Below are 114,697 nucleotides of genomic sequence, written 5' to 3'. Positions count from 1 at the left end.
CCGAGAAATTGCGTCGGCACCTGGCCGGTGACGCATAGCACCGGCTCGTTGCAGCCGAAGGCGGTGAGCAGTGCCGCGCTGGCGTTGAGCACGCCGGGGCCGGGCACCACGCTGAACACGCCGGGCCTGCCGCTGGAGCGCGCATAGCCGAACGCCATGTAGCCGCAGGCCTGCTCGTGCCGCGCGCCGATCACCTTGAGCTGGGCCTGGTGGAAGGCGTCGAACAGGCCGTAGACCTGCGCGCCGGGCAGGCCGAACACGGTGTCGACGCCATGGGCGACAAGGCCGCTTACGATTGCTTCGCCGCCGGTGAGGGTGGTCATGGCACTATTCCATTTCAATCATTGTTCAGGCTTCGTCGACGACGCCGTTGCGTAATTTTCCAATGCCCTCGGCTTCGACCTCGACGACATCGCCGGGCTTCAGATAACGCGGCGGATCGAACCGTGCCCCGGCGCCGGTCGGCGTGCCCGTGATGATGATATCGCCGGGAACGAGCGTTGCGAAGGTCGAGATATAGCTGATGAGATAGCGGAACGGAAACATCAGCCGGCTGGTACGGTCGTCCTGCCGCAGCTCGCCATTGACATGCGTGGTGAGGCGAATGTCGGCGATCTGCGATTCCTGTGCGTAGGGCACCAGCCACGGGCCGAGGCTGCCGCTGGAATCGAAGTTCTTGCCCTGCGTGACATTGAACTTGGCATGGCGCAGCCAGTCGCGCACCGAGCCTTCGTTGCAGAGCGTCAGCGCGGCGATGTAGTCGAGCGCAGAATTTTCCGGAATGTGCCGGCCCGCCTTGCCGATCACCAGCACGATCTCGCCCTCATAGTCGAGCTGCGCGGAGGCGCGCGGGCGCACCAGCGGCGTGTCATGGCCGACGAAGGAGCGCGGCGAGCGCATGAACATGCTCGGATATTTCGGCGCGTCCTGGCCGTCCTTGTACTCGGCATTGCGATCGGGATAGTTGACGCCGATGCAGATGATCTTTTCCGGCGCGGGCACCGGCGGCAGCCAGATGATGTCACCGAGCGCGTGATCGGGGGTGCGGCTGGCGGCCTCCTCGGCGAGGCTCGCGAGCTTTCCTGCGGCGATCACCTCGCGCAGCGTGGGATAGTCTTTGCCGTGGCGCGCCGAGAGATCGACGATGCCGCCGTCGACGACGGCGCCGTAGCGGATTGCACCCTTGACGGAATAGGTGGAGAGGTGAGGGAGGGTCATTGCTTAATCCGCCACCAGCACGTCGGCCACGAACTTCGGCTCACGCACGGCTTGCCCGGAGAACGGCGAGCCCTGCTCGAACCAGGAGCGCGGGGCGGGCGCGCCCCACAATGTCTGGCGGCGCGGATCGCGCAGCGACCAGCGCAGCGGCTCGTGGTCGTGATCGCCGGTGAAGTAATCGCTGGTGTAGAGCTCCAGACGGTGCCCATCGGGATCACGGACGTAGAGGAAGAACGCATTCGAGATGCCATGGCGGCCGGGACCACGCTCGATGTTCTTCACGAAGCCCTGCGAGGCCATGACGTCGCAGAGATGGATGATGTTCATCGCCGTCGGCGTCCAGTACGCGAAGTGGTGCAGCCGCGGGCCCTTGCCGTTGGTGATCGCAAAATCGTGGACATTGCCCTTGCGATGCATCCAGGCCGCGGCGATGCGCCCGTTCGGTCCGTCCTCCTCGGCGTATTCGGTGAGGCGAAAGCCGAGCCGGGCATAGAATTCAACGGTGTCCTGCACTTCGGCGGCGAAAACGTTGAAATGGTCGAGCCGCTGCGGATGGCAGCCCCTGTAGAGGTCGTAGCGGCGCAGCAGATGCGGCCGCCGCTCCATCGATGCATACAGCTCGATCTGGAAGCCGAAGGGATCGGTGAACTGCAGCGTCCGGCCCTGGAAGGGCTGATCGGCGAAGGCGTAGCCCAGGCCGTTCTCGGACAGGAACTTTGCGGCCTTGTCCAGATCCCCGTCATTGCCGACCTTGAAACCGAGCCGGTTGCAGGCAGGCGCCGCCGCCTTGCGCAACACCAGTGAGTGATGCTGATGTTCCTCAGCGGCGCGCAAATAGACGACCTTGTCGTCGGCGTCCTCGACATGCAGGCCGACAACGCTTTCATAGAACTCGCGGCTGAGCTTCAGATCGGTCACGTCCAGCACGGCGTGGCTGGAGCGGATGATGTTGAACGGCGGCTCGAAGATATGTTGCGGTACGGGCATTGCGTTTCCCCTCTCGGCCCTTGTCATTCCGGGGCGCGGAGCGCGAGCCCGGAATCCATTCTTCCACTAACTCTGCTGCGCGATGGATTCCGGGTTCGGCTCTTCGAGCCGCCCCGGAATGGCAGTTAAATTCCCAGCTTCTGAATCTTGTGCGTGCCCCGCGCCAGCGAGACGTGCTTGGTTTCCATGTAGAAGTCGAACGAATAGTCGCCGCCGTCGCGGCCGATGCCTGAAGCCTTCATGCCGCCGAACGGCGTCGGCAAATGGCGGACGTTTTCCGAGTTCAGCCAGATCATGCCGGCCTCCAGCGCATCCGCGACACGCAACGCGCGGCCGACATCGTTGGTCCAGACATAGCCGGTCAGGCCGTAGCGAATGTCGTTGGCGATCTCGATCGCGTCTGCTTCGTCCTTGAAGGGCAGCACGGTGAGGAAGGGGCCGAACACCTCTTCCTGCGCCACGCGCATCTTGCCGTGTGCGCCGGTCACCAAAGTCGGCTCGACATAATGTCCGCCGCCCGGGCCGTCATAGGCCTTGCCGCCCACGGCAATCGTCGCGCCGTCCTGGCGTGCGACGTCGAAATAGGAGCAGACCTTCGCCAGATGCCGCTCATGAATCAGCGGGCCGATCTCGGTGGCGGGATCGAGGGGATGGCCGACCTTCAGGGCTCTTACCCGCGCGGTCAGCTTCTCGATGAACTTTTCGGCGATGCCGGCCTGGATCAGCAGGCGGCTCGACGACGTGCAGCGCTCGCCGTTGAGCGAGTAGATCATGAACACGACGGCATCGAGCGCGCGGTCGAGGTCGGCGTCGTCGAACACGATCACGGGGTTCTTGCCGCCGAGCTCGAAATGCACGCGCTTCAAGGTCGGCGCGCCCTGAATCATGATCGCGGATCCCGTCGAGCTTTCGCCGACGAAGCCGATCGCCTTGATGGCAGGATGCTCGGTCAGCGCCTTGCCGGCCTCTTCGCCAAAACCGTGGACGGTGTTGAGCACGCCGTCGGGCACGCCGGCTTCCTTGACGAGCTTCGCGAGAATAGCCGCCGTGATCGGCGACCACTCCGCCGGCTTGTGCACGACGGTGCATCCCGCCGCGAGGGCAGGCGCGATCTTCCAGGTCGAGAGCATGAACGGCGTATTCCACGGCGTGATGACGCCGACCGGCCCAATCGGCACGCGGGTCGAGACGTTCCAATGCTCGTCGCTCGGCGTGTTCTTGCCGTCGCGCGCCTCGCCGCATCGATCGGCAAAGAAGCGGAAGTTCTCGGCGGCGCGGATCGCAGCCTTGGCCATGAAGCGATAGGCCTGGCCGGTGTCGATGCATTCGAGCACCGCGATGTCCTCGGCATTGTCCTCGATGGCGTCGGCGACGCGATGCAGCAGCTTCTTCCGCATCGCTGGGCCCATGTCGCGCCAGGATTTGAAGGCGAGGGCGGCAGCGGTGGCGGCGCGATCGACGTCCTCGGCATTGCCGCGGGCGACGCTCGCGAGCGTGGCGCCGTCGACCGGCGATTTCGTCTCGAAGGTCTCGCCCGAGATCGACGGCACGATCTTGCCGTCGATCATGTGGCCGATACCGTCGGCACGCAGAGACTTCAGCAGCGGCGCGACCCGGTCGCGGTTGGCCTGGAATACATCGGCTTTCGGCGTGGTCTTATCCATGGGCGGCCTCCGCTTTCAGGGCGTCGTGGATGTTGTTGCGCTTCCAGCTCGTGTCCTTGTCGTTGATCTGCATGTCGAACGAGAGCGCGAATTTCGAGCTTGCGAAGACGGAATCGAGATGGCGGGAGAGCGCCTGGAAGATTTGTTCGCCGGCCTCCTTGCGGGTCTTGAGGTCACGGCCTTCGCCGATGCGCAGCACCATGTCGAGAAAGCCGTAGTCCTGCCGCGCGTCCGCAATCGCATAATGCTCGCATCTGACGGCGCGGACGCGGATGCCCCCGAGCGGGAAGATGCCGGTCTCGACCGCCGCCTTGCGCACCACCTCGCACGCCGCGCCGATGTCGAGGCGGTCGTCGAGATTGGCCGAATATTCGATCGTGAAATGCGGCATCGCGGTTTCACTCCCTGTCTTTACTTGTTCGTCAGGCGAAGTAGCAGCTCACCGAGCCGTAGGCGCCATAATCGGCCTGAATTGTGTCGCCCTTGCGGGTCTCGATCGGACGGATGAAGGAGCCCGCGAGCACGATTTGTCCGGGCTCGAGCGCAAGGCCGAGCGGTGCGATCTTGTTGGCGAGCCAGGCAACGGCCGTTGCGGGATGATTGAGCACGCCGGCGGCAAGGCCAGTCTCTTCGAGCTGACCATTCTTGAAACAGAGCGCGCCGATCCAGCGCAGATCAGCATCCAGCGGGCGGATCGGCCGTCCGCCGAGCACGATGCCGGCGTTCGCCGCGTTGTCGGCGATGGTGTCGAAGATCTTTCGCGTCGCCTTGGTCTGAGGATCGACGCGCTCGATCCGCGTGTCCAGAATCTCCAGCGCCGGCACCACGAAGTCGGTGGCGTTGAGCACGTCGAATAGCGTGCAGTCGGGGCCCGCGAGGCGCTTGCTCATGACGAAGGCGAGCTCGGCTTCCACGCGCGTCGCGATGAAGCGCTCCGTCGGGACGAGGCCACCATCGGCAAAGAACATGTCGTCGAGCAACACGCCGGAATCCGGCTCGTTGATCCCAAGCGCGCTCTGCATCGCCTTCGAGGTCAGGCCGATCTTGTGTCCCCTGACGATGCGCCTCTCGGCGATCTTGATATCGACCCAAGCCTTCTGAATCGCGTAGGCGTCAGCGATGCTGATGTCGGGGAAGTCCTGCGAGAGCTGCCGGATCTGCGTACGGGACTTCTCCGCCTGGTGCAGACGGTTCGCGCAAGCTCGGATATCGTCGTTTGAAAGCGCCATGTGTAATCTTACAGATCGTGGTGCCGGAAGATACTTAACATGTTAAGTGAATGCGTCAAACACAATTTGGCTTGCTGCACTGCAAACGTTTCGCGGCTTGAAAGGGCGTCATGACGAAGAGACCGGCTGATCCCGCGAACGGAAGCGAGCCCGCCGTGCGGCAGGTGCCGATGCGCGACTTCTCGCGCTCGCTGCCGATGTCGTTGCTGCGGGCACGCGAAGCGGTGATGCGGCAATTCCGTCCCTCGTTGCGTGAGCATGGCCTGACCGAGCAGCAATGGCGCATTCTGCGCGCGCTCGCGGCAATCGACACGGTCGAGGTCACGGAACTCGCGCGCACGGCGTTCCTGCTCGGACCGAGCCTGTCGCGCATCCTGCGCGATCTGGAGGCGCGCAGCCTGATCGAGCGCAAGACCGCGAAGGCGGACCAGCGCCGCAGCATGGTTTCGATCTCGGAAAAAGGCGTGAAGCTGATGGCCTCGGTGGCGCCGTCCTCCGAAGCGATCTATGCGGAGATCACGCGACGCTTCGGCGCACGCAAGCTCGTCGAGTTGCAGGAGATGCTCGGCGAACTCGAACAGAGTCTCGCAGGGCTCGGCGCAAGCGAGGAGGCAAGTGCCGAGGAGTGAAAGCAGATATGCGCGAGCGCGCGGCAACAATCATGGACATCGCCGCATTTTTTCGCTCAAGTGCCGCTCAAGCCGATCGCTGCAAAATCGGCGCGCCGGAACGGATTGCGCCGCCTTTGCCAGTGACACCTTGCGCCATCGCGAGCGTAGCGCGGCGGTCGGGATCGCGCTAATAACGGCATCGTGCTGTCGCGGCGCTCGTCATGGTGACGAAGGTCCAAAACAAAGAAGGAAGGCAACGTGGCGAACAAGGTCAAGGAAATCTGGAAGTCGGGCAAGGCCGTGGTCAACGCGTGGCTCGCGATTCCCTCCGGCTTCTCGGCCGAGATGATCGCGCAATGCGGCTTCGACAGCGTCACCGTCGACATGCAGCACGGCGTGCAGGATTATCTGTCGATGGTGCAGTGCTTCCAGGCGATGGACAAGCACCCGATCACGCCGATGGTCCGCGTGCCCTGGAACGAGCCCGGCATCATCGGCAAGGTGCTCGATGGCGGCGCCTATGGCGTGATCTGCCCGATGGTCAACACGCCGCAGGAAGCCAGGAACCTCGTGTCCTATTCCAAGTACCCGCCGAAGGGCGTGCGCTCCAACGGACCGATTCGCGCCGGCATGTACGGCACCGCGGGCTCCTACCAGAAGACGGCCAACGACGACATCGTGCTGCTGCCGATGATGGAGACCAGGACCGCGGTCGAGAACATGGAAGCGATCTTCGACGTCGAAGGCATCGACGGCGTCTATATCGGCCCGTCCGACCTCGGCTTCTCCTACGGCCTCGAGCCGAAACTCGATCGCACCGAGCCCGAAATCCTCGCGATCTACGAGAAGATCGTCAAGGAGTGCGGCAAGCGCGGCCTCAACCCCGGCATCCATTGCAGCGGCGCCGAAGGTGCCGCGCGCGCCATCAACATGGGCTTCAAGCTGGTGACGCTGTCGAACGAGGTCGGTCTGATGACGACCTACGCCAAGATGCAGGTCAACGCCACCCGGAAGGATTCCGGCGGCAAGGCCTGATCTCTCTCTGTGTCCCGGACGCGGTGCGGCGCGTAGCGCCGCTCCGCAGAGCCGGGACCCAGAAGCCAGTGAAGCACATTACGTAAACAACTGGGGCCCCGGCTCAGCAGCGCACCGTTTCAGGCTGCGCTGCGTCCGGGGCATGATAGTTTCGATACAGGAGACATCCCATGACCATCAGCCCCGTCATTCGCCTGCATCCCGATGATGGCGTGCTGATCGCGCGCGCAAGCCTGCCGCCGGGAACATCGGTGGCCGACGGCGTGACCACGGTCGAGCGCATTCCTTCCGGCCACAAGGTCGCGATCAAGCCGATCGCAGTCGGCGAGCCGGTGATACGGTATGGCCAGATCATCGGGTTTGCGACGGTGCCGATCGCGCCGGGCCAGCACGTGCACGTGCAGAATTGCGGCATGGGCGATTTTGCCAAGGACTATGCCTATTGCGCCGACGTCAAGCCGACGCCGAATTTCGATCTGCCGGCGAGCTTCGAAGGCATCCGCCGTCCGGACGGCCGCGTCGCCACGCGCAACTATATCGGCATCCTCACATCGGTGAATTGCAGCGCGCATGTCGCAAGCCTCGTCGCCGACGTGTTCAAGAAAAATCCGTTCACCGGCGACAATCCGCTGGCCGACTTCCCGAATGTCGACGGCGTGGTCGCGCTGACCCACAAGACCGGCTGCGGCATGACGCAGAACGAGCCGCTAGCGCTGCTCCGCCGTACGCTCGGCGGCTATGCGCGGCACGTGAACTTCTCCCACGTCATCGTGCTCGGCCTCGGCTGCGAGGTGAACCAGATCGGCGGCCTGATGGAAGAGCAGAAGCTCGCCGGCCGTCTGCGCGCGATGGACATCCAGGAGGTCGGCGGCACCCGCAAGACGGTGGAGGCGGGCATCGCGTTCGTGCGCGAGGCGCTCGCGGAGTCCAACAAGGTCAAGCGCGAATCCGTACCGGTGCGCGAATTGACCGTGGCGCTGCAATGCGGCGGATCGGATGGCTATTCCGGTGTCTCCGCCAATCCGGCGCTGGGCGCGGCCAGCGATCTCATCGTGCGTCACGGCGGCACCGTGATCCTGTCGGAGACGCCGGAGACCTATGGTGCCGAGCATCTGCTGACGCGCCGCGCCGTCAGCCGCGAGGTCGGCGAGAAGCTGGTCGATCTCATGCGCTGGTGGGACGAATACACGACGCGCGAAGGCGCCGAGATGAACGCCAATCCAAGCCCGGGCAACAAGGCCGGCGGTCTCACCACCATTTTGGAGAAGTCGCTCGGCGCGATGGCGAAGGCCGGCACCACCAATCTCGTCGAAGTGCTGCGCTACGCCGAACCCATCACCAAGAAGGGTTTCGTGTTCATGGACACGCCCGGCTACGATCCCGTTGCCGCGACCGGACAGGTCGCCGGCGGCGCCAACCTCGTCTGCTTCACCACGGGCCGCGGCAGCGTGTTCGGCTGCAAGCCGGCGCCCTCGATCAAGCTCGCCACCAACACGCCCATGTATAAGCGCATGGAAGAGGACATGGACGTCAATTGCGGCACCATCCTCGAAGGCGAGGAGAGCGTCCAGCAGTGCGGCCAGCGCATTTTCGATCTCATCCTCAAGACCGCGTCCGGACAGCCGACCAAGAGCGAGAGTTTTGATTTCGGCGGCGCCGAGTTCGCGCCATGGGTGCTGGGCGCGACGATGTAACCTCGTTGTTGCGCGCCGGCGGTAGCCCGACACTACAAGCGATGCTCCTAAGTAATGATACGGAGCCGTCAAGTGATCACGGGGGTTCCCGCGGTCACACCTGATTAACATCTTCTGCCGTAATCCCTGGGAGGATGCGAGCTCCACTCATTTGGAGCGTTCGCCCTTCGTGAGGATTCGTCAACGATGACGCGTGCGATACGGCCGACCGGCGTGGAAAATCTCCTCGGAGAGGAGGAGCTGATCGTGTCGAAGACCGACCTCAAGGGCCGCATCACCTACGCCAACGATGTCTTCATCCGTATGGCGCAGTACTCCTGAAAGGAGCTGATGGGCGCCCCCCACAGCCTGATCCGCCACCGCGAGATGCCACGCTCCGTCTTCAAGCTGCTGTGGGACACGCTCCAGTCCAGGCAGGAGATCTTCGCCTACGTCGTCAACCTCGCGAAGGACGGCAGCCATTACTGGGTGTTCGCCCACGTCACGCCGACATTCGATGAGCGTGGCGATATCGTCGGCTATCACTCCAACCGTCGCAGACCCGATCCCGCGCAGATCGAGCGTATCAAGCCGATCTACAAGGCGCTGTGCGCGGAAGAGGCGCGGCATGCCAATGCCAAGGACGGCATGCATGCGAGCTTCGAGGCGATGGTCGGGCTGCTCAAGCAACAGGGTGTCGGTTACGATGAATTTGTGCTCTCTCTCTAAGGCGCAGGGAGCGACCGCGCTCGCATCCGTTCTTGCCGTCGTCGCGTTCGTGCTCTCGCTCGCCGGTACGACCGGAGTTTCCGGCGCGGCGTTGCTTGGCGTCACGGTCGTGCTGCTCGTCTATGCCGTCTGGTGCCAGCACCGCACGGCGGTGGCCGTCGACGAGGTGGCAGGCGTGTGCCGCAAGGCCGCAGGTGGCGACCTCGAGGCGCGCATCCTCAGCATCCGCCAGGCCGGACGGATCGGCGCCATTCAGAAGTCGGTCAACGACATGCTCGACATCACCGATGCCTATTTGCGGGAAGCTTCTGCGTCGATGGACTATGCAAGCCGCGGTAAATATTTCCGCAAGATCCTCGCGCACGGATTACCCGGCTCGTTCCGCCGTTCAGCCACCGTCATCAATTCCGGCACCGACAGCCTCGGCCGTCGCGTGGTCGAGATCGCGGACCTCGCAAAGCAGTTCGGCACCCATCTCGACCAGGTCGCCGGCACTCTGATGGGCGCGGCAACCGATCTCGAATCCGACGCCGGCCAGATGGCGGCGGCGGCCGAGAAGACCAGCCGACAGACGTCCGGCGTGCTCAGTGCGTCCGACCAGGCCTCGCGCAACGTCGCCACCGTCGCCAGCGCCGCAGAGCAGCTCGCATCATCGATCGCCGAGATCAGCCGGCAGGTGGCCGGTTCGACCACGAGCACGGGGCGGGCGGTGAACGAAGCCAATCGTGCCGGCAGCGAGATTCGCATGCTTGCGGATGCAGCGATGCGGATTGGCGACGTGGTCAAGCTGATCAGCGAGATCGCCGAGCAGACCAATCTCTTGGCGCTCAACGCCACCATCGAGGCCGCGCGGGCAGGCGAGGCCGGCCGCGGCTTCGCCGTGGTCGCATCCGAGGTCAAGAGCCTCGCCAACCAGACCGCGAAGGCGACCGAGGAGATCAGCGCCAAGGTCGGCGAGATGCAGCAATCGACCACCAATTCGGTCGCCGCCGTCGAGGCGATCGCGCAGACCATCACCGAGATCAACGGCATCACCGCCTCGATCGCGACCTCGATCGAGCAGCAGGGTCTCGCCACCCGTGAGATCGCCCGCAACGTCCAGGAAGCCTCGGCCGGTACCTCGCAAATGTCCTCCAACGTCACCGGCATCAGCGAAGCCGCCGCCGACACGGGCCGTGTGGCGAGCCGCGTCAACAGCGCCTCCGAACGCGTCCATGGCGAGGTCGAGACGCTCCGGCGCGAGGTGACGCAATTCCTGCAACGGCTGACGTCAGCGGCGTAGGGCCTTCGATGCAGATGCACTCTGCTAACCCTCTCCCCTTGTGGGAGAGGGTGGCTCGCCGCTCAGCAGCGAGACGGGCGAGGGGTCTCTCTCCGCGCGCACCTCTCACGCCGGAATTCGCGGAGACGTACCCCTCATCCGGCGCTTCGCGCCACCTTCTCCCACAAGGGGAGAAGGAAGAAAGCGACCGCCCGCACCTTGCGTAGGCACCCTTTGCCCGTTGTTAGTGCTTGATCGAGGTCACCAGCGGTGTTCTGCTCAAAAAAGCTGCTGGAGTACCGCACCCCGTGTCGATCTACGTCGCATTACACCACGTCACGCACTACAAATACGACCGCCCGATCGATCTCGGCCCGCAGACCATCCGTCTGCGGCCGGCGCCGCATACGCGCACGCCGATCCTGAGTTATTCGCTCAAGGTCACGCCGGCCAATCATTTCGTGAACTGGCAGCAGGATCCGCTGGGCAATTGGATCGCGCGTTATGTCTTCCCGGAGAAGACGACCGAGCTCAAGATCGAGGTCGATTTCACGGCGCAGATGACCACGGTCAATCCGTTCGACTTCTTCGTCGAGCCCTATGCCGACAGCTTTCCGTTCGAATATACGCAAGATCTCAAGACCGAACTCGCGCCTTATCTCGAGACCGTCAAGCCCGATCGGCTGTTCGCGAAATATCTCGACACGATCCCGCCCGAAGCCCCGAACACCGTCAACTTCCTGGTCGACCTGAACAGGGAGCTGCAGAAAAAGATCGGCTACGTCATCCGCATGGAGGCGGGCGTGCAGACGCCGGAGGAGACGCTCTCCTCCGCGGCCGGCTCATGCCGTGACTCCGCCTGGCTTCTGATCCAGACCTTCCGTCATCTCGGTCTCGCCGCCCGTTTCGTCTCCGGCTATCTGATCCAGGTCCGTCCCGACATCGATCCGATCGAGGGGCCGCCGGAGGTCGAGAACGATTTCACCGATCTCCACGCCTGGGCCGAGGTCTACCTGCCGGGCGCCGGCTGGATCGGCTTCGACGCGACCTCGGGCATGCTCGCGGGCGAGGGCCACATCCCGGTCGCGGCGACGCCGCACTACCGCTCGGCCGCGCCGATCTCCGGCGGGGCCGGCTTTGCCGAGGTCGAATTCGCCTTCGACATGAGCGTCAAGCGCATTCGCGAGGCGCCGCGCATCACAAAACCGTTCTCGGACGAATCCTGGATACGGCTCAACGATCTCGGCGAGCAGGTCGACGGCGATCTTGCGGCGCAGGACGTGCGTCTGACCATGGGCGGCGAGCCGACCTTCGTCTCCGTCGATGATCTCGAAGGCGCCGAGTGGAACACGGATGCCGTCGGTCCGACCAAGCGCGGGCTCGCCGACGATCTGATCCGCCGCCTGCGCGCGCGTTTCGGACCCGGGGGCCTGCTGCACTTCGGGCAGGGCAAATGGTATCCCGGCGAAAGCCTGCCGCGTTGGGCGTTCGGCCTGTACTGGCGCAAGGACGGCGTGCCGATCTGGAAGAATGCCGACCTCATTGCCAGCATTGAAAATCCGCGGCCGGCACAGGCCAAGGACGTCCAGGCGTTCGTGGAAGGCGCGGCGTTACGGCTTGGCCTCGATCCCGGTTACATCATGCCGGCCTATGAGGACACCGCGTACTGGCTGCAGAAGGAATCCGAGCTTCCCGTCAACGTCGATCCCTCCGATTCCAAATTGTCCGATCCGGAGGCCCGCGCGCGGATGGCGCGGGTGTTCGAGCAGGGGCTCAACAATCCTCGCGGCTTCGTGCTGCCGGTGCAGCGCTGGAACGCGGCACCACGCTGGCGCAGCGAGCGCTGGCAGCTCCGGCGCAGTCATCTGTTCCTGATGCCGGGCGATTCGCCGCTCGGCCTGCGCCTGCCGCTGGACTCGCTCGGCTATGTCCCGCCCGATCAATATCCCTACATCGTCGAGCGGGACCCGATGGAGGCCCGCGGCAAGCTGCCGGTGTTCAGCCTTCCGGCGCGTCCCGACTCGCCGGAGCGGCTTGAGCCGGAAGAGCTCAACACCTCCGTCCCGGTCCGCACCGCGATGTCGGTCGAGGTTCGCGATGGCGTGCTCTGTGCCTTCATGCCGCCGGTCGAGCAGATCGAGGATTATCTCGAGATGATCGCGGCGCTCGAAGCCACGGCCGAGGAGATGCAGCTCCAGGTCCACGTCGAGGGTTATCCGCCGCCATTCGATCCGCGCGTCGACGTCATCAAGGTGACGCCCGATCCCGGCGTGATCGAGGTCAACGTCCAGCCGGCAAAAAACTGGCGCGAGGCGGTCGACATCACCGCCGGGCTCTATGAAGATGCCGGCAAGACGCGCCTCGGCGCCAATCGCTTCCTGGTCGACGGCCGCCACACCGGCACCGGCGGCGGCAATCACGTCGTGGTCGGCGGCTCGAGCCCGCAGGACTCGCCGTTCCTGCGCCGGCCTGATCTGTTGAAGAGCCTGGTGCTGCACTGGCAGCGTCATCCGTCGCTGTCCTATTTCTTCTCCGGCCTGTTCATCGGCCCGACCAGCCAGGCACCGCGCATCGACGAAGCCCGCCACGACAGCATTTACGAGCTCGAGGTGGCGCTCACGCACGTGCCGCCGCCGGGCACTCAGGCGCCGCTGTGGCTGGTGGATCGCTTGTTCCGGCATCTCCTTGTCGACATCACCGGCAACACCCATCGCGCCGAGATCTGCATCGACAAGCTCTATTCACCGGACGGCACGACCGGCCGCCTCGGCCTGGTCGAATTCCGCGCGCTCGAAATGCCGCCGGATCCGCGCATGTCGCTGGCGCAGCAGCTGCTGATCCGCGCGCTGATCGCAAAATTCTGGCGCGAGCCGCAACAAGGCAAGTTCGTGCGCTGGGGCACCGCGCTGCACGACCGCTTCATGCTGCCGCACTTCATCTGGGAAGATTTCCTCGAAGTGCTGACCGAGTTGAAGCAGTCCGGCTATCCGTTCGAGCCCGAATGGTATCTGGCCCAGCTCGAATTCCGCTTCCCCGCCTTCGGCCGCATCCATCATGGCGGCGTGACGCTGGAGCTGCGGCAGGCGCTGGAGCCCTGGCACGTGCTCGGCGAGGAGGGCTCGGCCGGCGGCACCGTGCGCTATGTCGACTCATCGGTCGAGCGGCTTCAGGTCAAGGCGGAAGGCTTCGTCGAGGGCCGCCATATCGTCACCTGCAACGGCCGTCGCCTGCCGATGACCGCCACCGGCCGCTCCGGCGAAGCCGTGGCCGGCGTCCGCTTCAAGGCCTGGCAGCCGGCCTCCGGCCTGCACCCCACCATTCCCGTTCACGCGCCACTGACGTTCGACCTCATTGACACCTGGAACGGCCGCTCGCTCGGCGGCTGCGTCTATCACGTCGCCCATCCCGGCGGCCGCAGCTACGACACCAAGCCGGTCAACACCTACGAGGCCGAGGCGCGGCGGCTGGCGCGCTTCCAGGACCACGGCCATACGCCGGGCCCGATGCAGCCGCCGCCCGAGGAACGCACAAATGAGTTTCCGCTGACCCTCGACTTGCGGTCCCCGCTCCTGCAATGAGTATGATGCGGGGGCAGGGAGAGGCGCATGGCCGAGGGCGCAGCCGAAGAGGACGACAAGGCGGGTAAGGCGCAAGGTCAACGTGAAGGCCAGCGCCGTTTTGCGCAATGGGTCCGCGACTATAAGCGCCTTCCCGGCATCCCCGACGAGTTTCTCGGCCCGGACGGCAAGCCCCGCGCCGTCTGGAGCCGCTTCTTCGATGCCTTCGGCGGGCTCGCGCCCGACGAGGTCGAGCGGCGGTTCGGCATGGCCGACCGTCATCTCCGCGAGGCCGGCGTCACCTATCGCGCGCCCGGCGAGAGCGCCGACCGGCCCTGGTCGATCAGCCATCTGCCGCTGCTGATCGACGAGGCCGACTGGAAGCAGCTGTCCGACGGCATCACCCAGCGCGCCGAGCTGCTCGAGCTCGTGCTGCGCGACATCTATGGCGAGGGCCGCCTCGTCGCCGAAGGCGCGCTGCCGGCGGCCGCGATCGCCGGGAGCCCCGAATATCTCCGCCCCGTCTGCGGCGTGCCGCCGCCGGGCGGGCGCTATCTCTCGCTCTATGCCGCCGATGTCGGCCGCGGGCCCGACGGCCGCTGGTGGGTGCTCGGCGACCGCACGCAGGCGCCGTCGGGCGCGGGCTATGCGCTGGAGAACCGCCTGGTGCTCTCGCGCGCCTTCTCGGATCTCTACAAGTCGATGAACGTGCCGCGCGTCGCGCCGTTCTTCGAGGCCTTTCGCGACAGTCTTCGGGCGCGCGCCGACCGCGACGAGCCGCGGATCGGCGTGCTGACGCCGGGCAGTTTCAGCGAGACCTATTTCGAGCACGCGACGCTGGCGCGCTATCTCGGCTTCCTGCTGGTCGAGGGCGACGATCTCGCCGTCAGCGACAACCATATCCACATCCGCACGGTTGCGGGCCTCAAGCGCCTCGACGTGCTGCTGCGCCGCGTCGATTCCAATTCGCTCGATCCGCTCGAACTCGATGCCTCCTCGCGGCTCGGCGTGCCCGGCCTGATCGACGTGCTGCGCAAGGACGGCGTCGTCGTCGCCAACATGCCGGGCTCGGGCGTCCTGGAGGCGCGCGCGATGCTCGGCTTCCTGCCGGCGCTCAGCCGCCGCCTGCTCGGTGAGGAGCTGAAGATGCCGCACATCGCGACCTGGTGGTGCGGCCAGCGCTCGGCGCGCGACGAGGTGTTGTCGCGGCTCGACCGGGTCGCGATCGAGGGGGCCTATCGCCGCGGCGTTCCCGGCTTCGACAGCAATGGCCCCGTGCTCGCGAGCGAGCTCGATGCGGCCGAACGCCAGCGCCTGATCGACGCAATCAGCGCGCGCGGCATGGACTATGTCGGCCAGGAGGTGGTGCGGCTCTCGACCATGCCGGTGTGGGAGCAGGGGCAGATCACCCCGCGCCCCTTCGTGCTGCGCGTGTTCGCGGCCGCAACTCCCGACGGCTGGGCCATCATGCCCGGCGGCTTCTGCCGGATCGCCGAGCAGCCGGATGCGCGCGCGGTGTCGATGGGCGACGGCGCGCGTTCCGCCGACGTCTGGGTGGTCTCGGACAAGCAGGTCTCGACCGCGACGCTGCTGCCTGCGGTCGACAAGGTGCGCATCCGCCGTATCGCCGGCGTGCTGCCGAGTCGCGCCGCCGACAATCTGTTCTGGCTCGGCCGCTATCTCGAACGCGCCGAGGCGACGCTGCGGCTGGTGCGGGCGCTGGGCTCGCCGAGCGGGCCCAACAAGGGCACCGCGGCGTCGCTGCAATCGGCCGAGCGTATCCAGCGCCTGCTGGTGACCTGGGGCGCGATCTCGCAGACCTCGCGCGCGGCGCCCGGCCGCATCGTCGCCGAGGCGCTGCAGAGCCCGGAGCGTTTCGGCTCGGCACTGTCGCTGGTCCGCGCGGCCCAGCGCACGGCGACCTCCTTGCGCGAGCGGCTGTCGCCCGATGCCTGGCAGGTCATCACCGAGATGACCGAGCGGCTGGCCTTTGAGGTCGAGGACGACGACAGCGTGCTGAGCGCGGCCGAGCTGACCCTGCAGGAGCTCGCGAGCTTTGCCGGCCTTGCGCATGAGAACATGAACCGCGCCGCCGGCTGGCGCTTCCTCGATATCGGCCGCCGCACCGAGCGCGCCATCAACACCACGCGTTTTGCCCGGCAGTTTGCCTATGACGAAGCCGGCGACGAGGATCTCGATATCCTGCTCACGCTGGTGGATTGCCAGATCACCTACCGCTCGCGCTATCTGCTGGCGCCGATCCTGGCGCCGGTGCGGGACCTCGCCGTGCTCGACAGCTACAATCCGCGTTCGGTGGCGTTCCAGGTGACGGCGCTGAACGAGCACATCGCCGCACTGCCGAGCCTGAAGGAGCATGGCCTGATCGAGAAGCCGCAGCGGCTTGCGGTCGCGATGCAGGCGATGCTCGCGACCGCGGAGGCCGAGAAGCTCGAGGTCAAGACGCTGTTCGCCCTGGAGCAGGATCTGCTCAGCCTCGCCGAGGCAGTCGGGCAGCACTATTTCCCGCACGGCCCCAATGCCAGCCGCCCGGAAAAACTGACGGGGCTGGCGTGATCTACGATATCCGCCACGTCACCACCTACGAATACGAGAGTCCGGTCAGCTTCGCCCGCTGCACGCTGCGGTTGGAGCCGGGGAGCGGCCATGGCCAGGAGCTGATCTCGCATAAGGTCGAGATTCGTCCGCGCCCCGCGGAGCGTAGCGTCCGGCGCGATTTCTTCGGCACCCTGACCGAGAGCGTCGTGATCGAGGCCGCGCATCGCACTTTGCGTATCGATTCCCGCTCTCGCGTCAAGGTGTCGCGCCAGCCGCCGGCGCGCGCCGCTGCCAGCCCGACCTGGGAGAACATTCGCGACATCGCCTTCGAGGCGACGAGCCTCGGGCCGTCATCGCCGGTCGGCTATGTCTTTGCGAGCCCGCTGGTCCCGGTGCTGGGACCGGTCAGCGCCTATGCGGCGGAAAGCTTCGCGCCCGGCGCAGCCATCCTCGCCGGGGCGGTCGATCTGATGCATCGCATCCGCACCGAATTTCGCTACGACCCCAAAGCGACGGTGATCTCGACGCCGCTTGACGAGGTCTTCGTCAAGCGCCATGGCGTCTGTCAGGATTTTGCCCATGTGATGATTGCGGGCTTGCGCGGGCTGGGCCTGCCCGCGGCCTATGTCAGCGGATATCTGCGCACCATTCCGCCGGCGGGCCAGCCGCGCCTGCAGGGCGCCGACGCTACCCATGCCTGGGTGTCGCTGTGGTGCGGGGAGGAGCTTGGCTGGGTCGATTTCGATCCGACCAACGATCTTATGGTTGCTGGCGATCATATCGTGCTCGCGGTCGGCCGCGACTTTTCCGACGTTTCGCCGGTCGACGGCATCATCGTCGGCTCGCCGAAGCAGAAGCTCGACGTCGCCGTCGACGTGCTTCTGGTGGAATGATTACGGGTCCTGCCGTGCCCGCGACGCCCAGCCCGGGTGTGTCGGGCCGGCACCGCAATCGCGATATCGCGGGGCACAACCGCAACATATTTCCGTATTTTCGTTCCCGGGTTTGGCCAGTCGGCCCAAGTTGGGCTAAGCTGGCCTTTGCGTCGAGGACATGAATGAGACGTCGGGAGTTGGCGTGGAACACCACCGACAAGCGGGGCTGCATCCATGATCACGTTACCGAAACTGGCGGCGGAGACCCTGGAGAAGTTGCTGGGATCGTTCATGCGTCGTCGGTACGACGAGTCCTACGCCAGAGTGCTGGAAGGCTCGACTCGGACGGCGATGGAATGCATCGGCAACAGCGACGCACTCTATCACAACATCGAGCACACGATGTTGGTGACGCTGGCCGCTCAGGCGATCCTGATGGGACGTAATCTCCACACGCATCTTGCGGCTGAGGACTACATCAACGTTCTGATCGCATGCCTTGCGCACGACATCGGCTATGTCCGCGGTCTGTTTCCGGAGGATGATGAAGACGGTTTCATCATCGATGATTCCGGCACCAAGGTGGCGCTGCCGCGTGGCGCTTCGGATGCCAGCCTGATGATGTATCACGTCGATCGCTCGAAGCTTTTTGTACGGCGGCGGCTGCCGCAAGTTCGGGGCGTGGACAGCGAGCGCGTCGCCCGCGCCATCGAGGGAACCCGCTTCCCGGCCCGCGAAGGGCAGGAATACGACGACGACGCCTCGATCCTGCGCGCTGCCGATTTCATCGGGCAACTCGGCGACCCCAACTATCTGCGCAAGGCCAACGCGCTCTATTACGAATTCGAAGAAGTCGGCATGAACCGCCAGCTCGGTTACGATTCGCCGGCCGATATCGTGAACCGCTATCCGCAGTTCTATTGGAATAGCGTCGCACCGCACATTCAGACCGAGATCGGCTACCTCAACAAGACCGAGATCGGTCGGCAGTGGATCGCCAACCTCTACAGCAACGTGTTCCGCGCCGAACGCGACATCACGTTGTCCGGGCCGCAGAAGTAGGGCGGACTCTCGTAGCCCGGATGGAGCGAAGCGCAATCCGGGAAACCTGTCGCTGCGGACGCACCGCCCCGCATTCCGCTTCGCTGCATGCGGGCTACGACATCGCAAATCGGTCAGTCGATCATGCAACAAAAAACAATCGCCACCGATATCCTCGACATTGCCTATCGTGAATACGGCGCGCCGGACGGCTGGCCCTGCATCATGGGTCACGGCTTTCCCTACGACGTGAACGCCTATGCCGAGACCGCGCCGATCATCGCGCAAGCGGGCGCGCGGGTGCTGGTGCCCTGGCTCCGCGGCTACGGGCCGACGCGATTCCGCTCCGCTGCGACGTTGCGCTCCGGCGAGCAGGCGGCGCTTGGCGCCGATCTGCTGGCCTTCATGGATGCGCTTGGAATCTCGCGCGCGGTGGTCGGCGGTTACGACTGGGGCGGGCGCGCGGCCTGCGTGGTCTCGGTGCTGCATCCGGAGCGCGTGATCGCGCTCGTCTCGGGCAATTCCTACAACATCCAGAACATCGCGCGTTCGATGGAGCCGGCTTCGCCACCGGAGGAGGCGGCGCTCTGGTATCAATATCTCTTCCACAACGAGCGCGGCCGCCGCGCGCTGGAGCGCAACCGGCGCGGTTTTGCGCGCCAGCTCTGGTCGATGTGGTCGCCGACATGGGCGTTCGACGATGCGACGTTCGAGACCAGCGCAATGTCGTTCGACAATCCTGATTTCGTCGATGTCGTGATCCACTCCTATCGACATCGTTACGCGCTGGTCGCGGGCGATCCCGCCTATGCCGCGATCGAGGCGAAGCTCGCCGCCCAGCCGCCGGTCCGGGTGCCGACCATCGCGATCGATGGCGACAGCGACGGCGTCAATTCCGGCACGGCGCACCATGCAGGCAAATTCGAGGGCTTTTTCGAGCGGCGCGTCTTTGCAAGGGCCGGCCACAATTTGCCGCAGGAGCGGCCGGCCGAATGGGCGCAGGCCGTGCTCGATGTGCGGAAAGCGGCCTCATAGAGCCGGGTTTCTCGTCCCCACTGTCTTGCCGCTCTCGCAGCTTCCGATTTTTCCTGATCCCGGGAACCTTTTCCAATCGCAGCCGTCCAAGCTGTGGGGCCGCTTTCTGTATGCGGTTCGTTGCAGGGGAGGTTTTCGATGAAGACGCAAACGCGCAGGCTGGAACGTGTCGCGGTCGCGCAGGCGCCGAGCGAGCGGCCTGAGAGGGCGGAGGTCGAGCAGGCGATCCGGACCATGATCCGCTGGGCCGGCGATGATCCCGCGCGCGACGGTCTGCGCGATACGCCGGGCCGGGTCGCCCGCGCCTTCGAGGAGTATTTCTCCGGCTATGCGCAGGATCCGACCGAAATCCTGCAAAAGACGTTTGAGGAGATCGAAGGCTATGACGAGATGATCGTTCTGCGCGGTGTTCGCTTCGAAAGCCATTGCGAGCACCACATGGCACCGATCGTCGGCCGCGCCTGGGTCGCATATATCCCGCAAGGGCGCGTCGTCGGCATCTCCAAGCTCGCGCGTCTCGTCGACATCTACGCCAAGCGGCTTCAGATCCAGGAGAAGATGACCGCACAGATCGCCAACACCATCAACGATGTGCTGAGGCCCGAAGGCGTCGGGGTCATCATCAAGGCAACGCATCACTGCATGACCACGCGCGGCGCGCACAAGCCCGGGACCGATCTCGTCACCAGCCGCATGCTCGGCGTGTTCCGCGACAATGCGTTGACACGCCAGGAGCTGCTGGGGCTGGCCAATTCGGACGATTGATCCGCGGCGACCCAAGGAGGCAACGCCATGACTGAGGACAAGAAGCCAAGCGGGCCCGACCTGAGCAGGGGCGTGACGCTCGCCGCGTTCAAGGGCGGCAAATTGCTCGGCCATGTCGGCGAGGAAGACGTTCTGTTGGTGCAGGCCGGCAGCGAGATCTTTGCGATCGAGCCGGCCTGCAGCCACTATCACGGCCCGCTCGCCGAAGGACTGGTGGTTGGCGACACCATCCGCTGTCCCTGGCACCACGCCTGCTTCTCCTTGCGGTCAGGCGAGGCGACCCGTCCGCCGGCGCTGAATGCGCTGGCGGTGTGGGAGGTCTCGCGCGATCAGGACAAGATCATCGTTGAGCGCAAGCGCGAGATGCCGAAGCCTCCGGCGCCTCATCGGACAGCGCCAACGCCGGAAAAATTCGTTATCATCGGCGGCGGCGCGGCGGGTTTCGCGGCGGCGGAGACGCTCCGTCGCGAGGGCTTTGCCGGCGCCATCACCATGCTTAGCAATGACAGCGCGATGCCGGTGGACCGGCCCAATCTCTCCAAGGATTACCTCGCGGGCAACGCGCCGGAGGATTGGCTGCCGCTGCGGGGCGAGGACTACTATCGGGACGCCGGCATCGATCTCAGGCTCAACACGAATGTCGCCGCGATCGAGGCGAAGACGCGCAGCGTGACGCTGGGCAACGGCGACAGGCTGCCGTTCGATCGGCTGCTGCTCGCGACCGGCGCCGAGCCGGTCAGATTGCAGATTCCGGGTGCCGACCAGCCTCATGTCTACACGGTGCGCTCCGTCGCCGACAGCCGCGCCATCATCAAGGCGGCCGCCAGCGCCAAGCGCGCGCTGGTAATCGGCGCCAGCTTCATCGGCCTCGAAGTTGCGGCCTCCTTGCGGGCACGCAAGATCGAGGTGCACGTGGTCGCGCCGGACGAACGGCCGATGCAGAAGGTGCTCGGTCCCGAGATGGGCGACTTCGTGCGCGCGCTGCATGAGGAGAACGGCGTCAACTTCCATCTCGAGGACACGGTGGAGAAGCTGGACGGCACGCGCGCCACGTTGAATAGCGGCGGCGTGATCGAGGCCGACCTGGTCGTGGTCGGCATCGGCGTCAAGCCGCGCCTCGCGCTCGCCGAGCAAGCGGGACTTGCGGCCGACCGGGGCGTCAGCGTCAGCGGATATCTGGAGACCAGCATAGCCGGTATCTTCGCGGCCGGCGACATCGCGCGCTGGCCCGATCCGCATTCGCGGCAAACCATCCGCGTCGAGCACTGGGTCGTGGCGGAGCGGCAGGGCCAGACCGCGGCACGCAACATGCTCGGCAAGCGCGAGCGCTTCGAAGCCGTGCCGTTCTTCTGGTCTCAGCACTATGACGTACCGATCAACTATGTCGGCCATGCCGAGAGCTTCGACGACATCGCGATCGACGGCAGCATTTCCGGCAAGGACTGCCTGCTGAAGTATCGCAAGGGCGGCCGCGTCCTCGCGGTTGCTTCAATTTATAGGGATCTCGACAATCTCAAGGCCGAGCTGGAGATGGAGCGAACACGCGGCTGAGGCGCGCATCCGGTCTTGATTTGCGTCAATGTTGCTGGCCGCGAGGGCTGCTGTGCTGGCTGTTGTCCCGGTGCGGCGCGCGCTATACTGGCCTGTGCTCGCGGGCTTCCATGCAGGAGTCACCGTCATGACAAGTGCCTCGGATACCTCCCATCCTTCCGGCCTGGGCTCCGGGATCTCGGCCCTGCATGCCAAATGGGGCTGGATCGTAGCCTTGGGAGTCGTCTACCTCGTCGCCGGCTTCGTCGCACTTGGCAGCGTGGTAATGGCGACGGTGGCGAGCGTCATCGTGGTTGGCGCCATGATGATCGTCGCGGGCGCGGCCGAAATCATCGGCGCGTTCCAGATGAAAAGCTGGGGCAAGTTTGTGATCTGGGCCTTGCTCGGCGTACTCTATGTTATCGCGGGCTTTCTCACCTTCGAGAACCCGCTGTTTGCTGCAGTGTTGCTGACTCTGTTCCTGGGCGCATCGCTGCTCGCCTCCGGCGCCGTCCGGCTCTTTCTCGCCTTCAGCATGAAGCGTGAAAGTCCATGGGTCTGGGTGGCGCTCTCGGGCGCCATCACGCTGCTGCTGGGGCTGTTGATCCTGGCACGTTGGCCGGTGAACAGCGTCTACATCCTCGGCCTGTTTCTCGGCATCGACCTGATCATGGCGGGCGCGGGGTGGGTGAGCCTGGGCTTCAGCCTGAAGCGGCGCCACTGATCAGCAACTCGACGCAAGACCCTCTCACGGAACTCCGCTGATCTGGCGTGCTGGCAAAAAGCAGCACGCCGCGCCTTCCGACCAGCGCGGCGATCATCACCGGGGAGAAACCATGAAAGCCGCTTTGGTCCTGGCTGCAGCCTTGGCTGCCTGCTTGTCCACGCCTGTCTCCGCGCAGAAATCTTACGGTCCCGGCATCAGCGACACCGAGATCAAGATCGGCAACACCATGCCCTATAGCGGCCCCGCATCGCCGCTCGGCATCACCGGCAGGGTGATCTCGGCCTATTTCGACGAGGTCAACGAGAAGGGCGGGATCAACGGCCGCAAGCTCAATCTCCTGTCGCTCGACGACGCCTTCTCGCCGCCGAAGACCATGGAAGCGGCGCGGCGGCTGGTCGAAGGCGACGGCGTCGCCTTCATCTTCGCGACCATGGGCACCGCGCCGAGCTCGGCGATCGCGAAATATCTCAACAGCAACAAGGTGCCGCAGCTGTTTCTGATCAGCTCGGCCTCGAAGTGGAACGACCCCGCCAACATGCCCTGGTCGATGGCGCTGCCATGGGCACCGAACTACACCAGCGAGGCCGCCATCGACGTCGCCTATGCCCGTGCCAAGAACCCGAACGCGCGCTTCGCGGTGCTCTATCAGAATGACGATGCCGGCAAGGAATATCTGCGCGGCGTCAAGGAAGCGCTTGGTGCCGACGCCGACAAGGCGATCGCGATGGCGTCGAGCTTCGAGGTCGCCGACCCCACCGTCGATTCCCAGGTGCTGACGCTCGCCAACACCAAGGCCGACGTGTTCATGATCTATTCGGTGACGCCGCGTGCCTGCGCCCAGGCGATCCGGAAAGCGCATGAGGTCGGCTGGCAGGCGACGCGCTTCCTCGCCTCGGGCTGCGCCAACAAGGCCACCGTGATGGTTCCGGCCGGCCTCGATGCCGGCAAGGGCGTGCTCTCGCTCGGCTCGCTCAAGCCGTTCGTCGAGGTGCCGAAGGACGATCCGGCGATGACGACCTATATCGACTTCATGAAGAAGCGCCTGCCCAATGCCGACGTCAACAACGTCGCGGGTCTCTACGGCTACACCGTTGCCGAGGCATTGGTGGTCTTGCTGAAGCAGTGCAAGGACAATCTGACGCGCGAGAACATCATGGCGCAGGCGGCCAATTTGAAGAACGTGCCGCTGTCGCTGCTGATGCCCGGCATCACGCTCAACACCACGCCGCAGGATTTCCGCCCGATCAAGGACGGCTATATGCTCCAGTTCAACGGCAATGACTGGATCGTCGCGAGCGAGCTATTGCGCGGCACGTGAGGGGACTGCGCGAGGTCGACGAACGGGTTGAGGGAGCTCTCTCCGCGAGTTCGGAATCGTAGGGTGGGCAAAGGCGCACTTGCGCCGTGCCCACCACCTATCAATGCTTCGAGAGAAGCGGTGGGCACGCTTCGCTTTGCCCACCCTACGATACTGGCGCGAAGGTCGGCGAACGGGAGGATCAAGAATGGATTTTCAACACTCCGCCCGCTCGATGGAATTGCAAGAGCGCGTCCGCCGGTTCATGCGGACGCATGTCGAGCCGGTCGAGGAGCTCTATTACGAGCAGGTGAAGCCGGAAGCGACACGCTACAAGACGCCGCAGGTCCTTCAGGACCTGAAGCGGCTGGCGCGCGAGCAGGGGCTCTGGAACCTGTTCCTCTCCGGCGAGCACGGCCAAGACCTTAACAACACTGGCTTGACCAATCTCGAATATGCGCCCGTGAAGGAGATCATGGGCCGCATCCTTTGGGCGCCCGAGGTCTTCAATTGCTCGGCGCCCGATGTCGGCAACATGGAGGTGCTGGCCAATTACGGCACGCCGGCACAGCAGGAGCGCTGGCTGAAGCCGCTTTTGGAGGGGCGCATCCGCTCCGGCTTCTCGATGACGGAGCCGCAGGTCGCCTCCAGCGATGCCACCAACATCCAGTGCGAGATCAGGCGCGACGGCGGCGACTACGTCATCAACGGCCGCAAATGGTTCACCTCCGGCGCGATGAACGAGGATTGCGAGATCCTGATCGTGATGGGCAAGACCGCGCCTGACGATCCCGACCGCCACCGTCAGCAATCCATGATCCTGGTGCCGAAAGCGACGCCCGGCGTGCGCATCGTGCGCGACATGCTGACCTACGGCTATGACGACGCGCCGGTCGGCCATCCCGAGATCGTCTACGAGAACGTTCGCGTGCCCGCAGAGAACATCCTGCTCGGCGAGGGCCGCGGCTTCGAGATCGCGCAAGGCCGGCTCGGCCCCGGCCGTATCCATCATTGTATGCGGCTGATCGGCTGCGCCCAGCGTGCGCTCGAATTGATGTGCCAGCGCGCGGTCTCCCGCACGGCGTTCGGCAAGCCGCTCGCAGAGCAGGGCTCGGTGCGCGAGGACATCGCACATTCATTCTGCGAGATCGCGCAGGCGCGGCTCTTGACGCTGCAAGCCGCCGACAGGATGGACCGCGAGGGCAACAAGATGGCGCGCGACCTGATTGCGGCCGCCAAGATCGTGGTGCCCAGCATGGCCGCCCGCGTTATCGACCGCGCCATCCAGATCCACGGCGCCGCCGGCGTCTCGCAGGACACGTTCCTCGCCCGCGCCTATGTCTACGCCCGCTTCATCCGCATCGGCGACGGGCCGGATCAGGTGCATCTGGCTGCGGTGGGGAAGGAGCTGATCAAGCGGGGCGGGGTGATGGAGGGGTAGGTGGTTGCTCTTAGCCAGGGCGTGCAGTCATAGACGGCGGATGCCCGCTCATGGGGGTGAAGCAGATTGCGGCAACGCCGACACTTTGATTTTTGCTCCTGAACTGCCGTCGATCACCCGCCGCTATGCAGCCGGTTTCTCATCCATAAGCCAATAGACGATGGCTGTCAGAGCAAGGGTCGATGCGCCTGCAACGATAAACGGGGCGAGATAGTCGCCATTCGAACTGAACTGCAGGGCCGCGCCCAAAAGTGCGATCCCGAAGCTGAAACCGATTTGGCGCATCGTCACGCAGATGGCAGATGCGGTCGCCGCACGATCGCTTGGAACCGCCGACACGGCGGCGGCAGTGATCTGCGCGTTGATCACGGCACAGCCTGACCCGCTGACGAGCAACGCAATGACTGTCACTACCAGCGTGTCCGGCCCCACGTTTCCGCCGGAGATTGCACCAAGGGCCAGGTCAGCCACCCCGATAAGCGCGAGACCACCACAGAAGAACGAGCGTGATGGGATGCGGGTCGTCAAAACCGCTCCATAGCGCGGCAACACCATCATCGGCAATGTGAGCGCGACCAGGAGCCAGCCCGCCTCAAACGGACTGAGACCCAACGGACCGCGCGCCAATTGCGGCACGTAGACGAGAAGCGACCAGAAGCCGGTCGATCCCGCCATCGGGACGAGGCACATCGCGACGAACTGCCGAGATCCGAACAGCTTGAGATCGAACGCCGGGTTGGGATGTCGGCGTTCCACCCAAACGAAAAGGAGGAGCGCAATCCCCGAAGCGGCGAGTCCCGTCAGGAACGTCGCCGAGGCGACGCCACCAAGCGCAGCTGCTTCCAGCAACATAAACGCCAACGCCGCCGAAATTGTCGCAAGAAGGCCAGCACCGAGCCAATCCACCTTGGCGCTCGAACGCTGCTGGTCGAGCTCATTGCCAATTCTGTACAGCACCAGGAAGACCAAAACGGCGCAAAGCGGCAAGTTGATCCAGAAAATCCAGCGCCACCCGATCGTATCAGCCAGGAGCGATCCGAGCGGCGGGCCAGCGACCATCGAGGCACCGACGATCGTGCCCCAAAGTCCAAACGCCCGCGCACGTCGGGGCCCCTCGTAAGCACCAGCAAGGAGGGCAGACGAGGTGCTGGTGATGCAGGCACCGGCGATACCTTGCAATGTGCGGAATGTCAGCAAAACGTCGAGCGTGTTGGCGCACGCACACAGCAGAGAGGCCAGGCCAAACAGCCCTGCACCCCAGGTGAACATTTGAACGCGTCCGTATCTGTCGGCAAGGCTACCTGCAATCGGCAAACAGAAGATCAAGGCAAGGCTGTAGACGTCGATGACCCAGGCCGCTCGTGCGGAAGCGGCACCGAGATCGTGGCCAACATCGGGTAAGGCAGCCGCTAGAGCCGTCAGGTCGACTTGAAACAGAGAGCCGCTCAAGCACGCTGCAAGCAGCGTCGCCGTTTCCAGGGACATGCGATTGCCGCGATGGCCGTCATCGGCAAGCCAACTGGCGCTCGGCATTTCATCATCGTCGTGCTGAGGTTTGTCGAGCATGGTTGTTTCGGCCTCCATGGAGCATGGATGGCCGGGCAACGGGCTTTGGTCGAATGATGGTTCCTCAAAACCTCATGAATCGGTATCATGGCGTGAGGAGATCGAGATGCCACGCCGCTTGCCACCCTTCGCGCCCCTTGTCGCGTTCGACGCGGTCACCCGCCATGGCTCGTTCACGCGCGCCGCGGCGGAGTTGGGCGTCACGCAGAGTGCGGTCAGCCATCAGATCCGAAAACTGGAGGACCATTTCGGGGTTGCATTGTTGCAGCGGCAGAATCCAGGGGTCGGGATAACACCTGCCGGCGCGCAGCTTAGGCAAGAGCTTGCCGCAGCACTCGACGCGCTTGGTGCGCTGGATGCTCAGGTGCGGCGGCGCTCGAACCGAACGACGTTGCGCGTGGGCGCCGGCTCGGCGTTGGCAACATGGTGGCTCGTCCGCCGCCTGCCAGATTTTACGGCGCGATATCCGTCGATCAACGTTGATCTCAAACCACTGGAGACGGGTGACAGTTCAAAGCGGCCGCTCGACGTGCGAATTGTCTGGAACGCCGGCGAAGACGCACGGCGGACGTCTACTCAATTGCCGCTGTTTTGGGAGCGGATTTTTCCCGTCTGTGCGCCGCACCTGTTGCCCCGGCGGCCGACGGCTTGCTGACCCTGCCGCTCATCCACAAAGGCGACAACGCGACCGGCGACTGGGGTTGGCCCTCCTGGTTTAGACGCCTGGGATTGCCGAAATCGGGCGCTGCCGCTGGCAGCTTGACGCTGGACGACATGGGAATGTGCATGTCGGCTGCGGCCGAAGGAGCCGGGGTGACACTTGGGCGCTCACTTCTTGTGGCAGATGCGGTTTCGTCTGGACGCCTCGTGTCCGCACTCGCCGATTACCCCGCAGTCGAGTGCACGAAAATTCAGGTTGCCCAGTGGCCAGCCGATTTGATCGGCGATCGCAGCGTCGAGTTATTCGTGAATTGGCTCGCCGAGCAGGCCGAGACGACCGTGAGGAATATTTCGGCTGCATAGTCCTTTGCCGGCCCTCTGCCGATTTGTTAGGGGCCGGCACTGTCAGTTCGCAGCTATTCGTCGGGGCTCTCGTCGTCATGCTGTTGACGCAATGTCTGTCTTAGACGGCGACAACTAAAACGCCGTGCTGGAACCGTTGGGGTTCCTACAAACGGTTCCGGAGCCAGGGGTTGGCTCGACCCGCAAAACGATTTGCGGCATCGGAACCGAACAATCGAAAATCACAGGAGATATAATGGTGTTTCGATCGAGCGCCGCAATTTGCGGCGCCGTGGTTGCGCTTGCCGTTTCCGTTTCTATTGCGCGATGTGAAGCTGGTGGGGTTCACTCAAGCGCCGCCGACAATGCCGCTTCCGGGGAAGCGATCGTTGGCGCGGCATCCATGTACAATCCGTTCAAGCCCGGCAAAGAGGAGGGCGGCCCGAAGACGGCTTCCGGCGAGCGCTATGATCCCTCGGTCTGGTCGGCCGCCATCAAGACGAGCTTGCGTAAGAAATTCGGTGGGGTCCAATTTGGCGCGAAGCCGAAATATGCCCTCGTCGAGGCCGTCGGCAAGAAGGTCATCGTCAGGATAAATGACGTGGGACCGCTAAGGCCGGGCCGCATCATCGACTTCAATGAGCGGACGATGCGCCATTTCGATCCGAGCCTGGAGCGCGGGGTCATTCCTGACGTAAAAGTCCGGCCGCTTGCCGGCGGCGATTGGACACCCGGACCGGTTGGCTGAACCGTCGCATCAGAACGTCGAGCAACACGCCCGTCCAGAACAGTCGAGCGCCTCGATGGCTTCATCGCGTTTGTCTCGATCGGCGGGAAGCGTGCCTGACGCGTGGAGACACGACGCTTCGTTGGCGGGAAAAATTCGCGCGTACATTCCCTCGGCAGGACGACCAAGGTCTCGGGCGGCGCGCCTTCGCCATGATGACATCATGCCGGTGTTTTGCCCGACGAGTCAAATGTCATTTCGTAAAATACGAATATATTTGGACTAGAGCCAAGCCATTGATATCGCTGTCCCCGGCTACTGTGCATGGGGTTGTTTTCGCGTTTTTTGCTGGAGAGACCCCACCGCCGACTCTGCTGGCGATGGACGTGCTGCTAGCCCGCCTTGGCGACGCGGCCGTCCGCTGCGCCCGAGCGCAGGTTCTGGAAGAACTTCTCCACCTCGCGCGACAGCGTCTCCGCCGTCTCGGTCACGCTGCTCGCAGCCGTCAGCACCGAGGAGGCTGCAGTGTCGGTCTCGCCGATGGCGTCGCGGAGCGAGCTGATGTTGGCGACGAGGGTCTCGTTGCCTTGGGCCGCCGATTGCGCGTTGGACGAGATCTCGCGCGTGGCGGCGTCCTGCTGGCCGATGGCGCCGGCGATCGCCGAGGTGACGTCGTTGATCTCGCGCACTGCGCCGCCGATCTCGCGGACGGCGTCGACCGCGTTGCGGGTGGAGGACTGGATCATCGAGACGTTTTCGCTGATGTCGGCCGTGGCCTTCGCGGTCTGCCCCGCGAGCGCCTTGACTTCATGCGCGACGACGGCAAAGCCGCGGCCGGCATCGCCCGCGCGCGCGGCCTCGATGGTGGCATTGAGCGCGAGCAGATTGGTCTGCTCGGCGATCGCCTGGATCAGGCTGAGCACGCCGTCGATGCGTTGCGTGGCGGCCGCCAGGCTCTCGATCTCGGCGATCGATTTCTCGGTGCGCTGGCCGGTCTGCTCGACCGCGCTGGCGGATTGCCGCACCTGCCGGCCGATCTCCACCACCGACGCAGACAGCTCCTCGGCCGCGCCTGCCACCGCCGTGACGTTGTGCGAAGCCTGTTCGGTGGCGTTCGCCGCCGTGCCGGCGCGGCTGCTCGCGTCCGCGGTGACGCGGGTGATGGTCTGCGCCGTCTCGCGCATGACCGAGGCGTTGTCGCTGAGGCCGCGCATGATCGCGCCGATCGCCTCGCGAAACGCGTCGACGGATTGTTCGATGTGGCGGGCGCGCTCCTCGCGCGCGGCGGAGTCCTGCGAGACCTGCGAGGCGAGGTTGCGGTTGCGCGCCATCGCGTCCTGGAAGATCTGGATCGCGCGTGCCAGTGCGCCGATCTCGTCGGCCCGGTCAGAGTGGGGCACCACGACGTTCTCGGCGCCGTCAGCGACCTGCTTGATGGTCGCGGTGATGGCGGAGAGGGGGCGTGCGATCGAGCGGGCGATGATGACGATGCCGATCACGACGAGGGCGAGCGCCACGCCGGCGAGGCAGGTCAGGACCAAGGACAGGGTGCGATTGGTCTCGGTCTCGTGCGCGATTTGCCTTGCACGCTCGGCATAGACCTTGGACAGCGCCTCGAGATCCTTGTTCAGCGCCGAGCGCACGGCGCGGTTGGCGTCGTTGTCGCCCCATTCGCGGCCCGCGGCCGCATTGATCTCGACGCCGCGGCGCACCAGCTCCTTGCGAAACTCGACGAACTGCTCGATGCGCTTCTTGAACGTGGCGAACTGCTCGGCATCGTCAGCCTTGACGATGGTCTCCCAGCGCTTCACGACGTCAAGGATCTGGGCGTTGAACTTGAGCAGGCCCTCGCCGTACTTCTTCACCACGGCCGGTTCAGTCGACATGTAGACGCCGCGCGATTCCATCACGACCGCATAGACCAGCGAGTTGACCCGCTCGACGTTCAGCGCGGCGGCGTTCGCGGTCTCGATCGCGGTGGTCAGCTCGGCGCCGCGGCGGCTGTTGTAGTCGGACAGCATCGCGATCGCCGCCGTGAGAATCGCGAACAGCGCGAAGATGGCGTAGAGCTTGTTGGCAAGCGTGAAGCGGCCGGCGAGGCCGGTGGCATTCCCAGGTCGGTCAGTTGTCATGGTTTTCAGGGGCCCGAATGGCCGGGAGCGGCCGGAGAGCGCGGTCGTGCAAACTATTGCAAAACTATGCAGAATGAAGATGGACGCAGCGTTAACGCCGGGTTTGGCGCCCTTCGCCGTCGGTCGAAGGAAAGGTAGATATTTCAGCGTCTTGATCTGAAGGTATAGTCTTGGGATTGCCCAGGAGTCGGCCTTTGGCCGACGAACCCCGGAGAGACCCTTGGTCTACCGCCACACCATCGACGCCACGACCTACACGTTCCCGGATTTGCGCGACCTGCTCGCCAAGGCGACGCCGCCGCGCTCCGGCGACCGCCTGGCCGGGATCGCCGCCGCCAGTGCCGAACAGATGATCGCGGCGCGGATGGCGCTGGCCGGCGTCCCGCTCGGGCAGTTCTTGCAGGAAGCCGTCATCCCCTATGAGACCGACGAGGTCACCCGCCTCGTCATCGACAGCCACGACGCCAAGGCCTTCGCGCCGGTGGCTTCGCTGACGGTCGGCGCCTTTCGCGACTGGCTGCTATCGGACGCCGCGACGCCCGAAATCTTGCGCAAGCTGGCCGGCGGCATCACCCCGGAGATGGCCGCCGCGGTCTCGAAGCTGATGCGCAACCAGGATCTGATCCTGGCGGCGCGGAAATGCGAGATCACCACCGCTTTCCGCAACACCATCGGCCTGAAGGGCCGGATGAGCACCCGGCTGCAGCCCAACCATCCCTTCGACGACGCCAGGGGCATCACCGCCTCCATCCTCGACGGCATCCTGCTCGGCGCCGGCGATGCCTGCATCGGCATCAACCCGGCGAGCGACGACCCGGCCGTGATCGGCCAATTGCTGCGGCTGCTCGACGAGGTCATCGCGCGGCTGAAGATCCCGACACAGGGCTGCGTGCTGACCCATGTCACCACGACGCTGTCGCTGATCGGGCAGGGGGCGCCGGTCGACCTCGTGTTCCAGTCGGTCGCCGGCACTGAGGCTGCCAACCGCAGTTTTGGTATCGACCTCGCGCTTCTCAAGGAGGCGCACGAGGCCGGATTGTCGCAGAGGCGCGGCACGGTCGGGCAGAACGTGATGTATTTCGAGACCGGGCAAGGCTCGGCGCTATCGGCCAACGCCCATCACGGCGTCGACCAGCAGACCTGCGAGGCGCGCGCCTATGCGGTGGCCCGCGCCTTTGCGCCCCTCCTGGTCAACAGCGTGGTCGGCTTCATCGGCCCGGAATATCTCTACGACGGCAAGGAAATCATCCGGGCCGGGCTGGAGGATCACTTTTGCGGCAAGCTGCTCGGCCTGCCGCTCGGCATCGACATTTGCTACACCAACCACGCCGAGGCGGACCAGGACGACATGGACAATCTGCTGACGTTGCTCGCTGCCGCCGGCGTCACCTTCATCATGGGTGTCCCCGGCGCCGATGACGTCATGCTGAACTATCAGTCCACGTCTTTTCACGACGCGCTCTATGTCCGCGACGTCTTCGGACTGCGCCGCGCGCCGGAATTCGACGATTGGCTGGTGCGGTCCGGCATTGCGGGCGCCGATTTCCGTCTTGCCGGCGATGCAGGCCTGCTGCCCGATTTTGCCTCCCGGCTGATCGCGTGACGCGGCGGAAGCACCCGGCGGCCCGAGGAAACCATTGGTGCCCTAAGGAATTATGCTCATGCCACAATATTGAGAAATTCCGGCGGCAGCATTACGCTATGTGGCTGTCTGGCAATTTCCGCAGCTAAGTCGAGCGTGGCGGGGGAGCTTTGATGCGAGCTGAAAGTAACGGGACGTCCCGGCGGATTCTCTGCGTGTTTCCGCGATACACATCGTCGTTCGGGACGTTCGAGCATTCCTACCCCCTGACCGATGGCGTCCGCGCCTTCATGCCGCCGCAGGGACTTTTGCTGCTCGCCGCCTATCTGCCCAGGGAATGGCAGGTCAAATTCGTCGACGAGAACCTGCGCCGTACGACGAAGGAGGAGTTCGAATGGGCGGAGGCGGTCTTCGTCAGCGGCATGCACATCCAGCGCCAGCAGATGAACGACATCTGCCGCCGCGCCCATGAGTTCGACCTGCCGGTCGCGCTTGGCGGTCCCTCCGTCAGCGCCTGCCCGGATTACTATCCGTCGTTCGACTATCTCCATGTCGGTGAGCTCGGCGACGCCACCAATCAGCTGCTCGAAATACTGTCGCGCGACATCTCGCGTCCCGAGACCCAGGTGGTTCTGACCACCAAAGACCGCGTGCCGATGACGGAGTTTCCGATCCCGGCCTACGAGCTCGCCGACGTGAAGAAATACTTCCTCGGCAGCATCCAGTATTCCAGCGGCTGTCCGTATCAGTGCGAGTTCTGCGACATCCCCGGGCTGTACGGCCGCAATCCGCGCATCAAATCGCCGGAGCAGATCATCGCCGAACTCGACCGCCTGCGCGAATGCGGCATGACCGACACGGTCTATTTCGTCGACGACAATTTCATCGGCAACCGCAAGGCGGCGCTGGACCTCTTGCCGCATCTGATCGAATGGCAGAAGAGGACCGGCTATATGGTGCGGCTCGCCTGCGAGGCGACGCTCAACATCGCCAAGCGGCCGGAAATCCTCGAGAAGATGCGCGAGGCCTATTTCGTCACCATCTTCTGCGGCATCGAGACGCCCGATCCCGATGCGCTGAAGGCGATGCACAAGGACCACAACATGATGGTCCCGATCCTCGAGGGCGTGCAAACCATCAACTCCTACGGCATGGAGGTCGTGTCCGGCATCATCATGGGGCTCGACACCGACAAGCCCAACACTTCGGAGGCGCTGCTCGCCTTCGTCGAGGACTCCCGGATTCCGCTGCTCACGATCAACCTGCTTCAGGCGCTGCCGAAGACGCCGCTATGGGACCGTCTGGAGCGCGAGGGACGCCTGGTCGAGGACGACGGCCGCGATTCCAATGTCAACTTCCTGTTGCCCTACGACGACGTCGTCGCATCCTGGAAACACGCCATGGCCGTCGCCTACGAGCCCGAGAAGGTCTACGCGCGCTTCCAGTATCAATGCGACCACGTTTACGTGCATCGCCTGAAGATGCCGACGCCGGACGAGATGAAGACCTGGCCCAACATCAGGCGCGGCCTCGTCATGCTGCGAAACATCTTCTGGAAGGTCGGCGTGCTCGGCGACTACAAGCGCGTGTTCTGGAAGTTCGCGCTGGGCCGCATCAAGCGCGGCGACCTCGAAGGTCTGATCGGCTGCACTCTGATCGCGCACCATCTCATCACCTTTGCGCGGGCGGCCTCGACCGGCCAGCAGAACGCCTCGAACTATTCGATCCGGCTACGCGAGGCCTCCGTCCCCGCCGAATGACACAACATGTCTGATCCGGCCATCCCGCGTCGTCCGACCCTCGATCTGCGGTCGCTTACGCCCGCGCGCGTCGCGCTCGGGCGCAGCGGCGCGAGCCTGCCGACGCGGGCACTGCTCGATTTCACGCTGGACCATGCCCGCGCCCGCGATGCCGTACATGCCGTGTTCGATGCGCCGCGGCTGGTCGCGGATCTCCGCGCGCTCGGCCTCGTCGTCACCGAGGCGAACAGCCGGGCGGTCGACCGCAGGGACTATTTGCGGCGGCCCGATCTGGGCAGACTGCTGGATGCCGGATCAGTCGAGGCTCTGGCGCGGAGCGCCTCGGAGCCGTGCCAACTCGCGGTCGTGATTGGCGATGGGCTGTCGGCTGCGGCGGTCCACGCCCATGCGGCCGCGCTGGTGATGCGCCTGCTGCCGTTGCTCGCAGCCGGCGATGGTGTCGCGATCGGCCATGTCGTGGTCGCCTCAGGCGCGCGTGTCGCGCTCGGCGACGAGATCGGCGCCATTCTCGGCGCGCGCATGGTCGTGACGCTGATCGGCGAGCGGCCGGGCCTGTCGGCGCCCGACAGTCTCGGCGCCTATCTGACTTTCGCCCCGAAGCCGGGCCGCACCGATGCCGAGCGCAATTGCGTGTCGAACATCCACAAGGCCGGGTTGAGCTATGACGAGGCTGCTTTCAAGATCGCCTGGCTGGTCCGCGAGGGGCTCGCGCGGGAAGTGAGCGGTGTGGCGCTGAAGGACGAGAGCGCGGACCGCGCGCCGCGTCGAATTGGCACGGCTTTGCCCGAATGAAGGGCATTAAGGCAAAATCGCCACATCTTGATCGATTCGGCCACACTCCGCCTGCTTGCGAGAAGGGCGATTGACCTGCTAAACCCCTCGCGGCGATTTTCTGCGCATTTTCAAAGGGCAAGCCTCCCATTGGTATGGCATTTTCAAGCCGTTCGCGGGGCGCGACAAGCTCACAGACCCGAGCCGATTTAGGAACTGGACAAGGCATGCTCGAAAAGCACAGCGAGAGTGAGGTTCATGTCGACAAGGTCGAGCAGGGACCTGCGTCCTCGATCGCCTTCGGGCTGGAGCGCATCGGGCTGTTCGCCGTCCGGGCGCCCATCGTCTCCTGCATCGTCCTGCTCGTCCTGATCGTCGGCGCCGTGTTCGGCATCCATCGGATCAAGATCGACGATTCGCTGTCGCAGCTGTTCCGGTCCAACACGCCGGAATTCCGCCAGTACGAAGCGGTGACCAAGAAGTTCCCGGCCGAAGAATTCGACGTCCTCGTCGTAGTCGAGGGCAAGACCCTGCTGGCGCGGAACAACCTCGAGAAGCTGCGCGACTTCGTCACCGACATGCAGCTGGTGGAGGGTACGCGCGGACTGGTCTCGCTGTTCTCCGCGCGTCAGGCGCCGGCGCCGGGCAAGCTTCCCGCAGCCTTGTTCCCGCCCGAGCTGCCCGAGGGCGCGGCCTATGACAAGTTCATCGAGGGCGTCAAAGCCAACGAGATCATCCGCGGCAAGCTGTTGTCCGAGGACGGCACGCTGGCGCTGATCGTGCTTTCGCTCGATCCGGAGGTGGTCGCCTCCAACAAGCTGACCAAGACCGTCGCCGACATCCGCGCGCTGATGAAGGAAGACCTCGGCGACACCGGCCTCAACGTGCAGCTTTCCGGCGTGCCGGTGATGCAGCTCGAGATCCGCAACGCGGTCGAGCGCGACGGGCTCACCTACAACATCCTCGGCATTCTCGCCGGCTGTGTCATCGCCATCATCTTCTTCCGCAAGATCTCGTTCATGGTGGCGGCGGCGTTCCCGCCGATGATTGCGATCCTGCTGGCGCTCGGCGCGCTCGGCTGGGCCAATTTCAACCTCAACATGTTCCTGAACGTGATGACGCCGCTCATCATGGTCATCAGCTTCTCGGACTCGATGCAGCTCACCTTCGCCGCGCGCGACCGGCTGATCGCGGGCCAGGACAAGTTCACCGCGTTCAAGAACGCGGTGCTGGTGGTGGGACCGGCCTGCGTGCTGACGCACGGCACCGCCGGCATTTCCTTCATCGCGCTCCAGTTCTCCGACTCCGATCTGATCCGCAAGTTTGGCGAGGCGGGTCTCGCCGCCACCATCATCGCGCTGGTCGCGGTGTTGTCGCTGGTGCCGGTGTTCGGCGTGCTGCTGGTGCGCAACGAGAAGGTCTTTGCGACCAAGTTCCAGAGCGCGGATGCCGGCGTGCAGGCGCTGCGTAATTTCTGCTACTGGATCGCGGTGCGCATGGTGGGCCGTCCTGGCCTGTTCAGCCTGATCGCGGTGGTGTTCGTGGCGGGCCTCGGCGTCATCTACGCAAATCTGGAGCCGCGCTACCGGCTCGCCGACCAGGTGCCGGACAAGCGCCAGGCGGTCGCCGCCAGCGACCGGCTCGACGCCAAGCTCACCGGCGCCAACCCGGTCAACGTTCTGATCCAGTTCCCCAAGGGTGAATCGCTCTATTCGCCGGAGACGCTGCAGACCATCGCGGATGTGCACGCGACGGTGGAGAAGGCAGCCGGTGTCGGCAATGTCTGGTCGGTCGAGACCCTGCGCCGCTGGCTCGCGGACAAGGCCGGCAGCGCCGACGTCGCGACCCTGAAGGAATATGTCAGCGTCATTCCGGAGCATCTGGTGCGCCGGTTCATCGATGCCGAGCAGGACGCCGTCGTGGTCGCAGGTCGCGTGCCGGACAAGGATTCCAGCCAGCTCCTTCCGATCGTCGACAAGCTCGATACCGAGCTCGACGCCGTGCGCAAGAAGCATCCCGGCTATGAAGTGGCGGTCACGGGTCTTGCCGCGATTGCCGCGCGCAACTCGGCCGGCATGATCGAGAAGCTCAACCGTGGGCTGACCGTCGAATTCGCGCTGGTCGCGATCTTCATCGGCCTGGCCTTCCGTTCCTGGGTGGTGATGTTCGCCTGCATCCTGCCGGGCATCTTCCCCGTTGTGATGTCGGGAACGGTGCTGTGGGCGATGGGTGAGGGACTGCAATTCGCCAGCGTCGTGGCTCTGACCGTTTCGTTCGGCCTCGGCTTAAGCGCCACCATCCATTTCCTCAACCGCCTCAGGCTCGAGAGCAAGCCGGGCGTCGGCTCGGCGCTCGCGGTGGAGCGCGCCACCGTGCTGGTCGGCCCGGCCTTGATCCTGACCACGCTGGTGCTGGCCTGCGGTCTCGTCGTCACGGTGTTCTCCGACCTGCCGTCGCTACGGCTGTTCGGCTGGCTCAGCGCCTTCTCGATGGTGATGGCGCTCGTCGCCGACCTCTTCATCCTGCGGCCGACGGCGATGTGGTTGATCAATCTGCACGCCAAGCTTCAGGGCGACAAGCCGGCGATCTGAACGGCTTCGTTCATCAGACACTCGAATCGGCGCGGTCCGGGCGATTGCGCCGCGTCTCCCGAAAACAACAAAGCCCCGGTTCGCGAGAACCGGGGCTTGTTGCTTTCGAAGCGGTAAGAGCCGTCAGCCCTTCGTCATCGTGATGTTGACGCCGCGAATCTCGCCCTTGGATGAGATCTGCACCGTTTGCTTGGTGCCGTTGGTGCGCAGCGACAAATTGGCGGCAAAGCCGTTGGCCTCGACGAACACCTCGATCTGGCCGCCACCGGCGGTGCCTTGCACATTGCCGAAGATGTTGCGGTTGGTCTCGCTCCAATTGCCGGAGATCCGCTCGCCCTGGCTGGTCACGTCGCTGGTGAGGTCGAACTTGTAGCTGTCGGACGCGCAGTGCAACGCCTGCTTGAGGCTGAGACCGGTGCCGGCAACTTTGTAGTCGGCCTTGCAACGGATGCGCTCGGTGGAGCCGTCGGACAGCGACACCGTACCCGTGCCGGTCCATGCGCCCTCGAAACCTGCAAACGGTCCGGACGACTGAGCCTGACTTGCCGAAACTGAGAACAGCAGCACAGCGCCGATGCCGGCCGCCTTGATTGCCAGTTCAGATCGCCCAAAAAAATTCATCTTCAAAATATCCCGTTTTGGAACGACGTCCGCTTGTCACCAAGGACGTCTCGCCACATCGAAGGTTTAGTGTTCCGAGCCTGTGTCAGGTTCAATGGCCGGCCGCCCACATGTCGGCATCGCGAAGCGCACTTGCCATGATCGGCCTCCGGATTCTCTGCGTTTCGGCATGTTTCTGGGGCCCATGGCGGGATGTAGAGATGCAGCTCTGCAACAGGTGCGCAGCAAAACGCGGCGTACCCGAATTATGACGTAGTATCAGTCTCTTACATTTGTCACAGAAGGCGCAGGGAAGACCTGATCTGGTGGACGTGGCGCCAATTTGGCCGCATTTGCCAGTGCTTGTGCCTTCTCCGAGGCCGCTACTCCCGCGGCGACTTGCCATCAGAACAATCCGTTCCGGTCGTCGCCCTGTGCTGTCCGGGATTGGTGCGATTCTGCCGTCAGAATGAAGGAATACAATGCGTAAGCTTCTCGTCGCTCTCACCTTGCTGTCGGCCTCCCTCTCGACCGCAGCGTTCGCCCAGCAAGGGCGCGGCACGGACGCCGAGCAGAAGGCCTGCTCGCGCGATGTGCAGAAGCTCTGCCGTCCGGTCATCGACCAGGGCGATTTCACCATCCTGGCCTGCCTCAAGGAGAACCGGGCCAAGATTTCGCAGGCCTGCGACCAGGTCCTGAAGAACCACAACCAGTAAGCTCGGCCACTGGCCCACAAAAGGCGGCCTCCGGGGCCGCCTTTTCGGGCCTGATCCGCAAAGGGCAGCCATCGAGAGACAGGATTGGTTTTGCGGCCGTATTCCCCTATATGGGGGCCGCGGCGGCATCGCCCGCACGGGCTAGCGCGAGCGAAAAAGCCCTTCCTGTCCAAACGATTGTAGACCAGCCCTCGATGACCTCTGCGAGCGAATTGCGATCCGGCAAGGGTGAGCGCGACGAGAATTTTCCCGTCGCGTCCTGGATCATTCATCCGCGTCATCGCGCGCTGATCCTGGCGTATTACAATTTCGTTCGCACCGCCGACGACATCGCCGACCACGCCACGCTGCCGCCGGACGAGAAGCTCGCTTATCTCGACCTGCTCGAGGCGGAATTGCTCGGCAAAGGCGACACCCAGGCCGAGGCCGTCAGCCTGCGGCACGCACTGGCCGAACGCGGTATGGCGCCGCGCCACGCGCTCGACGTGCTCATCGCGTTCCGCATGGACGTGACCAAGTTGCGCTACGAGAATTGGGACGAGGTCATCCATTATTGCCGCTACTCGGCGATGCCGGTCGGCCGCTTCATGCTCGACGTCCATGGTGAGAGCACCTCGACCTGGGCCGCGTCCGATGCGCTCTGTGCAGCGCTGCAGATCAACAACCATCTCCAGGATTGCGGCAAGGATTTCCGCGAGCTCAACCGCGTCTATCTGCCGCGCGATGCGCTGGCCGCGAGTGGCGCCTCGGTCGAGCAGCTCGGAGAGGCGCAATCGCCACCGGCGATGCTGGCCTGCCTTCAGGCTCTCGCCGTGCGCAACGAAGCGCTGCTCGACGAGGGCAGGTCGCTAGCTGCGGAGATCAGGGATTTCCGCCTCGGCATCGAGGTCTCGGTGATCCAGGCTTATGCCGACCGCATCGTGCGCCTGTTGAAGGTGCGCGATCCCCTGCGCGAGCGCGTGCACCTGAACAAGCTCGAGCTCCTCACCTTCAGCCTCGCCGGCATGATCGGCGAAGTCGGCCGCCGCGCGGTCGGACGCAAGGCCATTTCAAGACCGGGGACTGCACATGACGCTTGAGGCGACCTCGCCCGGCGCCAATTATGGCTCGACCGCATCCGGCAGTTCGTTCTACGCCGCGATGCGCATCCTGCCGCACGACCAGCGCGAAGCGATGTTCCAGATCTACAGCTTCTGCCGCCAGGTCGACGACATCGCCGATTCCGACGGACCGCGCGACGAGCGGCTCGCCGCCCTTCAGGCGTGGCGCAACGACATCGATGCGCTCTACCAGGGCAATCCGCCGCCACGGCTGAAGGACTACGTCGCCTCGGTGAAGACCTTCGGCCTCAAGCGCGAGGATTTCCTCGCGATCGTCGACGGCATGGAGATGGACGTGCCGCAGGACATCCGCGCGCCCGACATGGCGACGCTGGATCTCTACTGCGATCGCGTCGCGAGTGCCGTGGGGCGGCTGTCGGTCCGCGTCTTCGGCCTGCCGGAAGAAGACGGCATCGAGCTCGCCCATCATCTCGGCCGCGCGCTCCAGCTCACCAACATCCTGCGCGACATCGACGAGGACGCGGGCCTCGGCCGGCTCTATCTACCGCGCGAAGCGCTGCTGCATGCCGGCATCACTTCCAACGATCCGGACCGCGTGATCGTCGAGCGCGCGCTGCCGAAGGTCTGCCTGCCGCTGGCGCAGCGCGCAAAGGTGTATTTCGAGAAGTCGGACGAGATCATGAACCGCAATCGGCGCCGCGCGGTGCGCGCGCCCCGGATGATGTCGAAATACTATCATGCCATTCTGGATCTTCTGATCGCGCGCGGGTTCAACGCGCCGCGTGAGCCGGTGCGTGTGTCGAAGATCACACGCATCGCCATCCTGCTCCGATACGCTCTCATCTGATGCAAAAAACAGCTCACATCATTGGCGCTGGAATTTCCGGCCTCTCCGCCGCCGTGCGGCTTGCCAATGCCGGCTTCAAGGTCGCCGTGCACGAGGCGACCCAGCAGGCCGGCGGCCGCTGCCGTTCTTATTTCGACGGCGCCACCAATCTCACTATCGACAACGGCAACCATCTGCTGCTGTCCGGCAACAGCCATGCGCGCGCCTACGCGCGCTCGATCGGCACTGAAGCGGGCCTCGTCGGTCCGGAGCGCGCGCAGTTTCCCTTTGTCGACCTCACGACCGGGCAGCGCTGGCAGATTGACCTCGGCGACGGCCGGCTCCCGACCTGGGTGCTCGACGAGAGCCGCCGCGTCCCCGACACCGGGTTGACCGATTACCTGAAGCTGGCGCCGCTGATCTGGGCATCGGAAGAGACGCTGGTCGGCAAGTCCATTCCCTGCGAGGGCGTGCTCTATCAGCGCCTGGTGCAGCCGCTGCTGCTGGCGGCGCTCAACGTCGATCCACCCGAAGGCTCGGCGGGGCTGGCCGGCGCGATCGTGCGCGAGACGCTGCTCGCCGGCGGGCAGGCCTGCCGTCCCCTGATCGCGCGCGACGGGCTCAGCGCGGTGCTGATCGAGCCTGCCGTGACGTTCCTGCAGGAGCGCGGGCACAGCGTTCAGCTCGGCCATGAGCTGCGCTCGTTTGCGACCCATGACGGCAAGGTCGGCGCGCTGAATTTCGGCGGCGAAGATGTGATCCAAATCGGCGAGGGCGACGTCGTCGTGATGGCGGTACCGCCGCGCGCTGCCTCCAACCTGCTGCCGGGCCTGAAGACGCCGACCGAATTCCGCGCCATCGTGAATGCGCATTTCCGCGTTGAGCCGCCAGCGGGATCGGCTCCGATCCTCGGCGTGATCGGCGGCGTCGTGGAATGGCTGTTTGCGTTCCCGAACCGGCTGTCCGTCACCATCAGCAACGGCGACCGTCTGGTCGAGATGCCGCGCGAGGAACTCGCGCAGGCGATCTGGAACGACGTGTGCAAGGCGGGCGGTGTGTCCGGCGAGCTGCCCCCTTGGCAGATCGTGCGCGAGCGCCGTGCCACATTCGCGGCGACGCCGGCGCAGAATGCCCTGCGTCCAGGGCCGGTCACTGCGCTGAAAAACCTGTTTCTTGCAGGCGATTGGACTGCTACGGGATTGCCTGCAACCATCGAGGGATCGGTCCGATCCGGTGATCGCGCCGCCGATCTGGTTCTGGCCGCCAAGGGATAGTGACAGGCGGCCCTGACGGGTATTTGTCCCGGTCAATTTCGGCCAATTCAATCGACTATCGGAGCAATCGAGCGAGATGGATTCCGTGAACGCGACCAGCCGCGAAGCCCAAGAATTCGGGAACTTGGCATCGAGCATTGCGTCGGCCACCGAAGGCGTCCTCGGCTTCCAGCAATCCGACGGGCATTGGGTGTTCGAGCTCGAGGCCGATTGCACGATTCCGGCCGAATACGTGCTGCTGCGCCATTATCTCGCCGAGCCGGTCGATGCCGTGCTCGAAGCCAAGATCGCCAATTATCTTCGCCGCGTTCAGGGCGTCCATGGCGGCTGGCCGCTGGTGCATGATGGCGAGTTCGACATGAGCGCCAGCGTGAAGGCGTATTTCGCGTTGAAGATGATCGGGGATTCCATCGACGCGCCGCACATGGTGCGTGCGCGCGAGGCGATCCATTCCCGCGGCGGCGCCATTCACAGCAACGTCTTCACGCGCTTCATGCTTGCGATGTTTGGCGTCGTGACCTGGCGCGCGGTACCGGTGCTGCCGATCGAGATCGTGCTGCTGCCGTTCTGGTCGCCGTTCCACATCAACAAGATCTCCTACTGGGCACGCACCACCATGGTGCCGCTGATGGTCATCGCCGCGCTGAAGCCACGGGCGAAGAATCCCAAGGGTGTCGGCATCGACGAGCTGTTCCTGCAGGATCCGCGCTCGATTGGCATGACGGCCAAGGCGCCGCACCAGAGCATGGCCTGGTTCGTGCTGTTCCGCGCGCTCGACGGCATTTTGCGCGTGGTCGAGCCGATGTTTCCCAAGAGCCTGCGCAAGCGCGCGATCGATGCCGCGCTCGCCTTCACCGAGGAGCGGTTGAACGGCGAGGACGGCATGGGCGCGATCTATCCGCCGATGGCCAACATCGTCATGATGTACGACGCGCTCGGCAAGGATGAGACCTATCCGCCGCGCGCGATCACGCGCCGGGGTATCGACAAGCTGCTCGTGATCAAGGACGACGAGGCCTATTGCCAGCCCTGCGTCTCGCCGGTGTGGGACACGACGCTGACCGCCCACGCGCTGCTCGAAGCCGGCTGTGACAGAGCGGTGCCCGCGGCCAAGCAGGGTCTCGACTGGCTGATCCCGAAGCAGGAGCTCGAGGTGAAGGGCGACTGGGCGGTGAAGCGGCCCGACGTGCGCCCGGGCGGCTGGGCCTTCCAGTACAACAATGCCCATTATCCCGATCTCGACGACACCGCGGTGGTGGTGATGTCGATGGACCGGATGCGCCGGGAGCACGGTGCGACCGGCTATGACGCCGCGATCGACCGTGCCCGGGAGTGGATCGAGGGCATGCAGAGCGACGACGGCGGCTGGGCCGCCTTCGACGTCAACAACCTCGAATATTATCTGAACAACATCCCGTTCTCCGACCATGGCGCGCTGCTCGACCCGCCGACCGAGGACGTCACCGCGCGCTGCATCTCGATGCTGGCCCAGCTCGGCGAGACCCCGAAGACCAGCAAGCATGTCGCCGAGGGCGTCGCCTACCTGCGGAAGACCCAGCACCCCGAAGGGTCCTGGTACGGCCGCTGGGGCATGAATTTCATCTATGGAACCTGGTCGGTGCTGTGCGCCCTCAACATGGCCGGCGTCCGCCATGACGACCCCATGATCCGGAAAGCCGCCGGCTGGCTGGCCTCGATCCAGAATCAGGACGGCGGCTGGGGCGAGGATGCCGTCAGCTACCGGCTGGACTACCGAGGCTGGGAAGCCGCCCCCTCGACCGCATCGCAAACGGCATGGGCCTTGCTCGCCTTGATGGCTGCTGGCGAGGTTGATCACCCGGCCATCGCCCGCGGGGTGGAGTACCTGATTGCAACACAGAACGAAAAAGGACTGTGGGACGAACAGCGGTACACCGCCACAGGCTTTCCCCGTGTATTCTATCTACGGTACCATGGTTACCCGAAGTTCTTCCCGCTGTGGGCGTTGGCGCGGTATCGGAACTTGCGGAACACCAACAGCAGGGTGGTAGGGGTCGGAATGTGACTTTGGGGACGGGGGACTATCTTACCGCGGGTCAAACCGTTGATCCGAGGCCGATATTGATCGTGACTGGATTGGTTCAGGAGGCCCGCATCGCGGCCGGGCCCGGAATGGCGGTGATCTGTTCGTCGAGCAGCCCGACCCAGTTGCGGGCGCTGTTGACGGTGCTGGATCCCGAGACGATTCGCGGTGTGATCTCCTTTGGCGTGGCCGGCGGGCTCGACCCGACGCTGCGCTCCGGCGACGTCGTGCTGGCGACCGAGGTGCTCGCGGGCGACACGCGCTGGGCCGCTGGCCTCTCGCTCGGCGACGACCTGATCGACCGCCTGACGTCGGGCCGCCGCCGCGTGGTGCGCGGCAGCCTCGCCGGTGCCGAGGAAGTGGTCACGAGGCGCTCCTGCAAGGCGGCGCTGCATTCGGAGACCGGAGCTGCCGCCGTCGACATGGAAAGCCACATCGCGGCCGCCTACGCCGCCGAAGCCGGCTTGCCGTTCGCCGCGGTCCGCGTCATCAGCGATCCCGCCCATCGCGCGCTGCCGGCGCTCGCCCGCGCCGCCATCAAGCCGAACGGCCAGATCGACGTGCTGGCCGTGCTGCGCGGCATCGTGCGCAATCCGACCGCGCTGCATGGACTGGTCTCGACCGGCCTCGACTTCAACCGCGCGCTGCGCAGCTTGCGCGGTTGCCGCGACTATTTGATTGGTACCGAGCTCGTGGAGAGCGAGGCGCTGGTCTCTGAGGCAGCCTGAGCGGTTTCTGCGATCACTAAAAACAAAAGGCCCGGTCGCCATTGGCGATCGGGCCTTTTCTATTTCGGTGTGCGTAGCTCGGATGGAGCGGAGCGCAATCCGACGTCTTCAAAGCAGAGGGGCCGTCCCGGATTTCGCTTGCGCTCCATCCGGGCGGGCGTCGCGCTTACGCGGCGGTGGAAGCCTTCCGCGCCGCCTTCTCCTGCGCGGCGGCGGCCTCGTCCTTGCGGATCTCCGACAGGCGCTTCTGCACTTCCGCGGAGAAGATGTACTGCGCCGGGCGCTGCTTGCTCATGTCGATCTCCGGGGCCATCGGACCCGTGGTCCTGATCCCGCGCAGCGACACCCACATTGCCTTCAGCGGATTGTTGATGGCCGCGGTCGCCGCGGTCGGCTCGTAGCCGCAATGGGCCATACAGTCGGCGCACTTCTCGTACTTGCCGGTGCCGTAGGTCTCCCAGTCGGTGGTGTCCATCAGCTCCTTGAAGGTTTTTGCGTAGCCTTCACCGAGCAAATAGCAGGGCTTCTGCCAGCCGAAGATGTTGCGCGCGGGCATGCCCCAGGGCGTGCACTCGTATTCCTGGTTGCCGGCGAGGAAGTCCAGGAACAGGCCGGAATGCATGAAATTCCACTTCTTGCCCTTGCCCATCGCAAAGACGTCGCGGAACAGCTTCTTGGTCTTGGTGCGGTTGAGGAAGTGCTCCTGGTCGGGCGCCCGCTCATAGGCGTAGCCCGGAGACATCGAGACGCCGACGCCGAGCTCGACGGTGAGATCCAAGAACTTGGCGATCTCCTCGGCCGGATGGCCGTCGAAGATGGTGGCGTTGACGTTGACGGTGAAGCCGCGGGCCTTGGCCGCCTTGATCGCGGAGACGGCGCGGTCGAACACGCCCTTCTGCGACACCGCCTTGTCGTGGTGCTCCTTCAGACCGTCGAGGTGCACGGAGAAGAACAGGTAGGGCGAGGGCTCGAACAGATCGAGCTTCTTCTCGAGCAGCAGAGCGTTGGTGCAGAGCGAGACGAACTTCTTGCGCGCCACGAGGCCGCGCACGATCTCGCCGATCTCCTTGTGGATCAGCGGCTCGCCGCCGGGGATGGCGACCATCGGCGCGCCGCACTCGTCGGCCGCGTCCCAGCACTCCTGTGCGGTCATGCGGCGGTTGAGGATCGCATCCGGATAGTCGATCTTGCCGCAGCCGACGCAGGCGAGGTTGCAGCGGAACAGCGGCTCCAGCATCAGCACGAGCGGATAGCGCTTGCGGCCAAGCAGCTTCTGCTTGATCAAATAGCCGCCGATACGCATTTCCTTGAAGAAGGGGATAGCCATTACAAGTTTCTTTCTGGGCTTGAAATTCAGGTGGGTCAGCTCGCAGCCAGTTCGGCCGGAAGCCGGAATTCGATGTTTTCCTCGCGGCCCGGAAGCACCGAGACCTTGACCGGTCCGATCCGCCGCATCGCTTCGATCACGTCATCCACGAGTACCTCGGGCGCCGAAGCGCCGGCCGTGACACCGACGGTTCTGGCATCTTTCAACCACTCCGGATTGAGCGCGCTGCCGTCGGCAATCAGATAACTCGCGACACCGGCCTCAGTGCCGATTTCGCGGAGCCGGTTCGAATTCGAGCTATTGGCAGCGCCCACCACCAAGATCACGTCGACCAGCTTGCTCAAGTCCCTTACCGCAGATTGGCGGTTCTGTGTCGCATAGCAGATATCCCGGATATCCGGGCCTTGAATATCTGTAAAGCGGGCCTGCAGGGCCGAAATGATGTCCTTTGTGTCATCCACAGACAGGGTGGTCTGGGTGATGTAGGCCACTGGCGTATCCGCCGGCAGCTCAAGGGCCTTAACCTCTTCAACGCTTTGGACCAACAGTACGGGCGCGGGAACCTGGCCCATCGTACCTTCGACCTCGGGGTGGCCGGCATGGCCGATCAGGATCAGGGTGCGGCCCCTGGCGATGTAGCGCTTCCCCTGATTGTGAACTTTCGTGACCAGGGGGCAGGTGGCATTGAGCACCGGAAGGTCGCGCGCGGCCGCTTCTTCCTCGACGCTGCGGGCGACGCCATGAGCGCTGAAGACCGTCACAGCCTTCGGCGGCACCTCCGACAGTTCCTCGACGAAGATCGCGCCCTTGTTCTTCAGGCTCTCGACGACGTACTTATTGTGCACGATCTCATGGCGCACGTAGACGGGCGGGCCGTACTTCTCCAGCGCCCGTTCCACGATCTCGATCGCACGTACCACCCCCGCGCAAAAGCCGCGCGGTTGCGCCAGATAAACTTCCATTGGACGCCCATCACGCAAGTTGCACCAATCCGCTCTCAAGTTCAGGGGACACCCCGATACGAACCAATGAGTTGCAATATCCGCACCACCGGTTTCGCTCACGCGGTAGCCGCCCACCCCTGTCGGGGCCCCGTGCATGGAGGCGCAATACTTTGTGTCAAAAAATCGGCAGCAAGGAAAGGTGGAATGAACTTTGGTTCCTCTGGGATCACTTTTACGGTATTATAGTAGAGGGATGTTTGGTCAGAAAAGCGGTGATATCGGTGTTTGCGCCTTCGTCACTTTCCCGCCTCAACTCCCCGGCTATACCGACCGCCCCGCATGATTTCGCCATGGTCTTCCGCCGTTTACCTCGAACCTTCTGACGGCGATAACCACTCAAAACAGCAATAGGTTTCGGCCGGGAACTCCGTTAAACAGCGGGCGTTTCCGGCAAGCTGTTAACCGCAGAAAGAAAAGTAGTGCTGCAAAGCGTCGTCGTTGCCATCGTCAGGGCCTGCACCCGGTTTGCCTCCCTCGTCGTCATTCTCGGGCTCCTGCTGGCGGTGGGGGCGGGCTATTACACGTCCCGGCATTTCGCCATCAACACCGATATCAATTCGCTGATTGCCCAAAATCTGGACTGGCGCCAACGCGACCAGCAGTTCGATCGCGCCTTCGACCGCGATGCGACGATTACGGCGGTGGTCGAAGCCAAAACGCCGGAGATGGCGACCGCGGCCTCGGACGCGCTCTATGCCAAGCTGAAGGACAACAAGACAGACTTCCAGTCGGTGCAGCAGCTCGGCACCGGCGAGTTCTTCGAGAAGAATGGCCTGTTGTTCCTGCCGACAGAGGAAGTCGCAAAGGTCACCAGCCAGTTCGAATCCGCCGCGCCTCTGATCGAGATCATGGCAGGCGATCCCTCGATCCGCGGCCTGACCGGGGCGCTGGAAACGGGACTTGCCGGCGTCAAGCGCGGGCAGGTCAAGCTCGACAACACCGAGCGGCCCTTCAACCAGATCGCGCAAACGGTCGAGACCGTGCTCAACAAGGGCAATGCGACCTTCTCCTGGCGTGAGCTCGTCAGTGACGAGCCGCTGACGGATTCGGACAAGCGCGCCTTCATCGAGTTCAAACCGATCCTCGACTACAACGCGCTGGAGCCCGGTAAGGGCGCAACCGACGCGATCCGCAAGGCCGCAGCCGATCTGGACTTTGCCACCAAATACCAGGCGCGGGTCCGGCTGACCGGGCCGGTCCCGATCGCCAACGAGGAATACGCAACCGTCCAGGAAGGCGCCGTCGTCAACGGCATCGGCACGGTTCTCGTCGTGCTGCTCATCCTCTGGCTGGCGCTGCATTCGGCGAAGATCATCTTCGCCGTGTTCGTCAATCTCTTCGTCGGTCTTGCGCTGACAACCGCCGCCGGCCTGATGATGGTGGGTTCGCTCAATTTGCTGTCGATCGCGTTCGCCGTGCTGTTCGTCGGTCTCGGCGTCGATTTCGGCATTCAGTACAGCGTCCGCTATCGCTCCGAGCGCTACAAGCACAACGACCTTTCGGGCGCGCTGATCCTGGCTGCCAAGCGCTCGGCAATTCCGTTGTCGCTGGCGGCAATGGCGACCGCGGCCGGCTTCCTCTGCTTCATCCCCACCGACTACAAGGGTATTGCCGAACTCGGGCAGATCGCCGGCGTCGGCATGCTGGTCGCGTTCGTCACCAGCATCACCGTGCTGCCGGCGATGCTGAAGCTGTTGAACCCGCCCGGCGAGAAGGAGCCGGTCGGCTACGCCTTCCTGGCGCCGCTCGATCACTTCCTGGAGAAGCACCGGGTGCTGGTCGTCGGCGGTACGATGTTTCTGGCGGTCGCCGGCCTGCCGCTGCTCTATTACATGAAGTTCGACTTCAACCCGATGAACCTGCGCAACCCGAAGGCAGAGTCGATCGCGACCTTCCTCGATTTGCGCAAGGATCCCAACACTGGCGCCAATGCCATCAACGTGATGACCACGTCGGAAGAGCAGGCGAGGCAGGTGGAGGCGAAGCTGGAGAAGGTGCCGGAGGTGTTGCGCGTGATGTCGCTCAACAGCTTCGTTCCCGAAGACCAGGCGCCGAAGCTGAAGCTGATCGCGCAGGGCGCCAAGGTGCTGAACCCCGCGCTCAATCCCGACCAGATCGACGCCGCGCCCACGGACAAGGAAAACGTCGATGCGCTGAAATCCTCGGTCGACAATCTGCGCCGGACCGCAGGCGATGCGAAGGGCCCGGGTGCGGTCGCCTCGCGTCGGCTCGCTGACGCGCTGGAAAAGCTCGCCAATGGCGATGAAGCCACGCGGAACAAGGCGCAGGACGTGTTCGTCGCGCCGATGAAGATCGTGTTCGACCAGCTCCGGAACGCGATGCAAGCCGAGCCGGTTACCCTGAAGTCATTGCCGGCAGATCTCGTCAGCGCCTGGAAGAGCAAGGACGGCATCATCCGGGTCGAGGCGCTGCCGAAGGGCGATCCCAACGACAACGACACGCTGCGCAAATTTGCGGCGGCGGTGCTCGTTGCCGAGCCGACCGCGATCGGCGGTCCGGTCTCGATCCTGAAATCCGGCGACACCGTGGTGAAGGCGTTCATCCATGCGGGAATCTACGCGCTGCTGGTGATCGGCCTGCTGCTGTGGATCACGCTGCGCCGGTTCGTCGACGTGTTGATGACGCTGGTGCCGCTGCTGGTGGCCGGCGCGGTGACGCTCGAGATCTGCGTGCTGATCGGCTTGCCGCTCAACTTCGCCAATATCGTCGCGTTTCCGCTGCTGCTCGGCGTCGGCGTGGCCTTCAAGATCTACTATGTCGTGGCCTGGCGCTCGGGCAGGACAAACCTGCTCCAGACCAGCCTGACGCGCGCGATATTTTTCAGCGCGCTGACAACGGCGACCGCGTTCGGCAGCCTTTGGCTGTCGAGCCATCCCGGCACGTCCAGCATGGGCAAGCTGCTCGCGCTGTCGCTGGTGACGACGCTCGCCGCCGTGCTGCTGTTTCAGCCCGCCCTAATGGGCAAACCCCGCAATCTCAGGGAGTAGGCAGATGTCGCCGACCTGGTCGGCGGCGCCCTTCTGACCGGGTTTGGCACTGCCGGCGGCCTTCGGGGCTGCGGGCGCAGGCTGCGCCGCTGTAGTACCTGTCGTTCCCGGGGCTTTCGGTGCCGCGCCGGCGGGCTTCGGCGCGCCCTTGGCCATGGCGTTGGCGGAGCTCAAGGGAATCGGGGGGCTGACCCGGGTCCAAGTCTCGCCACCGCACAGGAACCCCATCACGCAGCCCTTGATCTCGAGCTGGTCGGTGCCAACCGGCGTGATGGTCGCGCTGTAGAGCTGGCCGTCCTTGGCGTTGTAGACCTGACCTTCCCACTGCTCGGCGCCGGGCTTTTTCTTCATGTCGATCAGGGTCGCCATGCCTAGCGTGGGCCGGGTCTTTTTCGACGCGTCCGGATTGTTCTCGTCGCGGCCGCCGGGCTGTTTTTCCCAGGAAACCGCGCCCCACATGCTGCCATTGCATTGGGCGACACGAATGTTGGCAACGCCGTCGGCAACCCGCCAGTCGCCGGTCGGATCGGCGGCGAGCGCCGGGGCCAGGCAGGTGTAACCGCCAGCCAGTATTAGTCCGGTGTAAAGGGCTAAACGCATGATAGTTCCTTGGCAGTGCAACATGGTCTAAAGCTCTGCTTGCGAAGATGGTCCGAAAAAGGGCAAAAGGCCGCACAGACCGTTTTCAGCGACGTTCCGTTTTCAGTTGACGAGACGGCCCTCAACCGAAGTATGTAGCGGATGCACAGCCCAAATCCAGACATGTCTCAGCTGTTCGCGGACCGCCAGGCCCAGCGCAGCGCCCTGCATAATCGGCATCTGAACGAGCAGTTCGTTCGGGTTCTGAAGACCATCGGCTACGATGTCGGCTTCCAGAAGGGGCAGGGGCAGTACCTCTACGACCGCGACGGGGCGCGCTATCTCGACCTCTTGTCCGGTTTTGGCGTGTTTGCGATCGGGCGCAATCATCCTGTCATGCGTGAGGCGCTCAAGAGCGTGCTCGATGCCGACCTGCCGAACCTCGTCCAATTCGACGTCTCGGTGCTTGCCGGCGTGCTCGCTGAGCGGCTTTTGAAGTACGTCCCCTATCTCGACAAGGCCTTCTTCGCCAATTCCGGCGCCGAATGCGTCGAAGCCGCGATCAAGTTCGCCCGCGGCGCCACCGGCCGTCCGGGGATCGTCTATTGTGCCCACGGCTATCACGGCCTGACCTATGGCGCGCTGTCGCTGACCGGTGATTCGAACTTCCGCACCGGCTTCGAGCCGTTGCTGCCGGGCTGCACCTCGATCCCGTTCAACGATCTCGCCGCTCTTGAAAAGGCGCTGGCCTCGCGCGAGGTGGCGGCCTTCGTCGTCGAGCCGATCCAGGGCAAGGGCGTCAACATGCCCACCGACGAGTTCCTGCCGGGTGCGGCTGCGCTCTGCAAGAAATACGGGACGCTGTTCGTCGCCGACGAGATCCAGACCGGCATGGGCCGCACCGGCCGCTTCCTCGCGGTCGAGCACTGGAACGTCGAGCCCGACATGGTGCTGCTCTCGAAGTCGCTGTCCGGCGGCCACGTGCCGGTCGGCGCGGTGCTGACGCGCAAGAGCATCTTCGACAAGATCTTCAACCAGATGGACCGTGCAGTCGTGCACGGCTCAACTTTCTCCAAGAACGACCTGGCGATGGCTGCGGGCATCGCCACGCTTGACATCATGGAGGCCGAGAAGCTGATCGAGTCCGCCGCCAAGCGCGGTGCCGAGCTGCGCCTCGCGCTCACGCGCATGGTGCCCGGCTACGAGCTGTTGAAGGAAGTCCGCGGCAAGGGCCTGATGATCGGCGTCGAGTTCGGCCCGCCCAAATCGCTGCGGCTGCGGGCGTCCTGGAACGTGCTGGAGGCAGCCAACAAGGGCCTGTTCTGCCAGCTCATCACCGTGCCGCTGTTCAAGGACCACAAGATCCTGACGCAGGTCGCCGGCCATGGCAGCCACACCATCAAGCTTCTGCCGCCGCTCACCATCACCGAAGAAGATTGCGGCTGGATCGAGCGCGCCTTCGACGACGTCATCGCCGGCAGCCACAAGGTCCCCGGCGCGATCTGGTCGCTCGGCAAGACGCTGGTCGACAACGCGGTGCGGCGGTCGGCGTAAGGCCGAGGCGCTCAGGCGGCTTCAATCTTGTTCGCCACTTCGATGTGATCGAGGGCCGCGGGAGGTGCCCGCCTCAATGGGCAAACACCGTATTGAAGAGCGCCAGGACGTTGCCGTCCTTCTCGACCGCAAGAATGGCGCGGCGTTGCGTCGCGTAGACGATCGGGATGTCCATCCAGGCTCTACTTCGGATCAGAAGCGAATTGTTTGCCGCGTCCTGCGGCACAGCGGACAGGCCGATCAGGAAATGCGTGTCGTCGACCTTCACCGACAGCGCGGCAATGGGCGCTCCCTTGGCCTGCTCGTTGGCCTTCATCAGAAGGCCCATGACCTGTTTGATCCTGCCGGCGGCGAAGTCCGGGGCGAAATCGATCTGCACCGTGTGGGTGGCTGGCAGTGCGGGGTCGAAATTGCGCCGGATGGAGAGCGTCATCTGCAGGTTCCGCGAAGGCACCTCGACATTCCCGCGTATCGTAACATCGCCTGATGGTGCGGAGGCATCGGTCGTCGGTTCTATCCGCCAAGTGATCTTTCCTTCTGCGCGATCACCCTTCGGGTTGCTCACGTCTTCCTCGTAGAGGACGGCCCGCATCGTGGTGGCGAGTCCGTCGCGGGCTGCTGCCGGCCCGGAAGCGGCGATCGTCCAGGCAAGCGCTGCGGCAAGAAGGAGAGGGCGCATCATGGCGCTTGAATTAGCAGCGCTCTCCCGAGCTCGCAATCAAAAGTTGTGAGTCTGACTTGCGGGATGCGCCGCTATCCCTCCACATTGGCCTTCATCGCCGCCTCGAACTTCTCGACGAACTCGGCGAGCTCGTCGGCGCCGAGATCGCTGATGGCCCAGAAGTTCAGGCCGCGATTGCCCCAGCGCCGGCAGTTGAAGCCCTGCATGGTTTCGGTCTTGGGCGCGCGGTATTCCGCGTTCGATGTCTGCGACACGAACAGATTGACCACGTGCTGCCGGCGCTTGTAGACGACCGCGCCGATGGCACGGGCGTCGATATAGTCGAGCCTGCCGCCGACCAGCGTAAAACCTTGCGCGGTGAGGTCGATTACGGGCGGGGCGACGTCGAGCTTGCCGTTGAACCACGGCTTGACCGTGTGCTGGTCGGTGGAGACCACGTCGATGAGGTGGCCGGCCTGGAGCGAGCGCAGATGCGCGGAGACGACCTCCGACAGGATGCGCTGCTGGTCGTCCTGGCGCAGCACCAATGCGACGACGCCGGAGGCGGCGAGCGCGGAGACTGCCGAGCCCATCGCAAAGCCGCGCAGCACGGAGCGGCGGCTCGGCTGTTGACGCTGCGGCTGCGGCAGCGAAGCCTCGATACGCGCACGCAGGCTCGCCGGTGCGGTGTAGCGCAAATCGGCATCCGCAAGCACGCGCTGCATGTCGCGTTGGGCCGAAAACTCCGCAGCGCAGGCCGGGCAGCTGGCGATATGGGCTTCGACCTCGCGCGCGTGGCCGGCATCGAGCTCATTGTCGAGCAGCGCGTGAAGCAGGATTCTTGCTTCGTCGCAGGTCATCTTGCTTGCTCCTCATCCGCCGTCCAGGCCGCGCGCAGCATGGCGCGGGCGCGGGCGAGGCGGGACATCACGGTGCCGACGGGTGCACCGACGGCCTCTGCGATTTCACGATAAGACAGGTTGTTGATCTCCCGCAGCACGAATGTTTCCTTGAACGGTTCGGCGAGCGCGTCGATCAGCTTGCGGATCGCGCCCGCATCGCGGCTGCGCAGCACTTCGGTTTCCGGGCTTGCCTCGGTCTCTTGCCAGATCGGCGTCTGCTCGGCAGCGCCGGGGGTATCCTCGATCGCGCTGTGCCTGTGTGCGCGGCGTGCATATTCGGCATTGCAGACGTTACGCAGGATCGCGAACAGCCAGGGCTTCATCGCCGGCCCGCGATAGCTATCGAAATGCTTCAGAGCGCGCAGATAGCACTCCTGCACCGCGTCCTCGGCATCGGAGGCGTCACGCAAGAGATAGCGCGCGAGCGTGTAGACGTCGTCGAGATAGGGCAGCGCCGCCTCGCGGAAGCGTTGCGCCTTCTGCAAATCGTCGTTAACGGGCATCGCTCCTCGCTTTGCCTCTTGTTCTGCGCGTTGAGTCGTGTCGTCGCTGTTCGTCTCGTCCCTGTTCGTTTTGTCTCTGTGTGTGACCGAAGGCACACGAGCCCGGCCGGCGTGGGACCACCGGCCGGGCAAGACGTTGATGCCTTGGTTCGAGATGTTACTCAACCTTGATCATCCCCGTCATGTGCGGGTGCAGAGAACAAAAATATTTGTAGTCGCCCGCATTGGTGAAGGTGAACGAGAACTTGTCGTCAGTGTCCAGGCTCTTGGACCTGAATTTGCCGGCCGACACCACGGTGTGCGGGATGTCGTCCCGGTTGGTCCAGGTCACGGTGGTGCCGACCTTGATCTTGAGCTCGGCCGGCTGGAAGACGAAATTGTCGATATGCACCTCCATGTCGTCGGCACGGGCGGTTGTGGCGGGTAACAGCATGGCCGCGGCCAAAGCGACACCGAAGTCGCGGCGATTGAGTGTCTTCATTGTCAGCTTCCGTTAGCCCTGCATCAACCCTGGAGCGGCGTGTCGATGATCGCGAGCCGCTGCTCGTTCTGCTTGAAGTTGATGCTGGCAACGCCGAGCATCGCGCGGAGCTTTGCGTCCTCGACCTTCATCGGTCCGGGCGAGGGGGCAGCCCCGGGTGCCGGCTGCGGGAAGGCGGTGGAGCGGGCGGTGTGGAAGGTGACGTTGCCCTCGACCTTCTGCATCACCTGGTGAATATGCCCGTTCAGCACGGTGACCGAACCGAAGCCTTTCACCTGTTCCAGCGCGCGGGCGCCGTCCTCGGTGCCCCAGCCCCATTCGGGGTAGACCGTCCAGAGCGGGATGTGGGCAAACAGCACGATCGGCGTCGATTTCGACTTGCCGCGCAGATCGTCCTCGAGCCAGGCGAGCTGCTCGGCGCCGAGATTGCCGAGGCCTCCGGCCTTGAGGTCGACGACATTGACGAGGCCGATGAAGTGCACGCCGCCAGCGTCGAACGAATACCAGCCTGCGCCCTTTGTGCCGCGGCCGTAGCGCTCGCGATAGAATTTCACCTCCTCGTCGAGGAAGTCATGCTCGCCGGGCACGTAATGCACGTCGAGCTTGCTCTGCGAGATGATGCGATCGGCATTGTCGAATTCGGCGGCCTTCGACAGATGCGTGATGTCGCCAGTGTGGATCATGAACGACGGCTTGACCGGCATCGCGTTGATCTTGTTGATGGCTTCCTCGAGCGTGCCGAGCGCGTTGGGATTGGCCGGCTTGTCGAAGCCGACATGGCTGTCGCTGATCTGGAGGAAGGTCATTCCGGGCGCGGCCGCGGTCGCAGCTTGCGCGGAATCGATGATGCCGAGCGAGCGCGGCACGCCCCCAGTGATGGTCCAGAGCACTCCGGTGCCGGCCCAGGTCATGCATTCCAACACCTTGCGGCGGCTTAAGCCGTCCTCGCCGTGATCGTGTCCGCTCATCGCGCAGCTCCACTCCGCCCGGAATTGGGCTTCGGGGAGGTGATTGGGGGAGCGGGGGTGTTATTCCCGGACGCGATGACGTTTTCGTGAGGTGGTTGGACGCGTAGCCCGTATGGAGCGCAGCGGAATACGGGACCAATCGAGCGTCCTCTCCCGGATTTCGCTACGCCCCATCGGGGCTATGCATTCACTTCGCATCCTCCAAAATCATCGTCGCGCCTTTCTCGGCGATCATCGCAGTCGGCGTGTTGGTGTTGCCCGACGTGATGGTCGGCATGATCGAGGCATCGACAATGCGAAGGCCGCCGAGACCGTAGAAGCGCAGGCGTTCGTCGACCACCGCCATCGGATCGCTCACCGCGCCCATCTTCGCGGTGCCGACGGGATGGAAGATGGTGGTGCCGATGTCGCCGGCGGCCTTCGCGAGCGAGGCATCGTCGTCGCCGACGGAGGGGCCGGGCAGATATTCGCTCGGGCGATATTTTGCCAGCGCCTTCTGCTGCATCAGGCGGCGGGTGGTGCGGATGGCATCGGCGCCGACCTGGCGGTCGTCATCCGTTGAAAGATAATTCGGCGCGATGATGGGCTTCTCGTCCGGCGCCGCCGAACGCAGACGTACGGTGCCGCGCGATGTCGGCTGGAGATTGCAGGCGCTCACCGTGATCGCGGGGAAGCGGTGCAGAGGATCGCCGAACTTGTCGAGCGACAGCGGCTGGACGTGGAACTGGATGTTGGCGCGTGCGCGCGTCGCATCGGAGCGGGTGAAGATGCCGAGCTGCGACGGCGCCATGGTCAACGGCCCGCGGCGACGGAACGCGTAATCGAGCCCCATCAGGCCGCGGCGGAGCAGATTGTAATAAGTCTCGTTCAGTGTGCGCACGCCCTCGACCTTGTAGATCGCGCGCTGCTGGAGATGATCCTGTAAATTACGGCCGACGCCGGGCTTGTCCATCACGATATCGATGCCGAGCGGCGACAGCCAGTCGGCCGGCCCGAGGCCGGAGCGATGCAGCACCTGCACTGAGCCGATCGCGCCTGCCGAGAGGATCACCTCGCGCCTCGCACGCGCCTCGACGATCTCGCCATTCTGGATGAAGCGCACGCCGACGGCGCGGCCCTGTTCGACGATCAGCCGATCAACCAGCACATGCTTTTCGAGCCGCAGATTGGGCCGGTTCAGGACCGGCTTGAGGAAGCCGCGCGCCGACGACCAGCGCCGGCCGCGCTTCTGATTGACGTGGAAATAGCTGGTGCCTTCGTTGTCGCCGGTATTGAAATCCGGGATGCGCTTGATGCCCATCTCCTCGGCCGCGTCGCCCACGGCATCGAGGATGTCCCAGGACAGCCGCGGCGCCTCGATGCGCCAGCCGCCGCCGGCGCCGTGGTGCTCGCTCGCGCCGAGGAAGTGATCCTCGAGCCGTTTGAACAGCGGCAGCACGTCGTCATAACCCCAGCCGGTCATGCCGAGCTGGCGCCAGTGATCGTAATCAGCGGCCTGCCCGCGCATCGAGATCATGGCGTTGATCGCCGAAGAGCCGCCGATCACCTTGCCACGAGGATAGGCGAGCGAGCGGCCGTTCAGGCCGGGCTCGGCCTCGGTCCTGAACATCCAGTCCGAGCGCGGATTGCCGATGGCGAAGAGATAGCCGACGGGAATGTGGAACCAGATCCAGTTGTCGTCGCCGCCGGCTTCGAGGACGAGGACGCGATTGCTGGAAACGGCCGACAGCCGGTTGGCGACGATGCAGCCCGCCGTGCCGGCCCCAACGACAATGTAGTCAAACTCACCTTCGAGCCGCCTTGGCATTCTTCTTCCACCCAACAGGAATCGTGCCCTGGCTTGTCCCAGGCATCCACGAGCTTTCCGTTCTAATAGTCAGACGTGGATGGCCGGGACAAGTCCGGCCATGCCTGTGAGTCAGGGCTACACCCCGATCCGCGCCAGTTGGGTGGACTGGTGCTTGCATGGTAGACAGGCCTGCATTTTCAACAAAGCTTGAGACCCTCCATGCCCATCGTGAACCGCGTCGCCGACCTTCAACCCGATATTCAGGCCTGGCGCCGGGACATCCACCAGCATCCGGAGCTGCTCTATGACGTCCACCGCACTGCAGCATTCGTCGCGGACCGCCTGCGCGAGTTCGGCTGCGATGAGGTCGTGACGGGCATCGGCCAGACCGGCGTGGTCGGCGTGATCAAGGGCAGCAAGCCGGCCGGCGAGGGCCTCAAGGCCATCGGCCTACGCGCCGATATGGATGCGCTCCCGGTCGAGGAGCAGACCAACCTGCCTTATGCTTCGAAGACTCCCGGCAAGATGCACGCCTGCGGCCATGACGGCCACACCGCGATGCTGCTCGGTGCTGCGCGTTATCTCGCCGAGACCCGCAACTTCGCCGGCGATGCGGTGGTGATCTTCCAGCCGGCCGAGGAGGGCGGCGCGGGTGGAGCGGCCATGGTCAAGGACGGCCTGATGGAGCGCTTCGGCATCGAGCAAGTCTATGGCATGCACAACGGTCCGGGCATTCCGGTGGGCTCGTTCGCGATCCGGCCGGGTCCGATCATGGCGGCGACCGACGAGGTCGATATCATGATCGAGGGTCTCGGCGGCCACGCCGCGCGGCCGCACAAATGTGTCGATTCCGTTCTGGTCGGCGCGCAGGTCATCACGGCGCTGCAGTCGATCGTCGCGCGCAGCGTCGATCCGCTGGAATCGGCCGTGATCTCGATCTGCGAGTTCCACGCGGGCAATGCCCGCAACGTGATTCCACAAACCGCGACACTGAGGGGCACCATCCGCACGCTGTCGCCGGAGGTGCGCAAGCTGGTCGAGAAGCGCGTACGCGAGGTCGTCGCGGGCGTGGCGCAGATCACCGGCGCCAAGATCGACCTGCGCTACCAGCGCAATTATCCGGTAGTGGTCAATCACGCCGCGGAGACCGAGGTGGCGAAGCGCATTGCCAAGCAAGTTGCGGGCGAAGCCAATGTGCTCGAGATGCCGCCGCTGATGGGCGGCGAGGATTTCGCCTATATGCTGGAAGCGCGCCCCGGCGCCTTCATCTTCTGCGGCAACGGCGACAGCGCCGGCCTGCATCACCCCGCCTACAATTTCGACGACGAGGCGATCGTCTTCGGCACGTCGTACTGGGTCAAGCTGGTGGAGGGCCAACTCGCGGCGTGAGGTCATTCCCGTCCATCCCTTCGTTGCCCGGGCTTGCCCCGGGCATTTTTCTTGATCCGTCACATCCATTTCAATTTTGACACTGTCAAGATTTGGCTTGACGATGCCCCTGTCCGACCCTTAGGTATCTTTACGTTGTAAAGATCTCCTTCGGGTGGGCCTGTCGAAATTGCCAGCGCTCTTGCCTGCTCCACCGAGGGAGGTGTCAGTCAGGATCCAGGAAAGCCATGCCCGTCGTGAACCGCGTCGTCGACTTTCGACCCGACATCCAGACCTGGCGGCGGGACATTCACCAGCATCCGGAGCTGCTGTACGACGTTCACCGGACCGCAGCCTTCGTGGCAGACTGCCTGCGCGACTTCCGCTGCGACGAGGTCGTGACCGGCATCGGCCAGACCGGCGTCGTCGGCGTGATCAAGGGCAAGCGGCCGGCGAGCGCTGATATCAGGGTGATCGGTCTGCGCGCCGACATGGACGCGCTGCCGATCGAGGAGCAGACCAGCCTGCCTTACGCCTCGAAGATTCCGGGCAAGATGCACGCCTGCGGCCACGACGGCCACACCGCGATGCTGCTGGGTGCAGCCCGTTACCTGGCCGAGACCCGCAACTTCGCCGGCGATGCGATCGTGATCTTTCAGCCCGCCGAGGAGGGCGGTGCCGGCGGCGCGGCCATGGTCAAGGATGGACTCATGGAGCGTTTCGCCATCGATCAGGTCTACGGCATGCACAACGCCCCCGGCATTCCGATCGGGGCGTTCGCGATCCGGCAGGGCCCGATCATGGCGGCGACCGATGCGGTCGACATTAGGATCGAGGGCCTCGGCGGCCACGCGGCGCGTCCGCACAAATGCGTCGATCCCGTTCTGGTCGGCGCGCAGGTGATCACGGCCCTGCAGTCGATCGTCGCGCGCAGCGTCGATCCGTTGGACGCGGCCGTCATCTCGATCTGCGAATTTCACGCCGGCAACACCCGCAACGTCATTCCGCAAACGGCGGAGTTGAAAGGCACGATCCGCGTGCTGACCGCGGAGGCGCGCAAGCTCGTGGAGAAGCGCGTGCGCGAAATCGTGGCCGGCGTGGCCCAGATCAGTGGCGCCAAGATCGACCTGCGCTACAACAACAGTTATCCCGTGACCAACAACCACGCGGCACCGACCGAGGTGGCGCGTCGGATCGCCAAACAGGTCGTCGGAGACGCCAAAGTGTACGAGATGCCGCCGCAAATGGCCGGCGAGGACTTCGCCTACATGCTGGAAGCGCGGCCCGGCGCCCTTATCTTCTGCGGCAATGGCGACAGCGCCGGCCTGCATCACCCCGCCTATGATTTCAACGACGAGGCGATCGTTTACGGTACGTCGTACTGGGTCAAGCTGGTCGAGGAAGCGCTCGCGGCATCGTAAGACTCTTACTTCACCTCGCCCGGCTTGCTGGGAGAGGTCGGAATTCAAGCGCAGCTTGAATTCCGGGTGAGGGGACTCTCCGCGAGTCCGTCTCTCACCGTGATCGCGGAAGCGGCCCCTCACCCGAACCCTCTCCCCGTAAGAACGGGGAGAGGGAGTGGAGAGATCTTTCAGAAGATCCGCGAGAAGATCACGTACAGTGTGCCCGACAGCAGGATGGCGACCGGCAGGGTCAGCACCCAGGCCATCACCATGTTCCTGATGGTGGCGACCTGGAGACCCGAACCGTTCGCGGCCATGGTGCCGGCGACGCCGGACGACAGCACGTGGGTGGTCGAGACCGGCAGGCCGAATACGTCGGCGGCGCCGATCGTGGCCGCGGCGACGAGCTCGGCGGAGGCACCCTGCGCGTAGGTCAGATGGGTCTTGCCGATCTTCTCACCGACGGTCACGACGATGCGCTTCCAGCCGATCATGGTGCCGAGGCCGAGCGCGATTGCGACCGCAACCTTCACCCAGGTCGGGATGAACTTGGTCGCGCTGTCGAGCCCGCCCTTGTAGGCGTTCAAGGTCGCGACCTCTTCCTTGCTAAGGTCGTTTTCCTTGTCCTTCATCAGGAAGCGGATCGCTTCCGAGGTCAGGTACATGTCGTTGCGGGTGTTGCCGACGACTTCCGCCGGCACCTTGTTCAGCGAACCGTATTTCGCGACCTGCTCGCCGACATCCTTCACCAGCACTGCCAGCGAAGGATAGGTGCCTTCGCTGATGTGATGGGAGGTGACGTACTGCGTCACCGCAGGACGGGGATCGCCGATGATCGCATGGCCGGCGCCCTTGGCCGCAATCACCTTGGAGGCGGCTTCCGAAATCTTCGCGAACTGGGCGACCTGCGACTCCGGCAATGCGCGATTGAGCGCATAGGCCGTGGGCACAGTGCCGATCAGGATCAGCATGATCAGGCCCATGCCTTTCTGGCCGTCGTTCGAACCATGGGCGAAGCTGACGCCGGTGCAGGTCAGGATCAGCAGGCCGCGAATCCAGATCGGCGGGGCTTTGTTACCCTCAGGAGCGGCATAGAGCGCCGGGTTCTTGATCATCAGCTTGAGCAGCAGCAGCAGGCCGGCGGCGCAGACGAAGCCGACCAGCGGGGACAGCAGGAGCGCATAGCCGATCTCCGTGGCCTTGCCCCAGTCCACGCCCGAGGTGCCGTCGCGGCCGCGCATCAGCGCGTTCGCAACGCCGACGCCGATGATCGAGCCGATCAGCGTGTGCGAGGAGGAGGCCGGCAGGCCGAAATACCAGGTGCCGAGGTTCCAAAGGATCGCGGCGATCAGCAGCGCGAACACCATCGCGAAACCGGCGCTGGAGCCGACCTGCAGGATCAGCTCGACCGGCAGCAGCGAAACGATGCCGAAGGCGACGGCGCCGGACGAGAGCAGCACGCCGAGGAAGTTGAAGAAGCCCGACCACATCACCGCGACTTCGGCCGGCAGCGAGTGGGTGTAGATGACGGTCGCTACCGCGTTGGCGGTGTCGTGGAAACCGTTGACGAATTCGAAGCCGAGCGCGATCAGGAGCGCAACGATAAGGAGGATATAAGGCAGGTAGCTCGTGACCCTGGTGCCGGTCGCATCGACATCGGAATAGATGCTGTAGGCCACGTAGAGCAGGCCCGCGGCGAGGATGCCGAAGAACAGGATCAGTGTCAGCGGATTGAAGCCCTTGTCGAGATTTGGCCGCGAGGCCGGCTGGATCGGCGCGGGATCGGCTACCGCGCGGTCGAATGCAACATCGGTCATGTCTGGACGCCCCTTAACTTTCTGTAAGGGCTATTGTCCCCGATGGATTTGAAGGCTGGATGACAGGCGGCGCCTGAAAGCCGTTTTCCCGCCAGTATTCAGGCGGCGCGCGCGGCTTTCTTCTGTAAGCCGGCGGCGATCTTCAAATCTTCGACAAAGCGGTGATATTCCAGCAGTTTGGCCTCCGGATCGGGCAACCGCAGCAGATAGGACGGGTGCACCGTCACCAGCGCCTTGCGGCCGTCGGGCAGGTCTATGAGCCGGCCGCGGTTCTTTCCGATCGGGGTGATTTTGCCGAACACGCTCTGCGCGGCGGTCGCGCCCATCGCGACGATGAGATCGGGCTGGATAACGGAGACCTCCCGCTCATACCACTGTCGGCAGGCCTTTATCTCCGGCGTATTCGGCTTTTGATGCAGACGGATCTTGCCGCGCGGCACGAATTTGAAGTGCTTCACCGCGTTGGTGACATAGACCTTCTTGCGGTCGACGCCGGCCTCCTGCAGCGCCCGGTCGAGCATCTGGCCGGCCGGACCGACAAAGGGATGGCCGGCGAGGTCTTCCTTGTCGCCGGGCTGTTCGCCGACCAGCATGATATTGGCGGACTTCGGGCCTTCGCCGAACACGGTCTGGGTGGCGTCCTTGTAGAGATGGCAGGCGCGGCAGTGAGCGGCCTCCTCGCGGAGCGCTTCGAGATCGTCGGTGGCGGTCTTGCGTTTCATCGGAGCCTCCGGCCGCTTTTGAGGCTTGTGCGGATCGGTTGCGGCATTGGCGATCATGGCGCCGGTCATGCGTTCGGCGTCCTCGATCAGGGGCTTAATGATCGAAGCCTCGGGCAGGTTCCTCCAATATTTCTTCGGCATCGCCGTTTGCATCGCCTTCACCTTCAGGCGGGCCGGATTGAAGATGCTGGCGTAGTAGCGCCGCCAGGTTTCCTCCAGCCGGTCTTCGCTCGGCGCCTCGCTCTTGCTGACGCCTGATGTGAAGGAGAGAGCGTGGCCATCCCAATGCGCGCACAAATCCGGCGTCAGGATCGACCAGGGCATGTCGGCAAAGCGCTTGGCGAAGAACGGCGCGGCGAGCTCGACGATGTGATGCTCCGGCTCGAACCACGCAACGTAGTGCGCTTCGCGTTCCCTGCCGATCTCGCGGAAGCGCACGAAGGCATGCATCTTGTGCTCGTCGCGGTAGACCGCCTTTGCCATGGCCGTGACTTGCGCGACATCGGGATCGGTCGCGACCTCGATGAGGTCGTGATTGTCCTTCAGCCGAAACAGCAGGCGATAGAGGATCGCGAAACGCTCGGGATCGCGATGCAGAATCGCGGCCTTGGCGAGCTCGACGAATTTTGCAGGCACGTTGAAGGTGCCGTCGCCACCCGCGGGCAGCGGAGACGGCGAGGGCGGCGCGAACAGCTCCGCTTCGCCGCCCCGCACGGCCCAGGTGATGTCGCCCGGCTTCATTTGATGAAGCACGAGGCTACGCGCGGCTTTGCGCCAGCCATCGAAATCGGTTTCGTTTTCGAGGATGATGTACTGCATCAGAAGCCAAATCCCAGTTGTGTTGCCGGCTTGAACCGTTCGATCAGCCGTGCCTCGTCGAGGCGGTGCGGCGCGGGCCGGTGATCGCTGAGGACGATGAACGGCAGCGCCTTGTTGCGGGGCACGTGCAGCCGCGCGAGGTCGGCGACGCGGATCGTGGTCGTGCGGCGCGCCGCGATGATGCGCTCGACCGCCTTGGTGCCGAAGCCCGGCACGCGCAACAATTCCTCGCGGCTGGCGCGGCTGACATCGAGCGGGAAGCGGTCGCGGTGACGCAGCGCCCAGGCGAGCTTTGGATCGATGTCGAGCGGCAGCATCGCGCTGTCGTCGACGATCTCGCCGACGTCGAAGCCGTAGAACCGCATCAGCCAATCGGCCTGGTAGAGACGGTGCTCGCGCAGCAAGGGCGGCGCGCGCAGAGGCAGCGCGCGGCTGGCATCGGGGATGGGGCTGAACGCGGAATAATAGACGCGCCTCAGCCTGTATGAACCGTAGAGATTGGCACTGGTGTGGAGGATGGTGTGGTCGGAAGCCGCGTCGGCGCCGACGATCATCTGCGTGCTTTGGCCGGCCGGCGCGAAGCGTTGCGGCTTGGCTTTCGTCTTCGCGCTGCGGCTTTCCTCGGCCTCGTCCAGCTTCAGCCGCAGCCGGCCCATGGTACGGCGGATCGCGCGCACGTCCTTCTCGGGCGCGAATTGCTGCAGGCTCGTCTCCTGCGGCATCTCGATGTTGATGGAGAGACGGTCGGCATATTTGCCGGCCTCGGAGATCAATGCATCGTCGGCCTCGGGAATAGTCTTGAGATGGATGTAGCCACGGAAGTGATGCTCCTCGCGCAGTTTTCGCGCGACGCTCACCACCTGCTCCATGGTGTAGTCGGGGTTACGGATGATCCCGGAGGAGAGAAACAGTCCTTCGATGTAATTGCGCCGGTAGAAGTCGAGCGTCAGCTTGATCACTTCGTCGATGGTGAAGCGGGCACGTGGCACGTTGGAGGAGGCGCGGTTGACGCAATAGAGGCAGTCGTAATTGCAGGCGTTGGTCAGCAGCACCTTGAGCAGCGAGATACAGCGGCCGTCCGGCGCGTAGGAATGGCAGATACCCATGCCGGGCGCGGTCGAGCCCATGCCCTTGCCGTCGCTGGAATCCCGCCTCTCGGTGCCGCTGGAGGCGCAGGACGCGTCGTACTTGGCGGCGTCCGCCAGGATTTCCAGCTTGCGTTGCACGTCCATATTGGAATCCCTTTGATTCAGCTCACGAATCCCAAGGCCCGCCAATTCGATTGACTCCCGGGGCGTCGTTAGCTTTATATTAGAACATATCATGAACAAATGAGCTAGCCGCTGGTTCTCTTTTTGAGAGCCACCGGCAATCACCCTTGAGGAGCGGCGTATATGAGCGGCGCACGAACAAGCGCGCTTGCAGCCTTGCGCGGCCAGATCGAGCGCATCGAGACGGCGGAGGTCGTGCATCATCGCGACCGTGTCGCGCTCGGCCACCGCGAGGCCGACAGCGCGCTAAAGGGCGGGCTCGCGCGCGCGGCAATCCACGAGGTGTTTTGCGAGGGACGTCAGGGCGCGACCGCGACCGGCTTTGTCACGGGACTTGCGGGGCGCGTGACGGCACGCAAGCCGCTGCTGTGGGTGCGGCAGGATTTTTCGGAAATTGAAACCGGCGCGCTGTCGATGAGCGGGCTCGCCGAGATCGGTCTCGATCCGCGCTGCGTGGTGATGGTGCGCGCCGCCGACGTGGAGAGTGCGCTGCGCACGTCGGCTGATGCACTCGCCTGCGACGCGCTGGGCGCCGTCGTGCTCGAGCTCTGGGGCGAGACGAGGCAGTTCGATCTCGTAGCGAGCCGCAAGCTGACATTGGCTGCGCAGTCTTCCGGTGTCACCGGCTTGCTGCTGCGGATGGCCGCGCAACCTTTGCCCTCGACCGCCGAGACCAGGTGGATGCTGCGCGCGGCGCATTCGCCGCCGGGCGCGATGTGGAGCGCCTGGGGCGCGCCGCGCTTCGATGCCGAGCTCCTGCGCAATCGTCATGGCCCGTGTGGCCGGTGGATCATGGAATGGAAATGTGATGAGTGCCAGTTCTCTGAATCGTCGGCGTATCCTCAGCCTGTGGCTGCCGCGCCTGCCCATCGACCGGATCCAGCGGTTCTTCGACGGCGTCGGGCTGGGTAGAACCAATGATCCGAGCATTGTCGTCATCAAGGACAGCAACGCGCTGGTGATCCATGCGCTGGACGAGGCGGCCGAGCGCCTCGGTCTGCATATCGGCCAGCCGCTGGCCAATGCCCGGGCGATGTGTCCTGATTTAAAGGTGTTCGACGCCGATGCCGTGGCCGATGCCAAGACGATCGGCGACATCGCCGACTGGTGCGACCGCTTCACGCCGCTGGTGGCGCTCGATCCGCCGCACGGGCTGTTCCTCGACATCACCGGCTGCGCGCATCTGTTCGGCGGCGAGGCTGCGCTGTTGCAAACCCTTGTCCGTGCCCTCGATCGCCAGGGCTTTGCCGTCAGCGCGGCGGTCGCCGGCACCTCGGTCTGCGCGCGCACGCTGACGCGGCAGGCATCCGGTAGCATCGTTGCCGATGACGGGGAGGCGGCGGCAATCAGCCGGTTTCCGGTGTCCGCGCTTGGTGCGGGTGAGGCCATCACCACCGGCCTGCGCCGCGCCGGCTTGAAGACCATCGGCGATGTGGCCTCGCGAACGCCGAGCGAAATCACGGCGCGGTTTGGTGCACGATTCTCCACACTGCTCGCGCATGCGCTGGGGCAGGGCGATGCGCCGATCAATCCACGAAAGCCGCTGCCCGATTACATCGTGGAGAAACGCTTTGCTGAGCCGATCGCGACCGACACCATGATCGCGATGACGCTGTCGCGCCTGGCGGACACGTTGATCGCGTCGATGGAGAAGCAGGGCAAGGGCGCGCGCCGGCTTGAGGCCACCTTCTTCCGTACCGACGGCGCAGTGCGTGCGATCATGGTCGAGACCGGACGTCCCGTGACGCGGAGCGCGGTCGTCGACCGGCTGTTCCGCGAGCGTCTCGATGCACTCGCCGATCCGCTCGATCCCGGCTTCGGCTTCGACATGGTGCGGCTGTCGGCAAGCCGCACCGAGATCGTGGTGCAGGAGCAGCGCGATCTCGATGCCCATGTCCACGACAATGACGAGCTTGCTGCGCTGATCGACCGCATCGCCGCGCGCATCGGCGGAAAGCGCGTCGTCGTGCACCTGCCTGAGGATACCCATATCCCCGAATGTGCGGTGCTGGCGGCGCCTGCCCAGCATCATCTCGCCGTGGCCATGCAGGCCGAATGGCCCGCGCGCACTGAAAGTGAGCCGCCGCTGCGTCCGTTGCGGCTGTTCGACAAGCCTGAGCCGATCAATGTGCCGTTCGCGACCGTGCCCGACGGCCCGCCGCATCAATTCACCTGGCGCCGCGCGCAGCATGCGGTGGTGCGGGTGGAAGGCCCCGAGCGCATCGCCATGGAATGGTGGCGGCAGGACGGCAAGCAACTGACGCGGGATTATTTCCGTATCGAGGATGCCGAAGGCCTGCGCTTCTGGATCTTTCGCGATGGTCTTTACGAGGGGGAGTGCTTCGACGGCGACGGCAAGCCCGTTCCTCCCGGTTGGTATGTGCACGGTCTCTTCGCATGACTACGCCAGCTTATGCCGAGATCGGCATCACCACGAATTTTTCCTTCCTGCGCGGCGGCTCGGATCCGCGCGCCTATGTGCATCAGGCCAGCAAACTCGGCATTCCCGTGATCGGCATCGCCGACCACAACACGCTCGCCGGCGTGGTGCGCGCCTACAAGGAGCTCGACAATGACGAGGTGCTGCACAAGCCAAAACTTCTGATCGGCGCGCGCATCGTCTTCATCGATGGTACGCCCGATATCCTGGTCTATCCGCGCGACCGCGCCGCCTATGGCCGGCTATGCCAGCTTCTCACCAGGGGCAAGCGCGGCGACGACATCACGCGGATCGCGAAGGGCGAGTGCCATCTCACCTTCGCCGATCTCCTTGCGTTTTCCGAAGGCCAGCTCCTGATCCTGACGCTGCCGCATCGCTTCGATGCGGCGCAAGCGCAGGACATCCTCGCCAAGCTGAAGGCAAGTCGGGCCGAGGGCGTGTGGCTGGCGGCGAGCCTGGTCTATCGCGGCGACGACCGCCGTCGCCTCGCGCAGCTCGATGATCTCGCCTCAAAAGCAAAAGTGCCGCTGCTTGCGACCAACGAGGTGCTCTATCACCACCCCGCGCGCCGTCCCCTCCAGGACGTGCTGACCTGCATCCGGGAAACAACCACGATCGAGGCGGTCGGCCGCAAGCTGGAAGGCAATGCCGAGCGGTTTCTGAAGACGCCCAGGGAGATGGCGCGGCTATTCCGCGATTTCCCTGAGGCTGTCGCGGAGACCATTCGCTTTGCGGACAAGATCACCTTCTCGCTCGACCAGCTCAAATATCAGTATCCGGACGAGCCGGTGCCGCGGGGCAAGACCGCGCAAGGGCATCTGGAGGATCTGACCTGGGCCGGTGTCGACAAATATTTTGGCGGCAAGATCGACGACAAGCTGCGCGCCACCCTGAAGAAAGAACTCGCGCTGATCGCCGAACTGAAATACGCACATTACTTTCTCACCGTGCACGACATCGTGCATTACGCGCGCAGCCAGAACATTTTGTGCCAGGGGCGGGGATCGGCAGCGAATTCGGCGGTCTGCTACGTGCTCGGCATCACCTCGGTCGACCCGACCAAGGTCGATCTGCTGTTCGAGCGATTCATCTCCAAGGAACGGCTGGAGCCGCCCGACATCGACGTCGATTTCGAGCATTCGCGGCGCGAGGAGGTGATGCAATATGTCTATCGGCGTTACGGCCGCCATCGCGCCGCGATCATCGCCACCGTCATTCATTATCGCCCGCGCAGCGCCATCCGCGACGTCGGCAAGGCGCTGGGCCTAACCGAGGACGTCACCGCGGCCCTCGCCGATACGGTGTGGGGAAGCTGGGGCAAGGGCCTCAACGACATGCAGGTCAGGCAGGCCGGCCTCGATCCGCAAAATTCCATGATCAACCTCGCGGTCGAGCTCGCGACCGAGTTGATCGAATTCCCGCGTCATCTGTCCCAACATGTCGGCGGCTATGTGCTCACGCAAGACCGGCTCGACACCTATGTGCCGATCGGCAATGCGGCGATGGATGATCGCACCTTCATCGAATGGGACAAGGACGATGTCGACGCGCTCAGCATGATGAAGGTCGACGTGCTCGCGCTGGGCATGCTGACTTGCATCCGCAAGTGCTTTGATCTGATCGAGCAGCACAAGGGCGAACGCTGGATGCTGGCGAGCGTCCCGCAGGATGATTCCAAAGTCTACGACATGCTGTGCGATGGGGAGTCGCTCGGCGTGTTCCAGGTCGAGAGCCGCGCCCAGATGAACATGCTGCCGCGCCTGAAGCCGCGGACCTTCTACGATCTCGTCATTGAGGTCGCGATCGTGCGGCCGGGACCGATCCAGGGCGACATGGTGCATCCGTATTTGCGGCGGCGGAACGGCCTGGAAAAAGTGAGTTATCCGTCGCCGTCACCGGATCATGGCGACAAGGACGAACTTTACAATGTGCTGCACAAAACATTGGGCGTGCCGCTGTTCCAGGAGCAAGCGATGCGCATCGCGATCGAGGCGGCAAAATTCACCTCCGAGGAAGCCAACGGCCTGCGCCGCTCCATGGCGACCTTCCGCAATGTCGGCACCATCGGCCAATACGAGGAGAAGCTGATCGGCAACATGGTCGCGCGCGGCTACGATCCGAACTTCGCCAAGAGCTGCTTCGACCAGATCAAGGGCTTTGGCTCCTACGGTTTTCCGGAGAGCCATGCCGCAAGCTTCGCGCAACTCGTCTACATATCTTCATGGCTGAAATATCATCATCCCGATGCCTTCTGCTGTGGTCTGCTGAACTCGCAGCCGATGGGCTTCTACGCGCCGGCGCAGATCGTCGGCGATGCCCGCAAGAACGGCGTCGAGGTGCGCGAGATCGATGTGTCCTACAGTTTTGCGCAGAGCACGCTGGAGCAGGGAAATGGCGGGTATTGCGCGGTACGTCTCGGCTTCCGCCAGATCGACGGTTTCCACTGGCTGGACGAGGATGAGGAAAGGCTGAAAAGAGCCGCGTCCCGGAATGACCATGTGGAGAGAGCGCCCGACTGGGCCGACCGCATCGTCGCCGCCCGCAACCGCCGGCCCTTCACCTTGCTGGAAGACTTCGCCCGCGACACCGGCCTGCCCAAGCGCGCGTTGATCCTGCTCGCCGATGCAGACGCGTTCCGCTCGCTCGGGCTCGACCGCCGCGAGGCGCTGTGGCAGGTGCGGCGCCTGCCCGACGACGTGCCGCTGCCGCTGTTCGAGGTGGCTACCGCGCGCGAGCAGCCGGACGAGCACGCCAGGCCATTGCCGGTGATGCCGCGCGCCGAACAGGTGGTCGCGGACTACCAAACCATTCGCCTTTCGCTCAAAGGCCATCCGATGGAATTTTTGCGCGAGATGTTTACGCGCGAGCGCATCATCGCCTGCAAGGACATCAATCATGACAACGAGCGGCGCCGCGTTCGCTGTGCCGGCGTCGTTCTGGTACGACAGCGGCCGGGCAGCGCCAGCGGCGTCGTGTTCATGACACTGGAGGACGAAACCGGCATCGCCAATGTCGTGGTGTGGCCGAAGATCATGGAGCAGTACCGGAAAGAGGTGATGGGCGCACGTCTCATCCTGGTCGAAGGCTACATCCAGAGCAGCCCAGAAAAGGTGACGCACCTTATCGCCCAGCGCATGATCGACCGTTCACACGACCTGATCGGGCTTGCCAACGATGCCTTGACCCGCAAGCATCCGGTGCCGGCAGGCGCCGCCCCGATCGAGCCGCTCAACGACGACCCCCGCGCCCACCCGGATGCGCCCGCGCAAAAGCTTCGCCACCCCCGCAACGTCCGCATCTTGCCGCCGTCGCGGGATTTCCATTGAAGAATGTAGCGCACTCTGCTGCCACGAGATTGTTGCGACGAGTGCGCGTCACACTCTCGGTGTCATACCCCGCGGAGGCGGGGTATCCAGTACGCCGCGGCTTCACGATTCAACTTCTGTCGCATCGGAATACTGGATCGCCCGGTCAAGCCGGGCGATGACAGCGTGGCCTCAAAAATTCACCCGGTTCGAGATCGCGCCGTCCACCACCAGATTGGAGCCCGTGGTGAACCCCGACACCGGGCTCGCCAGAAATACCGCCGCGCTCGCGATCTCCTGTGGCGTGGCCATGCGGCCGGTGGGGTTACGCTTCATCGCATCATTGTAACGCTCGGGCATGTTCTGCTCGATGGTATTCCAGACGCCGCCCTTGAAATAGACCGTGCCAGGCGAGACCACGTTGACGCGGATCTTCTTCTTCGCATATTGCCGCGCCAGTCCCTTGGCCATGTGGATCAATGCCGCCTTGATCGGGCCGTAGGAGCTCGCCGTGTCCGCTTGCGCCGCGGAGATCGATGAGATGATCACGAAGGCGGCGTCACCGCTGCTCGCACCGCTGGCCTCGAGGAACGGCCGCGCGGCGTCGAACGCATGCACGGCGCCGAGCAGGTCGAGCCGAAAATTCTGTTCCCACGACGCGGCATCATGGCCTTGCGCCATCGCGCCCGCGTTGGAGAACAGCATGTCGATGCCGCCAAGCTCTTTTGCCGCGCTCTCGATCCAGGATTTCAGCGCCGCGCCGTCGGTGACATCGACCGGGCCGCCGGTCGCGCGGATCCCGCTGGCCTTCAACTCCGTCACGGTGGCGGCAACCTGATCGGCGTTGCGCGCGCACACCGCGACATTGCTGCCTTCGCCGGCCAGCGTCGCCGCAATCGCCCGCCCGATGCCGCGCGTGCCGCCGAGTACGACGGCGTTCTTGCCTTTGAGACCGAGATCCATTGTTTGGTTTTCCTTGTTGTTGGTCGCGCGCTGTCGTTGCGAACAAAGCGGGGTGCCTCTCCAATGTCGTCCTGGCGAAAGCCAGGACCCATTACCACAAACCCTCGTTGCTGTGCGATGTTGTGGCCAACGCGCATTTCAACAACATTCGACCGGGGTAATGGGTCCTGGCTTTCGCCAGGACGACATCCTGCGTGCGTTTGATTGCGTCGTTCAAATCGATCACCCTCACTCCGGTGCCGCGCCCACCGGTGGGCCGCCGGGCGGGCGGTGCAGGAATGTCAGTGAGACGTAGGCGCCGGCCCAGGAGCCGATCGCCGCGAAAGCCACATAGAACGCATTTTCGGTGTAGCTGATCACGGCGTAGGAGGAGAGCATGTACCAGACCGCGCTCCAGTTCGCCGCGGGCACGCGCTTGCGCGCGATCACCGCCGAGGTGAACATGACATAGACCGCGTCGGTGGCTGCCGTTGCGATGAACACGGCGCCTGCGGTGAGGGGATCGATGGCGGCCATTGCATGTCCTTGTGTGCTAATGCGATGATCGCAAACTAAGGGGAGAGAAGGGTCATGCAAAGCCCCACAGAGATTCTCAGTGGCATCTGGACCTCCGCCGGCGGTGACGCCGCCGCGCTCGCGCGCGTGCGGCTGACGGGCGAGGAGCCGCAAATCCCGTCCTCGTTTCGCGTCGCAATTGCCGGCCAAACGACGATCGCAGCCGCCGGCCTTGCTGCCGCCGAAATCTGGAGATTGCGCAGCGGCGAGGCGCAGGACGTTAGCGTCGACCTGCGCCATGCCGTCGCCGAATGCCGCTCCGAGCGCTATTTGCGCGTCGACGACAAGCCGCCGCCGCCCGCCTGGGACGCCATCGCCGGCGTCTACAGAACCGGAGACAACCGGTTCGTCCGCTGCCACACCAATTTCCCGCATCATCGTGACGCCGTCTGCAAGGTCCTCGGCTGCGAACCCGAGCGCGAGAAGGTGCAGGCCGCATTGATGCAATGGAAGGGCGAGGATTTCGAGACTGCGGCTTACGCTGCGGGCGGCGTCGTTGCCTTGATGCGCTCCTACGACGAATGGTCGGCGCTGCCGCAGGCCCGCGCGCTCGCCGAATTGCCGCTGGTCTCGATCGAGAAGATCGGCGAGGCCCCGCCGAAGCCGTGGCCGCAACGACTGTCAAAAGGCGATCGCCCGCTCTCCGGCCTGCGCGTGCTCGATCTTTCGCGCGTCATCGCGGGCCCCGTTGCCGGCCGCACGCTCGCCGCGCACGGCGCGGATGTGCTGCTCGTGTCAGGCCCCGAACTGCCGGCCATTCCGTGGCTGACCATCGACACCAGCCGCGGCAAGCTCACCACCTTCATCGAGCTGAAGAGCGAGGCCGGACGTGCGCGGTTGCGCGAGCTCTTGAGAGACGCCGACATCTTCTCACAAGGCTATCGCCCGCGCGCGCTTGCTGCTCTCGGCTTTACGCCGGAGGACGCGGCGACAATCAACCCCGGCATCGTCTACGTGACGCTGTCGGCCTATGGCCATGCCGGCCCCTGGGCGGAACGGCGCGGCTTCGATTCGCTGGTGCAGACTACGACCGGCTTCAACCATGCCGAGGGACAGGCTGCCGGCATCGATGGACCGAAGGAATTGCCGGCGCAGATGCTCGACCACGCCACCGGCTATCTGATGGCGTTCGGCGCGATGATGGCCAAGGCCCGCCAGGTCCGCGAAGGCGGCAGCTGGCACGTGCGCGTGTCGCTGGCGCAGACCGGGCGCTGGCTGTGGAATCTCGGACGGCTCGAAAATGGCCTGAACACCCCGGATATTACGGGCGAGGCCGTACATGCTGCATTCATCGAGAGCATGCCATCTGGCTTCGGCACGTTGAAGGCGGTGCGCCATTCAGCGCTGCTTTCGAAGACGCCGGCGCAATGGAGCCGTCCGGCGATGCCGCTCGGCAGTCATCCGGCAGAGTGGCCGGTGACAAGCTGACGTGAAGCTGACGTGTCGCAAATTTTTAACGCAAACCGAAAGGCGCCCGGCGTTTTTTAGGTTGTTTGAAATCACAATTCGGCACTATTAGCGCGACCGATGAAGCGGGCATCCGCCGGTATCATCGCAGACACGACCGGGCCCCATGGTAGTTGAAAATACCAAGCGATTGCAGGTGCTTACAAAACAACGGGTGATTACATCCGTAGTTTTACTAGCTCTTGCCGGTGCCGGGGCCTACGGCTTCCTCTATGCGGGAGCCAAGGAGAAGAGCCACTCCGAGATCTCCAGCCAGTCGCGCAGGAATGCGCAGAACTTCACGCCGACGCCGTCGGAATGGGCGACGCTGACGATCGAGCCGGTCAAGGCCAAGACCTTCCGCGCCGAGTATGTCACCGAGGGCAAGGTCGCAGTCGACGAGGACCGTTCGACGCCGGTATTCTCGCCTTATGCGGGCCGGGTGACCAAGCTGCTCGCCAAGCCCGGCGAGGTGCTGAAGCAAGGTCAGCCGCTGTTCACAATCGAGGCCGCCGACACCGTGCAGGCCCAGAACGATTTCATTGCGGCGATGAGCTCGCAGAACAAGGCGAAGTCGGCGATCGATCTTGCCGACATCCAGTTCAAGCGCGCCAAGGACCTCTACGAGGGCCATGCCATCCCCCTGAAGGATTATCAGCAGGCGGAAGCGACCCAGGTTCAGGCGCAGAACGACATGCGCTCCTCGGCGACCGCGCTGGAAGCCGCGCGCAACAAGCTGCGGATCCTCGGCTTCACCGATGAGACCATCAAGGCGTTCCAGGACAAGGGCGTCATCAATCCGGAGGTCACGATCTATTCGCCGATCGCGGGCACGGTCGTGCAGCGTAAGATCGGCCCCGGCCAGTACGTTAATTCGGGCGCCAGCGATCCGGTCTTCGTGGTCGGCGACCTCTCCTCGGTCTGGCTCACCGCCTTCGTGCGCGAGAGCGATGCGGCTGCCGTGTGCGTCGGGCAGGACATCAGCGTCAACGTGATGGCGCTGCCGGGCCGCCCCTTGACCGCCAAGGTCAACTACGTCGCCGCCGCGATCGATCCGAGTACCCGCCGCCTGCTGGTCCGCGCCACCATCGACAACAAGGACGGTCTGCTGAAGCCGGAGATGTTCGCCAACGTCACGATCTATTCGTCCGGCGACCGCGCCGCGCCGGCGGTACCGAAGCAGGCCTTGATCTACGAAGCCGACAAGGTCCGCCTTTGGGTCGCACGCGAGGACAAGTCGGTGGAGTTGCGCGAGATCAAGATCGGTCTCATCAATGGCAACCTCGTCGAGGTCACCAGCAATCTCAAGCCCGGCGAGCAGGTGGTCACCAAAGGCAGCCTGTTCATCGACCGCGCCGCGTCCGGCAGCTGATTGACGGGCCGGAAAAAGACAAGCTGAAGACCTGAATGGATCGCCTCGTCGCCCTTGCCGTCAACCGGCGCTTCCTGATGGTCGGGATGTTCGTCGCCGTGCTCATCGGCGGCCTGATCGCGTTCAACCAGCTCAACATCGAGGCTTACCCCGATCCGACCCCGCCGATGGTCGACATCGTGACGCAGAGCCCGGGCCTGTCGGCGGAGGAGATCGAGCGCTACATCACGATTCCGATCGAGACCCAGGTCGCGGGTCTGAAGAACCTGACGACCATTCGCACCATCTCGCTCTACGGCCTCTCCGACGTCAAACTGCAGTTCTCCTTCGCCTACACTTATGACGAGGCGTTGCAGCAGGTCTTGAACCGCCTGGCGCAGCTCGCTCCACTGCCCGGCAACGTGCAGCCGCAGATCTCGCCGCTCAGCCCGATTGGCGAGATCTTCCGCTACCGTCTCGTCGGTCCGCCGAACTACAGCGTGCTCGACCTCAAGACCATCCAGGACTGGATCCTCCAGCGGCGCTTCCGTGCCGTGCCCGGCGTGATCGACGTCACCGGGTGGGGCGGCAAGAGCAAGACCTACGAGCTCCAGGTCGACTTCAACAAGCTGGTCGCTAACGGCCTGACGCTGCCGCAATTGCTCCAGGCGGTCGGTAATTCCAACGTCAATGTCGGCGGCAACACCGTCAATATCGGTCAGCAATCGGCAGTGGTGCGCGGCGTCGGCCTGATCCGCTCGATCGACGACCTCGCCAACACCATGGTCTCGCAGACCAACGGCAATCCGGTGCTGGTCAAGGACGTCGCCACCGTTACCGTCGGCCAGAAGCCACGTCTCGGCATTGCCGGCCTCGACGAGGCCGACGACATCGTGCAGGGCATCGTCCTGATGCGCCGTGGCGAGCAGAGCTCGCCAACCATCAAGCGCGTCCACCAGCTCGTTCAAACCATCAACGAGTCCAGCATCCTGCCGCCCGGCGTGCGCATCGAGCGCATCTACGACCGCGGTGACCTGATTGAGCTCACCACCCACACCGTGCTGCACAACATGGTGGTCGGCATCTTGCTGATCGTGCTGTTGCAGTGGATCTTCCTCGGCGATCTCCGCAGTGCGCTGATCGTCGGCGCCACTATCCCGTTCGCGCTGTTCTTCGCGGTGATCATCCTGGTGCTGCGCGGGGAATCGGCGAACCTGCTGTCGGTCGGCGCGATCGATTTCGGCCTGATCGTCGATGCCACCGTCATCATGGTGGAAGCGATCTTCCGGCGCCTGACGCAGACGACGCCGATGTCGGAATCCGAGCAGATGTCGTCCGAGACGCTGTTCGGCATGAAAAGCCACGCCATCCTCAGCGCAGCGGCCGATGTTTCCCGTTCGATCTTCTTCGCCGCGGCGATCATCATCGCGGCCTTCCTGCCGCTGTTCACGCTCTCCGGCGTCGAGGGCAACATCTTCGGGCCGATGGCGCGCACCTATGCTTATGCGCTGGCCGGCGGCCTGCTTGCGACCTTCACCGTCACTCCGGCGCTGTCCGCGATCATCCTGCCCGCGCATGTCCATGAGACCGAGACCAGGGTGATGCTGATCCTGCATCGGATCTACATGCCGGTGCTGCATTGGGCGGTCGCCAACCGCGGCATCATGCTCGGTGGCGCGTTCGGCCTCGTGCTGATGACGGTTGCGCTCAGCCGGTTGCTTGGCCTCGAATTCCTGCCGAAGCTGGAGGAGGGCAATCTCTGGATCCGCGCCACGCTGCCGCCGACCATCTCGCTCCAGGAAGGCAACTCCTACGTCAACGAGATGCGCAAGGTGATCCGCGCGCGGCCTGAAGTGGAATCCGTGGTGTCGCAGCACGGCCGCCCCGATGACGGCACTGACGCCGCCGGCTTCTTCAACGCCGAGTTCTTCGCGCCGCTCAAGCCCGCGAGCCAATGGCCCGGCACCCGCGACAAGGAAGAGCTGACTGCGCAGCTGCTCAAGCAGCTCGACGATCGCTTCCCCGGCGTCGAGTTCAACTTCTCGCAATATCTCCAGGACAACGTCTCCGAAGCCGTCTCCGGCGTGAAGGGCGAGAACTCGATCAAGCTGTTCGGCAGCGATCTCCAGGCGCTGACCGACACCGCCAACAAGATCAAGTCGGTGCTGGCAACCGTGCAGGGCGTCACCGATCTTGCGGTGTTCACCTCACTCGGGCAGCCGACCATCCAGATCGACATCAACCGTGCCAAGGCCGCGCGCTACGGCCTCGCGCCGGGCGACATCAATGCCACCATCAAGGTCGCGATCGGCGGCGACACCGCCGGCGACATCTACGAGGCGGGAAGCGACCGCCACTTCCCGATCATCGTTCGTCTCGCGCCGGAATTCCGCAGGAGCGCCGAGGCGATCCAGAATTTGCGGATCGGCGCGCCCGGACCGAACGGCACCGTCACGCAGATCCCCCTGAGCGAGGTCGCCACCATCAGCCTCGTCTCGGGAGCGGCCTACATTTATCGCGAGCAGCAGGAACGCTATCTGCCGATCAAGTTCTCGGTGCGTGAGCGCGACCTCGGCAGTGCGATCCGAGAGGCGCAGCAGAAGATCGCCGATCAGGTGCAGCTGCCGCCCGGCGCGCACATGGATTGGGTCGGCGAATTCGGCAATCTCCAGGACGCGATCCGGCGATTGTCGATCGTGGTGCCGATCTCGCTGGCGCTGATCGGCGTCCTGCTCTGGTTCAATTTCGGCTCGATGACCGACACGCTGCTCGCCATGAGCGTGATCCCGATGGCGATCTTCGGCGGCGTGCTCGGTCTCTTGATCACCGGCACCGCCTTCAGTGTCTCGGCAGCGATCGGCTTCATCGCGCTGTTCGGCATCGCCGTGATGGACGGCATCATCATCCTGTCGCAGTTCAACCAGCTCATCGAAGAGGGCATGGACCGCATGAGCGCGGTGATACGCACCGGCGAATTGCAGCTTCGGCCGGTGCTGATGACCTGCGTCGTCGCGGGCATCGGTCTGTTGCCGGCCGCGCTGTCGGAAGGCATCGGCTCGCAGGTGCAGAAGCCGCTCGCGGTGGTCGTAGTGACGGGCATGATGCTCGCGCCGATCGTGATCCTGGTGACGCTGCCGGTGCTGATCTCCTTCTTCTCCCGCCGCGCACGCTGACGCTGCCAATCACAGCATTCGCTGCGCGATCCGCACCAGCATCATGGTGCCGAGGCCCAGCAGCATCAGGCTGGCCAACCGGCTGCTCATCGACAGCATGCGCGGCGTCAGCCGTGATCGCGCCGTTGCCACGATCGTGCTGAGCACGGTCCACCAGATCGCGGAACCGACGAAGACACCGGCGATCAACGGGGCTGCCGCGGCTTGCATGGAGAAGGCGTGCAGCGCAGCCAGAAACAGGATGACGGTCAGCGGATTCGTGAACCCAAGCGCGATGGCGCTGAGATAGGCGCGCGCCAGACGTACGTTGTCGACGTCGTCGGTCGTCTGGAGCGCGACCGAGCCGCGATGGGTCCGGATCGCGAACCACAGCAGCGTGAGCGCCGAGACGATGCCGAAGCCGGCGGCATTGGCCTCGACCCAGGGCTGTGCCAGTGAGCCCAGTCCCAAAACCGCGAGGGCGCTGTAGGTGAGATGCACGGTCGCGGCGCCGAAGCCGGTTGCGAGGCCCGTGGCCATGCCTGATGCCAATGTGCGCTGAATGCACAGCATGCCCATCGGTCCGATCGGGGCGGCGACGGTGAAACCAATTCCAATGCCGGAAAAAAGCGCGGCAAGATAATGCGATAAAGACATGCACCCGCACGAACAAATGAAATCTGTGCGTGTGCGTAGCCCCGAAAATGAATCGCCGCCTCAACCAGAAGGGTGAGAAACGAACGAGGGCACAAACACGTTCGTGTGAGTCCAACGAGTTTGTGCCTTCGCCGACAACAGTTCCACGCCTCACTATGGAACCGTGTCGCGGTCGTTGAACCGAATTGCGCCTGTCGCGACTCAGAATCCGTAGAGTTGCGCCGGGTTGTCGACCAGGATCTTCTTGCGCACATCCGCATCCGGCGCCCATACCGGAAGCTGGTTGAGCAGGCGGCCGTCGTCGATCTGGTAGAGCGGTGCGATGTCGGTGGCTTTGCGTCCCTCGACACGGCTCGAATCCGGGTGCGGCCAGTCCGTACCCCAGACGACGCGGTCCGCATTCGCTGCGATCAGTGCGCGCGCATAGGGCGCCATGTCCTGATAGTCGGGCGCGAGCTTCGAGGAGCGATAGGCGCCGGAAATCTTGACATGGGCCTTGCCGGATTTCACCAGCGCGACCAGGTCGGCAAATCCCGGTTGCTCCAGCCCAAGCGAGGCCTCAAGGCCGCCGAAATGGTCGAATACAACGGGTACCGGTGCCGTCTCGACGAGGTCCTTGATCGCCGAGATCATGGGCAGCGTGGTGTAGAGCTGCACGTGCCAGCCGCGCGCCTTCATGCGCTCGACGGCGGCGGTGAAGCGCGGCCGGCCGACATTGGAATCATTGACGCCGCCGGTCGCGAGATTGAGGCGGACACCGCGAAAGCCGTCTGCATGCATCGTGTCAAGCTGGGCCTCGGTCGTTTTGTCGTCGATCACGGCCACCCCGCGCGCGGCCGCGCCACGCGCCTTCATGCCGAACAGCGTCGAGGAATTATCGGTGCCGTAGACACTCGGCGTCACGATCACAACGCGCTCGATATGCAGCGCCTTGTGCAGCGCGGCCATTTCTTCGGGGCTCGCCGGCTCCGGCGTGTAGACGCGGCCCGCGAAGAACGGAAATTTTTCGACATCGCCATGGATGTGGGTGTGGCAGTCGCAGGCATGCGCCGGGACGTCGAAATTAACCGGCGTCGCGGGCTGCGCCGCGCGGGCGTGGACTTTGCTGGTCATGGCTACTCCGGCGGCAAGAGAGGCAAGCAGAACGCTGCGTCGATCGAGCATGGTTTCTCTCCCCTGTTTTTATTATTCTGGCAGTGGCGTCGCGACAGTATCACATCAGCCTGGCAGCCGCTGCGCTTCGCTGCATAGCTGTTCGACGAGGTCCGCAAGCGGGCGTGAGCCGTCGACGCGCACGACCGGGCAGGGCAGCTTCGCGAGCCACGCCTCATCTTTTGCGAAACTGCGGCCGTCGCGATCGCTTGCTTCGTAGTGCGAGGCCCAATCGACGAACGACTCCGCCTCCTCATGACGCCAGCCGCCCGGTGCGACGGCATCCGCTCCGAAATGCATAGCCTCGCGGCCACGCAGGCGCTGCAAGCGGAGCTCGCGCGGCGTCGTCACAAAGACGACGAGATCGAAGAATGGGACGAGCTCGTCGCCCCAACCGGTCACGGTTCCGCTCAGCACCCAATCGAGCCGCGGCAAGAACATCTCGCGCATTAGTCGCAAACGTTCGGCGGCGGGGCGCGTGGTCTGGTAGGGCGGCGCGGTCGGCAGCCAGAAATAATCATCGCTGTCGTGATGCGGCAGCGCAAGCCTGCCGGCGAGCGCGCGGCCGATCGTCGTCACGCCGGAGCCTGAAGCTCCCATCAGATGGATGCGGCGGCTTTTCATGTTCAGATCCTGAGACTGCCCGAACCGATTGCGCGGGTGCGGCGCGCTCCCTCACGCCGCTCGACGGCGCTTCGACATTCGCCCGCTTGTCGCGGGTTGGGCGGACAATGTCAGGCCTAACGCTCCGACAATGCGCATGACCGTGCCAAACTCAGGATTTCCGGTCTCTCCGAGCGCCTTGTACAGACTCTCGCGGTTCAACCCGGCTTTCTTCGCGATCGCGCTCATCCCGCGCGCGCGAGCGACAAGGCCGAGTGCGTCGCGCACGAAATCAGGATCGCCGGTCTCTAATGCGGCCGCAATATAGGCGGCCTGACGTTCTTCTGTGTTGAGATAGTCGGCAGCGTCGAAACGCGTCGTCCTGGATGCCGCCTTGACCGTCGTTTTCGCTGCTTTTGGCATCACATTGTCTCCGCCAGTTGCTGGGCTAGCTTGATGTCGCGTCGCTGCGTGCGCTTGTCCCCGCCACACAGCAGGATCACAATCTGCGTTCCGCGCTGCACATAGTAGATCCGATAGCCCGGTCCGTAGTCGATGCGCATTTCCCGGACGTTGCGACCGACGCTCTTGCTGTCGGCGAACGCGGGCAGTGATCCGGGCAACCGCGCTGGCGTCCTTGAGGCGGGTCAGCCACTCCGAAAAATGCTCGGTTTGCCTCACCTCGATCATGAGGTGCAAATGTAGCCCATGGGCTACAAAATGTCAAAGGAGGGTGGGTGCCTGGGCGGTGGAGAGCCCAAAGGCGTTGCGGAAACTACTGCCCGGATGGCGTGCGCAGGCCGTGCCAGGCGTCACGGACCTGCTGGTAGTGCACCTCGGGCAGATAGTCCGGCGTGTTCAGGCTCAAGGTCTTGACGTCGAGATGGCCGACGGCGCTGAGCAGCGTATAGGACGCGATCACGCGGTCGCGGTTGGCGCCGATCAGGCGGGCCTTGGCCTGGATCAGATCGGCCTGCGAGTTCAGCACATCCACCGTCGTGCGCTGTCCGCCGGCGGCCTCGCGCTGCACGCCCTGGAGCGCGACGGTCGCCGCCTTCACTTCGGACTCCGATGCCGAGACCGCGATCTTGGCGCCTTCATGGACAACCCACGCGCTGACCGCCGCCGTGCGCGCCTGGTTGCGCACCTGGTCGAGCACGAGCCGGCTCTGCGCCGTGATCTCCTTGGCCTGCCGGGTCTGTGCGGCGGCCTGGCCACCGTCGTAGATCGGCACGGTGACATTGGCGACGATCGAGGCCTGATCTTCGGCGAAGGTGCCGAGCGTCGGGTCGTTGTTACGGCTCTTGCTGGCGCTGCCCTGGACGCTGGCGCTCGGCAGCAGCGCGCCTTCGGCGACGCGGATGTTGGTGGAGGCGACATCGACGTCGAAGCCGGCGGCCATCACTGCCGGGTGCTGGCGGATCGCCATCGTCAACGCGTCTTCACGGCTCTTCGGCAGATAGCGGTCGACGACTTCGGCAGCGCGAAGCTGCGACGGTGCATTGCCGATCACCTGTGCGTATATCGCCTGGCTCACCGCGAGCGCGACTTCGGCGGCGTTGAGATCGGAGAGCCCGCGGTTGAGGCGCGCCTCGGCCTGGGCGCTGTCGGTCGGCGTGACGTCGCCGGCGTTGAGGCGCCGTTGAGTGACCGAGAGCGTTTCGCGCAGGAAGGCGACGTTGGAGCGCTGCGCCTCGACCAGCGATTGGTTGGCGAGCACGTTGGTGTAGGCGGTGACCGCGTCGAGCAGCACGCCCTGGCCGACGTTGCGCAGCGCCTCGCGGCCCGACTGCACCTGGAGTTCGGCGGCGCGCACGTTGTTGGCGGTGCGGAAGCCGTTGAACAGGGTCTGCGTCACGGTGACGCCGATGATCCACGGCTTCAGATTGGCGGTCTGGATGGTGTTGTCGGGCAGCAGGTTGCGCACGGATTGCAACCCGGCGCTGAGGCTTGCCACGATCTGTGGCCGGTAGCCCGCGAGCGCCTGCGGCACGTTCTCGTCAGTGGCGCGTTGCCGCGCGCGCTCGGCATTGAGCTGCGGATTGGTCTGGTAGGCCTTGGCGAGCGCCTCCGGCAGCGCTTCCGCCCGTGCGGCGGAGGGCAGGGCGCAACAGAGTGCCAGCGTGGTCCATGTCGCGAGCACAGGAGCCACGCCCGATCGATGCCGCGTCATCACGCGACCAGCTCTGGCGGCACGCCCAATCATGTAATCCGCAAATCCCGGCTGTCCGCCCCGCCGACGGCGGCTCTCTTAACTGTTTAACCAGCCGAGGTCCCGCAGGCAAACTGCCGCGGGGGAAACCCCCATCTATTCCGTGCTTGTTGCAGGTACATCACAGGGATTCTGCGGGAACGGCATTGCCTTACACCAGCCTGACCGCGCGCCTCCTTACCGGTTCTTGTTCACCGGCTTCCGCTTCTCGATGAACGCCGCCATGCCCTCGGAGCGGTCCTCCAGCGCGAAGGTCGAGTGGAACAGGTTGCGCTCGACGCTCATGCCCTCGGCGAGCGTGGTCTCGAAGGCGCGGTTGACCGCTTCCTTGGCCATCGCGACCGCGGGCCGCGACATCGCGGCAACCTTCTCGGCCGCGCCCATCACCTCGTCCATCAGCTTGTCGGCCGGAACGATGCGGCTGACGAGGCCGCTGCGCTCGGCTTCGGCTGCATCCATCATGCGGCCGGTGAGGCAAAGGTCCATCGCCTTGGACTTGCCGATCGCACGGGTCAGGCGCTGGGTACCGCCGATGCCGGGGATGGTGCCGAGCGTGATTTCGGGTTGACCAAATTTGGCGGTGTCGGCGGCGATGATGAAGTCGCACATCATGGCGAGCTCGCAGCCGCCGCCGAGGGCATAGCCCGCGACCGCGGCGATCGTCGGCTTGCGGCAGCGCGCGACCCGATCGCCGCCGATCGCGGCAAAATCCTCCGAGAACATGTCGATGAAGCCTTTCGGCTGCATCTCCTTGATGTCGGCGCCGGCGGCAAATGCCTTCTCGCTGCCGGTCACGACGATGCAGCCGATGGCGTCATCGGCTTCGAGATCGTCGACGGCCGCGGCGATCTCGCGGAAGACGCCGAAGGAGAGTGCGTTGAGCAGCTTCGGCCGATTCAGCTTGATGATGCCGACCGCGCCATTGCTTTCGACGATGATGTGTTCGAACGTGCTCATGCTCCACCCACGCTTTTGGTTGAGCGGGCAATGTGCCCGCTGGCGCGGTGGGCTTCAAGAGGCGCCAAAGCCATCGGAGCAGGAACGGCCGGAACACGCGGCGAGATGCGCGTTCCGCACGAGGTCCCGCGGGCCGGCGATCAGGCTGTAATCAAGCCAAAGTCACGCCATGAACATGCGTGCGGCGGAGGCCAGCGTCAGCAGCGTGCCGACGCCGATGAAGATTTTTCCGATCAGGGAGCTCTGGTCCCAGGCCGAGCTCTGCTGGCTGCTTGCCATCACCGGTGCCGGACGCGGCTGCGCGTCGGTTGCGGCGATCACCGCCTTCTGCGCCGGCGCGTTGTCCTGTTGCACGGCGCGATCGATGTCGTTGAGCTGATCGGGTGCGACGACCTGGCTCTCGGCGTTCGGGGTGGCGGTGTTATCGGCCGCGGCCTGGACGTTGTCGTTGGCCCGGCCCGTCATTGCGGACGCAGCAGCCGCAGTCGGCGTATCGGCGGCGGCGAGTTGCGCATTGGCGTTGGCGACTTCCGGCGGCATCTGGCTCGAGGCCGGCGCGTCACGATTGTCGGCCTTCGTCTCATCGGCCGTTGCCACGGCGTCCTTCTTGTCGGCCTTGTCGTCGGATTTCTGCGCCGTCTTGGTGCTGTCGCGGTGGCGCGACGTGTGACGCCGCTGCTTGCTCGGCTTGACCTCGTCCGCCTGTTTGCCTGCGCTGTCCGACTTGCTGCTAGCGGCTGAACTCGGCGCCGCCTGTGCAACGCCCCCAAACAGCACGAAAAGCCCGGCCAGGAGAATCAGGGCCGCGCGCCCGCTGGCTTTCATCATGTTGACATCTCCCCAATTCCACCCGTCCCGGGAGCGAACAGAGACCCTGGGGCGTGACCACAGCGGGGCAGAAAATGGGAATCTTCGGGCCACACCGGGCAAAAGCGCGGCAAACCGTTGCGTTCGCGGCCGGCCACGGGTGCGGACGGGACTGATCGGTGTTATGAGCCGTCGCAGATTTTGACGGCCGTATCGGTCGCGCGGCCAAGCACGATCACGAATTCGTGATCGTGCCGCCGCCGGCGTAACAAACTGAAAGAACGGCCGAATTGCATGGTGAGGGCGCGCGTGCGCGGACGTGAGGACGAGTGGACCGGCCTGATGCGGTCGGCCATGGCAGGCGATGACGCAGCGTATCATCGCCTGTTGAAGGCGGTCACGCCTGTGCTGCGCGCTGCCGCGAGGCGCGGCCTGGCGCGGGCCGGGCAGCCTCCCGACCAGGCCGAGGATATCGTGCAGGAGATTCTGTTGGCGGTGCATCTGAAGCGGCACACTTGGGACAGCGAAGCCCCCTTCGCCCCGTGGCTGTTTGCGATCGGCCGCAACAAGCTGATCGACATGCTGCGGCGACGGGGGAGGCGGATCTTCGTCAACATCGACGATTTCGCCGAGACCCTGCCGGGCGAGGCGCCGCAGGAGACGGTCTCGGCCGGCGAAGTCGCCAGCCAGCTCAATACGCTGCCGCAACGCCAGCGCGACGTGTTGCAGTCGATCGCGGTCGACAGCACCTCGATCAAGGACACGGCGGCGAAATATTCGATGAGCGAGGGCGCGGTGCGGGTGGCGCTGCATCGCGGACTTGCGGCGCTGACAGCCAAACTGCGGAACCACTAGTCATGGATACCGATCAACTCATTCGCACGCTCGCGGCCGATAACGCCCATCGCCCGCCGCGCGTCGGCGCGGTGCTGACCATGGCGCTGCTGGTCGCCGCGCCCCTGTCGATTCTGATCTTCGCCACCTTCCTCGGTGTGCGTCACGACGTGATGAGCGCGATGCACAACCCGTTCTTCGACATGAAGTTCGCGGTCACGCTGTCGCTCGCGATACCCGCGATCATCGTCAGCCTGCATCTGTCGCGTCCCGAAGCCTTGCTGCGTGGCTGGGGCTGGCTGCTGCTGCTGCCCGTCGGGCTGCTCGCGGTGGCGATCGGCAGCGAGGCGATGATGGCGCCGGCCATGCCGATGACGATGCGATTGATGGGCAAGAATTCCAGGGTGTGCCTGTTGGCAATCCCTGCGATGTCGCTGCCGCTGCTTGCGGGGGCCCTGTTCGGCCTGCGCCACGGCGCGCCGTCCCACCCCGCGCTCGCCGGCGCGCTCGCCGGCCTGGTGTCGGCGGGCCTTGCCGCGACGCTGTACGCCTCGCACTGCACCGATGACTCGCCGCTGTTCGTCGCGACCTGGTACACGCTCGCGACCGCGTTGGTGACGGCAATTGGCGCGCTGGTGGGGGCGAAGGTCCTACGCTACTAGCTCGCCGGCTTCACGCCGCCGGCGTCGCGCCCTGCTGCATGCGGTGGAAGCGCAGCACCTGCTGCGCGGTCGAACTGCGCAGCGCCTCGTAAGCGTCGCGCAGCGTCACCATGTCGGTCTGCGAGCCGCCTGCGAGCTTCTCGCGCAGGGCGATGATGGCGCGGACGCTCGACCATTGCATGGCCGCGACCTTGGCGAGGATCATCACGCCCTCGACCCGGCTTTCGATCATCATGGTCTCGGCGGTCTCGACTGCGACGCCCGCAAGCGCGGCAAGCCCTGCGTTGGTTTCGTCGAACTTGCCCTGCTCCGCGAAGGTGGCGACCTGGAGCTCGGTGAGGCGGCCGTCCTCGTGCAGCGACTTCACCAGCGCGCGCGCCCTCTCGGTCTGCCTGGTCATGCTGGCGGCGCGGATTCGCTGCGCCGCTTCCTGGACCACGCTGGACACGTCGTCCGCGAGCTCCGGATGCGCGGCCTCCAGCTTCCTGCGCACGGCCAAGGAGGCCTTCGCGACCAGCTTCAAATAATGATGGCGGGGCAGGTCGGCCCGCAGGCCGATGGAGCTGGCGAGGTCGTCGTCACGTTCGGCGCGGGTCACGAGGTCGGCGAGACTTCCCTCCGACAGTTGCGCGCCCGGATTGTTGACGGTCGATTGCACCACGTCCTCGTCGCCGCGGGTCACCAGCACGTCGCTCAGCGCTTCCGACAGTACCCGCCGCAGCGAGATCGCCTTGAGATGGGCCTGGCCCCTGGTGCGCGCGATCTCGATCAGGGTCGCCTCGTCCAGCCGTTCGGATTTCGACAGCACCGGGCCGGAAACCTCGATCACCTCGTCGAGCGCGAGCGTGCGGATGATCTTCGGCGGCGCAGCCGCGATCGATGCGAGGCGTTCGGCGAGCAGCGCCCTGGCGGACGTCTCGATCTGCTCGATCAGGCATTGGAACACGTCGTCGAACACGCGGACGTGGTCGTCGGAATAGTCCAAGGCGTTGCCCACGAAGAGATCGGTGACGCGGCGCAGCGTCTCGACCCGGTGCGCGACGGTGCCGTGCGAGAGCGCAGTTTGCAATTCCTCGAGCAGACTTTCGGATGATTTTACGGCTTTGGATCTCATTGCCCTGTCCTGGAGCGTTCGGCCCGGCCGCGGCTTCTGTCGCGCCGGGAGAAAATGGATTGGTCAGCTGGTTGCAATGCGGTTGCGCCCCTGTGCCTTGGCGGAATAGAGCGCGCTATCGGCGCGCACGAGAAACGTGTCGGCAGTATCGTTGTCGCGTAGTGTCACGACGCCCGCGGAAATGGTCACGCGCATGCCCGGGGAGAATGCGCTCCAGTCCAGATCGGCGACGATCCCGCGCAGGCGATCGAGCATGCGCGACGCCGCATCGCCGTCCATCCCAGGCAGCAGCAGCAAGAATTCCTCGCCGCCGTAGCGGCCGAAGCAGTCGGCCGGGCGGATATTGGCGAACATGGTGATCGCGAAGGTGCGCAGCACCTCGTCGCCGACGGGATGGCCGTGGGCGTCGTTGATGCGCTTGAACCAGTCGAGGTCGATCAGCGCGATCGCGCAAGGCCTCGATGTCTGCCGCGATTTTTCGATCTCGGCGTCGAGAAGTCGCATGATGCAGCGGCGGTTGTAGGAGCCGGTGAGCTCGTCGAGCTCCGCCAGCTCCTCGATGCGCTGATAGGCGGCCTTCAGCTCGATGCTGCGCCGGTACAGGATCTTGCGCAGCGTGGCGCCGAACAGGCCGAGGAAGGCGCACTGGCCGATCACCAGCACGAAGCACAGCATCGAGGCGGCCCGTTGCAGCTGGGTCGTCACCGGCAGTCCGATTGGCAAGTCCGAGGCGAGGAAAACCAAGGCGAGCCCGCACGTCGCAAGGCCCCAGGTGAGCATCGCCTGACTAGAGGTCATACGAAGCGTGCCGAAGGCGAAGATCAGGAACAGCACGGCAAGGAACGCAACTCCGACTGTCGGCACCGCGAGCAGGAACAGCAGCTGCAGCGTCATATGCGCCGAGATCTGGAAGACGGTGAGGTAATGATCCTCGAACCGGTCGCCGAAGCCCGCTTCCGACAGCACGGTGAAGGTCCCGATGATCAGAAGGCCGCCGAGCCAGAACAGCGACGGAACGCCCATGGAGATCACGCCGTCAAAAGCGTAGAGCAGCAGGACGGAGGCGCCGAGCGAGTAGCTCGCCACCTGGCCGACATACATCTGGCGCCGCTGCCGGATCCGGCGCGCGAGGACTTCGGGTGCCGCCGCTTCGGTGGTCAGGGCGAGATCCGCGGCCTCAGCGGCATTCCTCTCGGGAAAGGACGTCGCAGCCGTGCTCATGGTCCCGCCAATCGTGGATGTCAGCCCAAAAATCTACGTGGCAAGCCTTTAGGTTTGGTATCCTTCGAAACCGAATCCACGCTGTACAGCGCGGCAGCGCGGGACGTCGACCGTCCCAGGAATTTGCCGGCGATTAGGCATCGTGTGCGACGCGGTCGAGCCAAAGCAGGGCTTCGGAAGACATATGTCGTGCTAAGCTGCTAAGGTTCCATGCACGTCGGGCCGTCTAAGCTGGGACGGCATTGCTCAGGAAAGTGCTTCATTACTATGTTACCGTTCTTGAGCGAAGCGCCCAGCCGCGGGTGGCAACAGGAAATTTCGCGTCTGTGGGGTAGATCACACAGCTTCCCGTACGACTGCGGTAGGTTGAACAATTTTACCCCTCCCGTCGAACCGTCTGCCGCATCCACCCGACCAACCTTGCGAGACGGTCTTTGAGCGTGACACAAGCGGCTTCGGACGAGATCCTGATCGCCAGGATCGCTCAAGGCGACCGGCTCGCCATGCAGGTGCTGTACGGGCGGCACCATGTCAGGGTGTATCGGTTCGGCCTCCGGCTCGTGCGGGACGAGCAGGCGGCGGAAGACCTCATCAGTGAGGTATTTCTCGATGTCTGGCGTCAAGCCGGCAAGTTTGAGGGCCGATCCGCCGTTTCCACCTGGCTGCTGGCCATTACCCGATTCAAGGCCCTGTCTGCGCTCCGGCGCAGGAAGGATTTTGAGTTGGACGACGACGCCGCGAACGCGATTGAGGATACGTCCGACAATCCGGAAACGGCGGTGCAGAAGAAGGATACCAGTGAAGCGTTGCGGGAGTGTCTGACGGGCCTCTCGCCGGACCATCGGGAAATCGTCGATCTCGTCTACTACCACGAGAAGTCCGTGGAAGAGGTGGCCGAAATCGTAGGCATCCCGGAGAACACTGTGAAGACGCGCTTGTTCTATGCGCGCAAGAAATTGGCCGAACTGCTGAAAGCAGCCGGCATTGAGCGAGGCTGGCCATGATGGCTTTGAGCAAGAAGATGCTGGAGCAAGAGCCCGGTGAAATTGAACTGCTGCTGCCGTGGCACGCCGCCGGCACGCTGAACCCGCGCGATGCGCGCCGCGTCGACGAGGCGCTGGCGCGCGATCCCGAGCTCGCGAAGCAATATGCCGCGATCCGCGGCGAGTATGAAGAGACCATCCATCTGAACGAGAGCCTGGGTGCTCCGTCGGCGCGCGCGATGCAGAAGCTGTTCGCCGCGATCGACGCCGAACCTGCGCGGGCGGCCGGTTCGCTGCCGCTGTCGGCGCGCATCGCCACCTTCTTTGCGAGCCTGTCGCCGCGCACGCTGGCCTGGTCGGCGAGCCTTGGCGCCATGGCGCTCGTGCTGCAAGCCGGAATCATCGGCGCGGTGTTGACGAAGACCCAGACTGCGACCTTCCAGACTGCTTCGCTCTCGACCAGCGCTCCGCTTACACGCGACCTCGGCACGACCGTCCCGCCAGCGCGCGCGCTGGTGCGCTTCACGCCCGAGGCGCGCGTCGCCGACATCACCGCATTGCTCGACGGCTACCAGGCTTCGATCATCGGCGATGCCAAGGGCGGCATGTTCCGCCTCCAGTTCGACAAGGCGATGAGCCAGGACGAACTCGCCTCGCTGCTCGGCAAGATGCAGCGCGAGAAGTTCGTCAACCTCGCCGTCGCGGCGCCGTAAGGCGCTTCCAAGCCGATGATGCGCAAGTCCGAAAGTGGAGTGAGAGCCGGGGCCTGCGCTTCGTCGGTCGGAGCCGCGCTTTTGCTCGCCGCCTGTCTCGGCGTCGAGGTTGCGCAGGCGCAGGCGATCATGCGCACGCCGACGATTAGCGTCCCCTCCCGAATGCCCACGATTTCTCCCGGCGTCGCCGCACGCGTCAGTCCCGGTGTTGCCGCCAGAGCGGTGGCCGTCGGCCGCGGTCCGGGTCCGACCGTGACGACCAGGATTTCGGCGCGGATGGGACCGACGCCGGTGCTGCCTTATGCGCGCTACTCCCCGAACCTCTATCCCGCCTGTACCGCGCCCGATCGCGACGCCGCCGGCGAATGCCTGGCGCAGCAGAACGCAGGCGGCGATGGCTCGGGCAAATCGGGCAAGAAGACCGCCGCAAAGGGGCGCGGCAACAACACGCCTGTCGCCGCGGATCTGCGCACCTTCGCTGGCGAATTCGTCGCCGAGATCGACGGCGGGCTGTCGTTGACCCAGGCCGACGAGCTTGCGCGTCGCCATGGGCTGACCCGCGTGTCTTCCGAGAACTTTCCGCTGATCGGGGCAACGTTCGGACTGTTCCGCATCACCGACGGCCGGCCCTCCGCGACGGTGCGGCGTGAATTCGCGGCGGACGGTAGCGTGCGCTCGGTCCAGCCGAACTTCCGCTATCTGCTCCAGGATCAGAAATCGTCGGTGCCGACCGAGGGAGATCCCGCGCAATATGCGCTGGCCAAGCTCCGCCTGCCGCAGGCACACACGCTGGCGCATGGTGCCAATGTGACGGTAGCCGTGATCGACTCCGGCATCGACGCCCAGCATCCGGAACTTGCCAATTCCATTGCCGACAATTTCGATGCGCTCGGCAGCGCCGAAGGCCCGCACATTCATGGCACCGGCATTGCCGGCGCCGTCGTGGCGCATGGCAAGCTGATGGGCAGCGCGCCCGAGGCGCGCCTCATCGCCATCCGCGCCTTCGGCGGCACCACCGGCGGGGCCGAGAGCTCGTCCTACATCATCCTGCGCTCGCTGAACTATGCCGCCGAGCATGGGGCGCAGATCGTCAACATGAGCTTTGCCGGTCCGAAGGATGCGGTGATCGAGCGGGCCATCGCCGCGACCGCCGCGCGCGGCCTGGTGCTGATCGCGGCCGCCGGCAATGCCGGCGCGAAGTCGCCGCCGCTCTATCCGGCCGCCAATCCCAACGTGATCGCGGTCAGCGCGACCGACCAGCAGGACAGGCTGTTCACCGCCTCCAATCGTGGCAACTACATCGCGGTCGCGGCCCCCGGCGTCGATATCTTCCTGCCGGCGCCTGACGGCAAATATCAGATGACGTCGGGCACCTCGTTCTCGGCCGCCTATGTCTCCGGCGTCGCGGCGCTGCTGCTCGAGCGCAACTACGCCTTGAAGCCGGAAGCACTGCGCACGACACTGGCGAAGACGGCGCGCGACCTCGGTTCACCGGGCCGTGATGATCTGTTCGGCGACGGCGAGGCCGACGCGTTTGCCGCGGTCATGGCCGTTCCCGCCGCCGGCGCGACGCCGGTCGCGGCCGCGTCCGGTACAACAAAACGTGAAGATATCGAGAAGCGTCGCGACGAGCCTGGCATCCGCGCATTAGAGCAACCTTCGTTGTCGAGCACTGAGGATAAAGCCACGGTTTCTCAGGCGGATAAGCCGGCGACGCGATAGCGGCTGCGACAACTTTGCGCGCAGCGCGAAGGTCGAAAAATCAAACGCTGCATTGAACGTTCGGCCCGCTGCCACGACCAAATTATGTGGGAGCGGTTATCCCTCCCCATAAGTCATATTAGGCGCGAGCGCCCATCCACCCCAAGCGCCCATATGGCTCGACCCGTCCGGTTGTCCCCCCGGACGGGTCTTTTCTTTTTGGACGTCCCATTCCTCGAAGCCCTGCGCGAGATCAGCTTCCGGTTGGAGATCGTGGTTCACCCATCGCCACCGCTCCGCCGGCACGCCGCAAGCGCGCTATGCTTGTGCGAAGCTTGACTCCAAAACGCCTTGAATCTCCGCACGACTACGGAGTTTCGCGACGAAAACATCGTCGTTGCTGGACAAGTCAAAACTTTTCCACAAAATATTCACGTCGCGTCTAAATTGATTCGTGTGCGTTGCGTCGCGTCCGTATTTTCTCCTGACGGGCTGATTTATGACACATCGCCAAGAGGCTATTCGCGACGTGGCTATTGGCCGCGACGTTGCGGCACGCTGGTGCGCTCTCGCCGAGCAGCGGCTGGTGCATCTCTCCGAGATGTTCGAGACCGGACGCTGGCGCCGCTATCACTCCGAGATCGCATTTCTCGAAAACATCCAGGAAGCCAAGCTCGCCGTCCAGACCTGGCGCGCGCTTGCCACCGGCGCCGACGTCGCCACGGCGGCCGCGAGCGTGTCGCCCGCATTCGGCTGGTCGCCGGCGACAATGCCCCGCATGTTTCCGCGCGAGGCGCAGACCGTGCAACCGAAGGCCGTGCACATCGTCCCGGAGACCGCCGTGCCGGTCAGGCTCGATCCGAAGCCGGGCGTTCTCGCCGAAATCTCCGAAGCCCCGACCGCGCTGGTCGCCGCGCCTGCCCCGATGGCACCGCTCAAGGTGCCGGCTGCCATGGCGCCACCCACCGCGCCCGTCGCAATGACAGGACCCAAGGTGCCGGCCGCGACCGCAGCGCCCAAGGCGCTGGCGGCGATGGCAGCGCTTCTGCCGCAGTTCTCTCCGCCGGCAGCCGAAATTGTCGCAGCCCCCGAGCGCTTGGTTGAGTTCACCTTTAACCTCGACGGCCTCGAAGCCAAGTACCCGCTGCTGCGGAACGCGTTCTAGCTTTCGGAAGCCAGAGGCGAGGAACGGCAGCTACCGCCGCACCGCATTCCCGCCGACCATCAATTGCGCAAAGCGCTGGGCGCCGTCCACCGACAGATCGGACGTCACGGCGCGCGCGTGATCGAGCCCGACCACGGCGCCACGCGGGGTTTCCGAGATCATGTTGTTGTTGACGAGCGCGGTGCCTGCGCCGGGCACGACGGACACCCCGACGCCGGCCAGTGCCTTGCGGATCACGTTGCCCGTGATCGCGACGTCGCGGAGATATTTGCCCCAGCCGGCGACGATGCCGTAGGACGGCGCATTCTCGATGACGTTGCCGATGACCGATGAATCCGCCTCGATGTAGATGCCGATGCCGGCATCGTCATCCGGTGCGGTGCCGATCGGCCGCTTCGGGATCAGATTGCGGATGATGTTGCCCTGGACCACGGCGATGCGGCCGCCTTCGTTGAAATTGCAGACGGAGACGCCGACGGCGGCGCCGTCCACAATATTATTGGCGATCACCGCGGCCTCGAACGCGAACTCCGAATACAGCGCGACCTCGCGCACGTCGCTGACGCTGTTGCCGGTGATGTGGATGTTCGAGGCCGAGTTGCCGCGCACGGCGGAGTAATCGCAGTTCTTGATGCGATTGCCGCGCACGATGACGTTGCCGGCGCGGAACGCGTTGATGGCGTTGCCGTACTGGCCGGAGCCGCCGGGGCCGGCCTTGATGTCCTCGATGCGGTTATCAGTGACTAGCGTGCCGTCATCGCCGATAGCCGTGCGCAGGATCTCGATGCCGTTGTCGTTGGTGCCGGTGATGGTGTTGTGGGAGACGCTGAGTCCCCTGGCGTCGAACGACACCACCGCCGTCACCGCGATGTTGGTAAAGATGTTGCCCGAGATGTCGCCGGAGACCTGCTCGAGCCAGATGCCGCTGCCGCCGGAGCCCGTGATTTCGCAACCGGTGATGCGGACGTCGCGCCCGCCGAGTACGTGGATCAGCCCGCGCCGCGTCGGCAGCGGAATGCCGCCGCCATCAAAGGTGATGCCGGAAAGGCCGATTGCATCGGAGCCGTCGCTCTGGATCGCCGATGCCCCGCCGGTGAAGACGAATTTTGTCGCGCCGCGCACGCCGATCAGTTGCGCGCCATTTGGCAACCGCAACAGTCCGCTGCGATAGATGCCGGGTGGCAGCGCCAGCGGCATCTGCGCGCGCGCGGCCTCGTCGATCGCACGCTGGAGCGCGCGGGTCTGATCCTCGCTGCTACCGGGTCGCACGCCATATTGCGTGGCGTCGCGGCCGAGCAGCGACGTCAGCGGCGCCGCACGCGCGGCGTCGGCCGGTATCGCGAGCGCGCCGGCGATGCCTGCGGTCGAAGCTCCGATGAGATTGCGGCGATTGAGGTCCATGGATGCGTCCTCCGGCGGACGCGGGGGTCCGCAGCGGTTAGGTAGCGCAGGGCCGCTGGTTGCGTGAGGATTGTTCGCGGTAGGGTTAAATGTTTACCGGAGAGACGGTCCGTAGGGTGGGCAAAGCGGAAGCGTGCCCACCATTCAGCGGCAGATCGGAACAAGTTGGTGGGCACGGCGCAAGCGCGCCTTTGCCCACCCTACGAAGTCGGTGTGTTGCGCCCCTTCCGTGCCAACTGCACCATCTCCATCAGCATCGCTTCCCCGGCGTCCACCAATTCCTCGAGCGTGATCCGCGGCGCGCCCTTGCGGCGCACGGCGCCACTGCGCGCGAGCAGGGGAATATGGATGAACGCGGCGAGCTTTGGCCCGCCGGCCCTGACGTTTTCGATCGCGCGCCAGCTCAGGTAATTGCAGAGATAGGCGCCGGCGTCGCGCGAGGGGCGCGCGTCGATGCCGGTGAGGCGGGCGGCGCGCAGCAGCCTTGCGGTGTGCGGGCCGAAAATCATCGCGTCCGCATTGCCGGCGATGCCGCGCTTGCTCGAGCGGGTCTTGGCGGCATCGGGCCAGAGCATGGTGACGGCGTTGCGCGCGCGGCTCTCGATGCGCAGATAGGGCGTGCGTGCGGCGAGGCCGAACATCAGCAGCGCATCGGGCTTCTCTTTCGCAAGCACCTCCGGCAATTGCCGGTCCACCGCGGCATAGGTGACCGGGAAGATGTGGCTGGAGATCGCGGCATCGTCGAGTGCGGGACGGCGCAATTGCGCCAGCCGGGCGACCAGCGGCTGGGTCGGATTGTAGGGCGCGCCGGGAAACGGGCCGAAGCCGGTGAGGAGAATGCGGAGCTTGTCGCTCATTGCAGCAACTCCAGGATCTTTTCGGCGGCGAGCGCCGGCGTGAGATGGCCGTCGGCGACCTCAGTCTCGATCTTCCGGACCTTGGTCCGCACCGACGCCTCGCTGCGCAACCGCGCCAGCATGCGCTGCTCCAGCATCGACCACATCCATTTCACCTGCTGCTCGCGCCGCCGTGCGGCGAAGTCGCCGGATGCAATCATCGCCTTGCGGTGATCGAGGACTTTCTGCCAGATCTTCGCGATACCGTCACCAGTCAGCGCCGAATAGGTCTCGACCGGCGGATGCCAGTGCTCGGAGCGCGGCGTCAGGATATGCAGCGCGCCGCGATAATCGGCGGCAGTGATGTTGGCGCGCTTGAGATTGTCGCCGTCGGCCTTGTTGATCGCGATCATGTCGGCGAGCTCGACCAGGCCCTTCTTGATGCCCTGCAATTCGTCGCCGCCGCCCGGCAGCATCAGGGCCAGGAAGAAATCGGTCATGTCGCAGACCGCGGTTTCGGACTGGCCGATGCCGACGGTCTCGACCAGCACGACGTCGAAGCCGGCCGCCTCGCACAGCAGCATCGCCTCGCGTGTCTTGGCCGCGACGCCGCCGAGCGTGCCGGAGGACGGCGAGGGGCGGATGAAGGCGTCGTCAGAGGCCGCGAGCCGGGCCATCCGCGTCTTGTCGCCGAGGATCGAGCCGCCGCTACGCGCCGAGGACGGATCGACCGCGAGCACCGCGACCTTGTGGCCTTGCTCGATGAGATGCGTTCCGAGCGCGTCGATGGTGGTGGATTTGCCGACGCCGGGCGAGCCGGTGATACCGACGCGCACTGCCCTGCCGGTATCGGGCAAGAGCATCTGCACCAGCTCGCGCGCCAGCGCCTGATGGTCGCTGCGCCGGCTCTCGACCAGCGTGATGGCCCGCGCCAGCGCCGCGCGGCTGCCGGCGCGGAGGTCATGGGCGAGGGATTTGATGTCGATGGATTTGCTACTGGTCATGATTGTCTTCGCGTCCGGCCGCTACCGACCCGACCCGCGAATGTGTCGCTCAGCACAGGATTTTAGCGGTGGAAGATGGATTTGGATAATGTCCCAAACGATCTCGGCTTTCGTCATATGGTAGGCGTGGCGCAGCAGATTTCCGAAATCGATCATTTTGCGCCAGTCGATTCCTGGCTCGGCTCGCTTTACGTCATCTGGAATGGATCTCGAAGCCTCACATACGATCTCGAGAAGACGTTCGATTGCCAGGCGAGCGGTTTTTTCAGAGACGAATTGCTCAAATGTGGAGCCCTTCACGACACTTTCGATGTCGGTGATGGCTTCCAGGATATCTCGCAGTCGGTCTTCCACGGTCGGCGGCATTCAGAAGACCTCGATCAGATCATCTGCGATGCGTTCGGCGATGCGCGGCTTCAGCAGGTCCCGCATCGATATCTGGGCCTGAAGGCCAAGATGGCCTTCGATCAAGTGCAGGACCTTAAAGTAATCGAACCGTGGCGCTTCCTCACGCGAGGTCGTCTCGACCAGGACGTCGAGATCGCTGTCGGGGCGGGCGTCGCCTCGCGCGCGCGATCCAAACAAGTAAAGGTGCGTGATTCCGGCAGCTCTCAGATCGGGAGCGAGCTCCCTGAGCTTCCCTATGAGTGTCTGGACTGGAATATCTGCGACCTCGGTCATGACCAGATGTTAGCACAGAGCAGCCGCCCGTCCCAGTATCGGGCGGGTCGGCTCAGCCCTCGGTGGGGCAGGCGAGGGCCCGCCCGCCCGATATCACCGGGATGTCGCCGCCACCCCGGTCCGCACCGGTTTCACCTTGCGCCACGCCCAGACCAGCACCGGCCACAGCAGCGCCCCGATCGCCATGGCGGCGAGGATCGCGGCCACGGAGCGCTCGAAAAACGGCAGGATGCTGCCGTCCGACTTGATCAACGAGGTCACAAAAGCCTGCTCGACCATGGTGCCCATGACGATGCCGAGCACCATCGCGGCGACGGGATAGCCGTTGGCTTCCATGACATAGCCGATCACGCCGAAGGCGGCGACGGTGACGATGCCGAACATGTTGTTGCCGATCGCGAACGAGCCGACCGCGCAGCACAGCATGATGATCGGCATGATGGCGGAGCGCGGTGCCAGCAGGATGTAGGCGGCAACCCGGATCATGGCGATGCCGAGCGGGATCATCAGGATGTTCGCGATGATGAACATCAGATAGATCGCGTACATGCTCGACGCTTTCTCGGTGAACAGCGTCGGCCCGGGGTTCAGCCCCTTCATGTAGAGCACGCCGATCGCGATCGCGGCGATGGTGTCGCCGGGGATGCCGAACAGCAGCGACGGCACCCAGCCCGAGGCGATGCTGGCATTGTTGCTGGCGCCGGCCTCGACCAGGCCTTCGACATGGCCGGTGCCGAATTTCTCCGGTTCCTTGGAGAAGCGCTTCGACATTGCATAGGAAACCCAGGCGGCCATGTCGGCGCCGGCCCCGGGCAGCACGCCGATGATGATCCCGACGATGTTTCCGCGCGTCATCTGCCAATGGTATTTCTTGGTCAGCTTCCACTGGCCGGCCATGATGCTCCCGAATTTGCGCCGCGGCAGCGGCGGCGGCTCGGGAGTCAGCATCGCGCGCATGACCTGGGCCACTGCGAATACGCCGACCAGCGCGGGGATCGGCTCGATGCCGCCGAACAGATCGGTGAGGCCGAAGGTGAAGCGCGGCACGCCGCCGGGATTCTCGATGCCGACGCAGGAGACCAGCAGGCCGAGGAACATGCCGGCGATCGCCTTCACCGGCGAGGAGCGCGCCACCAGCGTCGCGCACATCAGGCCGAGCAGCGCCAGCCAGAAATACTCGAAGGTCGAGAACGACAGCGCGATCTCGGCCAGCGGCGGCGCCAGGATCATCAGCGACAGCACGCCGGCGATGCCGCCGACGGCCGAGAACCACACGCCGGCCCCGAGCGCCAGCTCGGCCTGTCCCTTGCGGGTCATGGCGTAAGCCTCGTCGGCATAGGCGGCGGACGCTGGCGTGCCGGGGATGCGCAGCAGCGCCCCGGGGATGTCGCCGGAGAAGATCGCCATCGAGGACGCGGCGACGATGGTCGCGATCGCCGCGATCGGCGAGAGATAGAAGGTGACGGGGACGAGCAAGGCGGTTGCCATCGTCGCCGACAAGCCCGGCAGCGAGCCGATCACGAGCCCGTACACCGAGGCTGCGAACATCGCGATGATGACCTCCCAGGTGGAGATCAGTGCGAACGCTTCAATCAGGGTTTTCAGCATGGGATCACCAAGGCGTCGGCAACAGGCCGGCGGGAAGCGGCACGCGCAGCAGCTTGCCGAAGATCAGGTGGATAGCGAACGGCGACAGCGCTGCGAGCGGCAGCGCCAGCTTCCACTTCGCCCCCAACGCGGTCGAGGTGACGTAGACCATGATCGCCGCGGTTATGATGAAGCCGAGCCGGTCGGCCGCCACCACGTAGAACAGCAGCAGCGCTGGCGGCAGCAGCGCGCGCAGGCCGTACAACTTTCCCTGCGGCGGCGGGGCAGCCGCTAGCTGGCCATCCTCGAGCGGGATCAGCTCTTCCGCGTCCTCGAAGGTGTGGCCGATCCCGAACACGATCGCGAGCCCGCACAGCGCCAGCCCAATGCCGATCACGAGCGGAAATACGTTGGGGCCGACCGGCTGCCCGGGCACCGGCGGCAGCAGCCAGCCGCCATAGGCGGCTGCTGTGCCGAGCACGACGAGAAACGATCCCGTGACGGAGTCGGGAAGGCGCATGGGAGAATCCTATGAGATTTCTTCTCCCTCGCCCCGTTCTTACGGGGAGAGGGGTGGGGTGAGGGGCTGCGTCCACGATGGAGGTGAAAGCCGGACTCGCGGAGCCGCGTCCTCACCCGAATTTGCGCTGCGCTCAAATCGACCTCTCCCCCGCAAGCGGGGAGAGGTGACAAATCACGCCTTGCTCAGACCCGCCGCCTTCATCGCTTCGCCCATCTGGGCGTCGCCCTTGTCCATGAAGCTTGCGAACTGGCCGGCATCGCCCCACACGGTGCCGAAGCCCCGATTGCCCATGAAGTCCTTGAACTCGGCGGAGTCATAAACCTTCTGCAGCGCCGCGGTGAGCTTCGTTGCGATCTCCGGCGGCAGGCTCTTCGGCGCGCCGATGCCGCGCCAGGCGCCGGTCGCGTAGTCGATGCCCATCGCCTCCTTCAGCGTCGGCACGTCCTTGAAGATTGGATTGCGCGCCGGCGCCATGATGGCAAGGCTCCTGGCCTTGCCGGCCTCGATGATGGCGCGGGCTTCCGGCACCGAGCAGGTGGTGAGGTCGAGGCCGCCGGCGGCGAGGTCCTGCATCGCGGGTGCGGCGCCGTTCGACGGAACCCAGGCGACCTGGTTGGCGGGCAGGCCCATCGCCTGCATCCAGCCGACCAGCGCGAGATGCCAGATGCCGCCCTGGCCGGTGCCGGAGGCCTTGAACTTGCCGGGAGGGGCCGCCTTGATGGCTTCCGCGAGTTCCTTCACCGTCTTGTAAGGCGAGGAGGAGGAGACCTGGATGCCCGGGGGATCTTCGTTCATCAGCGCGAGCGGGGTGTAGCTCTTCGGCGCCAGCTCGGTCAGCCCTTGCCAGTGCATCATCGAGATTTCGACCGTGAGCATGCCGATGGTGTAGCCGTCGGGCTGCGCGGTCGCGATCGCGGTATGGCCGACGACGCCGGAGCCGCCGGTGCGATTGACCACGTTGAAGGGCTGGCCGAGATCCTTCTCCAGCAGCGCTGCGACAATGCGCGCAGTCGCGTCGGTGCCGCCGCCCGCGCCCCAGGGCACGATCACGGTGACGGGCCGCGCCGGATAGGCTTGTGCAAGTGCGGGTGTGAGGCCGAATGCGGCGGATGCCGCAACCGCAGCGGAAGAGGCCGCAAAGGTGCGGCGCGTAATCTTGGACATCAATGCCTCCCAGCGGCGCCCATGACGTCAGGCGCTCTTGTCAATGGCGACATTCTAGTCGGCTTTGCAGCGCGGCTGCAAGGCAACGCGACCAGCGCTTAGAGAGCTACGCGGCGTTGCTCACGACGGGATCACTGCGGCTCGTCCGCGTCGCCCTTTGGCCGTGCGCCACCGAAGATGCGGGTGCCTTCCGCGCTGAGATAGGGCTTCAGCGTTTCCCACGGCACGAATGCGACATATTCGCCCTCGGCGTAAGGGCCGACTGCGTAGGGCGGGTAGTGGAAAGTGAGGCCGGAACTCTTGCCCGCGTCGGTTGAAGGCGCGAGCGTCACCGCGCCGATCTTGAGCAGGCTCGGCTCCACGCTCTTGAACCATTCGTCGGTCGCGGTCTCGCTGGTATCGCGCTTCTTCTTCTCGATCTTCAACGATGCGATCACCGCCTTCACCATTGCCTTCATGGCCGCGCCGTTGTCGGCGGTCTCGGCGAAGAACGGGCGGATGGAGATGCGCTTGTTCTCCGCCTTGTCCCACAGGACCGTGTTCACATCGGAATTGGGATGGGCACCGTGGGTGTCCATATAGTCGTTGCGCAGGATGCTGACATAGCGGTCGGCAACGACGGAGCGGACCGCATATTTGCGCTCGAAGTCCCAGCCGCCATCCCTGAAGAATTGCGGATCGTCTTTGCGCGAGGCGGCGGCTTCTGCCGCGTTCTTGTCGATCCACTTCTTGCCTTCAATCAGGCAGTCGGCCGCCAGCGCCGCATCGACCTTGACCTTGTCGTCGAGGAAGACGCGGGCTTCGATGCTCTTGGTCTTGATGACCGCGTCGGGCTTGCGATCGGCGGCATGCGCGGTAGCCAACAACGCGCTGCAGGCTGCGACCAAAGTTAGCGCGCGCATCAACGCTGGCGCGGAAAATATCACGCACTGTCCTTTCGAAGGTCGATAGCGACCTACTCCGCCGCCTCGCTATGCCCGAGCCGGGCGTTCAGCTTGCGGATCAGCTCCTCGGCCGCGTCCGCGATCACGGTGCCCGGCGGGAAGATGGCTTCCGCGCCGGCCGCGTAGAGTGCATCGTAATCCTGTGGCGGCACTACGCCGCCGACAATGATCATGATGTCGTCGCGGCCCTGCTTCTTCAGCGCGGCCTTCAATTCCGGCACCGCGGTGAGGTGGGCGGCGGCAAGCGAGGAGACGCCGAGGATGTGGACGTCGTTCTCGACAGCTTGCCGCGCGGCTTCGTCGGCAGTCGCGAACAGCGGCCCGATGTCGACGTCGAAGCCGATATCGGCGAATGCCGACGCGATCACCTTCTGGCCGCGGTCGTGGCCGTCCTGGCCTATTTTTGCGACCAGGATGCGCGGGCGGCGGCCTTCCGCCTCCTCGAAGGCGTCGATCAGCGCCTGAACCTTCTCGACCCGGTTACCCATGCTGGACGCCTCCCGCTTGTAGACGCCGGTGATGGATTTGATTTCGGCGCGGTGCCGGCCGAACACCTTCTCCATCGCGTCGGAAATCTCGCCGACGGTTGCCTTCGCGCGCGCAGCGTCGATGGCGAGCGCCAACAGATTGCCGTTGCCTTCGCCGGCCGAGCGCGTCAGCGCGGCGAGCGCGGCCTCGACGTCCTTCTGGTTGCGTTCGGATTTCAGCCGCGTCAGCTTGTCGATCTGGAGCCGGCGGACATTGGTATTGTCGACCTTGAGAATATCGATCGGAGCTTCGTCGGTCGGCTTGTATTTGTTGACCCCGATCACCGCCTGCTTGCCGGCATCGATGCGGGCCTGGGTCTTGGCCGAGGCTTCCTCGATGCGCAGCTTCGGTACGCCGGCCTCGATCGCCTTGGCCATGCCGCCGAGCTCCTCGACCTCCTGGATGTGGCCCCAGGCCTTGGCGGCGAGGTCGCGCGTGAGACGCTCGACATAATACGAACCGCCCCAGGGGTCGATGATGCGGGTGGTGCCGCTCTCCTGCTGCAGGAAGAGCTGGGTATTGCGGGCAATACGCGCGGAGAAATCGGTCGGCAGCGCCAGCGCTTCGTCGAGCGCGTTGGTGTGCAGCGACTGGGTGTGGCCCTGCGTCGCCGCCATCGCTTCCACCGTCGTGCGCATCACGTTGTTGAAGACGTCCTGCGCGGTCAGCGACCAGCCGGAGGTCTGGCAATGCGTGCGCAGTGACAGCGAGCGCGGGTCCTTCGGGTTGAAGGGCCTCAAGAGCTTCGCCCAGAGCAGTCGCGCGGCGCGCATCTTGGCGACTTCCATGAAGAAGTTCATCCCGATCGCCCAGAAGAACGACAGGCGCGGCGCGAAGCGGTCGACGTCGAGGCCCGCCGCAAGGCCGGCACGAAGATATTCGACGCCGTCGGCCAGCGTATAGGCGAGCTCGAGGTCCTGCGTCGCCCCGGCCTCCTGCATGTGATAGCCGGAGATCGAGATCGAATTGTATTTCGGCATCTTCTGCGAGGTGTAGGCGAAGATGTCCGAGATGATCCGCATCGAAGGCGCGGGCGGATAGATGTAGGTATTGCGCACCATGAACTCTTTCAGAATGTCGTTCTGAATGGTCCCTGAAAGCTTCTCGGGCGGGACGCCCTGTTCCTCGGCGGCCGCAACGTAGAGCGCGAGGATCGGCAGCACCGCGCCGTTCATGGTCATGGACACGCTCATCTGGTCGAGCGGAATGCCCGCAAACAGCGTGCGCATGTCGTAGATGGAATCGATGGCAACGCCGGCCATGCCGACGTCGCCGCCGACACGCGGATGGTCGCTGTCATAGCCGCGATGGGTGGCGAGATCGAACGCGACCGAGAGGCCCTTCTGTCCGGCAGCGAGATTGCGGCGGTAGAACGCGTTGGAATCCTCCGCCGTGGAGAAGCCGGCATATTGCCGCACAGTCCAGGGCTGGTTGACATACATGGTGGGGTAGGGGCCGCGCAGATAAGGCGCGATGCCTGGGTAGGTCTCGAGGAAATCGAGTCCGGCCAGATCGGCCTCGCTATAAGCGGGCTTCACCAGAATGCCCTCGGGCGTCAGCCACGGCTCGGCGCTGCCTGATGGCGCAGCGGTGGCGGCGCGCTCGAAGGCGACGTCGGCGAAATTGGGGATGCGGCTCATGCTTTCAACCATATCATAGGCGCTTAATCATGATCCGGATGCTGATGGCTGACGATGGTCGCCATCTTCTCCGGTCCGTAATTCTGCTGCGTGGTCTGGCTTGGTAGATTGGCGATCCCGACCACCCAGCCGAGACGGGACTCGGTGCCGAACTGCCGCGTCGGCACCACGTGGTCGGGGCGGTCGAACGCGCCGGTCATGATCTCAATGCGGTCGCCGTCGATGCGGCCAAAGCTCAGCGGCGTGCCGCAGGCGGCGCAAAAGCCGCGCTCGGCGATCGAGGAGGAGCGGAAGAACGAGGGCTGCCCCTTGGTCCAGGCAAAGTCCGTCTTGTTGACGTCGGCAAAAGAGGCGAACGGCGCGCCGCTGGCCTTCTGGCACATCCGGCAGTGGCAGATCGAAACCCTGTTCGGCGCCGTCATGACTCCGAAGCGCACTGCCCCGCATTGGCAGCCGCCGGTGAGAACGGGTTTGCCTGCTTCCGTCATGGCTGCTCCATCCGTCGATACGTGTCTTGCAGCGTCGCAAGCGCATCGCCACCGGCAAAGACGAAGCCGGTGACGCCGGCTGCACGCAGCGCCGCCTCGGCATCAGTCGGGCGGCCTGCCAGATAGATAAGTCGGGCCCCGGCGGTTTGCAGGGCCTTCGCCGCGGCTTCGGCGTGTTCCGCATACACCTTGTCGCTGGAACAAAGACAGGCGAGCCCGGCACCGGAGGCTTTAAAGGCTGCAGCTAACTGGGCCGGATCGGCGAAGCCCTCGCTGTCGACGGCCTGGATGCCGCCGGTCTCGAACAAGCTCTTGGCAAAGGTCGCGCGAGCCGTGAAATCGGCGGGCGTGCCGAGATTGGCCAAGAACACTTTCGGCCGCGCGCCGCGCGCCTTCAAGGCCGCATCGGATTTGTCCCGCAGCGCCTCGAACGGTTCCGCTAGCCGGATCGGCGGCAGCGCGTCGAACTTGTATTTTTGCTCGCCATAAGGCGCCAGCGCGATCGGGGTCGCCTGCAGCACCGTCGTCTCGTTCTCGTGCAGGTTCGGAAACTCGCTGGCGCCGGTCAGCACGTCGCGGCGTTTTGCGATGTTGGCGTCGCGGGCTTTTCGCGCGGCCGCGACCTTGCTCTGGAACAGGCCCCGCTGAAGCGCAGCGAAGGCGCCGCCGGCTTTCTCGCTCTCCTGGAATAGCGCCCAGGCCGCCTCGCAGAGCTGCGCGGTCAGCGTCTCGATGCCGCCTGCGCCTGCCGCGGGATCGCTGACCTTGGCGAGATTGCTCTCTTCCAGCAGCACGGCTTGCGTATTGCGCGCCACGCGCCGCGCGAACGGATCGGGCAGGCCGAGCGCCAGCGTATGCGGCAGCACGGTGATCGCGTTCGCGCCGGCGAGTCCGGCCGCAAACGTCGCCATGGTCGCGCGCAGCATGTTCACATAGGGATCGCGTTGCGTCAGCATGCGCCAGGCGGTATCGGCGACGATGAACAGCGGTTTTGGCGCGAGCCCGCACGCCGTCTCGATACGCGCCCACAGCAGTCGCAAGGCGCGGAATTTTGCCATGGTGAGGAACTGATCTGCATCCGCGGCAAGCCGCGCATAGACCATGCCCTGCGCCTGCTCCAGCGGAACGCCGGCGCCTTCGATCGCGCGCAAATAGGCGATGCCGCAGGCGAGCACGAAGGCGAGCTCCTGCGCCTCCGAGCCGCCGGCATCGTGGATCACGCGTCCGTCGGCCGAAGCGAACGGACCCTTGAAGCCGAGCGCGGCCAGGCCCTTGATGCCGCCGGTGACGGCCGGAACGATCTCATCCCAGGTATAGGGGCTGTGGCCCCACACCGCGGCGGCCGCGAGCGGGTCGAGGCCGAAGCGGATGTCGCAGGCGGCGGGATCGATGCCATTGCTCTTCACATATTCCGCGACGTGGATCGCCGCCATCCGCGATTGCGGACCGATCTCGAGCTCCAGCCCGATGCCGGCATCGAGATGGATATCCTTCAAGATCTTTGCGACTGCGTCCGCGGTCGGTTCCAGCCCGAAACCGTGAGCGGCATTGCCGCCGGCGAACACCAGCGCAAGCCCTGTCGCGCCATTTTCGAGATCGGTCAGTGCCTGCGCATTCGCCGCACTTGCATCGGGATGGTCGATCCGCTGCATGATCTGCCAGGGCGCCGCCGCCGGCCGCCCCACCACGGGCGCAACACCTTTGGCGCGCGGATAGAGCGGCTCGATCTTGAGTCCGTCATAGGTCTTGCCGACCAGCTTCTCGAACGGCGCGCCCTTCAGCACGCCATCGACCAGCTTGCGCCAGTCTTCGACGGTCGCCTTGGGAAAATCCGCCGCCAGCGGCAGGTCGTCAGTCGCGGAGGTCATGCGGCGAGGGGCTCCCGAAAATCTTGTTGTTCGCAGGCGAAATTGCCACGGCCGGCCGTCCCTGCAAACGGTTGTTTTTGGTTAACCGGTATCCGGAAGCCGCTCAATGCCTTGTGTCGAGACGCTGGCGAGACCGTCATGGACACGAATGCCTGCGATCACGCGGTCGGGCGCGATCTCGGCCAGCGGCACCAGCACAAAGGCGCGCTCGAACAGGCGCGGATGCGGCAGGGTCAGATCGGGTTTCTGCATCGAGACGTCGTCATACGCGATCATGTCGAGATCGAGCGTGCGCGGGCCCCAGCGCCGCTCCTTATCGCGCATGCGGCCGAATTTCTGCTCGACCTTCTGCATCACGAACAGCAGCGCATGCGGATCGAGATCGGTCTCGATCTCGACGCAGGCGTTGATGAAGGGAGCCTGGTCCTCGTCGCCCCAGGGCGGCGTCGCATAGTCCGACGAGCGCGCGATCAACGCCGCCTGCGCCATGCCGCAGATATGGGCGATCGCCTTCTGGAAGGTCGCGCGGACATCGCCGACATTGCCGCCGAGCGCGATCAGGACGCTTGCCATGTCAGGGGTGCCGCGAGCGCGTCAGCATGACGCCGACGTCGTCGAAGATCGCGGCGATCGGCGCATGCGGCTTGTGCACGGTGATCTTGACCGCACGGATGCGCGGAAAGTGCGACAGGATGGCGTCGGCGACCGCGCCGGCCGCGCGCTCCAGCAGCTTGTAGTTGGTGTTCTTGAAGGCCGCGGTGGTGGTCGCCACGACGTCGGCGTAGGACACGGTGTCGGCGAGCCGGTCGCTGCGGGAAGGCTCCGACAGGTCGGTATAGAGCTCGAGGTCGATGACGAAGCGCTGGCCGACTTCCGTTTCGTGCTCCATCACGCCGTGGCGGGCATGGATCGACAGGCCGCTCACGAAGATCGTATCGGTCATGGCTTGCTCTCGATTGCGTGCGCCACTCGCAGGGCCTGCAAGGTCTCGGCGACGTCGTGGGTGCGGATGATTTTCGCGCCGCGCTGCGCGGCGATCAGATGCGCGGCGATCGAGCCGGCGAGCCGCTCTGTCGGCTCCGACGGCGACACCGAGGCGATGAAGCGTTTTCGCGAGGCACCAACGAGGATCGGCAGGCCGAACATGTCGAATTCACGCAGCCGCGCTAGCGCGGTCATGCTCTGTTCGGCCGTCTTGCCGAAGCCGATGCCGGGATCGAGCACGATCTTGTCGCGGGCGATGCCGGCTTGCGTCGCGATATCCAGCGAGCGCTGAAAGAACGCCTTCATATCCGCAATGATGTCGATGGCGGGATCGACGCTGTCGCGGTTGTGCATGACGATGACGGGGACGCCCTTCGCGGCCACCGTCGGCGCCATGCCGGCATCGCGCTGCAGGCCCCAGACGTCGTTGGCGATCGCCGCGCCCTGGGCGAGCGCGAAGGCCACGACTTCCGCCTTCATGCTGTCGATCGAGACCGGCACGCCGAGCGCCACGATGTCCGATAGCACCGGCCTCAGCCGCGCCAGTTCGTCTTCCGCCGTGACCGGCCGGGCGCCCTTGTAGGGCCGGGTGGACTCGGCACCGATATCGATGATGTCGACCCCGGCCTCGATCATCGCCCGTGCCCGCGCGAGCGCCTGCTCGGGCGCGATGAATTCGCCGCCGTCGGAGAATGAATCCGGGGTGACGTTGAGCACGCCCATCACCGCCGGGATCGGCCGCTCCAGCAGCGTCCGCAGCACGTCAGGCCCGACTGAACCGGCCGCCGGGACGGATGGGGAGGGCGAGGCATTCATGCGGCCCGCTTTAGCGGTCGGGGAGGGGGAGTCAAGACGGGAAGGCGTGGGTTGCCAGCGTTGGGCAGGGCGTTGCACACCCTCGCTGTCATTGCCCGCGAAGGCGGGCAATCCAGTATTCCAGTGACGGCACCGCGATACGGAGGAGCCGCGGCGTACTGGATACCCCGCTTTCGCGGGGTATGACGGCAGAGTTGGGGGATGCATTGTTGCCCATCGGGCAAAACGATGCCGAGAGAGTAGCGCCCACTCCGTATGCGGAGAGGGGCAACCCTAATACGAAATCTTAGGCGGCAGCTTCTTCGCTTTGGCGATGATGTCGCCGACCGACTTCTCCGAGGGCAGGATGCGGAGCAGCTTTTTCTTCTCGTTGGCATCCCGCATGCTCTGGGCGAGCCTTGCCGGATTTCGGTAGGCGAGCTCGCGCACGGTGGTGACGCCGGCGGCGCGGACCAGGCCGACCTTGGCCCTGCCCATGCCGGGAATGCGCATGTAGTCGGAGACGTTGGCCCATTCCAGCAGCAACTGCTCGCTGATGCCGGTCTTGGCGGAGAGCGCCTTGCGGCCCTTTACGGTCGAGGCCGCCTCGAGCAGCGCATCGGTGGTGCGGATACCGTGCGCCTTCAACTTGTTGGCGGCAAAGGCCGACAGGCCCTCAATCTCGGAGATCGGATATGTCATGATACTCGATGTGAAATGCGCAGGCGTCAGGCGAACTGGCTGAGGCCCGGGGTCCCCGCGATGATCTTGCCCATCTGATCCGCTCCGATTTTGTCTCGGCCGAAGCGAAAAAGTTCACGGGCGACGTTCTGAATCTCGGACATGCCGAGTCCCATGCCCATCAGGCGCGTGCCGACCGCCATCAGGCCGCCGCCCATCAGCCGCGACAGTCCTCCGCCGCTGCGGGATGCCTCGATTGCCGCTTCTGCACCTGGAATCTGGTCGATGAGTACCTGGACGCTGTCGGAAGGACCCTCGTTGCGGAGGAAGCCCAGGATAATGCCGACGGTCTTTTCAGCGACAGCACTATCTATGCTGGCGTTTGTCGCCAGCCGCCCGATTAGCTCGTCCATATGGCCGCCCCTCAGCCGGTTCACATGCCGGAGTATTGCTTTCGAAAATGATCTTGAGCCGGTGTGATGTGAAATACAAGCGATGAACGCCACCAACGTTCCGATTCAGTCTCGAACGCGCGAGAAGTGTTGCAGCGATGCAAGAGCGGAGATGAAATCGGCAAAAAAATGCCGCGGTGCGAATGCGTCGTTCCTACTTTCGGCGGATGTCACCCGCATGTTTCCGACGATGTCGCATGCCCGAGCGCGTTGAATGGTTTCAATCAGCGCGCGATATGCGTTAAACTACGGAACTGGTGCATTCGAGTTTCGATATGCGAAACAGGGCAGAGAGATCAGGGAATAATGACCGCACAGGACAGCAAGCTCGGTGATACCGACGACAAGATCTTCGTCGGTAAAGGAAACGAGCAGGCATGGCTGACGTTGGCATTCGCCAATCGCCATGGCCTCGTCACGGGTGCAACCGGAACCGGCAAGACGGTCTCGCTGCAAGTGATGGCGGAAGGATTTGCGCGCGCCGGTGTTCCGGTCTTCGCGGCCGATATCAAGGGCGACCTCTCGGGCATCTCGGAGGTCGGCGAAGCCAAAGATTTCATCGTCAAGCGCGCCACCGAGATGGGACTGACGTTCGAGCCCGACCAGTTCTCGACGGTGTTCTGGGACGTGTTCGGCGAGCAGGGCCACCCGGTGCGGGCGACCGTCACTGAAATGGGCCCGCTGCTGCTCGCACGTATGCTCGACCTGAACGACGTGCAGGAAGGCGTGCTCAACGTCGCCTTCCGCGTCGCCGACGACAACGGGCTGACGCTGATCGACATGAAGGATCTGCGCGCGCTGCTCGATGCCATCGTGCCCGATGCCGGCAAGAAGGGGGCGGATGCCGAGGAGAGTCCGCTTGCCGAGATCAAGAAGGCGGCGCAGGGTTTTGGCAACGTCACCAAGGCCACGGTCGGCACCATCCAGCGCCAGCTTCTGGTGCTGGAGAACCAGGGCGCCACCAAATTCTTCGGCGAACCGGCGCTGACGCTGAAAGATTTCATGAAGACCGACCGCGACGGCCGCGGCATGGTCAACATCCTCGTCGCCGACAAGCTGCTGCAGAGCCCACGGCTTTACGCGACATTCCTGCTGTGGATGCTGTCGGAATTGTTCGAGGAGCTGCCCGAGGCCGGTGACCTGCCCAAGCCGAAGCTGGTCTTCTTCTTTGACGAGGCGCATCTGTTGTTCAACGACGCGCCCAAGGCGCTGATGGACAAGATCGAGCAGGTGGTGCGCCTGATCCGCTCCAAAGGCGTCGGCGTCTATTTCGTGACGCAAAACCCGGTCGACGTACCCGACCGCGTGCTCGGACAATTGGGCAACCGGGTGCAGCACGCGCTCCGCGCCTTCACTCCGCGCGACCAGAAGGCGGTCGCCGCCGCGGCCCAGACCTTCCGTCCCAACCCGAAGCTCGACACCGCCCAGGTGATCATGGAGCTCGGCAAGGGCGAGGCGCTGGTGTCCTTTCTCGAAGGCAACGGCACGCCGGCGATGGTCGAGCGGGTGATGATCCGGCCGCCATCGGCCCGGATCGGACCGATCACGTCCGAAGAGCGCAAGGCGATCATGGATGCAAGCCCGGTGAAGGGCAAATACGACACCGCCGTCGATGCAGAGTCCGCCTACGAGATGATCCAGAAGCGCATTGCCGGCACGGCTGCGACTGCGGATGCTTCGGCGGGCGGCGGAGGCGGCGGCATCCTCGGCCAGATCGGCTCGATCGTCGGCACCATCTTTGGCACCAACGTCAAGCGCGGCCGCCTGTCGACGGGCCAGGTCATCGCGCGCGACATGACCCGATCGGTCACCAATCAGGTGATCGGGGGGATGGCCGCCAATATCGGCAAGTCGGTCGCCGGCCAGCTTGGTGGCTCGATCGGCCGCACGCTGGTCCGCGGCGCGCTCGGCGGCTTGCTGCGCAGGTAGGCAGAAAGCCTCGTTTGAGGCAATTCCTCCGCAAACCCGCCGCTTGTGCGCGGTGGGTACAAATTCGGGTGATCAGGACTCTCCAAGCGTCCGTCGGTCTGCTAGGTGCTATGGCCCCTGACTGGACCACACCGTGACCTCACCTGAATCTTTCGTTCGACCCGGCACATTCCGAAGACTGTCGCTACGTGCGCCGCTCGACCTGCTCTTCCTGCTCTGCTGCTTCATCCTGGCTGCCGATGTCCTTGGTCCCGAGATCTTCGGGCACGGCAAAACCAAGGACTACGGCCTGTGGTACTGGGCCGGGCAGCAGGTCTTGAAGGGTGGGCCGCTCTATCCCGGCGACATCCACCAGTACTTCGAGTTCATCTACCCACCGCTGCCGGCGATCCTGCTGGCAGTCCCGAGCTGGTTCGGCAAGATCGCGCTCTACAGCGTGCTGTCGGTCCTGAATATTGCGGCGTGGTGGTACACCGGGATGCTCTCCAATGCCATGACCGGTTCGGGCCGCACGCCTGGCCCCTGGCTGGAGGCACTACCAGCTGCCGTGACCGTGACCTTCGTGTTTGACATGTTCGATCTTGGACAGCCGAACCTCGTCCTGCTGGCGATCATGCTCTACGGCTTCTGGAGCTTGCAGCATCAGCGCTCCTGGCTCGCAGGCTTCATGTTCGCGCTCGCCACCGCGATCAAGGTGTTTCCCATTGCGGTGCTGCCCTATCTGGTCTGGCGGCGAAAGTGGGGAGCCGCCGTCGCTACGGTCGCCTTCACCGGCATACTTCTCTACATCGTGCCGGCTCCCATTCGCGGCTTCGAGCGCAACGCCGCCGAGGTCAAGACCTGGTATCAGGGCATGGTCGGGTCGAGCTCGGAAAAAGGATTTGGCCAACGCGACGAGCAGAACTGGTCGTGGGTGAACCAGTCACTCATTGCTGTCACGCACCGGCTGGTCCGGCCAATCAACTACAATCAGGAGGATCCCAACAAGCCGCCGCGCACGATGAATGTCATCGACGTCGATTACAGGACGGCGAACTGGATCGTGCTGGCGCTGTCGGCGTTGCTCGGACTCGGCTTCGTCGCGGTCATGCCAGGGCGAGCGCGGCGTACGGCGCGCTCGGACGCCGAGGAGCTCGGCATCCTGTTCTGCCTGATGACGGTGGCATCGCCGCTGGCGCGACAATACTATTTCATGTGGCTGTTCTTCCCGATGACGGTGCTGATGCATCGTGCCGCCTTCGACGAGCGGGCGAACGTACGCCTGGGAACCTGGCTCGCCCTTGGCGCCGCCGGCATCCTCATGCTGCTGGCGCTGCCGTGGTTTCCCAATGTCTTCCAGGCCTGGGGCAATAACCTCGTCGCCACGGCGATCCTCGCAGCTAGTCTCGCATGGCACATCCGGCATCCGCCGGTTGCGGCTGGCCCCGACGCCGCGGCAGCGCTAAAAGCCGATAGTTCTTGAGAAGACATCTTTGAGTCCCGACGTCTTGGGATTCGAACGCAGGGAATACGACCAATGGCAAATGCGCAGCTTCAATCCGTGCTCGACCACATCGACAAGGAGTTCGACAACAGCCTGGAGCGTCTGTTCTCGCTGTTGCGGATCAAGTCGATCTCCGCCGATCCGGCCTTCGCGGCCGATTGCAAGGCGGCGGCCGAGCATCTTGCCAGGGACATCGCGAGCCTCGGCGTTGCGACTGAAGTGAGGCCGACCGCCGGCCATCCTGCGGTCGTCGGCAAGAGCGTCGCGGGCGGCCGGCCGCATGTGCTGTTCTACGGCCACTATGATGTGCAGCCGGTCGATCCGCTCGAACTCTGGCACCGTCCGCCATTCGAGCCTGTTGTCACCGACCATGCCGACGGCCGCAAGATCATCGTGGCGCGCGGCGCCGAGGACGACAAGGGCCAGGTCATGACCTTCGTCGAGGCCTGCCGCGCCTGGAAGAAAGTGACGGGGTCACTGCCGATCGACGTCACGTTCCTGATCGAAGGCGAGGAAGAAGTCGGCTCGAAGAACTTCGTGCCCTTCATCGAAGCCAACAAGGACGAGTTTAGGGCGGACTACGTGCTGGTCTGCGACACCGGCATGTGGGACCGCAACACGCCGGCGATCACGACCTCGCTACGCGGTCTGCTCTATGAGGAGCTCAAGATCACCGCCGCCAATCGCGACCTGCATTCCGGCGTGTTCGGCGGCAGCGCGATGAACCCGATCCGGGTGCTGACCAAAATTCTCGGCGGGCTGTTCGACGACGACAATCGCATCACCATTCCGGGCTTCTACGATGGGGTAAAGGACACGCCGCCGGACATTCTCGCGCAGTGGAAGAAGCTCGACTTCACGCCGGACACGTTCCTCAAGCCCGTTGGGCTATCGATACCGGCCGGCGAGAAGGGCAGGCTCCTGGTCGAGCAGGCTTCCACACGTCCGACCTGTGACGTCAACGGCATCTGGGGCGGTTATATCGGTGAGGGCTCGAAGACGGTGATCCCGTCGCACGCGTCGGCCAAGGTCTCGTTCCGGCTGGTCCAAGGGCAGGATCCTGCGAAGATCCGCAAGGCTTTCCGTGAGTACGTGACGGCGCGCATTCCGGGAGACTGCAAGGTCGAGTTCGGCGATCACTCTGCCGGGCCTGCGATTGCGCTCGACTGGAACATGAAGCCGCTCGCCGCGGCCAAAACCGCGCTGACCGAGGAATGGGGCAAGGAGACCGTGCTGATGGGCTCGGGCGCCTCGATCCCGATCGTCGCCGACTTCAAGCGCGCGCTGGGGCTGGATTCGCTGCTCGTCGGTTTTGGCCTCGACGACGACAACATCCACTCGCCGAACGAGAAGTACGACCTCCGCAGCTTCCAGAAAGGCATCCGTTCCTGGGCGCGCATCCTCGCGGCGCTGGCGGAGGTGAAGTAGGGCGCTCTTTATCCTCGTCGTTGCGAGTGCGTAGGGTGGGCAAAGGCGCAAAGCGCCGTGCCCACCATCTGTCCCGGATCGCGATCGGCAATGGTGGGCACGCTTCGCTTTGCCCACCCTACGAGACCTTACAAATAAAAACGCCGCCCGGAATTGGGCGGCGTTTCATTCCAAAAGGCGTAGAGGTTCGTTAAACGCTACCCTACACCAAATCTCGAAAATTTCAAGACCGGTAGCCCGGCAGCTCGCGGTCCAGCTTGCGCAGCAGTGGCGGCCACACCAGGTTGGTGGCGCGCAACTCGGCGCGGTCGCGGTTGGCGAGCAGCTCGGTATTCTTGTCGATCGCGACATCGTCGACCGGATAGACCGGCGTGCCCAGCGCGCGCGTACGTACCTGCATCGAGCAGGCGCGCTCAAGGTGATACATGCGCTCGAAGGCCGAAGCCACCGAACGGCCGACCGTCATCGTGCCGTGGTTGCGCAGCAGCATGTGGTTATGGTCGCCGAGGTCCTTCTGCAGCCGCGGCCGCTCGTCGTGGTCGAGCGCGATGCCTTCGTAGTCGTGATAGGCGAGGTCGTGGGTGACGAGCTGGGCGGTCTGGTTCAGCGGCAGCAGGCCTTCGGCGCTGCTCGAGACCGCGGTGCCGTCGAGGGTGTGGAGATGCAGCACGCAGATGGCGTCCTCGCGCACCTCGTGGATCGCCGAGTGGATGGTGAAGCCGGCGGGGTTGATGCTGTACTCGCTCTCGGAGAGCTGGTTGCCGTGCAGATCGACCTTGACCAGGCTCGACGCCGTGATCTCGTCGAACATCAGCCCGTAGGGGTTGATGAGGAAATGATGGTCAGGGCCGGGCACGCGCGCGGAGATATGGGTGTCGACCAAATCGTCCCAGCCGTAGAGCGAGACGAGACGATAGCATGCGGCGAGATTGACCCGTTGCTGCCACTCGGCCTCCGTCATGTTCGACGGCACTTCCTTCAGGCGCGCTTCCGCTGGCGACATGGTTGATCTCTCCGAACATCGTTGTTGCGGGGAGGGAGCGTAGTCCTGCCGCGAGCTGCCAGCAAGGCACACAAAGCGCGGCAGTCCAGCGTAGCCCGCATGAGCGAAGCGACATGCGGGGCTGCCTCATAGGCCCCGGATGTCGCTGCGGTCATCCGGGCTACGGTCTGGAGGAGTTTATTACGGCGCCGGGATCGAGAGCAGGCTGGAAATGCTGCTGCCGCGGATGTCGTAGACGCGGGCGAACACCACGTCGTCGCGCTTGATCTCGACCAGCACGGGCGCGGTGAGGCCCTTGCAGTAGAACTCGCCGAGCGTCATGGCGAAATCGGCGGCATTGGAATCCCAGCCGATGGTGAAGTCGGGGCCGAGCGCGACCTGGGCGGGGCGCTGCGGACCGCACACCGCGACCTTCCATTTGCGGTTTCGCGGCGGCACTTCCTGGCGTTCCACCAGCTGTTCGCGCAATTCGTCCGAGGC

General features: G+C 64.6%; 98 protein-coding genes and 1 pseudogene (2 of these 99 cut by a window edge). 47 read left to right on the top strand and 52 right to left on the bottom strand.

Annotated elements, in window-relative coordinates:
* The 6 genes from BRA1253DRAFT_RS10155 to hpaH form a co-directional block, all read right to left on the bottom strand.
* Window positions 1–323 carry the 5' end (the start) of a thiamine pyrophosphate-dependent enzyme gene (locus BRA1253DRAFT_RS10155; protein WP_007593667.1) on the bottom strand. Its footprint begins 1,306 nt before the window's first position, so only the first 323 of its 1,629 coding nucleotides appear in the window; its start codon is at window positions 321–323; the stop codon falls past the left edge of the window.
* A 25-nt stretch (window positions 324–348) separates the two neighbouring features.
* Window positions 349–1,218, bottom strand: coding sequence for a fumarylacetoacetate hydrolase family protein (locus tag BRA1253DRAFT_RS10150; RefSeq protein WP_007593665.1), 870 nt, complete (start codon window positions 1,216–1,218; stop codon window positions 349–351).
* 3 nt (window positions 1,219–1,221) lie between these two features.
* Window positions 1,222–2,205, bottom strand: a complete 984-nt coding sequence (gene hpaD, locus BRA1253DRAFT_RS10145; RefSeq protein ID WP_007593664.1) for a 3,4-dihydroxyphenylacetate 2,3-dioxygenase — start codon at window positions 2,203–2,205, stop codon at window positions 1,222–1,224.
* A gap of 125 nt (window positions 2,206–2,330) precedes the next feature.
* Entirely contained in the window at window positions 2,331–3,869 is a 1,539-nt protein-coding gene (gene hpaE / locus BRA1253DRAFT_RS10140; RefSeq protein ID WP_007593663.1) for a 5-carboxymethyl-2-hydroxymuconate semialdehyde dehydrogenase, read from the bottom strand.
* Window positions 3,862–4,260, bottom strand: a complete 399-nt coding sequence (locus BRA1253DRAFT_RS10135) for a 5-carboxymethyl-2-hydroxymuconate Delta-isomerase (RefSeq protein ID WP_007593662.1) — start codon at window positions 4,258–4,260, stop codon at window positions 3,862–3,864. The genes hpaE and BRA1253DRAFT_RS10135 overlap by 8 nt, the downstream gene beginning before the upstream one ends.
* 31 nt (window positions 4,261–4,291) lie before the next feature.
* Window positions 4,292–5,098 (bottom strand): 2-oxo-hept-4-ene-1,7-dioate hydratase, encoded by an 807-nt coding sequence (gene hpaH / locus BRA1253DRAFT_RS10130; RefSeq protein ID WP_007593661.1) that lies wholly within the window; start codon window positions 5,096–5,098, stop codon window positions 4,292–4,294.
* A 110-nt stretch (window positions 5,099–5,208) separates the two neighbouring features.
* Between hpaH and hpaR the strand changes: the two genes are divergently transcribed.
* The 15 genes and pseudogenes from hpaR to BRA1253DRAFT_RS10055 all read left to right on the top strand — a co-directional run bounded on the left by hpaR (window position 5,209) and on the right by BRA1253DRAFT_RS10055 (window position 25,231).
* Entirely contained in the window at window positions 5,209–5,727 is a 519-nt protein-coding gene (hpaR, locus tag BRA1253DRAFT_RS10125) for a homoprotocatechuate degradation operon regulator HpaR (RefSeq protein WP_007593660.1), read from the top strand.
* A gap of 240 nt (window positions 5,728–5,967) precedes the next feature.
* A complete protein-coding gene (locus BRA1253DRAFT_RS10120) occupies window positions 5,968–6,744 on the top strand; it encodes an HpcH/HpaI aldolase/citrate lyase family protein (protein ID WP_007593655.1) in 777 nt (258 codons plus the stop codon).
* A gap of 170 nt (window positions 6,745–6,914) precedes the next feature.
* Window positions 6,915–8,438, top strand: coding sequence for a UxaA family hydrolase (locus BRA1253DRAFT_RS10115; RefSeq protein WP_007593654.1), 1,524 nt, complete (start codon window positions 6,915–6,917; stop codon window positions 8,436–8,438).
* Window positions 8,439–8,624: 186 nt separating this feature from the next.
* A pseudogene (locus BRA1253DRAFT_RS10110) lies at window positions 8,625–9,146 on the top strand (PAS domain-containing protein).
* Window positions 9,124–10,428 (top strand): methyl-accepting chemotaxis protein, encoded by a 1,305-nt coding sequence (locus tag BRA1253DRAFT_RS10105; protein WP_007593653.1) that lies wholly within the window; start codon window positions 9,124–9,126, stop codon window positions 10,426–10,428. The pseudogene BRA1253DRAFT_RS10110 and the gene BRA1253DRAFT_RS10105 overlap by 23 nt, the downstream one beginning before the upstream one ends.
* A 287-nt stretch (window positions 10,429–10,715) precedes the next feature.
* Window positions 10,716–13,985: a DUF2126 domain-containing protein gene (locus tag BRA1253DRAFT_RS10100; protein WP_007593652.1), complete on the top strand. Its 3,270-nt coding sequence runs from the start codon at window positions 10,716–10,718 to the stop codon at window positions 13,983–13,985.
* 27 nt (window positions 13,986–14,012) lie between these two features.
* Entirely contained in the window at window positions 14,013–16,538 is a 2,526-nt protein-coding gene (locus BRA1253DRAFT_RS10095; protein ID WP_007593651.1) for a circularly permuted type 2 ATP-grasp protein, read from the top strand.
* A complete protein-coding gene (locus tag BRA1253DRAFT_RS10090) occupies window positions 16,535–17,413 on the top strand; it encodes a transglutaminase family protein (protein WP_007593649.1) in 879 nt (292 codons plus the stop codon). Before BRA1253DRAFT_RS10095 ends, BRA1253DRAFT_RS10090 begins: the two co-directional genes overlap by 4 nt.
* Before the next feature lie 216 nt (window positions 17,414–17,629).
* Window positions 17,630–18,457, top strand: coding sequence for an HD domain-containing protein (locus BRA1253DRAFT_RS10085; protein WP_007593648.1), 828 nt, complete (start codon window positions 17,630–17,632; stop codon window positions 18,455–18,457).
* 123 nt (window positions 18,458–18,580) lie between these two features.
* Entirely contained in the window at window positions 18,581–19,471 is an 891-nt protein-coding gene (locus tag BRA1253DRAFT_RS10080) for an alpha/beta fold hydrolase (protein ID WP_007593647.1), read from the top strand.
* Window positions 19,472–19,609: 138 nt separating this feature from the next.
* Complete coding sequence (gene folE, locus BRA1253DRAFT_RS10075) at window positions 19,610–20,236, top strand: GTP cyclohydrolase I FolE (protein ID WP_007593645.1); 627 nt, start codon at window positions 19,610–19,612, stop codon at window positions 20,234–20,236.
* A gap of 27 nt (window positions 20,237–20,263) precedes the next feature.
* A complete protein-coding gene (locus BRA1253DRAFT_RS10070) occupies window positions 20,264–21,787 on the top strand; it encodes an FAD-dependent oxidoreductase (RefSeq protein WP_007593643.1) in 1,524 nt (507 codons plus the stop codon).
* 127 nt (window positions 21,788–21,914) lie between these two features.
* Complete coding sequence (locus BRA1253DRAFT_RS10065; RefSeq protein WP_007593641.1) at window positions 21,915–22,490, top strand: HdeD family acid-resistance protein; 576 nt, start codon at window positions 21,915–21,917, stop codon at window positions 22,488–22,490.
* Window positions 22,491–22,602: 112 nt separating this feature from the next.
* Entirely contained in the window at window positions 22,603–23,811 is a 1,209-nt protein-coding gene (locus BRA1253DRAFT_RS10060; RefSeq protein ID WP_007593639.1) for an ABC transporter substrate-binding protein, read from the top strand.
* Window positions 23,812–23,998: 187 nt separating this feature from the next.
* Complete coding sequence (locus BRA1253DRAFT_RS10055) at window positions 23,999–25,231, top strand: acyl-CoA dehydrogenase family protein (protein ID WP_007593638.1); 1,233 nt, start codon at window positions 23,999–24,001, stop codon at window positions 25,229–25,231.
* 123 nt (window positions 25,232–25,354) lie between these two features.
* Here BRA1253DRAFT_RS10055 and BRA1253DRAFT_RS10050 read toward each other — a convergent pair whose 3' ends face one another.
* Window positions 25,355–26,797, bottom strand: coding sequence for an MFS transporter (locus BRA1253DRAFT_RS10050; protein WP_007593635.1), 1,443 nt, complete (start codon window positions 26,795–26,797; stop codon window positions 25,355–25,357).
* A gap of 106 nt (window positions 26,798–26,903) precedes the next feature.
* On the opposite strand from BRA1253DRAFT_RS10050, the gene BRA1253DRAFT_RS10045 reads away from it, so the two are divergent.
* The 3 genes from BRA1253DRAFT_RS10045 to BRA1253DRAFT_RS10035 all read left to right on the top strand — a co-directional run bounded on the left by BRA1253DRAFT_RS10045 (window position 26,904) and on the right by BRA1253DRAFT_RS10035 (window position 28,547).
* Window positions 26,904–27,452, top strand: coding sequence for a LysR family transcriptional regulator (locus BRA1253DRAFT_RS10045; protein ID WP_051058410.1), 549 nt, complete (start codon window positions 26,904–26,906; stop codon window positions 27,450–27,452).
* Entirely contained in the window at window positions 27,446–27,820 is a 375-nt protein-coding gene (locus BRA1253DRAFT_RS41320) for a LysR substrate-binding domain-containing protein (protein ID WP_245285892.1), read from the top strand. Before BRA1253DRAFT_RS10045 ends, BRA1253DRAFT_RS41320 begins: the two co-directional genes overlap by 7 nt.
* 235 nt (window positions 27,821–28,055) lie before the next feature.
* Window positions 28,056–28,547, top strand: a complete 492-nt coding sequence (locus BRA1253DRAFT_RS10035; protein ID WP_007593634.1) for a septal ring lytic transglycosylase RlpA family protein — start codon at window positions 28,056–28,058, stop codon at window positions 28,545–28,547.
* A gap of 371 nt (window positions 28,548–28,918) precedes the next feature.
* Here the strand turns inward: BRA1253DRAFT_RS10035 and BRA1253DRAFT_RS10030 are convergent, their stop codons facing one another.
* Window positions 28,919–30,658 (bottom strand): methyl-accepting chemotaxis protein, encoded by a 1,740-nt coding sequence (locus tag BRA1253DRAFT_RS10030; protein ID WP_007593633.1) that lies wholly within the window; start codon window positions 30,656–30,658, stop codon window positions 28,919–28,921.
* Between the two features lie 220 nt (window positions 30,659–30,878).
* On the opposite strand from BRA1253DRAFT_RS10030, the gene BRA1253DRAFT_RS10025 reads away from it, so the two are divergent.
* From BRA1253DRAFT_RS10025 to BRA1253DRAFT_RS10010, 4 genes are all read left to right on the top strand, one after another.
* A complete protein-coding gene (locus BRA1253DRAFT_RS10025; protein WP_007593632.1) occupies window positions 30,879–32,261 on the top strand; it encodes an ethanolamine ammonia-lyase subunit EutB in 1,383 nt (460 codons plus the stop codon).
* Window positions 32,262–32,413: 152 nt separating this feature from the next.
* Window positions 32,414–34,000, top strand: coding sequence for a B12-binding domain-containing radical SAM protein (locus tag BRA1253DRAFT_RS10020; protein WP_007593631.1), 1,587 nt, complete (start codon window positions 32,414–32,416; stop codon window positions 33,998–34,000).
* A 6-nt stretch (window positions 34,001–34,006) separates the two neighbouring features.
* A complete protein-coding gene (gene eutC, locus BRA1253DRAFT_RS10015) occupies window positions 34,007–34,792 on the top strand; it encodes an ethanolamine ammonia-lyase subunit EutC (RefSeq protein WP_007593630.1) in 786 nt (261 codons plus the stop codon).
* Window positions 34,793–34,998: 206 nt separating this feature from the next.
* A complete protein-coding gene (locus BRA1253DRAFT_RS10010; protein WP_007593629.1) occupies window positions 34,999–37,362 on the top strand; it encodes an RND family transporter in 2,364 nt (787 codons plus the stop codon).
* Between the two features lie 123 nt (window positions 37,363–37,485).
* On the opposite strand, the gene BRA1253DRAFT_RS10005 is transcribed toward BRA1253DRAFT_RS10010, so the two are convergent.
* A complete protein-coding gene (locus tag BRA1253DRAFT_RS10005) occupies window positions 37,486–37,983 on the bottom strand; it encodes a hypothetical protein (RefSeq protein ID WP_007593628.1) in 498 nt (165 codons plus the stop codon).
* Between the two features lie 461 nt (window positions 37,984–38,444).
* Here BRA1253DRAFT_RS10005 and BRA1253DRAFT_RS44400 point away from each other — a divergent pair, with 461 nt between their 5' ends.
* From BRA1253DRAFT_RS44400 to BRA1253DRAFT_RS09975, 6 genes are all read left to right on the top strand, one after another.
* Window positions 38,445–38,678, top strand: coding sequence for a hypothetical protein (locus BRA1253DRAFT_RS44400; RefSeq protein ID WP_007593627.1), 234 nt, complete (start codon window positions 38,445–38,447; stop codon window positions 38,676–38,678).
* 194 nt (window positions 38,679–38,872) lie between these two features.
* On the top strand, window positions 38,873–39,757 hold the full coding sequence (gene hpnC, locus BRA1253DRAFT_RS09995; RefSeq protein WP_007593626.1) for a squalene synthase HpnC: 885 nt from the start codon (window positions 38,873–38,875) through the stop codon (window positions 39,755–39,757).
* Window positions 39,747–40,586 carry a presqualene diphosphate synthase HpnD gene (hpnD, locus tag BRA1253DRAFT_RS09990; RefSeq protein ID WP_007593625.1) on the top strand — a complete coding sequence of 280 codons (840 nt, stop codon included), beginning with the start codon at window positions 39,747–39,749 and terminating at the stop codon, window positions 40,584–40,586. Before hpnC ends, hpnD begins: the two co-directional genes overlap by 11 nt.
* On the top strand, window positions 40,586–41,839 hold the full coding sequence (gene hpnE / locus BRA1253DRAFT_RS09985) for a hydroxysqualene dehydroxylase HpnE (RefSeq protein WP_007593622.1): 1,254 nt from the start codon (window positions 40,586–40,588) through the stop codon (window positions 41,837–41,839). The genes hpnD and hpnE overlap by 1 nt, the downstream gene beginning before the upstream one ends.
* A gap of 76 nt (window positions 41,840–41,915) precedes the next feature.
* Complete coding sequence (gene shc, locus BRA1253DRAFT_RS09980; RefSeq protein ID WP_007593621.1) at window positions 41,916–43,883, top strand: squalene--hopene cyclase; 1,968 nt, start codon at window positions 41,916–41,918, stop codon at window positions 43,881–43,883.
* Window positions 43,880–44,629, top strand: a complete 750-nt coding sequence (locus tag BRA1253DRAFT_RS09975; protein ID WP_007593620.1) for a phosphorylase — start codon at window positions 43,880–43,882, stop codon at window positions 44,627–44,629. The genes shc and BRA1253DRAFT_RS09975 overlap by 4 nt, the downstream gene beginning before the upstream one ends.
* Window positions 44,630–44,795: 166 nt before the next feature.
* Here BRA1253DRAFT_RS09975 and hpnH read toward each other — a convergent pair whose 3' ends face one another.
* Together hpnH and ispH are read right to left on the bottom strand one after the other, a co-directional pair.
* Complete coding sequence (hpnH, locus tag BRA1253DRAFT_RS09970; RefSeq protein ID WP_007593619.1) at window positions 44,796–45,956, bottom strand: adenosyl-hopene transferase HpnH; 1,161 nt, start codon at window positions 45,954–45,956, stop codon at window positions 44,796–44,798.
* 35 nt (window positions 45,957–45,991) lie between these two features.
* Window positions 45,992–46,918 (bottom strand): 4-hydroxy-3-methylbut-2-enyl diphosphate reductase, encoded by a 927-nt coding sequence (ispH, locus tag BRA1253DRAFT_RS09965; RefSeq protein ID WP_035993095.1) that lies wholly within the window; start codon window positions 46,916–46,918, stop codon window positions 45,992–45,994.
* A gap of 461 nt (window positions 46,919–47,379) precedes the next feature.
* On the opposite strand from ispH, the gene BRA1253DRAFT_RS09960 reads away from it, so the two are divergent.
* A complete protein-coding gene (locus BRA1253DRAFT_RS09960; protein ID WP_007593617.1) occupies window positions 47,380–49,968 on the top strand; it encodes an MMPL family transporter in 2,589 nt (862 codons plus the stop codon).
* Here BRA1253DRAFT_RS09960 and BRA1253DRAFT_RS09955 read toward each other — a convergent pair.
* Entirely contained in the window at window positions 49,936–50,568 is a 633-nt protein-coding gene (locus BRA1253DRAFT_RS09955) for a DUF2147 domain-containing protein (protein WP_007593616.1), read from the bottom strand. The genes BRA1253DRAFT_RS09960 and BRA1253DRAFT_RS09955 overlap by 33 nt on opposite strands.
* Window positions 50,569–50,709: 141 nt before the next feature.
* Here BRA1253DRAFT_RS09955 and hpnO point away from each other — a divergent pair, with 141 nt between their 5' ends.
* Entirely contained in the window at window positions 50,710–52,101 is a 1,392-nt protein-coding gene (hpnO, locus tag BRA1253DRAFT_RS09950; protein WP_007593615.1) for an aminobacteriohopanetriol synthase HpnO, read from the top strand.
* A gap of 73 nt (window positions 52,102–52,174) precedes the next feature.
* On the opposite strand, the gene BRA1253DRAFT_RS09945 is transcribed toward hpnO, so the two are convergent.
* The 6 genes from BRA1253DRAFT_RS09945 to BRA1253DRAFT_RS09920 form a co-directional block, all read right to left on the bottom strand.
* Entirely contained in the window at window positions 52,175–52,783 is a 609-nt protein-coding gene (locus BRA1253DRAFT_RS09945) for a hypothetical protein (RefSeq protein WP_051058409.1), read from the bottom strand.
* 71 nt (window positions 52,784–52,854) lie between these two features.
* Entirely contained in the window at window positions 52,855–53,622 is a 768-nt protein-coding gene (locus BRA1253DRAFT_RS09940) for an anti-sigma factor (protein ID WP_007593614.1), read from the bottom strand.
* A complete protein-coding gene (locus BRA1253DRAFT_RS09935) occupies window positions 53,619–54,167 on the bottom strand; it encodes a sigma-70 family RNA polymerase sigma factor (protein WP_007593613.1) in 549 nt (182 codons plus the stop codon). Before BRA1253DRAFT_RS09935 ends, BRA1253DRAFT_RS09940 begins: the two co-directional genes overlap by 4 nt.
* A gap of 157 nt (window positions 54,168–54,324) precedes the next feature.
* Window positions 54,325–54,648 (bottom strand): cupredoxin family copper-binding protein, encoded by a 324-nt coding sequence (locus BRA1253DRAFT_RS09930; protein WP_007593612.1) that lies wholly within the window; start codon window positions 54,646–54,648, stop codon window positions 54,325–54,327.
* A gap of 23 nt (window positions 54,649–54,671) precedes the next feature.
* Entirely contained in the window at window positions 54,672–55,616 is a 945-nt protein-coding gene (locus BRA1253DRAFT_RS09925) for a metallophosphoesterase (RefSeq protein WP_007593611.1), read from the bottom strand.
* A gap of 187 nt (window positions 55,617–55,803) precedes the next feature.
* Window positions 55,804–57,423, bottom strand: coding sequence for a GMC family oxidoreductase (locus tag BRA1253DRAFT_RS09920; RefSeq protein WP_007593610.1), 1,620 nt, complete (start codon window positions 57,421–57,423; stop codon window positions 55,804–55,806).
* A 201-nt stretch (window positions 57,424–57,624) separates the two neighbouring features.
* On the opposite strand from BRA1253DRAFT_RS09920, the gene BRA1253DRAFT_RS09915 reads away from it, so the two are divergent.
* Window positions 57,625–58,794: a M20 aminoacylase family protein gene (locus BRA1253DRAFT_RS09915; protein WP_007593609.1), complete on the top strand. Its 1,170-nt coding sequence runs from the start codon at window positions 57,625–57,627 to the stop codon at window positions 58,792–58,794.
* A gap of 227 nt (window positions 58,795–59,021) precedes the next feature.
* Window positions 59,022–60,194 carry a M20 aminoacylase family protein gene (locus BRA1253DRAFT_RS09910; RefSeq protein ID WP_007593608.1) on the top strand — a complete coding sequence of 391 codons (1,173 nt, stop codon included), beginning with the start codon at window positions 59,022–59,024 and terminating at the stop codon, window positions 60,192–60,194.
* A 170-nt stretch (window positions 60,195–60,364) separates the two neighbouring features.
* Here BRA1253DRAFT_RS09910 and BRA1253DRAFT_RS09905 read toward each other — a convergent pair whose 3' ends face one another.
* The 3 genes from BRA1253DRAFT_RS09905 to BRA1253DRAFT_RS09895 form a co-directional block, all read right to left on the bottom strand.
* A complete protein-coding gene (locus tag BRA1253DRAFT_RS09905; protein ID WP_007593607.1) occupies window positions 60,365–61,993 on the bottom strand; it encodes an inorganic phosphate transporter in 1,629 nt (542 codons plus the stop codon).
* 98 nt (window positions 61,994–62,091) lie between these two features.
* Window positions 62,092–63,534 carry a UdgX family uracil-DNA binding protein gene (locus tag BRA1253DRAFT_RS09900; protein WP_007593606.1) on the bottom strand — a complete coding sequence of 481 codons (1,443 nt, stop codon included), beginning with the start codon at window positions 63,532–63,534 and terminating at the stop codon, window positions 62,092–62,094.
* Window positions 63,534–64,766, bottom strand: a complete 1,233-nt coding sequence (locus tag BRA1253DRAFT_RS09895) for a putative DNA modification/repair radical SAM protein (protein WP_007593605.1) — start codon at window positions 64,764–64,766, stop codon at window positions 63,534–63,536. The genes BRA1253DRAFT_RS09900 and BRA1253DRAFT_RS09895 overlap by 1 nt, the downstream gene beginning before the upstream one ends.
* Window positions 64,767–64,928: 162 nt before the next feature.
* On the opposite strand from BRA1253DRAFT_RS09895, the gene BRA1253DRAFT_RS09890 reads away from it, so the two are divergent.
* The 3 genes from BRA1253DRAFT_RS09890 to BRA1253DRAFT_RS09880 are packed head-to-tail and all read left to right on the top strand — an operon-like array spanning window position 64,929 to window position 70,571.
* Window positions 64,929–65,717, top strand: coding sequence for an ImuA family protein (locus BRA1253DRAFT_RS09890; protein ID WP_007593604.1), 789 nt, complete (start codon window positions 64,929–64,931; stop codon window positions 65,715–65,717).
* A complete protein-coding gene (locus BRA1253DRAFT_RS09885; protein ID WP_035993090.1) occupies window positions 65,614–67,206 on the top strand; it encodes a DNA polymerase Y family protein in 1,593 nt (530 codons plus the stop codon). The genes BRA1253DRAFT_RS09890 and BRA1253DRAFT_RS09885 overlap by 104 nt, the downstream gene beginning before the upstream one ends.
* Window positions 67,203–70,571: an error-prone DNA polymerase gene (locus BRA1253DRAFT_RS09880; RefSeq protein WP_007593602.1), complete on the top strand. Its 3,369-nt coding sequence runs from the start codon at window positions 67,203–67,205 to the stop codon at window positions 70,569–70,571. The genes BRA1253DRAFT_RS09885 and BRA1253DRAFT_RS09880 overlap by 4 nt, the downstream gene beginning before the upstream one ends.
* Before the next feature lie 171 nt (window positions 70,572–70,742).
* Here BRA1253DRAFT_RS09880 and BRA1253DRAFT_RS09875 read toward each other — a convergent pair whose 3' ends face one another.
* A complete protein-coding gene (locus tag BRA1253DRAFT_RS09875) occupies window positions 70,743–71,513 on the bottom strand; it encodes an SDR family NAD(P)-dependent oxidoreductase (RefSeq protein WP_007593601.1) in 771 nt (256 codons plus the stop codon).
* Window positions 71,514–71,741: 228 nt separating this feature from the next.
* A complete protein-coding gene (locus BRA1253DRAFT_RS09870; RefSeq protein ID WP_007593600.1) occupies window positions 71,742–72,029 on the bottom strand; it encodes a hypothetical protein in 288 nt (95 codons plus the stop codon).
* 54 nt (window positions 72,030–72,083) lie between these two features.
* Here BRA1253DRAFT_RS09870 and BRA1253DRAFT_RS09865 point away from each other — a divergent pair, with 54 nt between their 5' ends.
* From BRA1253DRAFT_RS09865 to BRA1253DRAFT_RS09855, 3 genes are all read left to right on the top strand, one after another.
* Window positions 72,084–73,496 (top strand): CoA transferase, encoded by a 1,413-nt coding sequence (locus BRA1253DRAFT_RS09865; protein WP_007593599.1) that lies wholly within the window; start codon window positions 72,084–72,086, stop codon window positions 73,494–73,496.
* Window positions 73,497–73,641: 145 nt separating this feature from the next.
* A complete protein-coding gene (locus BRA1253DRAFT_RS09860) occupies window positions 73,642–74,886 on the top strand; it encodes an efflux RND transporter periplasmic adaptor subunit (protein WP_007593598.1) in 1,245 nt (414 codons plus the stop codon).
* Between the two features lie 35 nt (window positions 74,887–74,921).
* Window positions 74,922–78,038 carry an efflux RND transporter permease subunit gene (locus BRA1253DRAFT_RS09855; RefSeq protein ID WP_007593597.1) on the top strand — a complete coding sequence of 1,039 codons (3,117 nt, stop codon included), beginning with the start codon at window positions 74,922–74,924 and terminating at the stop codon, window positions 78,036–78,038.
* A 9-nt stretch (window positions 78,039–78,047) separates the two neighbouring features.
* Here BRA1253DRAFT_RS09855 and BRA1253DRAFT_RS09850 read toward each other — a convergent pair whose 3' ends face one another.
* From BRA1253DRAFT_RS09850 to BRA1253DRAFT_RS09815, 8 genes are all read right to left on the bottom strand, one after another.
* Window positions 78,048–78,674, bottom strand: coding sequence for a LysE family translocator (locus BRA1253DRAFT_RS09850; RefSeq protein WP_007593596.1), 627 nt, complete (start codon window positions 78,672–78,674; stop codon window positions 78,048–78,050).
* A 201-nt stretch (window positions 78,675–78,875) separates the two neighbouring features.
* A complete protein-coding gene (locus tag BRA1253DRAFT_RS09845; RefSeq protein ID WP_007593595.1) occupies window positions 78,876–79,838 on the bottom strand; it encodes an amidohydrolase family protein in 963 nt (320 codons plus the stop codon).
* 54 nt (window positions 79,839–79,892) lie between these two features.
* Window positions 79,893–80,450, bottom strand: a complete 558-nt coding sequence (locus tag BRA1253DRAFT_RS09840; protein WP_007593594.1) for a hypothetical protein — start codon at window positions 80,448–80,450, stop codon at window positions 79,893–79,895.
* Window positions 80,451–80,501: 51 nt separating this feature from the next.
* Window positions 80,502–80,852 (bottom strand): addiction module antidote protein, encoded by a 351-nt coding sequence (locus tag BRA1253DRAFT_RS09835; RefSeq protein WP_007593593.1) that lies wholly within the window; start codon window positions 80,850–80,852, stop codon window positions 80,502–80,504.
* A complete protein-coding gene (locus BRA1253DRAFT_RS09830; RefSeq protein WP_311985936.1) occupies window positions 80,852–81,052 on the bottom strand; it encodes a type II toxin-antitoxin system RelE/ParE family toxin in 201 nt (66 codons plus the stop codon). Before BRA1253DRAFT_RS09830 ends, BRA1253DRAFT_RS09835 begins: the two co-directional genes overlap by 1 nt.
* Before the next feature lie 152 nt (window positions 81,053–81,204).
* On the bottom strand, window positions 81,205–82,602 hold the full coding sequence (locus BRA1253DRAFT_RS09825; protein ID WP_007593592.1) for a TolC family outer membrane protein: 1,398 nt from the start codon (window positions 82,600–82,602) through the stop codon (window positions 81,205–81,207).
* Between the two features lie 216 nt (window positions 82,603–82,818).
* Entirely contained in the window at window positions 82,819–83,598 is a 780-nt protein-coding gene (locus BRA1253DRAFT_RS09820; protein WP_007593591.1) for an enoyl-CoA hydratase, read from the bottom strand.
* Between the two features lie 162 nt (window positions 83,599–83,760).
* A complete protein-coding gene (locus BRA1253DRAFT_RS09815) occupies window positions 83,761–84,426 on the bottom strand; it encodes a hypothetical protein (RefSeq protein ID WP_007593590.1) in 666 nt (221 codons plus the stop codon).
* Window positions 84,427–84,714: 288 nt separating this feature from the next.
* Between BRA1253DRAFT_RS09815 and BRA1253DRAFT_RS09810 the strand changes: the two genes are divergently transcribed.
* Both BRA1253DRAFT_RS09810 and BRA1253DRAFT_RS09805 read left to right on the top strand, forming a co-directional pair.
* Entirely contained in the window at window positions 84,715–85,260 is a 546-nt protein-coding gene (locus BRA1253DRAFT_RS09810; protein WP_007593589.1) for a sigma-70 family RNA polymerase sigma factor, read from the top strand.
* A 2-nt stretch (window positions 85,261–85,262) separates the two neighbouring features.
* Entirely contained in the window at window positions 85,263–85,901 is a 639-nt protein-coding gene (locus tag BRA1253DRAFT_RS09805) for an NrsF family protein (protein WP_007593588.1), read from the top strand.
* Between the two features lie 10 nt (window positions 85,902–85,911).
* On the opposite strand, the gene BRA1253DRAFT_RS09800 is transcribed toward BRA1253DRAFT_RS09805, so the two are convergent.
* Window positions 85,912–87,015, bottom strand: coding sequence for a DUF2336 domain-containing protein (locus BRA1253DRAFT_RS09800; RefSeq protein ID WP_007593586.1), 1,104 nt, complete (start codon window positions 87,013–87,015; stop codon window positions 85,912–85,914).
* Between the two features lie 63 nt (window positions 87,016–87,078).
* The gene (locus BRA1253DRAFT_RS09795; RefSeq protein ID WP_007593584.1) at window positions 87,079–88,236 is read right to left on the bottom strand and encodes a GGDEF domain-containing protein; all 1,158 of its coding nucleotides are present in this window, start codon (window positions 88,234–88,236) and stop codon (window positions 87,079–87,081) included.
* A 434-nt stretch (window positions 88,237–88,670) separates the two neighbouring features.
* Between BRA1253DRAFT_RS09795 and BRA1253DRAFT_RS09790 the strand changes: the two genes are divergently transcribed.
* From BRA1253DRAFT_RS09790 to BRA1253DRAFT_RS09775, 4 genes are all read left to right on the top strand, one after another.
* On the top strand, window positions 88,671–89,240 hold the full coding sequence (locus BRA1253DRAFT_RS09790) for a sigma-70 family RNA polymerase sigma factor (protein ID WP_007593582.1): 570 nt from the start codon (window positions 88,671–88,673) through the stop codon (window positions 89,238–89,240).
* On the top strand, window positions 89,237–89,932 hold the full coding sequence (locus BRA1253DRAFT_RS09785; RefSeq protein ID WP_007593580.1) for a hypothetical protein: 696 nt from the start codon (window positions 89,237–89,239) through the stop codon (window positions 89,930–89,932). Before BRA1253DRAFT_RS09790 ends, BRA1253DRAFT_RS09785 begins: the two co-directional genes overlap by 4 nt.
* 15 nt (window positions 89,933–89,947) lie before the next feature.
* Window positions 89,948–91,654, top strand: a complete 1,707-nt coding sequence (locus tag BRA1253DRAFT_RS09780) for a S8 family serine peptidase (protein WP_007593578.1) — start codon at window positions 89,948–89,950, stop codon at window positions 91,652–91,654.
* A gap of 508 nt (window positions 91,655–92,162) precedes the next feature.
* Window positions 92,163–92,798 (top strand): TIGR03809 family protein, encoded by a 636-nt coding sequence (locus BRA1253DRAFT_RS09775; RefSeq protein ID WP_007593576.1) that lies wholly within the window; start codon window positions 92,163–92,165, stop codon window positions 92,796–92,798.
* Window positions 92,799–92,828: 30 nt separating this feature from the next.
* Here the strand turns inward: BRA1253DRAFT_RS09775 and BRA1253DRAFT_RS09770 are convergent, their stop codons facing one another.
* From BRA1253DRAFT_RS09770 to BRA1253DRAFT_RS09690, 17 genes are all read right to left on the bottom strand, one after another.
* Window positions 92,829–94,199: a TIGR03808 family TAT-translocated repetitive protein gene (locus tag BRA1253DRAFT_RS09770; RefSeq protein ID WP_007593574.1), complete on the bottom strand. Its 1,371-nt coding sequence runs from the start codon at window positions 94,197–94,199 to the stop codon at window positions 92,829–92,831.
* A 200-nt stretch (window positions 94,200–94,399) separates the two neighbouring features.
* Entirely contained in the window at window positions 94,400–95,056 is a 657-nt protein-coding gene (locus BRA1253DRAFT_RS09765; RefSeq protein ID WP_007593573.1) for a pyroglutamyl-peptidase I, read from the bottom strand.
* A complete protein-coding gene (meaB, locus tag BRA1253DRAFT_RS09760; protein WP_007593571.1) occupies window positions 95,053–96,039 on the bottom strand; it encodes a methylmalonyl Co-A mutase-associated GTPase MeaB in 987 nt (328 codons plus the stop codon). The genes BRA1253DRAFT_RS09765 and meaB overlap by 4 nt, the downstream gene beginning before the upstream one ends.
* A gap of 21 nt (window positions 96,040–96,060) precedes the next feature.
* Window positions 96,061–96,405, bottom strand: a complete 345-nt coding sequence (locus BRA1253DRAFT_RS09755) for a DUF86 domain-containing protein (RefSeq protein ID WP_007593569.1) — start codon at window positions 96,403–96,405, stop codon at window positions 96,061–96,063.
* Window positions 96,406–96,720: a nucleotidyltransferase family protein gene (locus tag BRA1253DRAFT_RS09750; RefSeq protein WP_007593567.1), complete on the bottom strand. Its 315-nt coding sequence runs from the start codon at window positions 96,718–96,720 to the stop codon at window positions 96,406–96,408.
* Between the two features lie 93 nt (window positions 96,721–96,813).
* Entirely contained in the window at window positions 96,814–98,328 is a 1,515-nt protein-coding gene (locus tag BRA1253DRAFT_RS09745; RefSeq protein ID WP_007593566.1) for a tripartite tricarboxylate transporter permease, read from the bottom strand.
* A gap of 4 nt (window positions 98,329–98,332) precedes the next feature.
* Entirely contained in the window at window positions 98,333–98,827 is a 495-nt protein-coding gene (locus BRA1253DRAFT_RS09740; protein ID WP_007593565.1) for a tripartite tricarboxylate transporter TctB family protein, read from the bottom strand.
* A 174-nt stretch (window positions 98,828–99,001) separates the two neighbouring features.
* Window positions 99,002–99,994 (bottom strand): tripartite tricarboxylate transporter substrate binding protein, encoded by a 993-nt coding sequence (locus tag BRA1253DRAFT_RS09735; RefSeq protein WP_007593564.1) that lies wholly within the window; start codon window positions 99,992–99,994, stop codon window positions 99,002–99,004.
* A 131-nt stretch (window positions 99,995–100,125) separates the two neighbouring features.
* Window positions 100,126–100,896 carry an RsiV family protein gene (locus BRA1253DRAFT_RS09730; RefSeq protein ID WP_088940911.1) on the bottom strand — a complete coding sequence of 257 codons (771 nt, stop codon included), beginning with the start codon at window positions 100,894–100,896 and terminating at the stop codon, window positions 100,126–100,128.
* A gap of 53 nt (window positions 100,897–100,949) precedes the next feature.
* Window positions 100,950–103,106 carry a methylmalonyl-CoA mutase gene (gene scpA / locus BRA1253DRAFT_RS09725; protein WP_035995058.1) on the bottom strand — a complete coding sequence of 719 codons (2,157 nt, stop codon included), beginning with the start codon at window positions 103,104–103,106 and terminating at the stop codon, window positions 100,950–100,952.
* A gap of 23 nt (window positions 103,107–103,129) precedes the next feature.
* Window positions 103,130–103,594 (bottom strand): GFA family protein, encoded by a 465-nt coding sequence (locus tag BRA1253DRAFT_RS09720; protein ID WP_007593552.1) that lies wholly within the window; start codon window positions 103,592–103,594, stop codon window positions 103,130–103,132.
* Complete coding sequence (locus BRA1253DRAFT_RS09715; protein WP_007593550.1) at window positions 103,591–105,462, bottom strand: methylmalonyl-CoA mutase family protein; 1,872 nt, start codon at window positions 105,460–105,462, stop codon at window positions 103,591–103,593. The genes BRA1253DRAFT_RS09720 and BRA1253DRAFT_RS09715 overlap by 4 nt, the downstream gene beginning before the upstream one ends.
* 81 nt (window positions 105,463–105,543) lie before the next feature.
* Complete coding sequence (gene folK / locus BRA1253DRAFT_RS09710) at window positions 105,544–106,035, bottom strand: 2-amino-4-hydroxy-6-hydroxymethyldihydropteridine diphosphokinase (protein WP_007593548.1); 492 nt, start codon at window positions 106,033–106,035, stop codon at window positions 105,544–105,546.
* A 1-nt stretch (window position 106,036) separates the two neighbouring features.
* The gene (folB, locus tag BRA1253DRAFT_RS09705) at window positions 106,037–106,405 is read right to left on the bottom strand and encodes a dihydroneopterin aldolase (RefSeq protein ID WP_007593547.1); all 369 of its coding nucleotides are present in this window, start codon (window positions 106,403–106,405) and stop codon (window positions 106,037–106,039) included.
* The gene (gene folP / locus BRA1253DRAFT_RS09700; RefSeq protein WP_007593545.1) at window positions 106,402–107,262 is read right to left on the bottom strand and encodes a dihydropteroate synthase; all 861 of its coding nucleotides are present in this window, start codon (window positions 107,260–107,262) and stop codon (window positions 106,402–106,404) included. Before folP ends, folB begins: the two co-directional genes overlap by 4 nt.
* Window positions 107,263–107,535: 273 nt before the next feature.
* Window positions 107,536–107,943 (bottom strand): DUF4332 domain-containing protein, encoded by a 408-nt coding sequence (locus BRA1253DRAFT_RS09695; protein WP_007593543.1) that lies wholly within the window; start codon window positions 107,941–107,943, stop codon window positions 107,536–107,538.
* Window positions 107,944–107,969: 26 nt separating this feature from the next.
* Window positions 107,970–108,335, bottom strand: coding sequence for a hypothetical protein (locus BRA1253DRAFT_RS09690; RefSeq protein ID WP_007593542.1), 366 nt, complete (start codon window positions 108,333–108,335; stop codon window positions 107,970–107,972).
* A gap of 345 nt (window positions 108,336–108,680) precedes the next feature.
* Between BRA1253DRAFT_RS09690 and BRA1253DRAFT_RS09685 the strand changes: the two genes are divergently transcribed.
* The 3 genes from BRA1253DRAFT_RS09685 (at window position 108,681) to BRA1253DRAFT_RS09675 (ending at window position 113,214) form a co-directional block, all read left to right on the top strand.
* Complete coding sequence (locus tag BRA1253DRAFT_RS09685) at window positions 108,681–110,303, top strand: helicase HerA-like domain-containing protein (RefSeq protein WP_007593540.1); 1,623 nt, start codon at window positions 108,681–108,683, stop codon at window positions 110,301–110,303.
* Window positions 110,304–110,436: 133 nt separating this feature from the next.
* Window positions 110,437–111,765, top strand: coding sequence for a glycosyltransferase family 87 protein (locus BRA1253DRAFT_RS09680; protein ID WP_007593538.1), 1,329 nt, complete (start codon window positions 110,437–110,439; stop codon window positions 111,763–111,765).
* 54 nt (window positions 111,766–111,819) lie between these two features.
* The gene (locus BRA1253DRAFT_RS09675; RefSeq protein ID WP_007593536.1) at window positions 111,820–113,214 is read left to right on the top strand and encodes a M20/M25/M40 family metallo-hydrolase; all 1,395 of its coding nucleotides are present in this window, start codon (window positions 111,820–111,822) and stop codon (window positions 113,212–113,214) included.
* A 223-nt stretch (window positions 113,215–113,437) separates the two neighbouring features.
* Here BRA1253DRAFT_RS09675 and BRA1253DRAFT_RS09670 read toward each other — a convergent pair whose 3' ends face one another.
* Both BRA1253DRAFT_RS09670 and BRA1253DRAFT_RS09665 read right to left on the bottom strand, forming a co-directional pair.
* Window positions 113,438–114,217 (bottom strand): class II aldolase/adducin family protein, encoded by a 780-nt coding sequence (locus tag BRA1253DRAFT_RS09670; RefSeq protein WP_007593534.1) that lies wholly within the window; start codon window positions 114,215–114,217, stop codon window positions 113,438–113,440.
* A 180-nt stretch (window positions 114,218–114,397) separates the two neighbouring features.
* Window positions 114,398–114,697, bottom strand: the 3' end of a protein-coding gene (locus BRA1253DRAFT_RS09665; protein WP_007593531.1) for a glycosyltransferase family 39 protein. Its footprint extends 1,350 nt past the window's final position; only the last 300 of its 1,650 coding nucleotides appear in the window; its start codon lies beyond the right edge, outside the window; it ends in the stop codon at window positions 114,398–114,400.

The organism is Bradyrhizobium sp. WSM1253 (assembly GCF_000244935.1).
Taxonomy (GTDB): domain Bacteria; phylum Pseudomonadota; class Alphaproteobacteria; order Rhizobiales; family Xanthobacteraceae; genus Bradyrhizobium; species Bradyrhizobium canariense.
Note: the sequence above shows the minus strand (reverse complement) of the source record. Positions and strands in the feature narration are given on the sequence as shown.

Coding starts and splice junctions, on each gene's coding strand:
- BRA1253DRAFT_RS09755 (WP_007593569.1), bottom strand. CDS start 96,405: ATGCCGCCGACCGTGGAAGACCGACTGCGAGATATCCTGGAAGCCATC.
- BRA1253DRAFT_RS09870 (WP_007593600.1), bottom strand. CDS start 72,029: ATGGCCGCCATCGATCCCCTCACCGCAGGCGCCGTGTTCATCGCAACG.
- BRA1253DRAFT_RS09675 (WP_007593536.1), top strand. CDS start 111,820: ATGGCAAATGCGCAGCTTCAATCCGTGCTCGACCACATCGACAAGGAG.
- BRA1253DRAFT_RS10065 (WP_007593641.1), top strand. CDS start 21,915: ATGACAAGTGCCTCGGATACCTCCCATCCTTCCGGCCTGGGCTCCGGG.
- BRA1253DRAFT_RS09780 (WP_007593578.1), top strand. CDS start 89,948: ATGATGCGCAAGTCCGAAAGTGGAGTGAGAGCCGGGGCCTGCGCTTCG.
- BRA1253DRAFT_RS09835 (WP_007593593.1), bottom strand. CDS start 80,852: ATGCCAAAAGCAGCGAAAACGACGGTCAAGGCGGCATCCAGGACGACG.
- BRA1253DRAFT_RS44400 (WP_007593627.1), top strand. CDS start 38,445: ATGCGTAAGCTTCTCGTCGCTCTCACCTTGCTGTCGGCCTCCCTCTCG.
- BRA1253DRAFT_RS09735 (WP_007593564.1), bottom strand. CDS start 99,994: ATGTCCAAGATTACGCGCCGCACCTTTGCGGCCTCTTCCGCTGCGGTT.
- BRA1253DRAFT_RS10060 (WP_007593639.1), top strand. CDS start 22,603: ATGAAAGCCGCTTTGGTCCTGGCTGCAGCCTTGGCTGCCTGCTTGTCC.
- scpA (WP_035995058.1), bottom strand. CDS start 103,106: ATGAGCCGCATCCCCAATTTCGCCGACGTCGCCTTCGAGCGCGCCGCC.
- BRA1253DRAFT_RS09930 (WP_007593612.1), bottom strand. CDS start 54,648: ATGAAGACACTCAATCGCCGCGACTTCGGTGTCGCTTTGGCCGCGGCC.
- BRA1253DRAFT_RS10105 (WP_007593653.1), top strand. CDS start 9,124: ATGAATTTGTGCTCTCTCTCTAAGGCGCAGGGAGCGACCGCGCTCGCA.
- folE (WP_007593645.1), top strand. CDS start 19,610: ATGAAGACGCAAACGCGCAGGCTGGAACGTGTCGCGGTCGCGCAGGCG.
- hpaD (WP_007593664.1), bottom strand. CDS start 2,205: ATGCCCGTACCGCAACATATCTTCGAGCCGCCGTTCAACATCATCCGC.
- BRA1253DRAFT_RS10095 (WP_007593651.1), top strand. CDS start 14,013: ATGGCCGAGGGCGCAGCCGAAGAGGACGACAAGGCGGGTAAGGCGCAA.
- BRA1253DRAFT_RS10020 (WP_007593631.1), top strand. CDS start 32,414: ATGCGAGCTGAAAGTAACGGGACGTCCCGGCGGATTCTCTGCGTGTTT.
- BRA1253DRAFT_RS09715 (WP_007593550.1), bottom strand. CDS start 105,462: ATGACCTCCGCGACTGACGACCTGCCGCTGGCGGCGGATTTTCCCAAG.
- BRA1253DRAFT_RS09825 (WP_007593592.1), bottom strand. CDS start 82,602: ATGACGCGGCATCGATCGGGCGTGGCTCCTGTGCTCGCGACATGGACC.
- eutC (WP_007593630.1), top strand. CDS start 34,007: ATGTCTGATCCGGCCATCCCGCGTCGTCCGACCCTCGATCTGCGGTCG.
- hpnD (WP_007593625.1), top strand. CDS start 39,747: ATGACGCTTGAGGCGACCTCGCCCGGCGCCAATTATGGCTCGACCGCA.
- BRA1253DRAFT_RS09770 (WP_007593574.1), bottom strand. CDS start 94,199: ATGGACCTCAATCGCCGCAATCTCATCGGAGCTTCGACCGCAGGCATC.
- BRA1253DRAFT_RS09855 (WP_007593597.1), top strand. CDS start 74,922: ATGGATCGCCTCGTCGCCCTTGCCGTCAACCGGCGCTTCCTGATGGTC.
- BRA1253DRAFT_RS10135 (WP_007593662.1), bottom strand. CDS start 4,260: ATGCCGCATTTCACGATCGAATATTCGGCCAATCTCGACGACCGCCTC.
- BRA1253DRAFT_RS10010 (WP_007593629.1), top strand. CDS start 34,999: ATGCTCGAAAAGCACAGCGAGAGTGAGGTTCATGTCGACAAGGTCGAG.
- BRA1253DRAFT_RS10150 (WP_007593665.1), bottom strand. CDS start 1,218: ATGACCCTCCCTCACCTCTCCACCTATTCCGTCAAGGGTGCAATCCGC.
- BRA1253DRAFT_RS09800 (WP_007593586.1), bottom strand. CDS start 87,015: ATGAGATCCAAAGCCGTAAAATCATCCGAAAGTCTGCTCGAGGAATTG.
- BRA1253DRAFT_RS09690 (WP_007593542.1), bottom strand. CDS start 108,335: ATGGACGAGCTAATCGGGCGGCTGGCGACAAACGCCAGCATAGATAGT.
- BRA1253DRAFT_RS09795 (WP_007593584.1), bottom strand. CDS start 88,236: ATGAGCACGGCTGCGACGTCCTTTCCCGAGAGGAATGCCGCTGAGGCC.
- hpaE (WP_007593663.1), bottom strand. CDS start 3,869: ATGGATAAGACCACGCCGAAAGCCGATGTATTCCAGGCCAACCGCGAC.
- ispH (WP_035993095.1), bottom strand. CDS start 46,918: ATGGAAGTTTATCTGGCGCAACCGCGCGGCTTTTGCGCGGGGGTGGTA.
- BRA1253DRAFT_RS09695 (WP_007593543.1), bottom strand. CDS start 107,943: ATGACATATCCGATCTCCGAGATTGAGGGCCTGTCGGCCTTTGCCGCC.
- BRA1253DRAFT_RS09785 (WP_007593580.1), top strand. CDS start 89,237: ATGATGGCTTTGAGCAAGAAGATGCTGGAGCAAGAGCCCGGTGAAATT.
- BRA1253DRAFT_RS10050 (WP_007593635.1), bottom strand. CDS start 26,797: ATGCTCGACAAACCTCAGCACGACGATGATGAAATGCCGAGCGCCAGT.
- BRA1253DRAFT_RS10045 (WP_051058410.1), top strand. CDS start 26,904: ATGCCACGCCGCTTGCCACCCTTCGCGCCCCTTGTCGCGTTCGACGCG.
- BRA1253DRAFT_RS09880 (WP_007593602.1), top strand. CDS start 67,203: ATGACTACGCCAGCTTATGCCGAGATCGGCATCACCACGAATTTTTCC.
- BRA1253DRAFT_RS09845 (WP_007593595.1), bottom strand. CDS start 79,838: ATGCTCGATCGACGCAGCGTTCTGCTTGCCTCTCTTGCCGCCGGAGTA.
- meaB (WP_007593571.1), bottom strand. CDS start 96,039: ATGACCAGTAGCAAATCCATCGACATCAAATCCCTCGCCCATGACCTC.
- BRA1253DRAFT_RS09890 (WP_007593604.1), top strand. CDS start 64,929: ATGAGCGGCGCACGAACAAGCGCGCTTGCAGCCTTGCGCGGCCAGATC.
- BRA1253DRAFT_RS09840 (WP_007593594.1), bottom strand. CDS start 80,450: ATGAAAAGCCGCCGCATCCATCTGATGGGAGCTTCAGGCTCCGGCGTG.
- hpaR (WP_007593660.1), top strand. CDS start 5,209: ATGACGAAGAGACCGGCTGATCCCGCGAACGGAAGCGAGCCCGCCGTG.
- BRA1253DRAFT_RS09885 (WP_035993090.1), top strand. CDS start 65,614: ATGAGTGCCAGTTCTCTGAATCGTCGGCGTATCCTCAGCCTGTGGCTG.
- BRA1253DRAFT_RS09815 (WP_007593590.1), bottom strand. CDS start 84,426: ATGATGAAAGCCAGCGGGCGCGCGGCCCTGATTCTCCTGGCCGGGCTT.
- BRA1253DRAFT_RS09865 (WP_007593599.1), top strand. CDS start 72,084: ATGCAAAGCCCCACAGAGATTCTCAGTGGCATCTGGACCTCCGCCGGC.
- BRA1253DRAFT_RS09860 (WP_007593598.1), top strand. CDS start 73,642: ATGGTAGTTGAAAATACCAAGCGATTGCAGGTGCTTACAAAACAACGG.
- BRA1253DRAFT_RS09670 (WP_007593534.1), bottom strand. CDS start 114,217: ATGTCGCCAGCGGAAGCGCGCCTGAAGGAAGTGCCGTCGAACATGACG.
- BRA1253DRAFT_RS10070 (WP_007593643.1), top strand. CDS start 20,264: ATGACTGAGGACAAGAAGCCAAGCGGGCCCGACCTGAGCAGGGGCGTG.
- folB (WP_007593547.1), bottom strand. CDS start 106,405: ATGACCGATACGATCTTCGTGAGCGGCCTGTCGATCCATGCCCGCCAC.
- BRA1253DRAFT_RS09750 (WP_007593567.1), bottom strand. CDS start 96,720: ATGACCGAGGTCGCAGATATTCCAGTCCAGACACTCATAGGGAAGCTC.
- hpaH (WP_007593661.1), bottom strand. CDS start 5,098: ATGGCGCTTTCAAACGACGATATCCGAGCTTGCGCGAACCGTCTGCAC.
- BRA1253DRAFT_RS09905 (WP_007593607.1), bottom strand. CDS start 61,993: ATGACCGATGTTGCATTCGACCGCGCGGTAGCCGATCCCGCGCCGATC.
- BRA1253DRAFT_RS09765 (WP_007593573.1), bottom strand. CDS start 95,056: ATGAGCGACAAGCTCCGCATTCTCCTCACCGGCTTCGGCCCGTTTCCC.
- BRA1253DRAFT_RS09745 (WP_007593566.1), bottom strand. CDS start 98,328: ATGCTGAAAACCCTGATTGAAGCGTTCGCACTGATCTCCACCTGGGAG.
- BRA1253DRAFT_RS10030 (WP_007593633.1), bottom strand. CDS start 30,658: ATGACAACTGACCGACCTGGGAATGCCACCGGCCTCGCCGGCCGCTTC.
- BRA1253DRAFT_RS09910 (WP_007593608.1), top strand. CDS start 59,022: ATGCCCGTCGTGAACCGCGTCGTCGACTTTCGACCCGACATCCAGACC.
- hpnH (WP_007593619.1), bottom strand. CDS start 45,956: ATGGCTATCCCCTTCTTCAAGGAAATGCGTATCGGCGGCTATTTGATC.
- BRA1253DRAFT_RS09875 (WP_007593601.1), bottom strand. CDS start 71,513: ATGGATCTCGGTCTCAAAGGCAAGAACGCCGTCGTACTCGGCGGCACG.
- BRA1253DRAFT_RS09805 (WP_007593588.1), top strand. CDS start 85,263: ATGGATACCGATCAACTCATTCGCACGCTCGCGGCCGATAACGCCCAT.
- BRA1253DRAFT_RS10005 (WP_007593628.1), bottom strand. CDS start 37,983: ATGAATTTTTTTGGGCGATCTGAACTGGCAATCAAGGCGGCCGGCATC.
- BRA1253DRAFT_RS09935 (WP_007593613.1), bottom strand. CDS start 54,167: ATGCCCGTTAACGACGATTTGCAGAAGGCGCAACGCTTCCGCGAGGCG.
- BRA1253DRAFT_RS09740 (WP_007593565.1), bottom strand. CDS start 98,827: ATGCGCCTTCCCGACTCCGTCACGGGATCGTTTCTCGTCGTGCTCGGC.
- BRA1253DRAFT_RS10115 (WP_007593654.1), top strand. CDS start 6,915: ATGACCATCAGCCCCGTCATTCGCCTGCATCCCGATGATGGCGTGCTG.
- folP (WP_007593545.1), bottom strand. CDS start 107,262: ATGAATGCCTCGCCCTCCCCATCCGTCCCGGCGGCCGGTTCAGTCGGG.
- BRA1253DRAFT_RS09900 (WP_007593606.1), bottom strand. CDS start 63,534: ATGCAGTACATCATCCTCGAAAACGAAACCGATTTCGATGGCTGGCGC.
- BRA1253DRAFT_RS09730 (WP_088940911.1), bottom strand. CDS start 100,896: ATGCGCGCGCTAACTTTGGTCGCAGCCTGCAGCGCGTTGTTGGCTACC.
- folK (WP_007593548.1), bottom strand. CDS start 106,035: ATGGCAAGCGTCCTGATCGCGCTCGGCGGCAATGTCGGCGATGTCCGC.
- shc (WP_007593621.1), top strand. CDS start 41,916: ATGGATTCCGTGAACGCGACCAGCCGCGAAGCCCAAGAATTCGGGAAC.
- BRA1253DRAFT_RS09945 (WP_051058409.1), bottom strand. CDS start 52,783: ATGATGCGCCCTCTCCTTCTTGCCGCAGCGCTTGCCTGGACGATCGCC.
- hpnE (WP_007593622.1), top strand. CDS start 40,586: ATGCAAAAAACAGCTCACATCATTGGCGCTGGAATTTCCGGCCTCTCC.
- BRA1253DRAFT_RS09850 (WP_007593596.1), bottom strand. CDS start 78,674: ATGTCTTTATCGCATTATCTTGCCGCGCTTTTTTCCGGCATTGGAATT.
- BRA1253DRAFT_RS09685 (WP_007593540.1), top strand. CDS start 108,681: ATGACCGCACAGGACAGCAAGCTCGGTGATACCGACGACAAGATCTTC.
- BRA1253DRAFT_RS09940 (WP_007593614.1), bottom strand. CDS start 53,622: ATGACCTGCGACGAAGCAAGAATCCTGCTTCACGCGCTGCTCGACAAT.
- BRA1253DRAFT_RS10085 (WP_007593648.1), top strand. CDS start 17,630: ATGATCACGTTACCGAAACTGGCGGCGGAGACCCTGGAGAAGTTGCTG.
- hpnO (WP_007593615.1), top strand. CDS start 50,710: ATGCACAGCCCAAATCCAGACATGTCTCAGCTGTTCGCGGACCGCCAG.
- BRA1253DRAFT_RS09920 (WP_007593610.1), bottom strand. CDS start 57,423: ATGCCAAGGCGGCTCGAAGGTGAGTTTGACTACATTGTCGTTGGGGCC.
- BRA1253DRAFT_RS10055 (WP_007593638.1), top strand. CDS start 23,999: ATGGATTTTCAACACTCCGCCCGCTCGATGGAATTGCAAGAGCGCGTC.
- BRA1253DRAFT_RS09820 (WP_007593591.1), bottom strand. CDS start 83,598: ATGAGCACGTTCGAACACATCATCGTCGAAAGCAATGGCGCGGTCGGC.
- BRA1253DRAFT_RS10035 (WP_007593634.1), top strand. CDS start 28,056: ATGGTGTTTCGATCGAGCGCCGCAATTTGCGGCGCCGTGGTTGCGCTT.
- BRA1253DRAFT_RS09720 (WP_007593552.1), bottom strand. CDS start 103,594: ATGACGGAAGCAGGCAAACCCGTTCTCACCGGCGGCTGCCAATGCGGG.
- BRA1253DRAFT_RS09915 (WP_007593609.1), top strand. CDS start 57,625: ATGCCCATCGTGAACCGCGTCGCCGACCTTCAACCCGATATTCAGGCC.
- BRA1253DRAFT_RS09955 (WP_007593616.1), bottom strand. CDS start 50,568: ATGCGTTTAGCCCTTTACACCGGACTAATACTGGCTGGCGGTTACACC.
- hpnC (WP_007593626.1), top strand. CDS start 38,873: ATGACCTCTGCGAGCGAATTGCGATCCGGCAAGGGTGAGCGCGACGAG.
- BRA1253DRAFT_RS10080 (WP_007593647.1), top strand. CDS start 18,581: ATGCAACAAAAAACAATCGCCACCGATATCCTCGACATTGCCTATCGT.
- BRA1253DRAFT_RS09895 (WP_007593605.1), bottom strand. CDS start 64,766: ATGGACGTGCAACGCAAGCTGGAAATCCTGGCGGACGCCGCCAAGTAC.
- BRA1253DRAFT_RS09925 (WP_007593611.1), bottom strand. CDS start 55,616: ATGAGCGGACACGATCACGGCGAGGACGGCTTAAGCCGCCGCAAGGTG.